This window comes from Rhizobium sp. WSM409, from assembly GCF_057653825.1.
The window spans coordinates 4,642,412-4,753,506 of the sequence record NZ_CM172794.1 but is presented as its reverse complement, the minus strand read 5'-3'; the positions used below and the strand labels follow the sequence as shown (position 1 = coordinate 4,753,506).

The 111,095-nt window shown below is 61.8% G+C and carries 117 protein-coding genes, 1 tRNA gene and 1 pseudogene (1 of these 119 cut by a window edge); 70 read left to right on the top strand and 49 right to left on the bottom strand.

What is annotated here, in order from left to right; translation table 11 throughout:
- The first annotated feature begins 20 nt into the window (after positions 1-20).
- The 6 genes from pmtA (at position 21) to AC25BC_RS23245 (ending at position 3,763) form a co-directional block, all read left to right on the top strand.
- Entirely contained in the window at positions 21-620 is a 600-nt protein-coding gene (gene pmtA, locus AC25BC_RS23270; RefSeq protein ID WP_012759835.1) for a phospholipid N-methyltransferase PmtA, read from the top strand.
- A 1-nt stretch (position 621) separates the two neighbouring features.
- Positions 622-1,203, top strand: coding sequence for a histidine phosphatase family protein (locus AC25BC_RS23265; protein WP_128438478.1), 582 nt, complete (start codon positions 622-624; stop codon positions 1,201-1,203).
- 6 nt (positions 1,204-1,209) lie between these two features.
- Positions 1,210-1,917: an orotidine-5'-phosphate decarboxylase gene (gene pyrF, locus AC25BC_RS23260; RefSeq protein WP_128438477.1), complete on the top strand. Its 708-nt coding sequence runs from the start codon at positions 1,210-1,212 to the stop codon at positions 1,915-1,917.
- A gap of 27 nt (positions 1,918-1,944) precedes the next feature.
- A complete protein-coding gene (locus tag AC25BC_RS23255; RefSeq protein WP_012759832.1) occupies positions 1,945-2,232 on the top strand; it encodes a DUF1330 domain-containing protein in 288 nt (95 codons plus the stop codon).
- A 112-nt stretch (positions 2,233-2,344) separates the two neighbouring features.
- Positions 2,345-3,325: a complex I NDUFA9 subunit family protein gene (locus tag AC25BC_RS23250; RefSeq protein WP_128438476.1), complete on the top strand. Its 981-nt coding sequence runs from the start codon at positions 2,345-2,347 to the stop codon at positions 3,323-3,325.
- A gap of 285 nt (positions 3,326-3,610) precedes the next feature.
- The gene (locus tag AC25BC_RS23245) at positions 3,611-3,763 is read left to right on the top strand and encodes a hypothetical protein (RefSeq protein WP_003544729.1); all 153 of its coding nucleotides are present in this window, start codon (positions 3,611-3,613) and stop codon (positions 3,761-3,763) included.
- Positions 3,764-4,010: 247 nt separating this feature from the next.
- Here the strand turns inward: AC25BC_RS23245 and AC25BC_RS23240 are convergent, their stop codons facing one another.
- The gene (locus AC25BC_RS23240; RefSeq protein ID WP_012759830.1) at positions 4,011-4,808 is read right to left on the bottom strand and encodes an undecaprenyl-diphosphate phosphatase; all 798 of its coding nucleotides are present in this window, start codon (positions 4,806-4,808) and stop codon (positions 4,011-4,013) included.
- Between the two features lie 232 nt (positions 4,809-5,040).
- On the opposite strand from AC25BC_RS23240, the gene AC25BC_RS23235 reads away from it, so the two are divergent.
- From AC25BC_RS23235 to AC25BC_RS23195, 9 genes are all read left to right on the top strand, one after another.
- The gene (locus tag AC25BC_RS23235) at positions 5,041-5,733 is read left to right on the top strand and encodes a glutathione S-transferase family protein (protein WP_003544722.1); all 693 of its coding nucleotides are present in this window, start codon (positions 5,041-5,043) and stop codon (positions 5,731-5,733) included.
- A gap of 12 nt (positions 5,734-5,745) precedes the next feature.
- Positions 5,746-6,903, top strand: coding sequence for a tRNA epoxyqueuosine(34) reductase QueG (gene queG, locus AC25BC_RS23230; RefSeq protein ID WP_012759829.1), 1,158 nt, complete (start codon positions 5,746-5,748; stop codon positions 6,901-6,903).
- A complete protein-coding gene (locus AC25BC_RS23225) occupies positions 6,903-7,775 on the top strand; it encodes an SDR family oxidoreductase (protein ID WP_012759828.1) in 873 nt (290 codons plus the stop codon). The genes queG and AC25BC_RS23225 overlap by 1 nt, the downstream gene beginning before the upstream one ends.
- Positions 7,776-8,181: 406 nt before the next feature.
- The gene (locus AC25BC_RS23220; protein ID WP_012759827.1) at positions 8,182-8,544 is read left to right on the top strand and encodes a septal ring lytic transglycosylase RlpA family protein; all 363 of its coding nucleotides are present in this window, start codon (positions 8,182-8,184) and stop codon (positions 8,542-8,544) included.
- Positions 8,545-8,688: 144 nt separating this feature from the next.
- On the top strand, positions 8,689-9,978 hold the full coding sequence (locus AC25BC_RS23215; RefSeq protein WP_012759826.1) for an RsmB/NOP family class I SAM-dependent RNA methyltransferase: 1,290 nt from the start codon (positions 8,689-8,691) through the stop codon (positions 9,976-9,978).
- A 285-nt stretch (positions 9,979-10,263) separates the two neighbouring features.
- Positions 10,264-11,538: an imelysin family protein gene (locus AC25BC_RS23210; RefSeq protein WP_012759825.1), complete on the top strand. Its 1,275-nt coding sequence runs from the start codon at positions 10,264-10,266 to the stop codon at positions 11,536-11,538.
- A 47-nt stretch (positions 11,539-11,585) separates the two neighbouring features.
- Positions 11,586-13,124, top strand: a complete 1,539-nt coding sequence (locus AC25BC_RS23205; protein ID WP_012759824.1) for a di-heme oxidoreductase family protein — start codon at positions 11,586-11,588, stop codon at positions 13,122-13,124.
- The gene (locus tag AC25BC_RS23200) at positions 13,124-14,224 is read left to right on the top strand and encodes an imelysin family protein (protein ID WP_026157542.1); all 1,101 of its coding nucleotides are present in this window, start codon (positions 13,124-13,126) and stop codon (positions 14,222-14,224) included. The genes AC25BC_RS23205 and AC25BC_RS23200 overlap by 1 nt, the downstream gene beginning before the upstream one ends.
- A 4-nt stretch (positions 14,225-14,228) precedes the next feature.
- Positions 14,229-15,308 (top strand): DUF1513 domain-containing protein, encoded by a 1,080-nt coding sequence (locus AC25BC_RS23195; RefSeq protein ID WP_017995778.1) that lies wholly within the window; start codon positions 14,229-14,231, stop codon positions 15,306-15,308.
- Positions 15,309-15,324: 16 nt separating this feature from the next.
- Here AC25BC_RS23195 and AC25BC_RS23190 read toward each other — a convergent pair whose 3' ends face one another.
- Positions 15,325-16,401: a DUF2252 family protein gene (locus AC25BC_RS23190; protein WP_487778530.1), complete on the bottom strand. Its 1,077-nt coding sequence runs from the start codon at positions 16,399-16,401 to the stop codon at positions 15,325-15,327.
- A 266-nt stretch (positions 16,402-16,667) separates the two neighbouring features.
- Here AC25BC_RS23190 and AC25BC_RS23185 point away from each other — a divergent pair, with 266 nt between their 5' ends.
- The 3 genes from AC25BC_RS23185 (at position 16,668) to guaA (ending at position 19,407) form a co-directional block, all read left to right on the top strand.
- Entirely contained in the window at positions 16,668-17,117 is a 450-nt protein-coding gene (locus AC25BC_RS23185) for a PaaI family thioesterase (RefSeq protein ID WP_003544704.1), read from the top strand.
- On the top strand, positions 17,114-17,752 hold the full coding sequence (locus AC25BC_RS23180) for a 5'-methylthioadenosine/S-adenosylhomocysteine nucleosidase (protein WP_012759820.1): 639 nt from the start codon (positions 17,114-17,116) through the stop codon (positions 17,750-17,752). Before AC25BC_RS23185 ends, AC25BC_RS23180 begins: the two co-directional genes overlap by 4 nt.
- A 92-nt stretch (positions 17,753-17,844) precedes the next feature.
- On the top strand, positions 17,845-19,407 hold the full coding sequence (gene guaA / locus AC25BC_RS23175) for a glutamine-hydrolyzing GMP synthase (RefSeq protein ID WP_012759819.1): 1,563 nt from the start codon (positions 17,845-17,847) through the stop codon (positions 19,405-19,407).
- A gap of 197 nt (positions 19,408-19,604) precedes the next feature.
- Here the strand turns inward: guaA and AC25BC_RS23170 are convergent, their stop codons facing one another.
- Both AC25BC_RS23170 and AC25BC_RS23165 read right to left on the bottom strand, forming a co-directional pair.
- On the bottom strand, positions 19,605-20,204 hold the full coding sequence (locus tag AC25BC_RS23170; RefSeq protein WP_012759818.1) for an NADPH-dependent F420 reductase: 600 nt from the start codon (positions 20,202-20,204) through the stop codon (positions 19,605-19,607).
- A 118-nt stretch (positions 20,205-20,322) separates the two neighbouring features.
- Complete coding sequence (locus AC25BC_RS23165; RefSeq protein ID WP_012759817.1) at positions 20,323-21,057, bottom strand: SDR family NAD(P)-dependent oxidoreductase; 735 nt, start codon at positions 21,055-21,057, stop codon at positions 20,323-20,325.
- Positions 21,058-21,320: 263 nt separating this feature from the next.
- On the opposite strand from AC25BC_RS23165, the gene AC25BC_RS23160 reads away from it, so the two are divergent.
- Positions 21,321-22,217: a LysR family transcriptional regulator gene (locus AC25BC_RS23160; RefSeq protein WP_012759816.1), complete on the top strand. Its 897-nt coding sequence runs from the start codon at positions 21,321-21,323 to the stop codon at positions 22,215-22,217.
- A 79-nt stretch (positions 22,218-22,296) separates the two neighbouring features.
- Here the strand turns inward: AC25BC_RS23160 and AC25BC_RS23155 are convergent, their stop codons facing one another.
- On the bottom strand, positions 22,297-22,827 hold the full coding sequence (locus tag AC25BC_RS23155) for a dihydrofolate reductase family protein (RefSeq protein ID WP_012759815.1): 531 nt from the start codon (positions 22,825-22,827) through the stop codon (positions 22,297-22,299).
- Between the two features lie 212 nt (positions 22,828-23,039).
- Positions 23,040-23,921 carry an AraC family transcriptional regulator gene (locus AC25BC_RS23150; protein WP_012759814.1) on the bottom strand — a complete coding sequence of 294 codons (882 nt, stop codon included), beginning with the start codon at positions 23,919-23,921 and terminating at the stop codon, positions 23,040-23,042.
- Positions 23,922-24,196: 275 nt separating this feature from the next.
- Here AC25BC_RS23150 and AC25BC_RS23145 point away from each other — a divergent pair, with 275 nt between their 5' ends.
- Positions 24,197-24,688: a GNAT family N-acetyltransferase gene (locus AC25BC_RS23145; protein ID WP_041935616.1), complete on the top strand. Its 492-nt coding sequence runs from the start codon at positions 24,197-24,199 to the stop codon at positions 24,686-24,688.
- A gap of 107 nt (positions 24,689-24,795) precedes the next feature.
- Here AC25BC_RS23145 and AC25BC_RS23140 read toward each other — a convergent pair whose 3' ends face one another.
- The 3 genes from AC25BC_RS23140 to AC25BC_RS23130 all read right to left on the bottom strand — a co-directional run bounded on the left by AC25BC_RS23140 (position 24,796) and on the right by AC25BC_RS23130 (position 27,329).
- Positions 24,796-25,341, bottom strand: coding sequence for a YbhB/YbcL family Raf kinase inhibitor-like protein (locus tag AC25BC_RS23140; protein WP_012759812.1), 546 nt, complete (start codon positions 25,339-25,341; stop codon positions 24,796-24,798).
- A gap of 38 nt (positions 25,342-25,379) precedes the next feature.
- Entirely contained in the window at positions 25,380-26,234 is an 855-nt protein-coding gene (locus AC25BC_RS23135) for a helix-turn-helix domain-containing protein (protein WP_128438475.1), read from the bottom strand.
- Positions 26,235-26,432: 198 nt separating this feature from the next.
- Positions 26,433-27,329: a LysR family transcriptional regulator gene (locus AC25BC_RS23130; protein ID WP_012759810.1), complete on the bottom strand. Its 897-nt coding sequence runs from the start codon at positions 27,327-27,329 to the stop codon at positions 26,433-26,435.
- 128 nt (positions 27,330-27,457) lie between these two features.
- Here AC25BC_RS23130 and AC25BC_RS23125 point away from each other — a divergent pair, with 128 nt between their 5' ends.
- The 3 genes from AC25BC_RS23125 to AC25BC_RS23115 are packed head-to-tail and all read left to right on the top strand — an operon-like array spanning position 27,458 to position 29,510.
- On the top strand, positions 27,458-27,829 hold the full coding sequence (locus tag AC25BC_RS23125) for an Atu4866 domain-containing protein (protein WP_012759809.1): 372 nt from the start codon (positions 27,458-27,460) through the stop codon (positions 27,827-27,829).
- Between the two features lie 56 nt (positions 27,830-27,885).
- Entirely contained in the window at positions 27,886-28,737 is an 852-nt protein-coding gene (locus AC25BC_RS23120; RefSeq protein WP_171815708.1) for an oxidoreductase, read from the top strand.
- A 38-nt stretch (positions 28,738-28,775) separates the two neighbouring features.
- Positions 28,776-29,510 (top strand): SDR family oxidoreductase, encoded by a 735-nt coding sequence (locus tag AC25BC_RS23115; protein ID WP_012759807.1) that lies wholly within the window; start codon positions 28,776-28,778, stop codon positions 29,508-29,510.
- A 112-nt stretch (positions 29,511-29,622) separates the two neighbouring features.
- Here the strand turns inward: AC25BC_RS23115 and AC25BC_RS23110 are convergent, their stop codons facing one another.
- Positions 29,623-30,186: a methylated-DNA--[protein]-cysteine S-methyltransferase gene (locus AC25BC_RS23110; protein WP_012759806.1), complete on the bottom strand. Its 564-nt coding sequence runs from the start codon at positions 30,184-30,186 to the stop codon at positions 29,623-29,625.
- A 282-nt stretch (positions 30,187-30,468) separates the two neighbouring features.
- On the opposite strand from AC25BC_RS23110, the gene AC25BC_RS23105 reads away from it, so the two are divergent.
- From AC25BC_RS23105 to ybaK, 4 genes are all read left to right on the top strand, one after another.
- Positions 30,469-31,068 (top strand): 2'-5' RNA ligase family protein, encoded by a 600-nt coding sequence (locus AC25BC_RS23105; protein ID WP_017995766.1) that lies wholly within the window; start codon positions 30,469-30,471, stop codon positions 31,066-31,068.
- 101 nt (positions 31,069-31,169) lie between these two features.
- Positions 31,170-32,231 carry a succinylglutamate desuccinylase/aspartoacylase family protein gene (locus AC25BC_RS23100; protein WP_012759804.1) on the top strand — a complete coding sequence of 354 codons (1,062 nt, stop codon included), beginning with the start codon at positions 31,170-31,172 and terminating at the stop codon, positions 32,229-32,231.
- Between the two features lie 119 nt (positions 32,232-32,350).
- On the top strand, positions 32,351-32,701 hold the full coding sequence (locus AC25BC_RS23095) for an ArsC family reductase (RefSeq protein ID WP_012759803.1): 351 nt from the start codon (positions 32,351-32,353) through the stop codon (positions 32,699-32,701).
- 32 nt (positions 32,702-32,733) lie between these two features.
- Positions 32,734-33,207: a Cys-tRNA(Pro) deacylase gene (gene ybaK, locus AC25BC_RS23090; protein WP_012759802.1), complete on the top strand. Its 474-nt coding sequence runs from the start codon at positions 32,734-32,736 to the stop codon at positions 33,205-33,207.
- Between the two features lie 63 nt (positions 33,208-33,270).
- On the opposite strand, the gene AC25BC_RS23085 is transcribed toward ybaK, so the two are convergent.
- Entirely contained in the window at positions 33,271-33,714 is a 444-nt protein-coding gene (locus tag AC25BC_RS23085; RefSeq protein ID WP_012759801.1) for a MarR family winged helix-turn-helix transcriptional regulator, read from the bottom strand.
- A gap of 80 nt (positions 33,715-33,794) precedes the next feature.
- On the opposite strand from AC25BC_RS23085, the gene AC25BC_RS23080 reads away from it, so the two are divergent.
- The 3 genes from AC25BC_RS23080 (at position 33,795) to AC25BC_RS23070 (ending at position 36,750) form a co-directional block, all read left to right on the top strand.
- Positions 33,795-34,478, top strand: coding sequence for a glutathione S-transferase family protein (locus AC25BC_RS23080; RefSeq protein ID WP_128438474.1), 684 nt, complete (start codon positions 33,795-33,797; stop codon positions 34,476-34,478).
- 125 nt (positions 34,479-34,603) lie between these two features.
- Positions 34,604-35,857, top strand: a complete 1,254-nt coding sequence (locus AC25BC_RS23075; RefSeq protein ID WP_012759799.1) for an aminopeptidase — start codon at positions 34,604-34,606, stop codon at positions 35,855-35,857.
- Positions 35,858-36,399: 542 nt separating this feature from the next.
- Entirely contained in the window at positions 36,400-36,750 is a 351-nt protein-coding gene (locus tag AC25BC_RS23070) for a GIY-YIG nuclease family protein (RefSeq protein WP_128438473.1), read from the top strand.
- Between the two features lie 104 nt (positions 36,751-36,854).
- On the opposite strand, the gene AC25BC_RS23065 is transcribed toward AC25BC_RS23070, so the two are convergent.
- The gene (locus AC25BC_RS23065) at positions 36,855-37,448 is read right to left on the bottom strand and encodes an NAD(P)H-dependent oxidoreductase (protein ID WP_012759798.1); all 594 of its coding nucleotides are present in this window, start codon (positions 37,446-37,448) and stop codon (positions 36,855-36,857) included.
- Positions 37,449-37,450: 2 nt separating this feature from the next.
- Complete coding sequence (xseA, locus tag AC25BC_RS23060; RefSeq protein WP_012759797.1) at positions 37,451-39,031, bottom strand: exodeoxyribonuclease VII large subunit; 1,581 nt, start codon at positions 39,029-39,031, stop codon at positions 37,451-37,453.
- Positions 39,032-39,371: 340 nt separating this feature from the next.
- On the opposite strand from xseA, the gene AC25BC_RS23055 reads away from it, so the two are divergent.
- Positions 39,372-39,617: a hypothetical protein gene (locus AC25BC_RS23055; protein ID WP_012759796.1), complete on the top strand. Its 246-nt coding sequence runs from the start codon at positions 39,372-39,374 to the stop codon at positions 39,615-39,617.
- A 120-nt stretch (positions 39,618-39,737) separates the two neighbouring features.
- On the opposite strand, the gene AC25BC_RS23050 is transcribed toward AC25BC_RS23055, so the two are convergent.
- Positions 39,738-41,606, bottom strand: a complete 1,869-nt coding sequence (locus AC25BC_RS23050; RefSeq protein ID WP_128438472.1) for a hypothetical protein — start codon at positions 41,604-41,606, stop codon at positions 39,738-39,740.
- A 159-nt stretch (positions 41,607-41,765) separates the two neighbouring features.
- Here AC25BC_RS23050 and AC25BC_RS23045 point away from each other — a divergent pair, with 159 nt between their 5' ends.
- Together AC25BC_RS23045 and AC25BC_RS23040 are read left to right on the top strand one after the other, a co-directional pair.
- Positions 41,766-42,773, top strand: a complete 1,008-nt coding sequence (locus AC25BC_RS23045) for a glycosyltransferase (RefSeq protein ID WP_012759794.1) — start codon at positions 41,766-41,768, stop codon at positions 42,771-42,773.
- Complete coding sequence (locus AC25BC_RS23040; protein ID WP_012759793.1) at positions 42,770-43,147, top strand: GtrA family protein; 378 nt, start codon at positions 42,770-42,772, stop codon at positions 43,145-43,147. Before AC25BC_RS23045 ends, AC25BC_RS23040 begins: the two co-directional genes overlap by 4 nt.
- A 103-nt stretch (positions 43,148-43,250) precedes the next feature.
- On the opposite strand, the gene AC25BC_RS23035 is transcribed toward AC25BC_RS23040, so the two are convergent.
- Positions 43,251-44,237: a Gfo/Idh/MocA family protein gene (locus tag AC25BC_RS23035; RefSeq protein ID WP_012759792.1), complete on the bottom strand. Its 987-nt coding sequence runs from the start codon at positions 44,235-44,237 to the stop codon at positions 43,251-43,253.
- Between the two features lie 178 nt (positions 44,238-44,415).
- Here AC25BC_RS23035 and AC25BC_RS23030 point away from each other — a divergent pair, with 178 nt between their 5' ends.
- Both AC25BC_RS23030 and AC25BC_RS23025 read left to right on the top strand, forming a co-directional pair.
- Entirely contained in the window at positions 44,416-45,363 is a 948-nt protein-coding gene (locus AC25BC_RS23030) for an aldo/keto reductase (protein WP_012759791.1), read from the top strand.
- 14 nt (positions 45,364-45,377) lie between these two features.
- Complete coding sequence (locus AC25BC_RS23025; RefSeq protein WP_012759790.1) at positions 45,378-45,827, top strand: GNAT family N-acetyltransferase; 450 nt, start codon at positions 45,378-45,380, stop codon at positions 45,825-45,827.
- 48 nt (positions 45,828-45,875) lie between these two features.
- Here the strand turns inward: AC25BC_RS23025 and AC25BC_RS23020 are convergent, their stop codons facing one another.
- Entirely contained in the window at positions 45,876-46,562 is a 687-nt protein-coding gene (locus AC25BC_RS23020; RefSeq protein ID WP_041935615.1) for a hypothetical protein, read from the bottom strand.
- Positions 46,563-46,675: 113 nt separating this feature from the next.
- On the opposite strand from AC25BC_RS23020, the gene AC25BC_RS23015 reads away from it, so the two are divergent.
- Complete coding sequence (locus AC25BC_RS23015; RefSeq protein WP_012759788.1) at positions 46,676-47,173, top strand: YciE/YciF ferroxidase family protein; 498 nt, start codon at positions 46,676-46,678, stop codon at positions 47,171-47,173.
- A 36-nt stretch (positions 47,174-47,209) separates the two neighbouring features.
- On the opposite strand, the gene AC25BC_RS23010 is transcribed toward AC25BC_RS23015, so the two are convergent.
- Complete coding sequence (locus AC25BC_RS23010; RefSeq protein ID WP_012759787.1) at positions 47,210-48,118, bottom strand: LysR family transcriptional regulator; 909 nt, start codon at positions 48,116-48,118, stop codon at positions 47,210-47,212.
- Positions 48,119-48,320: 202 nt separating this feature from the next.
- On the opposite strand from AC25BC_RS23010, the gene AC25BC_RS23005 reads away from it, so the two are divergent.
- Both AC25BC_RS23005 and AC25BC_RS23000 read left to right on the top strand, forming a co-directional pair.
- Complete coding sequence (locus tag AC25BC_RS23005) at positions 48,321-49,316, top strand: aldo/keto reductase (RefSeq protein ID WP_012759786.1); 996 nt, start codon at positions 48,321-48,323, stop codon at positions 49,314-49,316.
- Positions 49,317-49,423: 107 nt separating this feature from the next.
- Positions 49,424-49,783, top strand: a complete 360-nt coding sequence (locus tag AC25BC_RS23000; RefSeq protein WP_003544625.1) for a nuclear transport factor 2 family protein — start codon at positions 49,424-49,426, stop codon at positions 49,781-49,783.
- Positions 49,784-49,836: 53 nt separating this feature from the next.
- Here AC25BC_RS23000 and pheT read toward each other — a convergent pair whose 3' ends face one another.
- From pheT to infC, 5 genes are all read right to left on the bottom strand, one after another.
- Complete coding sequence (pheT, locus tag AC25BC_RS22995; protein ID WP_128438471.1) at positions 49,837-52,260, bottom strand: phenylalanine--tRNA ligase subunit beta; 2,424 nt, start codon at positions 52,258-52,260, stop codon at positions 49,837-49,839.
- Positions 52,261-52,276: 16 nt separating this feature from the next.
- Positions 52,277-53,359 carry a phenylalanine--tRNA ligase subunit alpha gene (pheS, locus tag AC25BC_RS22990; RefSeq protein WP_012759784.1) on the bottom strand — a complete coding sequence of 361 codons (1,083 nt, stop codon included), beginning with the start codon at positions 53,357-53,359 and terminating at the stop codon, positions 52,277-52,279.
- 150 nt (positions 53,360-53,509) lie between these two features.
- Positions 53,510-53,914 (bottom strand): 50S ribosomal protein L20, encoded by a 405-nt coding sequence (gene rplT, locus AC25BC_RS22985; protein WP_012759783.1) that lies wholly within the window; start codon positions 53,912-53,914, stop codon positions 53,510-53,512.
- A 38-nt stretch (positions 53,915-53,952) separates the two neighbouring features.
- Complete coding sequence (gene rpmI / locus AC25BC_RS22980) at positions 53,953-54,156, bottom strand: 50S ribosomal protein L35 (RefSeq protein WP_012759782.1); 204 nt, start codon at positions 54,154-54,156, stop codon at positions 53,953-53,955.
- 326 nt (positions 54,157-54,482) lie between these two features.
- The gene (gene infC / locus AC25BC_RS22975; protein WP_072640862.1) at positions 54,483-55,019 is read right to left on the bottom strand and encodes a translation initiation factor IF-3; all 537 of its coding nucleotides are present in this window, start codon (positions 55,017-55,019) and stop codon (positions 54,483-54,485) included.
- A gap of 177 nt (positions 55,020-55,196) precedes the next feature.
- On the opposite strand from infC, the gene AC25BC_RS22970 reads away from it, so the two are divergent.
- Both AC25BC_RS22970 and AC25BC_RS22965 read left to right on the top strand, forming a co-directional pair.
- Positions 55,197-56,030 carry an alpha/beta hydrolase gene (locus AC25BC_RS22970; protein ID WP_012759780.1) on the top strand — a complete coding sequence of 278 codons (834 nt, stop codon included), beginning with the start codon at positions 55,197-55,199 and terminating at the stop codon, positions 56,028-56,030.
- Between the two features lie 165 nt (positions 56,031-56,195).
- The gene (locus AC25BC_RS22965) at positions 56,196-56,795 is read left to right on the top strand and encodes a transglutaminase-like cysteine peptidase (protein WP_012759779.1); all 600 of its coding nucleotides are present in this window, start codon (positions 56,196-56,198) and stop codon (positions 56,793-56,795) included.
- Positions 56,796-56,957: 162 nt separating this feature from the next.
- On the opposite strand, the gene mbfA is transcribed toward AC25BC_RS22965, so the two are convergent.
- Entirely contained in the window at positions 56,958-57,941 is a 984-nt protein-coding gene (gene mbfA, locus AC25BC_RS22960) for an iron exporter MbfA (RefSeq protein ID WP_012759778.1), read from the bottom strand.
- A gap of 226 nt (positions 57,942-58,167) precedes the next feature.
- Here mbfA and AC25BC_RS22955 point away from each other — a divergent pair, with 226 nt between their 5' ends.
- Positions 58,168-58,635 (top strand): group III truncated hemoglobin, encoded by a 468-nt coding sequence (locus tag AC25BC_RS22955; RefSeq protein WP_003544609.1) that lies wholly within the window; start codon positions 58,168-58,170, stop codon positions 58,633-58,635.
- 43 nt (positions 58,636-58,678) lie between these two features.
- Here the strand turns inward: AC25BC_RS22955 and AC25BC_RS22950 are convergent, their stop codons facing one another.
- The 3 genes from AC25BC_RS22950 to AC25BC_RS22940 all read right to left on the bottom strand — a co-directional run bounded on the left by AC25BC_RS22950 (position 58,679) and on the right by AC25BC_RS22940 (position 61,273).
- Positions 58,679-59,590, bottom strand: coding sequence for an EamA family transporter (locus AC25BC_RS22950; RefSeq protein ID WP_012759777.1), 912 nt, complete (start codon positions 59,588-59,590; stop codon positions 58,679-58,681).
- Positions 59,591-59,662: 72 nt separating this feature from the next.
- Entirely contained in the window at positions 59,663-60,238 is a 576-nt protein-coding gene (gene recX, locus AC25BC_RS22945) for a recombination regulator RecX (RefSeq protein WP_012759776.1), read from the bottom strand.
- A gap of 9 nt (positions 60,239-60,247) precedes the next feature.
- Entirely contained in the window at positions 60,248-61,273 is a 1,026-nt protein-coding gene (locus tag AC25BC_RS22940) for a histone deacetylase family protein (protein WP_012759775.1), read from the bottom strand.
- Positions 61,274-61,406: 133 nt separating this feature from the next.
- Here AC25BC_RS22940 and AC25BC_RS22935 point away from each other — a divergent pair, with 133 nt between their 5' ends.
- Positions 61,407-62,018: an HAD family hydrolase gene (locus AC25BC_RS22935; RefSeq protein ID WP_012759774.1), complete on the top strand. Its 612-nt coding sequence runs from the start codon at positions 61,407-61,409 to the stop codon at positions 62,016-62,018.
- Between the two features lie 15 nt (positions 62,019-62,033).
- Here the strand turns inward: AC25BC_RS22935 and AC25BC_RS22930 are convergent, their stop codons facing one another.
- Together AC25BC_RS22930 and AC25BC_RS22925 are read right to left on the bottom strand one after the other, a co-directional pair.
- Positions 62,034-62,552 carry a GNAT family N-acetyltransferase gene (locus AC25BC_RS22930; protein WP_012759773.1) on the bottom strand — a complete coding sequence of 173 codons (519 nt, stop codon included), beginning with the start codon at positions 62,550-62,552 and terminating at the stop codon, positions 62,034-62,036.
- Positions 62,553-62,576: 24 nt separating this feature from the next.
- Positions 62,577-63,143 carry a helix-turn-helix domain-containing protein gene (locus AC25BC_RS22925; RefSeq protein ID WP_012759772.1) on the bottom strand — a complete coding sequence of 189 codons (567 nt, stop codon included), beginning with the start codon at positions 63,141-63,143 and terminating at the stop codon, positions 62,577-62,579.
- A 151-nt stretch (positions 63,144-63,294) separates the two neighbouring features.
- Here AC25BC_RS22925 and tenA point away from each other — a divergent pair, with 151 nt between their 5' ends.
- The 4 genes from tenA (at position 63,295) to AC25BC_RS22905 (ending at position 66,490) form a co-directional block, all read left to right on the top strand.
- Entirely contained in the window at positions 63,295-63,993 is a 699-nt protein-coding gene (gene tenA, locus AC25BC_RS22920) for a thiaminase II (protein WP_012759771.1), read from the top strand.
- A 76-nt stretch (positions 63,994-64,069) separates the two neighbouring features.
- Positions 64,070-65,902: a translation elongation factor 4 gene (gene lepA, locus AC25BC_RS22915; protein ID WP_012759770.1), complete on the top strand. Its 1,833-nt coding sequence runs from the start codon at positions 64,070-64,072 to the stop codon at positions 65,900-65,902.
- Positions 65,903-65,960: 58 nt separating this feature from the next.
- A complete protein-coding gene (locus AC25BC_RS22910; protein ID WP_012759769.1) occupies positions 65,961-66,191 on the top strand; it encodes a type II toxin-antitoxin system CcdA family antitoxin in 231 nt (76 codons plus the stop codon).
- Entirely contained in the window at positions 66,191-66,490 is a 300-nt protein-coding gene (locus tag AC25BC_RS22905) for a CcdB family protein (RefSeq protein WP_012759768.1), read from the top strand. Before AC25BC_RS22910 ends, AC25BC_RS22905 begins: the two co-directional genes overlap by 1 nt.
- A gap of 2 nt (positions 66,491-66,492) precedes the next feature.
- Here AC25BC_RS22905 and AC25BC_RS22900 read toward each other — a convergent pair whose 3' ends face one another.
- The 3 genes and pseudogenes from AC25BC_RS22900 to AC25BC_RS22890 form a co-directional block, all read right to left on the bottom strand.
- The gene (locus AC25BC_RS22900) at positions 66,493-66,945 is read right to left on the bottom strand and encodes a GFA family protein (RefSeq protein WP_012759767.1); all 453 of its coding nucleotides are present in this window, start codon (positions 66,943-66,945) and stop codon (positions 66,493-66,495) included.
- A gap of 84 nt (positions 66,946-67,029) precedes the next feature.
- Positions 67,030-67,579: pseudogene (locus tag AC25BC_RS22895) on the bottom strand (sugar O-acetyltransferase).
- Positions 67,580-67,590: 11 nt separating this feature from the next.
- Positions 67,591-68,367: a type 1 glutamine amidotransferase gene (locus tag AC25BC_RS22890; protein WP_206642362.1), complete on the bottom strand. Its 777-nt coding sequence runs from the start codon at positions 68,365-68,367 to the stop codon at positions 67,591-67,593.
- 203 nt (positions 68,368-68,570) lie between these two features.
- On the opposite strand from AC25BC_RS22890, the gene AC25BC_RS22885 reads away from it, so the two are divergent.
- Positions 68,571-68,864 (top strand): Rdx family protein, encoded by a 294-nt coding sequence (locus AC25BC_RS22885; RefSeq protein WP_003544579.1) that lies wholly within the window; start codon positions 68,571-68,573, stop codon positions 68,862-68,864.
- Positions 68,865-68,868: 4 nt separating this feature from the next.
- On the opposite strand, the gene AC25BC_RS22880 is transcribed toward AC25BC_RS22885, so the two are convergent.
- Positions 68,869-69,288: a BA14K family protein gene (locus tag AC25BC_RS22880; protein ID WP_128438469.1), complete on the bottom strand. Its 420-nt coding sequence runs from the start codon at positions 69,286-69,288 to the stop codon at positions 68,869-68,871.
- A gap of 169 nt (positions 69,289-69,457) precedes the next feature.
- On the opposite strand from AC25BC_RS22880, the gene AC25BC_RS22875 reads away from it, so the two are divergent.
- The 8 genes from AC25BC_RS22875 (at position 69,458) to AC25BC_RS22840 (ending at position 75,677) form a co-directional block, all read left to right on the top strand.
- Positions 69,458-69,544, top strand: a tRNA-Leu gene (locus AC25BC_RS22875).
- 238 nt (positions 69,545-69,782) lie between these two features.
- Positions 69,783-70,067, top strand: a complete 285-nt coding sequence (locus AC25BC_RS22870; protein WP_128438468.1) for a poly(hydroxyalkanoate) granule-associated protein — start codon at positions 69,783-69,785, stop codon at positions 70,065-70,067.
- Between the two features lie 549 nt (positions 70,068-70,616).
- Positions 70,617-71,390 (top strand): glucose-1-phosphate cytidylyltransferase, encoded by a 774-nt coding sequence (gene rfbF, locus AC25BC_RS22865; RefSeq protein WP_113546556.1) that lies wholly within the window; start codon positions 70,617-70,619, stop codon positions 71,388-71,390.
- On the top strand, positions 71,381-72,445 hold the full coding sequence (gene rfbG, locus AC25BC_RS22860; protein WP_017995732.1) for a CDP-glucose 4,6-dehydratase: 1,065 nt from the start codon (positions 71,381-71,383) through the stop codon (positions 72,443-72,445). The genes rfbF and rfbG overlap by 10 nt, the downstream gene beginning before the upstream one ends.
- Positions 72,442-73,677: a class I SAM-dependent methyltransferase gene (locus tag AC25BC_RS22855; protein WP_128438467.1), complete on the top strand. Its 1,236-nt coding sequence runs from the start codon at positions 72,442-72,444 to the stop codon at positions 73,675-73,677. The genes rfbG and AC25BC_RS22855 overlap by 4 nt, the downstream gene beginning before the upstream one ends.
- Positions 73,674-74,216: a dTDP-4-dehydrorhamnose 3,5-epimerase gene (gene rfbC / locus AC25BC_RS22850; RefSeq protein WP_017995730.1), complete on the top strand. Its 543-nt coding sequence runs from the start codon at positions 73,674-73,676 to the stop codon at positions 74,214-74,216. The genes AC25BC_RS22855 and rfbC overlap by 4 nt, the downstream gene beginning before the upstream one ends.
- Positions 74,213-75,451 carry a glycosyltransferase family 2 protein gene (locus tag AC25BC_RS22845; protein WP_128438466.1) on the top strand — a complete coding sequence of 413 codons (1,239 nt, stop codon included), beginning with the start codon at positions 74,213-74,215 and terminating at the stop codon, positions 75,449-75,451. The genes rfbC and AC25BC_RS22845 overlap by 4 nt, the downstream gene beginning before the upstream one ends.
- A 76-nt stretch (positions 75,452-75,527) precedes the next feature.
- Complete coding sequence (locus AC25BC_RS22840) at positions 75,528-75,677, top strand: hypothetical protein (RefSeq protein ID WP_157628347.1); 150 nt, start codon at positions 75,528-75,530, stop codon at positions 75,675-75,677.
- Between the two features lie 8 nt (positions 75,678-75,685).
- Here AC25BC_RS22840 and AC25BC_RS22835 read toward each other — a convergent pair whose 3' ends face one another.
- Entirely contained in the window at positions 75,686-76,264 is a 579-nt protein-coding gene (locus AC25BC_RS22835; protein WP_012759757.1) for an acyltransferase, read from the bottom strand.
- Positions 76,265-76,346: 82 nt separating this feature from the next.
- A complete protein-coding gene (locus AC25BC_RS22830) occupies positions 76,347-77,099 on the bottom strand; it encodes a cephalosporin hydroxylase family protein (RefSeq protein ID WP_128438465.1) in 753 nt (250 codons plus the stop codon).
- 285 nt (positions 77,100-77,384) lie between these two features.
- Between AC25BC_RS22830 and AC25BC_RS22825 the strand changes: the two genes are divergently transcribed.
- On the top strand, positions 77,385-78,533 hold the full coding sequence (locus AC25BC_RS22825) for a DegT/DnrJ/EryC1/StrS family aminotransferase (protein ID WP_128438464.1): 1,149 nt from the start codon (positions 77,385-77,387) through the stop codon (positions 78,531-78,533).
- 32 nt (positions 78,534-78,565) lie between these two features.
- Complete coding sequence (locus tag AC25BC_RS22820) at positions 78,566-79,324, top strand: cephalosporin hydroxylase family protein (protein ID WP_012759754.1); 759 nt, start codon at positions 78,566-78,568, stop codon at positions 79,322-79,324.
- A gap of 330 nt (positions 79,325-79,654) precedes the next feature.
- Here the strand turns inward: AC25BC_RS22820 and AC25BC_RS22815 are convergent, their stop codons facing one another.
- Together AC25BC_RS22815 and AC25BC_RS22810 are read right to left on the bottom strand one after the other, a co-directional pair.
- Complete coding sequence (locus AC25BC_RS22815) at positions 79,655-79,987, bottom strand: hypothetical protein (protein ID WP_012759752.1); 333 nt, start codon at positions 79,985-79,987, stop codon at positions 79,655-79,657.
- Positions 79,988-80,046: 59 nt separating this feature from the next.
- Positions 80,047-81,660, bottom strand: a complete 1,614-nt coding sequence (locus AC25BC_RS22810; RefSeq protein ID WP_012759751.1) for a GumC family protein — start codon at positions 81,658-81,660, stop codon at positions 80,047-80,049.
- A gap of 134 nt (positions 81,661-81,794) precedes the next feature.
- Here AC25BC_RS22810 and AC25BC_RS22805 point away from each other — a divergent pair, with 134 nt between their 5' ends.
- The 12 genes from AC25BC_RS22805 to AC25BC_RS22750 all read left to right on the top strand — a co-directional run bounded on the left by AC25BC_RS22805 (position 81,795) and on the right by AC25BC_RS22750 (position 97,627).
- Positions 81,795-82,844, top strand: coding sequence for a glycoside hydrolase family 5 protein (locus AC25BC_RS22805; RefSeq protein ID WP_113546563.1), 1,050 nt, complete (start codon positions 81,795-81,797; stop codon positions 82,842-82,844).
- A 2-nt stretch (positions 82,845-82,846) separates the two neighbouring features.
- Complete coding sequence (locus tag AC25BC_RS22800) at positions 82,847-84,139, top strand: hypothetical protein (RefSeq protein ID WP_128438463.1); 1,293 nt, start codon at positions 82,847-82,849, stop codon at positions 84,137-84,139.
- A 159-nt stretch (positions 84,140-84,298) separates the two neighbouring features.
- A complete protein-coding gene (locus AC25BC_RS22795) occupies positions 84,299-85,318 on the top strand; it encodes an acyltransferase family protein (protein WP_017995722.1) in 1,020 nt (339 codons plus the stop codon).
- Between the two features lie 216 nt (positions 85,319-85,534).
- Entirely contained in the window at positions 85,535-86,419 is an 885-nt protein-coding gene (gene purU / locus AC25BC_RS22790) for a formyltetrahydrofolate deformylase (protein WP_012759747.1), read from the top strand.
- Between the two features lie 113 nt (positions 86,420-86,532).
- The gene (locus tag AC25BC_RS22785) at positions 86,533-89,454 is read left to right on the top strand and encodes an aminotransferase (protein ID WP_128438462.1); all 2,922 of its coding nucleotides are present in this window, start codon (positions 86,533-86,535) and stop codon (positions 89,452-89,454) included.
- A 521-nt stretch (positions 89,455-89,975) separates the two neighbouring features.
- Entirely contained in the window at positions 89,976-90,170 is a 195-nt protein-coding gene (locus AC25BC_RS22780) for a hypothetical protein (protein WP_003544544.1), read from the top strand.
- A 228-nt stretch (positions 90,171-90,398) separates the two neighbouring features.
- A complete protein-coding gene (locus AC25BC_RS22775) occupies positions 90,399-91,394 on the top strand; it encodes a P1 family peptidase (protein ID WP_012759745.1) in 996 nt (331 codons plus the stop codon).
- Between the two features lie 114 nt (positions 91,395-91,508).
- Complete coding sequence (locus tag AC25BC_RS22770; protein WP_113546566.1) at positions 91,509-92,429, top strand: LysR substrate-binding domain-containing protein; 921 nt, start codon at positions 91,509-91,511, stop codon at positions 92,427-92,429.
- A 150-nt stretch (positions 92,430-92,579) separates the two neighbouring features.
- A complete protein-coding gene (locus AC25BC_RS22765; RefSeq protein WP_206641093.1) occupies positions 92,580-94,109 on the top strand; it encodes an ABC transporter substrate-binding protein in 1,530 nt (509 codons plus the stop codon).
- A gap of 274 nt (positions 94,110-94,383) precedes the next feature.
- Positions 94,384-95,331, top strand: coding sequence for an ABC transporter permease (locus AC25BC_RS22760; protein ID WP_017995719.1), 948 nt, complete (start codon positions 94,384-94,386; stop codon positions 95,329-95,331).
- Between the two features lie 4 nt (positions 95,332-95,335).
- The gene (locus AC25BC_RS22755; protein ID WP_113546568.1) at positions 95,336-96,199 is read left to right on the top strand and encodes an ABC transporter permease; all 864 of its coding nucleotides are present in this window, start codon (positions 95,336-95,338) and stop codon (positions 96,197-96,199) included.
- 36 nt (positions 96,200-96,235) lie between these two features.
- On the top strand, positions 96,236-97,627 hold the full coding sequence (locus tag AC25BC_RS22750; protein ID WP_017995717.1) for an amidase: 1,392 nt from the start codon (positions 96,236-96,238) through the stop codon (positions 97,625-97,627).
- Here the strand turns inward: AC25BC_RS22750 and AC25BC_RS22745 are convergent.
- The 3 genes from AC25BC_RS22745 to AC25BC_RS22735 form a co-directional block, all read right to left on the bottom strand.
- The gene (locus AC25BC_RS22745; RefSeq protein ID WP_017995716.1) at positions 97,620-98,477 is read right to left on the bottom strand and encodes a C40 family peptidase; all 858 of its coding nucleotides are present in this window, start codon (positions 98,475-98,477) and stop codon (positions 97,620-97,622) included. The genes AC25BC_RS22750 and AC25BC_RS22745 overlap by 8 nt on opposite strands.
- An 11-nt stretch (positions 98,478-98,488) precedes the next feature.
- A complete protein-coding gene (locus AC25BC_RS22740) occupies positions 98,489-98,839 on the bottom strand; it encodes a MarR family transcriptional regulator (RefSeq protein ID WP_003544522.1) in 351 nt (116 codons plus the stop codon).
- A 170-nt stretch (positions 98,840-99,009) separates the two neighbouring features.
- Positions 99,010-100,401: a leucyl aminopeptidase family protein gene (locus AC25BC_RS22735; RefSeq protein WP_128438461.1), complete on the bottom strand. Its 1,392-nt coding sequence runs from the start codon at positions 100,399-100,401 to the stop codon at positions 99,010-99,012.
- A gap of 144 nt (positions 100,402-100,545) precedes the next feature.
- On the opposite strand from AC25BC_RS22735, the gene AC25BC_RS22730 reads away from it, so the two are divergent.
- A complete protein-coding gene (locus AC25BC_RS22730; protein WP_128438460.1) occupies positions 100,546-101,382 on the top strand; it encodes a tetratricopeptide repeat protein in 837 nt (278 codons plus the stop codon).
- 48 nt (positions 101,383-101,430) lie between these two features.
- Here AC25BC_RS22730 and AC25BC_RS22725 read toward each other — a convergent pair whose 3' ends face one another.
- The 10 genes from AC25BC_RS22725 to AC25BC_RS22680 all read right to left on the bottom strand — a co-directional run.
- Positions 101,431-102,063 (bottom strand): LysE family translocator, encoded by a 633-nt coding sequence (locus AC25BC_RS22725; RefSeq protein WP_012759735.1) that lies wholly within the window; start codon positions 102,061-102,063, stop codon positions 101,431-101,433.
- Between the two features lie 197 nt (positions 102,064-102,260).
- Positions 102,261-103,247: a type II secretion system F family protein gene (locus AC25BC_RS22720; RefSeq protein WP_012759734.1), complete on the bottom strand. Its 987-nt coding sequence runs from the start codon at positions 103,245-103,247 to the stop codon at positions 102,261-102,263.
- A 15-nt stretch (positions 103,248-103,262) separates the two neighbouring features.
- Positions 103,263-104,270 (bottom strand): type II secretion system F family protein, encoded by a 1,008-nt coding sequence (locus AC25BC_RS22715; RefSeq protein WP_012759733.1) that lies wholly within the window; start codon positions 104,268-104,270, stop codon positions 103,263-103,265.
- Between the two features lie 5 nt (positions 104,271-104,275).
- Entirely contained in the window at positions 104,276-105,751 is a 1,476-nt protein-coding gene (locus AC25BC_RS22710) for a TadA family conjugal transfer-associated ATPase (protein ID WP_128438459.1), read from the bottom strand.
- A 132-nt stretch (positions 105,752-105,883) separates the two neighbouring features.
- Complete coding sequence (locus AC25BC_RS22705) at positions 105,884-107,161, bottom strand: CpaE/TadZ family protein (RefSeq protein ID WP_012759731.1); 1,278 nt, start codon at positions 107,159-107,161, stop codon at positions 105,884-105,886.
- Positions 107,162-107,175: 14 nt separating this feature from the next.
- The gene (locus tag AC25BC_RS22700) at positions 107,176-107,931 is read right to left on the bottom strand and encodes a CpaD family pilus assembly protein (protein ID WP_080518567.1); all 756 of its coding nucleotides are present in this window, start codon (positions 107,929-107,931) and stop codon (positions 107,176-107,178) included.
- A complete protein-coding gene (locus tag AC25BC_RS22695) occupies positions 107,928-109,427 on the bottom strand; it encodes a type II and III secretion system protein family protein (RefSeq protein ID WP_012759729.1) in 1,500 nt (499 codons plus the stop codon). The genes AC25BC_RS22700 and AC25BC_RS22695 overlap by 4 nt, the downstream gene beginning before the upstream one ends.
- Before the next feature lie 10 nt (positions 109,428-109,437).
- On the bottom strand, positions 109,438-110,253 hold the full coding sequence (gene cpaB, locus AC25BC_RS22690) for a Flp pilus assembly protein CpaB (RefSeq protein ID WP_113546572.1): 816 nt from the start codon (positions 110,251-110,253) through the stop codon (positions 109,438-109,440).
- A gap of 110 nt (positions 110,254-110,363) precedes the next feature.
- On the bottom strand, positions 110,364-110,876 hold the full coding sequence (locus AC25BC_RS22685; RefSeq protein ID WP_113546573.1) for an A24 family peptidase: 513 nt from the start codon (positions 110,874-110,876) through the stop codon (positions 110,364-110,366).
- A gap of 122 nt (positions 110,877-110,998) precedes the next feature.
- Positions 110,999-111,095, bottom strand: partial view of a Flp family type IVb pilin gene (locus tag AC25BC_RS22680; protein ID WP_062943054.1) — the 3' portion only. It continues 92 nt past the right edge of the window; 97 of the gene's 189 nt are visible here — the last part of the coding sequence; its start codon lies beyond the right edge, outside the window — the gene reads right to left on this strand; it ends in the stop codon at positions 110,999-111,001.

Below are 111,095 nucleotides of genomic sequence, written 5' to 3'. Positions count from 1 at the left end.
AACATGCGGATGGGTGGAGAATGAGCTTACGGGTCAAGGTGAAGGAACGGTTGGGCAAGAAGTTCGACGACGAGATCCGCTTCTTCCGGGGCATGATGCAGGGGCCGAAGACGGTGGGCTCGATCGTGCCAACCTCCTCGATCACGGCGAAGCGCATGGCAAGCGTCGTCGATATCCATTCCGGGCTGCCGGTGCTTGAACTCGGACCGGGCACGGGTGCTATCACCAAGGCCATTCTCGGCCGCGGCGTCCGTCCGGAAAATCTCGTCGCAATCGAATATTCGACGGATTTTCATAAACATCTGCAGCGGACCTATCCCGGCGTGCACTTCATCAACGGCGACGCCTTCGATCTTCAGAGCACTCTTGGCAATTTCAGTGGCCTCACCTTCGATTCCGTCGTTTCGGGCATTCCGCTGCTGAATTTCCCGATGGCGAAGCGCATCTCGCTGCTTGAAAGCCTGCTCGATCGACTGCCGGCCGGCCGGCCGATGGTGCAGATTTCCTACGGCGCGATCTCGCCGATCGCCGCCAATCCCGACCGCTACCATATTCAGCATTTCGACTTCGTCATGCGCAATATTCCGCCGGCGCAGCTCTGGATCTATAAGCGCGGCTGAGATGTTCGGGATCTACATCACTCATCCGCAGGTCAGGATCGACCCCAACGTGCCGGTGCCGAAATGGGGGCTTTCCGATGTCGGCGCGGCGCGCGCCCGCAAAGCGGCAGAGAGCGGCTGGGCCAGGCAATTGCGGCGCATCGTATCCAGCGACGAGACGAAGGCGATCGAGACGGCCGAAATCCTGGCGGAAGCTTCCGGCGTGACGATCGAGATCGTCCACGCCATGCACGAGAACGACCGCACGGCCACCGGCTTCATGCCGCCGCCGCAATTCGAAGAGGCGGCCAACTGGTTCTTCGCTCATCCGGAACAAAGCTTCAACGGCTGGGAGCGCGCCGTCGACGCGCAGGCCCGCATCGTCGAGGCTGTGAACGCCGTTCTTGCCACGCATGATGCGATGGCGCCGATCGCCTTTGTCGGCCATGGCGGCGTCGGCACGCTGCTCAAATGCCATCTGGCGGGCAGCCCGATCGCGCGCGACCGCGACCAGCCCGGCGGCGGCGGCAATCTCTATGCTTTCGGTCTTGCGGATCACCGCTTATCATGCGACTGGACACCCATCGAAGACTGGCAGGGGTGACTTCAGATGGACGCACGCGAGCGGTTGATCGTCGGCCTGGATGTTCCAACGATCGGCGAGGCGGAAAGACTGGTTTCCACGCTCGGCGACGACATTCTCTTCTACAAGATCGGCTATCAGCTGGTCTTTGCCGGCGGCTTGGAATTCGCCCGCGATCTTGCCGCAAGCGGCAAGAAGATCTTTCTCGACATGAAGCTGCTCGACATCGACAACACCGTCGCCTCCGGCGTCGAGAACATCGCCAAGATGGGCATGTCGATGCTGACGCTGCATGCCTATCCGAAAGCCATGAAGGCGGCGGTCGAGGCCGCGGCCGGCTCCGGCCTCTGCCTGCTCGGCGTGACCGTGCTGACCTCGATGGATGCCGATGACCTTGTCGATGCCGGCTATAGCCAGGATCCGCACAGCCTGGTGCTGCGCCGCGCCGAACAGGCGCGCGCAGCCGGCATGGGCGGTATCGTCTGCTCGGCGGAGGAAGCAGCTGCTGTGCGCGAGATCGTCGGACCCGACATGGCAATCGTCACCCCCGGCATTCGCCCTGATGGTAGCGACAAGGGCGACCAGAAGCGGGTGATGACGCCTTTCGACGCGCTGAAAGCGGGAGCGACGCATCTTGTCGTCGGCCGGCCTGTCGTCAAGGCGCCCGATCCCAGAGATGCCGCCCGCGCGATCCTCAGCGAGATGGTGAGCGCGCTCTGGCCGGCAAATCGCTAAAGTTTCAACGACAAAAGGGAGAAAACCATGGCCAAAGGATACTGGATCGCCCGCGTCGACGTTCGCGATGCCGAGCGCTACAAGGATTACGTGGCGGCCGCCAAGCCGGCCTTCGAAAAATATGGCGCGAATTTCCTGGCGCGCGGCGGCGCCTTTACCGAACTCGAGGGCAAGGCGCGCGTCCGCAACGTAGTGATTGAATTCCCGTCGATGCAGCATGCGGTCGACTGCTACAATTCGCCGGAATATCAGATCGCCGCGAAAATCCGCCAGGAGGCCGCGGATGCGGAAATGGTCGTCGTCGAAGGCGTCTGATCGACGTTAAATCTTAAAAAACTGACGGCGTGATGGGCCTTCCCGTCGCGCAGGGATTCGGCTAAGACGAGAGCCAATTCAGCATCCCGCAAAGCCTTTCGAGGAGCCTGCCATGACCCTTGCCAACCTGCCGCCGCTCGTTACCGTGTTCGGAGGCTCCGGTTTCGTGGGCAGGCACGTGGTTCGGGCGCTGGCCAAGCGCGGTTATAACATCCGCGTCGCCGTGCGCCGTCCCGATCTCGCCGGCTTCCTGCAGCCGCTCGGCAATGTCGGCCAGATCTCCTTCGTGCAGGCGAACCTGCGCTACCGCAGCTCGATCGACCGCGCCGTCGACGGGGCAAGCCATGTCGTCAACTGCGTCGGCATTCTGCACGAGGCCGGCCGCAACACATTCGACGCCGTGCAGGAATTCGGCGGCCGTGCGGTTGCCGAAGCGGCGCGCGGCGCGGGTGCGACGCTGACGCATATTTCGGCGATCGGCGCCGACGCGAAATCCGATTCCGACTATGGCCGCACCAAGGGCCGCGCCGAAACGGCCATCCTGTCGGTCAAGGCCGATGCGGTGATCTTCCGTCCGTCGATCGTCTTCGGACCGGAGGACAGCTTCTTCAACAAGTTTGCCGAGATGGCACGCATGTCGCCGATCCTGCCGCTTATTGGCGGCGGCAAGACGAAATTCCAGCCTGTCTATGTCGAGGATATCGCCGAGGCCGTCGCCCGCGCCGTCGACGGCAAGGTCGCCGGCGGCAAGGTCTATGAGCTTGGCGGGCCTGAGGTGCTCAGCTTCCGTGAATGTCTCGAGACGATGCTGAAGGTAACGTGCCGTAAGAACCCGCTGGTATCCCTGCCCTTCGGCATCGCTTCGATGATCGGCAGCATCGCTTCGCTGGTCCCCTTCATAACGCCGCCGATCACGCCGGATCAGGTGCGCATGCTGAAGCGCGACAATGTCGTCTCCAAGGAAGCCGAGGCGGAAGGCCGCACGCTGAAGGGCCTCGGCATTGCGCCCACCATGGTGGCATCGGTGCTTGGCTCCTATCTCGTGCACTATCGTCCGCACGGCCAGTATACCGGCACCGGCAAGGCCGCCTGACCATCTTCTCCAACCGATCAGATTTGGCCGTCTGCGGATCCCGCGGGCGGCCTTTTGGCGTTGCCGTGTCCTGCAAAGCCCGGCGCAAGCCTGGGGTGTTTTGCTGTCCACCACATTGAGTTGCGTTGCATAAAAGACGCATCGGAATTTTTGTGGAATTAACGCGAAATTTAGCAGGAACGTTTATTGCTATTTGCCATTCCACTGACTACCAAACCCGCGCGTCTTCCAACGGACTCAACGCCTGCGGTCGCGCGCGGCAATCACTGTGAAAGGCAATTCTCGATGGGCAAGTCAATCGCGCTCCTGTTTGCGTGTGCGGCGCTGGTTATCCTTGCAGGCTCTTTCGTTGCGCCCGGTTCGGTCGCGGCGGTAAAGGGCGATTGCTCGCCGGCCTACGGCGTCGATCCTTGCTCGACGGCTTCGATCATCCATTGACGAAAAGCCGGCCCTCAGCCGGCATCCTGCTCAAGCAAGCAGTCGATCGGAACGCCTGAAACAGGGCGCTTCGAGATCACCGCTCAGTTTCGCCTGCTTCAAAGCGGCGGTGGGAGCGTATCCCCTCAATGACTAGCTGAAAAATTCGGCGCCTTGCCGGTAATCGAGTGCCTGTTTGTGTGCGGTCCGACGGGGCATTTGCATTCGCGCGCCGGGAGTTGCGCGAATGCAATGCAGGACGGATACCTCAGGCAATCAAGCCGGTCGCGGCCATGCCGAGCAGCAAGACGCCGAGAATGATGCGGTAGATGGCAAACAGGGTAAACCGGTTGCTTCTGATATAGGCAAGCAGCCATTTGACCGCGATGAAGGCGACGACGGTGGAGACGACGAAGGCGATGCCGAGCGCCGTCCAGTCTTCGCCTGCCGCTCCGCCATCCCTGAACGTCTTCAGCAATTCATAGGCGCTTGCCGCGTACATTGTGGGTATGCCGACGAGAAAGGCAAACTCGGTCGCCGCGGCGCGGTTGCCCGTGCCTGCCAGCATGGCGACGAAGATGGTGGCGCCGGAGCGCGAGGTTCCCGGGAAGACGCCGGCAACGATCTGGGCGATGCCGACCAGGATGGCGACAAGCCAGGTAATCTCTTTATGCGGCGGCCTGCGGGCGGCGGCCCATTCGGCAAAGATCATCCAGATACCGCCGATGATGAGCGCCCAGGCGATCGGTGTTGCGGTCTCCGGCAGTTCAAAGCCGAGCTTCTTGACGATAAGTCCGAGAATTGCGGTGATGAGAAACGCGACGATCAGCTTGGCGGCATAGTCGCGATTGACGGGATCACGCCAGCCAAGCACCAGATCCAGCAGACGACGCCAGTAGATGATGGTGACGGCGAGGATGGCGCCTGCCTGAATGACGATGTTGAACATGTCCGACCGATGTCCGAGCCATTGCTCGGCAATGATCAGGTGGCCGGTGCTCGAGATCGGCAGAAATTCGGTGATCCCCTCTATGACACCGAGAATTGCAGCATTTATATAATCCATACATTGTCTCCGGTTTAAAGTTCGGTCGGGCCTGAGCGCTTGGGCCGATCAGGCTGCCGCTTCCATTCGTTCGTTAGACCGTGTTTCGCCATTATCAGATGGCCTGAAAAATCCGATTCGCTTGTATTGGCGGGGCCAAACTCCTATAGCTTCAACCAATGAGTCATGACTAGGGCGCTATAATCGAGCTGCCACACAGTCCTGTAACAGCAATCACAAAGCCCGAGTATCGATGCCCACGCTTTATCATCATCCCATGTCATCCGCATCTCGCTTCGTCCGGCTGATCCTGGCGGAATACGGCTATCAGGCGGATCTGATCGAGGAGCAGACATGGGAGAAGCGCCGGGATTTCCTGGCGCTCAATCCGGCCGGCACGCTGCCGGTCTATGTCGACGACAGCATGCGCGCGCTCTGCGGCGCGAGCGTCATTTCCGAATATCTGGACGAGACGCACGGCGTCTTGAAGCGCGACCGGCGGCTGCTCGCCGAAGACCCTTTCCAGCGGGCGGAAATCCGCCGGCTGACCGAATGGTTCATGCAGAAGATGGAAAACGACGTGACCAAGCCGCTCGCCCGCGAGCGTGTCTACAAGTTGCAGATGACCGCCGATCAGGGCGGCGGCGCGCCGGATTCGAAGGTTTTACGCACGGCCCGCGCGAATATCCGTCAGCATATGCGTTATCTCACCTGGCTTGCCGGCTCGCGTCAGTGGCTGGCGGGCGAGCGGATGAGCTATGCCGACCTTGCCGCCGCGGCCTCGATCTCGATCCTCGATTATCTCGGCGAGATCGAGTGGGCGGATTCGCCCGTCGTCAAGGACTGGTACCAGCGGCTGAAGTCACGTCCCTCCTTCCGGCCGATGCTGACCGAGCGCGTGCGCGGCCTGACACCGGTTTCACACTATGCCGATCTGGATTTCTGACGAGGGCTCTTCATGCCCGAACCTGACAATGTCGACAAAGAGCGCCGCCGCCGCGACAATTTGACCGAGTTCGTTCGGGCGGAATCTGCCGCCAAGGGCTTCGATCTTTGCCGCATCACGCGACCGGACGCGATCCCTGAAGCGAAAGAGCGTCTCGGCCAGTTCATCGATGCCGGGCGTCACGGGACGATGGACTGGATGGCGGAGACGCGCGACCGGCGCGGCGATCCGCGCGCACTCTGGAGCGAGGTGCGCTCCGTCGTCGTCTTCGGCCTCAATTACGCTCCGGAAGAAGATCCCCGCGGCATTCTCGACAAGCCGGACAAGGCAGCGATATCAGTCTATGCCCGCAACCGCGATTATCACGACGTCATCAAGGGCCGGCTGAAGGAGATCGCCACGCGCTTTGCGGCGCGGGCAGGCGCCGATGTAAAGGTCTTCGTCGATACGGCGCCGGTGATGGAAAAGCCCTTAGCGGCGGCGGCCGGGCTCGGCTGGCAGGGGAAACATACCAATCTCGTCAGCCGCATGCACGGCTCCTGGTTGTTCCTCGGCACGATGTTCACCACCGCCGATCTTGTGATCGACGCGCCGGAGAGCGATCATTGCGGCACCTGCCGCGCCTGCCTCGACATCTGTCCGACGGCTGCCTTCCCGGCGCCTTACCAGATCGACGCGCGGCGCTGCATCTCTTATCTCACCATCGAGCACAAGGGACCGATCGACGCCGATTTGCGCATATTGATCGGCAATCGCATCTACGGCTGCGACGACTGTCTTGCCGCCTGTCCCTGGAACAAGTTCGCAAGCTCCGCCTCCGAGATGAAGCTACAGGCGCGGGAAGATCTGAAGGAGCCGTCGATCGCCTTTCTGCTGACGCTTGACGATGCCGCCTTCCGTGCCTTTTTCAGCGGCTCGCCGGTGAAGCGGATCGGCCGCGACCGTTTCGTCCGCAACGTGCTGATCGCCGCCGGCAATTCCGGCGACAAGGCGCTCATCGGGCCATGTCGCCGGCTTTCAGACGATCCCTCACCCGTGGTGCGCGGCATGGCGGTCTGGGCACTTTCGCGGCTGATGGAGGCCGGCGAATTTGCGGCCTTTGCCGCACAAAGGGCGGATGAGAGAGATGACGACGTCCTGAACGAATGGCGATTGGCGGGAGTGGGTTGATGCATGTGATGATTTTTGGCTGCGGCTATTCCGGCACGGCAATCGCCAAGGCCTTTGCCGGCGACGACGTGCGGGTTTCCGGCACCACGCGCTCACCTGACAAGATGGAGGCGCTCCGCCGGAACGGCATCGAAGCTTTCCTTTTCGACGGCGAGAGCATGGAAGCGGGGCTGCGGCGGGCTTTGACTGGTGTAACGCATCTGGTCCAGTCGATCGCCCCTGGAAGAGCCGACCCGCTGCTGCGGCTGCTTGATAAAGACGGCGCACGCCTGCTGCCGAAGCTCGAATGGATCGGTTATCTCTCCACGGTCGGCGTCTATGGCGATCACCAGGGCGCCTGGGTGAGTGAGGAAACGCCGTGCCTGCCCGTTTCCGGACGGTCGACCGAGCGGCTCGAGGCGGAAGAGGGCTGGCTGGCGATGGGCCGGGAGCGCGGCGTGCCGGCGGCGGTGCTGCGCCTTTCCGGCATCTATGGGCCGGGCCGCAACGCCTTCTGCAATCTGGACAAGGGCACGGCGCGACGGCTGATCAAGAAGGACCAGGTGTTCAACCGCATCCGCGTCGAAGATATTGGTGCTTCGACACGCTTCCTGTCGGAGCGCGGCCTCGGCGGCATCTATAATGTCACCGACGACCGGCCCGGCCCCCCGCAGGATGTGATCGTTGAGGCAGCCCGCCTGATGGGCGTCGAACCGCCGCCGGAGCAGGCGTTCGAGACCGCCGAATTGACGCCGATGGCGCGCACCTTTTACGGCGAGAACAAACGGGTTTCGAATGCGAAACTGAAGGCCGCCGGCTTCGCATTCTCCTTCCCGAACTATCCCATGTCGCTTGCGCAATTGTGGCGGGATGGACGCTGGTGGGGGGAGTAGAACTCAGTCCTGTTTGCGACGGATATGTTCACCCAAAATGAGTAGGAAATTCCTACTTTCCCGGTTTGGCCGGACAATTTTCGCCGCATCTTATGGTTAACGGCCTTTGAATTTGCCCAAATGTGGCAGTAAATATGGCGAAATGGGAAAAATATTTTCTCGATTTTCGTGAACGCCATGGCGTTAACTATCCCTTCGGAAAATTCGTTCGGATTTTAACTGATTTTATTAGGTTTTTTCCACGTTTTGGCGCGGCGCGCATTCCTGGAATCCCGACACCACACTCACGAATGTTACCGACTGTAATATTCCGTGAACAGTAGCGGCACTTTTTCGCCACTTTTTCGCAGATTTAAGCCCCGCCGCCTGCAAGGGCGTGAGTTCAATAGTTGAGGGATACTCTGTTTTGAAGAACATACGTCGTTCTATTGTCGCCGCTGTAACTATTGCAGCCTGTTCTTCCATGCTTCCGGCGGAAGGTTTTGCTGGCAATGGTTGTGGCGGTGCTTCATGGTACGCACTTCGCTCCAAAACTGCTTCCGGGGAACGTATGAACCCTGCCATCTTGACTGCCGCACATCGTTCGCTTGCTTTCGGCACCAAGGTGAAGGTCACCAACCGCAACAATGGCCGCACCGTCGTCGTTCGTATCAACGATCGTGGTCCGTTCATCCGTGGTCGTGTGATCGACCTGTCGCGCGCCGCCGCGCAGAATATCGGCATGGTGAGCTCCGGCACTGCGAAGGTCTGCTACCAGGTCGTCAGCTGAGGCCGCCACTGACTGCGCCGGAAGCGGCGCTTGCTCTTGCCGTCAATCGCGGTTACCACCCGGTTGAGACTTGTGAACAAACGACTGCGTGACACTCGCGTTTGCGCTGATCGTTCACACGCCACGGCAACAGGAGACATGTGAATGCGTCTGGGCGGCCGCCTCGAAGGGGCGATTTCTGTGCTCGCGGACATCGATGCCCGCAAGCGGCCTGTCGCCGACGCGCTGAAGGACTGGGGCCTTGCGCACCGCTTCGCCGGCTCCGGCGATCGTGCTGCGATCGGCAACATCGTCTATGACGCACTGCGCATGCGGCTTTCCCATGCATGGCTGATGGATGACGACAGTCCTGCTGCCATTGCCCATGCCGTCATGTTCCGCCAATGGGGTTTCACACCTGACCGTCTTGCCACTGAGCTGGCGGATGACAAATTTGCGCCGGCGCCGCTTTCAGCCGACGCTGTTGCGGCCTTTCAAAGCCGCTCGCTCGACGATGCGCCGCCGCATATCCGCGGCGATATTCCCGAATGGGTCCAACCCTCCTTCGAACAGGCCTTCGGCGCCGGATGGCTCGCCGAGGCACAGGCGCTCGCCGCCCGCCCGACGCTCGATCTGCGCGCCAACAGCCTCAAGGCGTCCCGCGACAAGGTCGTCAAGGCGCTCGAAAGAGCCAACGCGCATGCTGCGAAGATCGCCCGCTACGGCATCCGGATTGCCGCTGGCGAAGGCGCCTCGCGTCTTCCCAACGTGACAGCCGAGCTTTCGTTCCAGAAAGGCTGGTTCGAAGTTCAGGACGAGGGATCACAGATCGTCGCTGACCTGGTGCTCGCCCATGATGGCGAACAGGTTCTCGACTATTGCGCCGGCGGCGGCGGCAAGACGCTCGCCATGGCCGCGGCCATGCAGAACAAGGGACAGGTTCACGCCTATGACGCCGACCGCAAACGGCTGGCGCCGATCATCGAGCGGCTGAAGCGGGCGGGCACACGCAATGTCCAGGTGCATGACGATGCCAGGGCGCTCGCCGCCCTTGCCGGACGCTGCGACAAGGTGTTAGTCGACGCGCCCTGCACCGGCACCGGCACATGGCGCCGCCGCCCCGATACGAAATGGCGGCTGACGGCGAAGAACCTCGACGAACGCACCGCCCAGCAACAGGACGCGCTGGCGCAGGCGAGCAGCTTCGTCAAATCAGGCGGCGAACTGATCTATGTGACCTGCTCGGTCCTGCCCCAAGAGAACGAGGAACAGGCGCGCCGCTTCACGGCTGACAATCCTGATTTTCAGATCGTCAGTGCCCTGCCTGCCTGGGATCAGCTCTTCGGAAAGGACGCCCCGCGTCCGCACTCTTCCGACGGCCTGTCGGTGACTTTGACCCCCGCTTCCACCGATACAGACGGCTTCTTCTTCTGCCGCATGCAGCGGAAGGGCTGACGCGACTTAGCGGAGGCCTCAGCAACTGCCGGTTTTTCAAGCAAATGCCGTTCAAAAATGACCGGTTAGCCACGCCTGTCCGTTCTTAAAATCATTCCAAACTAGAGTGTTTGACACCAGTTTGCTTTTGCGCGAAGAGACGGAGCCCGATTACAGCGCCGCGCGTCTTATCAGACGCGCAAAGGACGCTGTAACACTTTGAATCGACGCATCGTGCTTTCCGAAAATCGATTCCGATTTTCGGGCCGATGCGGTAGACGGAAAATCCCGTCACAGGAGAGGATCATGAAGCTCAACACATTCCGCGCAGCCGTGCTGGCGATTGCCCCCGCCGCCCTGCTCGCCCTTCCTGCGCATGCCGCGACCGATGCTGCTAGCGTGGTGAAACACTATGCCGACGTGGCGCATGCAAAATACGAAGACTCGCTGACGACGGCCAAGGCGCTCGACGCCGCGATCGACGCCTTCCTGAAGGCGCCGACTGATGCGACGCTCAAGGCCGCCAGGGAGGCCTGGATCAAGGCGCGCGTCCCCTACCAGCAGACGGAAGTCTATCGCTTCGGCAATCCGATCGTCGACGACTGGGAAGGCAAGGTCAATGCGTGGCCGCTCGATGAAGGCCTGATCGACTATGTCGATGCTTCCTACGGCACCGAGAGCGACGAAAATTCTCTCTATGTGGCAAATGTCATCGCCAACAAGACGATCAAGATCGACGGCAAGGATGTCGACGCCTCCAAGCTGACGCCGGAATTCCTCTCCGGCACGCTGGCTGAGGCCGGCGGCATCGAAGCCAATGTCGCGACCGGCTATCACGCCATCGAATTCCTGCTCTGGGGTCAGGATCTGAACGGCACGGGTCCCGGCGCCGGCGACCGTCCGGCAACCGATTACGACCTCAAGAACTGCACGCACGGCAATTGCGACCGCCGCGCCGAATATCTGAAGTCCGCCTCCACGCTGCTCGTTACCGACCTGCAGGAAATGACCGACAACTGGACGCCGGACGGCGCTGCGACGAAGAACGTCGAAGCCGATCCGAAGGCCGGCCTCGTCGCGATCCTGACGGGCATGGGTTCGCTTTCCTACGGCGAGCTTGCCGGCGAGCGCATGAAGCTCGGCCTGCTGCTGCACGATCCCGAGGAAGAGCATGATTGCTTCTCGGACAATACCTACAACTCGCATCTCAACGACGCGATCGGGATCGCTGCTGCCTATACCGGCAACTATACCCGCGTCGACGGCACCAAGCTCAGCGGCCCGTCGCTGCATGATCTGGTGGCCGCCAAGGACAAGGCGCTCGATGCCGAAGTAGAAGGCAAGCTCAACAAGACGCTCGATGCGATGAATGCCATGGCAAAGCGCGGCGAGACCGTCGAGAAGTACGACCAGATGATCGGCGAAGGCAACAAGGAAGGCAATGCCGTCGTTCAGGCCGCCATTGACGGCCTGATCGATCAGACGAAATCGGTGCAGCGCGTTATTGCCGCACTCGATCTCGGTACGGTTCAGCTTGAAGGTTCCGACAGCTTGGATAATCCTAACGCCGTCTTCAAATAAGCAAAAAGGCGGGCCGCTTCGAAAGCCGGAGCGGCCCGGACCCTGAAATGTCGCATGCCCCGGCCCGCCGATTTTTCGCCAGCGTAGCGCTCTGCGCCACGATTGCCGGTTTTTCCGTCAGCATCGCCGCCGGTTTCGATCTGCCGCGGAAACGCACCGACCTCTCCGAGGCCGATCTGAAACGCGTCGCCGCCGTCACCCGACCGACAGCGGATTTCTCCAAGGCCGAACAATACGAAGCCATGCAGGCAGGGGCTACGACCTCGATAGACCCTGTCACCGAAGACAGCTTCTCGCATATTTCGGCCAATATCCCCTTCGAGGAAGAGCAGAATTTCAAGCTCGGCAACGCGCTCTTCCGCAAGCTCTGGGTGTCCGCTCCCTCCTCGACGCAGGCTTCCGATGGTCTCGGGCCGCTGTTCAACGCCCGCTCCTGCATGAGCTGCCATGTCAATGACGGCCGCGGCAAACCACCGGAGGGAGGCCCGAGCGCCACCTCGATGTTCCTGCGGCTTTCCCGCGCCGCCACGACGCCGGAGGAAGAAAAGGCGGTCGCAAGTGCCGATGTCGTCAATTTTCCCGATCCGGTCTACGGCCATCAGCTGCAGGACCTTGCCGTTCCCGGCCTTGCTGCAGAAGGAAAGATGGCGATCAGCTACCAGGAAGAGAGGGTGACGCTCGGCGACGGCGAGACCGTATCGCTGCGCCTGCCGAGTTATGCGGTGACGAACCTCGGTTATGGACCACTCCACCCCGCGACGACGATTTCGCCGCGTGTCGCCTCGGCGATGATCGGCCTCGGACTGATCGAGGCCATTCCCGAGGCCGATATCCTGGCCCATGCCGATCCTGATGATGCCGACGGCGACGGCATCTCCGGCAAGGCAGCAATCGTGCGCGACCACCGCAGCGGCAAGATCGCGCTCGGACGATTCGGCTGGAAGGCACAGAACGCCACGGTGCGCGACCAGAGTGCCGATGCCTTCGCCAACGATATCGGCATCTCGACGCCCGATCACCCGGATGCGCAGGGCGATTGCACCCGGGCCGAAGAGAAATGCCGTGATATGCCAACCGGCGTGCAGAAGCGGCTGGGCGCCGAAGAAGCGCCGGGGCCCATTCTCGACCTCGTCACCTTCTATTCCGGAAATCTTGCCGTTCCGGCGCGGCGCAAGGCGAGTTTCCCCGAGACGCTGCAGGGCAAGCGGATCTTCTACGAAAGCGGCTGTATTTCCTGCCATCTGCCGAAATTCGTCACCCGCCGGGATACGCCGGACAAGGCACAGTCCTTCCAGCTGATCTGGCCCTATTCCGACTTTCTTCTGCACGACATGGGCGACGGGCTTGCCGACGGGCAGCAGGTCGGCCTTGCAAGCGGACGTGAATGGCGCACGCCGCCGCTATGGGGTATAGGACTGACCCGAACTGTCAGCGGACACAGCTTTTTCCTGCATGACGGCCGTGCGCGTGATCTCACCGAAGCGATCCTCTGGCATGGCGGCGAAGCTGAAAAGGCCCGCAACGCTTTCTCCTCCCTGCCGAAAGACGACAGGGCGGCCCTGATTACATTCCTGGAGTCACTTTGATGCGCCTTTGGCACCCCCTGCTCTGCCTTACTCTGATCGGCCTCGCGACATCAGCGGTCGCCCAGACGGCCACTCCCCCGGCAGGGCTGAACGAGGATGCCGTTCCCGCCGTCATGCAGCGCGCCGTCGACGAGGTGATCCGTCCCGGCTATCGCAACATGCAACAATCGGCCGCTCGGCTGACGACGGCGATGAAGGATCTTTGCGCCGACGGCACGCAGCAGACGCTCGACAAGGCGAAGTCCACATTCGACGACACGATCCGCTATTGGTCGATCATCGAGATCGTCCAGACCGGACCTGTTATCCAGGACAATCTATTCGAGCACATCCTGTTTTATCCCGACCGTAAGGGCGTCGGCCTCAAGCAGGTGCAGGCGCTGATCGCCAAGGCCGACCCGAAGGATGCGACCGTTGATGCGATCGCCGGCAAGAGTGTTGCGTTGCAAGGCCTGACGGCGCTGGAATACGTCCTTTATGGCAACGGCTCCGACGATCTCGTCGGGCAGAAGGGCAGTTTCCGCTGCCTTTACGGCGAGGCAGTCGCCGGCAATATCCAGCGTGAGGCCGGCGAAGTCGTCGCCGCCTGGGAAAAGCCCGACGGCGTGCAGGCGAGCTGGAAACATCCAGGCCCGCAGAGCAATGATTTCATGGACAACAAGGAAGCGGTGACCGCGCTGCTCGGCATTCTGGTCCATGGTGCGGAAAATGTCCGCGACCAGCGGCTGGAGCAGTTCTACAAGGGCAAGGACACCGCGCCGCGGCCGCGTATGGCGATCTACTGGCGCTCCAAAAATACCTGGAAATCGATGGCCGCCAATCTGGAGGGCCTGCGCACGCTCTGGCAGAAGGCCGGCATGGCCGAACTTCTGCCGCCGGACAAACAGCCGATCGCCGCCGCGATCGACGAGGACTTCAAATCGCTGCTCGACAGCGTGCCGAAGCTCAATCCCGACATCGATGTCGCCACAAGCGATGCGGAGAAGGCCAAGCTCGATACGCTGCTTGCCGACAGCCGCGACCTGATCACCAGGATCAGCGACGAATATGGCGCGGCGATCGGCCTTTCGGCCGGCTTTTCCTTTTCGGACGGAGACTGAGACGATGATGCAAAGTGCCGCGATCGACCGACGCAGCTTCGTCAAGGCGGCGGGGCTCGGCTTCCTTGCCACCTTGACGCCAAGGTCGCTGATGGCGCTGGAGCGGGCCGATGCGGTCTATGCCTCGGGCATTAGGACAGCCGACGGCTCCTTTGCCATTGCGACCGTGACCGAGCGCGGCGAGATCGTCGATCAGGTGGCGCTTCCCGCCCGCGCCCACGGCATGGCCTTCAGCGCCAGCACCGGCAAGACGGTCGCCTTCGCGCGCCGGCCCGGCACCTATGCGATGATCTTCGATTCCTGGAACAAAAGCGAGCCGATCGTCATCAACTCCAGGGAGGACCGGCATTTCTACGGCCACGGCGCCTTCTCTCCTGACGGCCGTTTGCTCTACGCCAGCGAGAACGACTTCGACGGCAATCGCGGCATGATCGGCCTCTACGACGCCACCGACCGCTTCACCCGCATCGGCGAATTCGAAACCTACGGCATCGGTCCGCACGACATGACCGTGTCCGACGACGGACGCCTGCTGATCGTCGCCAATGGTGGCATCGAGACGCATCCGGATTTTGGCCGCACCAAGCTCAATCTCGGGGAGATGCAGCCGTCGCTGGTGCTGATCGATGCGGCGACCGGGGCGCTAGTCGAAAAACATGTGCTGCCGGCGGAATGGGCAGAACTCTCCACCCGCCATGTCGATCTCGATAGCGCGGGCCGCATCTGGTTCGCCTGCCAGTATGAAGGCCACCGCAAGGATTTGCCGCCGCTTGTCGGCCATTTCGCCAAGGGGGAAGATCTTTCCTTCATCGACCTGCCGGAGGAGACGACGCGCAGGCTTGCCAATTACGTCGGGGCGATCGCCGTCAATCGCAGCGAAGGTCTCGTCGGCATCACCTCGCCGAAGGGCGGCGCCTCGGTGACCATCGACGCAAGGACGGGCAAGATGCTGACTGAGACTTCCATTCCGGATGCGGCGGGCATCGCCCCGGCCAGAAGCGGCTTTGCCGTCTCCTCCTATGACGGCGATTTCCTGTCGACCCGCAGTGACGTCGCCTGGGATCAGCACATCGTGCGGATCTAATCACGGAAGCAGAGTTTTAGCTGGCACGCGAATAGGCTTTCTGCTCGGCGCTGACGCTCGATGCCGCGGCCCTTGCCGCCTCATGCAGCCATTCGTTTCCCCGCGCCGCCAAATCCTTCAGGATCGCCGCAACGGCCGCCGCATCGTCGGAATGGCAATTGGCGATCTCGAAGCCCATCAGTTCGAGCATCGTCGGCGAAAGCAGGATCTCGGGATGCCGGTCGACTTCGACCTTGCAGCTGTTCGGTGAGAGCCGGCGCACGAGGATGCGGCCGGAGACCCGGTAGTGCGGATCGGCTGAGCGCGCCCGCCCGTTGGCGATCTCTTCCGCATGGATCGCCATGTCCTGCGGGTTGTGGCGAAGCGACCAGGCGGACGGCAGCAGCGCCTTCGCCTCGCGCAGCACCGGCCCACCCTGCCATTCGGCATAGGCGACGAAACGCAGCCGACCGAGACTGCCGGTGCCGCCGCTGCGCGGCTTCGGCACGAAGGGTCCTGCCCCGGACGGCAGCGCGTCTGCGAGCGCCTTGGTGTAGGCTGATGGTGGCGGCTTGCTGCCGGGAAGCAACATATCGTATTTCTCCCAGAATTCTCGGCGTTCGGAATTCGGCAGCAGCAGCGCCTTGCGCAGCCATTTGTGGTCGCGCTCGAGGATGACGGGCAACGGATTTTCAAGGCCCCGGCGATAGCCGCTCAAGATCAATTCGCCGATCATGCGAACCGAGGGACCGTCGTCGCCGCGGGCCAGGACAGCGCTTGCCGCAAGGCGAACGAGATCAAATGCATAGGGCATCACCGCCGCGTCGTCGAAATCATTGACACCCCAGACGAGCCGGCCCTCGATATCGCGCCAGGTACCGAAATTCTCCAGATGCGTATCGCCGATCGCCAATATCTCAGGCGCGCCTTTAAGTTCCGGGCAGATATCGAGGATGATCTCGCACCAGCGCCAGTAGGTGGCGCGCAGGAAGACGAAATCGCCACTTCGCATCTTCTCGTGCTTTTCCCGGAGATCGTCCTTGACGAGATCGTCGCCGAGTTCGACGGCCAGCCAGGTCTCGAAATTGCGGACCGATTGCGATATCGTCGTCATGCCGGCACTCCATCATTTCGCGACGCGTGCGGAGAATACGCGCGCCGCGCGAAGCTGCAATCGTCTTCGCATCGGATCGCCACGATCCAGCGGTATTGGCCAGCGGTACTGACCAGCTGTATCGGCTTGCACGGCGACGGAAAGGTGAAAGGTTGCCTCGGCGACACGGTCCCGGGTTTCCATCGCCGCCCGGACCGATTTCAGCAATGTCCAGCTTGTCGAATGCGGCGCGCCATGCCAATTTCGCGGCTGCAAGAGGGGCAGACATGAGCGAGACTGACAGGGGCGATTTCCGCGCGCGAATCCGCCGTAATTTTGCGCGGCAGGCGGCGATGGAAACGATCGGCGCGGAGCTGACGCGCGTCGAGCACGGCGTCGTGGAGATCGAGCTACCCTTCGACGTCAAACTGACACAGCAGCACGGCATCCTGCATGCGGGCATCATTTCCGCAGCGCTCGATTCGGCCTGCGGCTTTGCCGCCTATAGCGTCATCGACCCGGAAGCCTCGATCCTGACGATCGAGTTCAAGGTCAATCTCATGTCGCCGGGGCGGGGCGATCGTTTCCTGTTTCGCGGGGAAATCACCAAACCCGGCTCCACCATCATCGTCGCCGACGGACGAGGCTACGCGATCAGCGACGGGCCGGCGAAACTCATCGCCTCCATGACCGGAACGATGATGGTGATCCGCGGTAGAGAGGGCATTACGGGATGAAGTTCGAACTGAAATCGGTCGCGGGGAAATCCATCCTTTTCGTCATGGCGGCGGAGGCCGAATACGGCCCCTTCCTGCGTTCGCGCATCGAACCTTTGATGACCGGCGTCGGCCCGGTCGAGGCAGCCATCGCGCTGAGCAAGACATTGGCGCGGCTGGATGCCGTCGACGACCTGCCCGATCTCGTCGTGTCTCTCGGCTCGGCCGGTTCGGCGAAACTGGAGCAGACCGAAATCTATCAGGTGACTTCGGTTTCCTACCGCGACATGGACGCTTCGCCGCTCGGCTTCGAAAAGGGCAAGACACCCTTCCTCGACCTGCCAGCAACGCTCGATCTGCCGCTGCGCATTCCCGGCATTGCCGAAGCAAGTCTTTCCACCGGCGGCAACATCATCTCGGGCGCCGCCTATACCGGCATCGACGCCGACATGGTCGACATGGAGACCTATGCGGTGCTGCGCGCCTGCCAGGGCTACAAGCTGCCGCTGATCGGCCTTCGCGGCATTTCCGACGGCGCCGTCGAGCTGCAGCATATTTCGGGCTGGACCGAATATCTGCACATCGTCGACCGCAAGCTCTCCTACGGCGTCGACAGCCTGTTCACGGCGCTGGAGGATGGGGTTTTCTGGTTCTGAGCCTCTGAATACGGGACAATTGGAACAATAAAAACCCGATGCCGCCGATTTCCCGGATTGCCAGGCGAGGCGCTTTTCATTAAAGCCTCGCCATGACCCAGACAGCACATCCCGACTCCGTTCTCATCGTCGATTTCGGCAGCCAGGTGACCCAGCTCATCGCACGACGCGTGCGCGAGGCCGGTGTCTATTGCGAGATCGTTCCCTTCCAATCGGCCGAAGAGGGCTTCCACCGCCTGCAGCCGAAGGCCGTGATCCTGTCCGGCAGCCCGGCTTCCACGGTGGACGAGGGATCGCCGCGAGCGCCTAACATCATCTTCGAGAGCGGCCTGCCGGTGTTCGGCATCTGCTACGGCCAGCAGACGATGTGCATGCAGCTCGGCGGCAAGGTCGAGAGCGGCCATCACCGCGAATTCGGCCGCGCCTTCCTCGAGGTCGACAGGGACTGCCAGCTGTTCGAGGGCCTCTGGTCCTCCGGCTCGCGCCACCAAGTCTGGATGAGCCATGGCGACCGCGTCACCGCGCTGCCGGATGGTTTCGAGGTGGTCGCCACCTCCTCCAACGCACCCTATGCCTTCATCGCCGACGAGAAGCGCAAATATTACGGCGTGCAGTTCCACCCCGAGGTCGTGCATACGCCTGATGGCGCCAAGCTGATCGGCAACTTCATTCACAATATTGCCGGCCTCAAGGGCGACTGGTCGATGTCAGCCTATCGCCAGAAGGCGGTCGAGCAGATCCGCGAACAGGTGGGCGACAAGCGCGTCATCTGCGCGCTTTCGGGCGGCGTCGACAGTTCCGTCGCAGCGCTGTTGATCCACGAGGCCGTCGGCGACCAGCTGACCTGCATCCTCGTCGACCACGGGCTGATGCGCAAGGACGAGGCGGCCGGCGTCGTCGCCATGTTCCGCGAGCACTACAATCTGCACCTGTTGCACGTCGATGCGGCCGATCGCTTCATCGGCGAACTCGAGGGTGTCAGCGACCCGGAAACCAAGCGCAAGATCATCGGCCGGCTGTTCATCGAGACCTTCGAGGAAGAGGCAAAGAAGCTCGGCGGCGCCGACTTCCTCGGCCAGGGCACGCTTTATCCCGACGTGATCGAGAGCGTTTCCTTCACCGGCGGCCCGTCGGTGACGATCAAGTCGCACCACAATGTCGGCGGTCTGCCGGAGCGCATGAAGATGCAGCTCGTCGAGCCGCTGCGCGAGCTCTTCAAGGACGAGGTGCGCGCACTCGGCCGCGAACTCGGCTTGCCCGACAGCTTCATCGGCCGTCACCCCTTCCCAGGCCCGGGCCTGGCGATCCGTTGCCCCGGCGGCATCACCCGCGAAAAGCTGGAGATCCTGCGCGAGGCCGATGCGATCTATCTCGACGAAATCCGTAAGGCCGGCCTCTACGACGCCATCTGGCAGGCCTTCGCCGTGCTGCTCCCCGTCCAGACCGTCGGCGTCATGGGCGATGGGCGCACCTACGAATTCGTCTGTGCGCTGCGCGCCGTCACCTCCGTCGACGGCATGACGGCGGACTTCTACCACTACGACATGGAATTCCTCGGCCGCGCCGCCACCCGCATCATCAACGAAGTGCGCGGCATCAACCGCGTGGTTTATGATGTGACGAGCAAGCCGCCCGGCACGATCGAGTGGGAGTGAGGGGAGTACCGCCGTCGGGCCCACCCCAACCTTCACGACTTTGTGGCCTTCAAATATTCGGTCGCGCGCTGCTCGAAGATGTTAGAGCGCCGTGAGTCCTTTCGGACGCACTGAAGGACGCTCTAACACTTTGAATCTACGCATCGTGCTAGCGCGCGCGACCAGTTCTCGGCGTCGATCACACGATCATAGATCGATTACTGCTCCTTCTTGAACAAATCCTGGAAGATGAGCTGGCCCCAAGTGCGGCCGCGTGCGTGCACCAGCGCGCCACCCTCGTTGAGCTTTCCCAGCTCGACGGGTGCGAACCCCAGTTGTTTGGCCAAATCCGCCACGGGAGCGATCGCGTCCTCGTCGTCGCTCGACAGAAAGACGACCCGGTGCCCGCCCTCGACGATCGGATCGGCAGCCAGGGTGGCCGCAATCAGGTGATTGAACCCTTTCACGAACTTGGCGCCGGTGAACGATTTCGCGACGAAGGCGGAGGACGGGAGGCCGTCCAGCTCTTCGGGGACGGGAAATGCGTTCGTCGCATCGATGACCGTCTTGCCTTTCCAGCTCGGCAGGGCATTCGCAACCTCGCGATGCTCGCCGAACGGGACTGCCAGGATGATCGTGTCGGCCTCGAGTGCATCCCGCAGCGACCTGGCGACGACCGTGGGTCCAATCGCCCGAGCCTGCGGCGCCAACACCTCGGACGGCCGGCGGCTCGCGACGGTCACGGCGATGTTTTTACGGGCGAAGGCGTGGGCGAGGGCCTGGCCTATCTTGCCGAATCCTACAATTGCGTAGCTCATAATGCTTCTCCGATATTGTGTTGATATTGATTTCCCGACCCTTAGCGGCGCTGGGTTATCTGCCGAGCCCTACAGAGCTCCGAATAATCGAATGGAGCGCCCGGCCGGGTGCAGCGCGTCACAGTTGCGCCAGGCCGCCGTCGACGGCGATCTCGCTGGCGGTCATGAAGCTGCTGTCCGACGACGCCAGAAAGGCGGCCACCGCCCCGATCTCCTCCGGATCGGCCATACGCTGGAGCGGCGTCATCGCGCCGTAGGCCTTCTGGCCTTCCTCGCCCAGCGCCTCTTTCGCGAGTTCTGTCGCCGTCGCCCCGGGTGACAGCACGTTGACCCGGATGCCGGTGCCCTTCAGGTCCTCAGCCCAGGTCCGCGCGAGGTTGCGCACTGCCGCCTTGCTTGCGCTGTAGGCCGTAAATCCCGGTGCGCCCGTGGTGCCGGCGCTCGATCCGGTCAGGATGATCGAACCGCCTGAGCCCATCAGCGGCAGCGCCTTCTGGACCGTGAAGATCGTGCCCTTCACATTGGTGTCGAAGGTCTCATCGATGTGCTCGGCGGTGATATTGCCGAGCGGAAGCGGGCTTCCGGCCCCGGCATTGGCAAAGACGATGTCGAGCGTTCCGCGCTCTGCCTTCACCGCGGTGTAAAGCCGATCAAGGTCGGCCTCATCCGAGACCGAGCCCTTTACCGCCCGCGCATTGGCCCCGAGGTCCGCCACAGCGGCGTCAAGCGCCTCCTGCCGGCGGCCGAAGATGAAGACGAAAGCGCCCTCCTCGATGAAGCGCTTGGCTGCGGCGCGGCCGATGCCCGTAGCGCCGCCGGTGATCACGGCGGTCTTTCCATTCAGTCTGTTCATGTCATGCATCCTTTGGTCGTTCGGGGACGCCCCCGAGAGCCTCAAAATAGGTTCGCCAAAGTCAGGCGTTGAGTGCGGAAGCGCGCACATCGGTGGTGCAAAATCGATCCGGCCGGACGACTGACGCCAGCCGCGACGATCGGTGTGCGCCGTTTGGAATCGGGCCGTCCTTGCCTACATAGGCTATGATGACCGCCCGCACTGCTGTACGACGCGTTAGATACTGGCTTGGGAAGGCGCACCGCGCGGTGCCGGATTGCACCATGATTGACTGGGATGACATTCGCTACTTTCTGGCCGTGGCGCGCGGAGGCTCGGTGCGGGCTGCCGCCAAGGGCCTCGGAGTGAATCACGCGACCGTGCTGCGACGCATCGCACAGCTCGAGGAACGCCTCGGGGCGCAGATGTTCGAAAAGCTGCCTTCGGGCTACCGCCTGACGGCTGCGGGCGAGGAGGTCCTCGAGCTCGCGAACCAGATGGAAGCGTCGTCGCACGAACTGGAGACGCGCGTCTTCGGGCGCGACCAGAGCGTGCGCGGGCTTCTGCGGGTGACGTTGGCTCCGCCCCTCGCGACACACCTGCTCATGCCTGACTTCGCCGATTTCGCGCGTCTGCATCCTGATATCGAGATGGAAATCGTGTCGTCCGGCGAGCTGGCAAATCTGACCAACCGAGAGGCCGATGTGGCGATCCGCGTCGTTTACGACCGCAAAACCCTGCCGCTCAATCTTCACGGCCTGAAGGGACCGGATATATTCGGCGGCGTCTACATGTCCTGCGATCGACTAGCCGCTTGGCGTGCGGGTGCGCCTGATCCGATCCGGTGGATCGTCATAAGCATTCATGGAATTCCGGATTGGGCCAGCGAGGGTGAGATTCGCACCACGGGGGTTCCATTCAGGACCACGGACGGCGAGGCGCAGATCGTTGCTGTACGGCAAGGGCTCGGGATCACGACACTGCCCTGCTTCGTCGGAGATGCCGACCCCCTATTGGTGAGGGTGCCGGGCACCGACCTGCACATGTACGGAACGCTCTGGCTTCTCACACAAGGGGAGACACGCAAGACGAAGCGCGTGCGGCTCTTCACGGAGTTCGTATCCCGCAGGCTCTCCGCATACGCTCCGCTTCTCGCGGGGCTGCCCATATCCCGCGACTGACGCCCGGCAGGTCGCCGGCGACGCTTGCCGTCATCCGGTCGGAAGCCGAGCTGCGATTTCCATCTAGCGAGTCCCGAGATCAAGCCGGAACGTAGGTCAACCTGATCACATCCTCGCCAATCCGGTCATGAGCCATCAGGTGGAGCGGCGGCCGGGGTCCGGCGAAATATGGCTTGCCGTGACCGAGCACGACTGGGTGCAGGTAGATTCGATACTCATCGATCAGGCCAAGTTCGGTCAGGCTTTGCGCCAAATTGGGGCCGGCAACTTCGATCTCGCCGTCGCGTTCCGCCTTCAGTTCGCGGATCGCGGCCTCAAGATCTTCCCCAACAAGCGTGGCCTTGGGACCGACCGACGCCAATGAGCGCGAGACGACCCATTTCGGTTGGCTCCGCCACGCCGTCGCGAAAGCCTGTCGCTCTGCATCCCATTCAGGATGTTCGTCGTCCCAGTAGCGCATGACCTCATACATCTGACGACCGTACACACTACCCGCCTGCCGCTGAGCCTCTTCGATGAAGTGGCGGAAGAGTGTCGGGCTTGGCGCAAACGCCATATGATCGACGTAGCCGTCCAGGGACTGGTTCATTCCGAACACAAGCTTAGCCATCTTCACTTCCTTTCCTAAAACGGCATATCCGCGCGCAGACCTGCTTGCATTATGCAATCGGTTGGAAGTTAGCTCAACTGGTTTTATTTCGTAATTGGTTTTTGAAGTGCACAGCGATCCGCGATCCGATGGCCGCCAACCGGCCGGCCTGAGGTGGACAACGACCTGTCCACCTCATGCTATCAGCATAGACAAGCCGCCGTCAGAGGACGCTATTTCAGCGGCAGAAACAGCTCCGCCACCGCCTCATGCTCCGCCACCTCCGGGAAGAAGCTCAGCCGTTGGCAATAGATCGGGAAGTTGCGTGCTTCCTCGCCGCTGGCCGGAAGCCATTCGCGATAAAGGTAGAGCGCGGCGGGCTCCAGATTGTCGGTGTTGCCGACGACACGCAGCACCGCGCAGCGCCCGCCGGGGATCTCGCCGGCTTTGATCTCTTCGCCGTTCGCCTCGATTGGTTGGCTGATCCCGACACAAAGGTCGACGCTATAATCGGCAGGCGACTGAGGACGCCGCTCGGAGCGCCAGACGTTGAAGGTCGGACTTGTCCTGGGGTGCAGGCCAGCGGCCTTGCGCCAGGCGATGAACCGCTGGATGGTGGCGCCGAGCGACGCAGGGTCGCCCCGATGCTCCATGATCGCCACCGGCGTGGCAGGCACATTGCGAATTATCACGTCTTCAGCGATGAAAGTCTTCTGCATGAGCTTGCTCCTTGCATTGTCGAGAGGCCCGAAGGCGGCAAGCCACGGCTCCCATTCGGGAGATTTCCGGAACGACGAAGGCGATTGCCCGAACCGTTGCCGAAAGGCGCGGGCAAAGGCATCCGGTGCGTCGTAACCGGCATCCATCGCTATATCGGTGACGCGTTCTTCGTCCCTGTAAGCCAGCCGGTATGAAGCGCGCTTCATGCGGGCAAGCTGGATATAGCGATACACTGACAATCCGAAGGTCGCCGTGAACTGCCGGTGGAAATGAAATTTCGAGAAGGCTGCGACACTGCTCAAAACGTCAAGATCGAGATCGTCATCGAGGTGCCGGTCGACATAATCCAGCACTCGCTGCATCCGCTCATGATAGTTCCGAAGCGCTGCGGTCATTCGTCTTGGTCTCCGTGGCAGCTCAAACTAGATCCCTCAGGCAACGCAGCGCTCGACCGATCTTGCGGTTAGCCGGTGCCGCCCGATCGGAGCATCTTGCGATCCTCGCCTGGCACTGTTATTCGCATTTCCGTCTTAGAGGAGAATGCCTTTGTTTGCCGTCGCAACGATCCAGAACTCACCGGCTGCGGCGGTAGGGATAGAGGCGCTCGGCATCGTGACCGAGAGCTGATCCTCGCTCTATCGCTCGGCCTTTCGCGCGCCAATGCCGGCGCATGTCTAATGTCGAGAAGACTATGATTATCGAACTAACATCTCATGATTTTGACGCGCTGCTGAAGGGCATCGCCCCTGCTCATCTGCGCCTTGTCCAAGACAGCGCCATTGCACCTCCTGAAGTCCTGGCGATGTTGAGCCGCCTCGCCGCTGACATCGGCGCGGAATTTTCACCGTCGGCCTGGATGATCGTGGAGGATGACGAGATCGTCGGCCTTTGCTCTGTCATCAAGGTTCCGCGGGATGGCAATATCCATATCGGCTATGGGGTTGCGCCTTCCCGCCAAAGCCGTGGATGCGCCACGCGGGCGATAGGGCAGTTGCTTCAGTGGGCGCGGAACGACCATCGCGTGGCCTTAGTCTCTGCGGAGACCGGGGTCGACAACATCACGTCCCGGCGCGTTCTTGGACGCAATGGCTTTATCCGTATCGGCGAGCGTGTCGATGCCGAAGACGGTCCGTTGATCTGCTGGGAAGCAATGACCGTCTAGGTTTGCAGACCAGGGAAGCCCCAGACCGGAAACGACCGGCCAAGGTTCAATTACCTCGGCCGGCCGTTGTCATGAGGGGAATGACGACTGCGGATCCGAAGCCGGCTTCAGCGGCCGTAGGTCACCTCGACGGAGGCCTTGGCGAGCGTATTGGCCCTGACATAGAAGCCAACCATGGCAGCCGGGGCGGTCTCAGGAAGCGGGAGCTTGTCCACCGAGAGCGCATAGACGGTGAACTTGTAGTGGTGCGGCTGATCGCCGGCCGGCGGGCATGCGCCGCCATATCCGGACATGCCAAAATCCGTGTGACCTTCGACGGCGCCTGCCGGAAGCTTTTTGTCACCGCTGGCGCCGGTGGCAATCTCCGAGGCATTTGCGGGAATGTTGAACACCGACCAATGCCACCAGCCCGAGCCTGTGGGAGCATCCGGATCGTAAGCCATGATGGCGAAGCTCTTGGTCGCCTCAGGCGCACCCGACCAGGTCAGCTCCGGCGAGATGTTCTTGCCGGCGCAGCCGAAGCCGTTGAAGATCTGCGCGTCGGCCATGGACTTGCTGGCGACCAGATCCTTCGAGGTGAGCTTCATTTCGGCCTGTGCGGCCGTCGCGCCGAAGACGGACGTAGCGAGAAGTACTGCTGTGATGAAACGCATGCTGTTTTCCTGCGGTTGATAATGCCGGAAAACTATCGTCACCGCGCAAGCGCATCTGCCCCGCTACGCTCAACTTCTGCCCCGATCCGCTCAAAACGCTCAGAGCCACCCCGGACATGGCGCGGATTGACGCCGAACCGCTCTTTGAAACGCGCCGCGAATTGAGAAGGAGAGTCGTAACCGACCTCAAGCGCAATCTGCGCCATCGGCAGGGTTGTGGTTTGAATGAGGCCCAAGGCGCGGTTCATTCTTGTATCGCTCAAGATCTCAGTAAAGCCGGTACTTTCGGCGGCGAGCTTCCGCCTCAGCGTCGCTTCACTCATGTTGAACGAGCGCGCCGCGTGCCCCAGCGTCCAATCAAAGGCCGTATCGCTTTCAATCATCTGCCGCAGCCGGTCCTCGAGCCGAGGACTTTGGCATTGGCCCAGCACCGCTCCGCCGAGCGCAAACCAAGTGATGAGTTCGAGCAACCGCGCCTTGGCAATGGCGCCGGGAAGCCTCGTCAGATTGCCGGGCTGACAGCAATAGTCAAACAATGCCGCAGCTTCTTCCGGCAGGTCCGAGGTGACTGCCGGGACAGGCCTTGATGGGACGGCAATCGACCCCATCCTGCTGTAGGCTTCCTCGAACAGCTGTCGCGGAACGGGAAGCGCCAGGGTCTGATACTTCTGCGGCGCCTTGGGAATGTTCTCCATCGTCAACGGTCGATAGTCGGGCAGCAAGCCATAAGCGCCGGCTTCGAGGCGCAAAGCCTTATCATCGGCCATGACGATCTTGGTTCCCGACTGCACCTGTATCAACAAGGGGCTCGTATTGACGAGACGATAAAAACAGGCCCGCCCACCCTGACGGATCAAAGCCCTGGCCGGAACAGGAAAGACGTCGTCGAGCATATGTTCTCCGCAAAAGGATGGAAGCGCGGCGAGCGGTGGCGTCTATAGAGCGCGCGCCGCCTCGCTGGCCTCTATCATCGGGAATATCAAAGCCGGATGCCAGCGGCAACATCAGCCCAAGCCGCAGGATTTGAGCCCGTGCGACTGGCCTGAAATCGCCGTCGAGACTTACCAGCGGCGGCTTAAGCCCAGACCGCATTACCGCCGGTCGGAGCTGCGGACATAATCGACCAATGCGCGCAACTTCAGCGGCTGCCTCTGGCGCCTGGGGTAGTAGAGATAGAAGCCCGGAAAGGGTGGACAGAAATCCTCCAGCAGCGGCACGAGTTCGCCGCGGTCGATATAGGACTGGAAGGTTTCCGCCATGCCGAAGGTGATGCCTGCCCCCGCGCAGGCCATACGGATCATCATTCCCATGTCGTTGGTCGTAACAGTGGGATCGACGGAGACGTCGAAGTCGCGGTCGTTTTCGGTGAACTCCCAGCGATAGGGCGCCGTATCCGGGCGTGGGCGCCATCCGATGCAGGCGTGGTTCTGCAACTCGCGGGGATGGCGGGGATGGCCGCGGCGGTCGAGATAGCTGCGGGATGCCGCCGCGCATTGTCGCTGCTCTTCGGAGACGGAGATCGCGATCATGTCCTGCTCGATCACCTCGCCCAGCCGGACGCCCGCGTCGAACCCGGCCTCGACGATATCGAATTCGTCATCGGTGATGGTGATATCGAGTTTGATGTCAGGGCAGGCTTCCATGAAGCCGGCCAGCAAGGTGCCGGACAGGAAGTTCTCGGCGATCGAGGAAACGGTGATCCTCAGCAGGCCGCTCGGGCGCGCCTGCATTTCCCGGACCGTCTGCATCGCATCATTGACCTGCCGGACCGATGGACGAACCGCCTCGAAGAACACTTCGCCGGCTTCGGTCAGGCTGACGCTGCGCGTCGTGCGCTGGACCAGGGCGACTCCGACCCGATCCTCGAGGCGCTGCAGGGCCTGGCTGACGGCGGAACGGGTGACGCCAAGCCGCTCGCCGGCAAGCCGGAAGTTCCGCGCCTCCGCCACCGCAAGAAAGACTGAAATGCCTTCGAGATCGTCGACCATTGGTTAGCACTTCTAACCAAGGCATCATGGATTGGCAACTTAATCGCCGCGGATCGGCGCGCTATCTTTCAGGTCGAGGTCAACGCCAAGACCCACTCATCGGCAAATCTTCTTCGAAAGGCAAGGCAATGCGAAAGTTTTTCAAAAGCTCGGTCCTGCCGTTTTTCACGGCGATCACCCTGGCTGGCACGGCGATCAGTTCGTCAGCCGCCGATGCCATGAACCGCCAATCTCACCAGCAACAAACAAGCGAGAACGCTATGCAGCAACATTCCTATGTCGGCATGTGGGTTACGGATGATGGCCGCGTCCGCCACGAGCTTCTGCCGAATGGCCGTTACGACGAAGCCCGTGGCAGCAGAGAAAGCGCCTATCGAGGACGCTACGACGTCACCGGAAACCACATCGAATATTGGGATGACACGGGCTTCACAGCCGACGGCGATTTCGTCGACGGCAATACCCTCCATCACGGTGGCATGGTGCTTCGGCGCAAATGACGTGCCGCCCGAAAGGCAACACCACACAAGAAGGCCGCATTTGCCGGCCGGAAAGGATGACGATCATGTCTTCCCCAACACCCATCTGGTTCATCACCGGCGCATCGTCCGGCCTCGGCCGGGCGCTCGCCGAAGCCGTGCTGGCCCGTGGCTGGCGCGCCGCTGTTACAGCGCGCAGACCCGAGACCCTGGCAGATCTCACGGCGCAACACGGCGACCCCGCGCTTGCCCTTGCACTCGATGTGACGGACAGCCGCTCCATCGCCGGCGCGGTTCGTGACGCCGAAACGCATTTCGGTGCGATCGACGTCCTCGTCAACAATGCCGGTTACGGCTACTTCTCGGCGATCGAAGAGGGCGATGATGCCGAGATACGCGCCCAGTTCGAGACCAATGTCTTCGGACTGATCGCCGTCACCAAGCAGGTTCTGCCGGGCATGCGCCGACGCCGGCAAGGGCATATCTTCAACGTCTCTTCGCTCGGCGGGCTCGTCGCTTTTGCCGCAACCGGCTATTACCATGCCACCAAGTTCGCGGTCGAAGGCTTGTCGGAATCGCTTTCGCATGAGGTCAGGCCGCTTGGCATCGATGTGACGATCCTTGAACCGGGCGCCTTCCGCACGGATTGGGCCGGCCGGTCGATGGTCGAATCCAGCACGATCATCGAAGACTACGCCGAAACGTCAGGCAAGCGGCGCCAGGCCACCCGCTCGATCTCCGGCAACCAGCCGGGCGATCCCGCGCGCGCGGCAACCGCGATCATATCGGCGTTCGAAGCGGACGTGCCGCCGCTGCGCCTGCTGCTCGGTGCACCCGCCCTGAAGATCGCCCGCGAACGGCTCGATGCGCTGCGCACAAATTTCGACGCCTGGGCGGAGACGACGCTCAGCGCCGATTTTCCAAGCTAACCGTAACGAAAATCTCACCTGCAAAAATGGAGCTTGAAATGTCTGATATCAAAGGGAAAGTCATTGCCATCACCGGCGCCAGCAGCGGCATCGGAGAGGCCGCGGCAAAGGTGCTGGCTGCCGCAGGCGCCCATATCGTCATCGGCGCCCGCCGCACCGAGCGCCTGGAGGAACTCGCCGGCGAAATCGCCGCAAAGGGCGGGTCGGTGCGCCGGCGACAGCTTGACGTCACCGACCGTTCCCAGGTGGAAGCCTTTGCAGGCTTCGCCCGCTCCGAATTCGGACGGCTGGACGTTATCGTCAACAATGCCGGCGTCATGCCGCTGTCGCTACTCGACGCCCTCAAGGTCGACGAATGGGACCGGATGGTCGACGTCAATATCAAGGGTGTTCTCTATGGCGTTGCGGCGGCGCTTCCGATCATGAAGGCGCAGGGATCAGGGCAGATCATCAACCTGTCTTCGATCGGCGGCCACAGCGTCTCTCCGACGGCGGTTGTCTATTGCGCGACGAAATTCGCGGTACGGGCGATCTCGGACGGACTGCGGCAGGAGTCCGATCGTATCCGCGTCACCGTCATCTCTCCGGGCACGACGACATCGGAACTCGCCGACACCATCACCGATCCGACGGCGCGTGATGCCATGAAGGCTTTCAGGGCGATCACCATCAGCCCCGAGGCCGTCGCCAATTCGATCCTCTACGCCGTCAGCCAGCCTGATGATGTCGATGTCAGCGAGATCATCATCCGACCGACAGCCAGCCCCTATTGATCCGCTGAGATTGCTGCCAAAGTAATTCCAGCAAAAGTGTAGAGCGGTTTTGCCAGGCAAAGCGCGAAGCGATTTTGCCGGGAATTGCGGAAAACGAAAGAGCCTCCGCCGCCTAAAAACCCAGCGACTGCTGGGCGGGCGGCGGCGGTGCAAGGTTGACGCCTTCGAGCTCCAGCATGCGGGCCTTCGATGACGAACCGCCGGGCGCGGAGAAGCCCCCGATCTTGCCGCCGGCCGCAAGCACCCGGTGGCAGGGGATGATCAGGGCGACAGGGTTCTTCGCCATCGCCTGGCCGACGTCGCGGGCGGCTTCCGGCCCGACGCCGAGCTCCTTGGCCAGCGCGCCGTAAGTGGTGGTGCGGCCCCAGCCGACACGCCTTGCCGCCGCATAAATATCCCGGAAGAAGGCATCCTGGCCGGCAAGATCGAGTTCGACGCCGGAAAAATCCGTCTCCTCGCCCTGGAAGTAGCGTTTCACGGCGGCGACCGTCTCGAGCACGCCAGGCGTCGGCGCGCCGGCTTCGGCATCCGGCAGGCGGCGCAACAGCAACCGTTCCGTCGCTTCCGCTGACTTGGTCGGCAGTTGGAAACGGATGATGCCGGCGTCGCTCCAGGCAATACCGCAGAAACCGCCCGCGGTTTCGAAGATGAGATAGTGGTGCGTTGTCTCAGCCATGACACAGCCTCCGCGTTTTCGATGACCTTCAAAATCGTATGGGACGGCCGCTGTTTCAACCCGTTTCTTGCGCGCGCCAGGCTTCCAGGAAATATTGCGATGCGCCCCTGCATTGTCGACCGACTAGCCACTTCACCCGGTCCTGAGCGACGTTTCGGATAAGTGTGGCCCCGAGCATGTCGGGAAATTATGTTCTCTTTTTGTTCTTGATGTTGTTTCCTTGCAGAGTATCTTCGTCGCGTTTTGAAAACGACGAGGCGGGTCATGACGACCTGAAACTCCATGAACCAGATGCCCTTCGACTTCGGAGACGACAAAAATGGTCGCGGACGGCGGAACGAAAGCTACGTCAGCGGACACCGACTTTTCTTTGCGCTCTGCCCTCCTGATGCCGTCGAGCAGCAGGCGGCCGCAATCGCCGATGACTATCGTCGAGCCTTCTCCCTTTCCGGGATGCCGCGCCTGACGACATTGCATGTGTCGATCATCTGGGTCGGCGACTATCCGAGGCTGCCGGAGGATGTGGTCTTCGCGGCACGACAGGCCGGCGCCACAGTCGAGAGTGCCCCGATCGCAATAAGCTTCGACCGGATCATGCGATTCCCGCAGGCGCGTTCGCTTGTGCTTTGCGGCGAAGGCGGACGGAAACCACTGACACGGCTGCACGTCCAACTGGGCGTCGGCATGTACAATGCCGGCTTGCGGCACAATGTCGGCCGCGACTACAAGCCGCACATGACACTTCTCTATGACCGCAAAGCCGTGCCGCCGACGACCCTCGACACACCCGTTTCATGGACCGCGTCCGAATTCCTGCTCATCCACAGTGTTCTCGGAAAAACCGAACATCGGATCATCGATCGCTGGCCGCTGCTCGGCTGAGGCAATGATGTCTTCGGACCACGCTTGCGCTTGCCCCATTTCCGCTCATATAGCTCGGAATGCCTAACCGGGCGCTGGTTGTAAACGGGAACGAAGACAGCATGGACGTTTCAGAGATCATCATCCCTGGAGATACGCCGGGAACGGAGTGGCGGTTGCCGGTGCTGCGCTTTAAAGGCCACGATCCGAAGGCGCCGAAGGCCTATATCCAGGCGGCACTGCATGCCGGCGAGCTGCCGGGAACGGTGCTGCTGCATTTCCTCTGCGAAAGGCTGCGGCAGGCGGAAAGCCAAGGTGGGATCGCCGGCGACATCACCATCGTGCCGCAGGCCAATCCGATCGGTGCGGCGCAATCGCATTTCGGCGAGCTGCAGGGCCGTTTCGACCTGGGCTCACGCACCAATTTCAACCGGGATTTTCCGCTGATCTCGATTGTCGATCGCACCACGCTGACCGAAGATCTCGATGATTACCCGGCTACCGACAGATTGAAGAGGCAGCTGCTGCATATGGCGCTTGGCGCCGATCTCGTGCTCGACCTGCATTGCGACGACGAATCCCTGCAATATGCCTATATCGACGAGGCCTTCTGGCCGGAGGCCGCCGATCTTGCCGCTTCACTCGGCATGGAGGCCGTGCTGCTTTCGGATGGCGAAAGCTCGGCCTTCGAGGAGGCCGTCGGCTTTGCATGGAAATATGAGGTTCCCGGCGAACGCCGGCCCCGTCTGCCCGGCAAACTCTCCGTCACCGTCGAGCTGCGCGGCAAACGCGACGTCGATCCGGTGCTGGCGAAAAAGGATGCGGATGGGCTCTGGCACTTCCTCGCGGCACGGGGGACCGTTGGCGACGAAAAGCCCGCGGCAATGCCATTTTCCGGTCCGGCCGTGCCGCTCGACAATGTCGAGATCATCCGCACGCCAGAAGGCGGAGCCGTGCTCTTCCATCGCGACATCGGCGAGAGGGTTGCCGAAGGCGACCGCCTAGTGACGATCGTCACTAGGCCGGGGCAGCCGGGCGGCAGCATCGAGCTCACCGCGCCGCAGGACGGGCTGATCCTGACCCGAACCTCCGACAGGCTGGTGCGGCGGCGCGGCGACCTGATGAAGATCGCCTGTGACGAACCCAGCAAGGCTTCCCGCAAGGCCGGCACGCTGGAGAATTGAACGGGGCCGGTTTTGTCCGGCTGCGATTGTCGACGCGCTCGGGGATAAAACGTCGCACGGCGTTTGCGCCGGCCTTCGTGCATGTTATCTCGCTGCTATCACAGGGAGATCGATCGGGCATGGCCGTCACCATCTATGGCATCAAGAATTGCGACACGATGAAAAAGGCGCGCAGCTGGCTGGAAGAACATAGCGTCGCCTATGAGTTTCACGATTACAAGGCGCTCGGTATCGACCGCGCCCATCTCGAAGCCTGGATCGACCAGGCCGGCCTCGATACTGTGCTCAACCGCGCCGGCACTACCTTCCGCAAATTGCCCGACGCCGAGCGCGAGAACCTCACCCGGGAGAAGGCAATCGCCCTGATGCTCGACCAGCCGTCGATGATCAAGCGGCCGGTGCTGGAAGTGAAGGGCAAGCTGCTGGTCGGCTTCAAGCCGGAGATTTACGCCGGTACGTTCGGAGGCTGACAGGCGGCCCGCTGAACTCACGAGGGAAAGAGATGTCCAAGACTACGCGCGCGACACAGCTTCTTTCGCAGGCAGGCGTCGCCTTCACCGTTCATGCCTATGACTACGACCCCAATGCCGAGCGCGTCGGGCTGCAGGCGGCCGAAGCGCTCGGCGAGGCGCCGCATCGGGTGCTGAAGACGCTGATGGCGGAGGTGGACGGCAATCCGGTCTGCGTCGTCGTGCCGTCGGACCGCGAGGTCAGCATGAAGAAGCTTGCCAGCGCCTTTCACGGCAAATCGGCCAATATGATGAGGCCTGCCGATGCCGAGCGGCTGACGGGTTATCATGTCGGCGGCATCAGCCCGTTCGGCCAGAAAAAGACCGTGCCGACGGCGATCGAGGAAGCCGCACTTGGCGAACCGCTGGTCTATATCAATGGCGGGCAGCGCGGGCTGCAGGTGCGGCTCGATCCGAAGCATGCGTTGAAGGCACTGAAGGCTGTCGCCGCGCCGCTGATTGCCTGATCGGAGCATGATGCCGAAAAGTGTGAGCGGGTTTCGGACGACATCATGCTCTCACTATTGAATCTAGAGGAAGCGGTCGAGCAGGCCGGCGATCGCCTTCGCCTCGTTTTCGGCAAGCTTGCAGCCGATATGGGTCTCGATCGATTTGGCATAGACGATCCACATGCGCTCGCGAAGCTTTCGGCCGGCATCTGACATCACCACCCAGCGGCCGCGTCCATCCTCGGCGAAGACCTCGCGCCGGACCAAGCCCTCTCTTTCCAGCCGGTCGAGCAGGCGAGAGAGATTATACTGGGCCAGCAATGTCCGCTCTTCGATCTCGTAGGGGCGCAGTTTGCCGTCTTGCGAGCGCGCTAATTCCCACAGCACGTCATACCAGGCAAGCGGCGGCATGCCGGCCGTTTTCAGGTCGGCTTCGATGGCGCCAAGCAACCGCTCGCGGGCGCGCATGATGCTCGTCCAGGCAGAGGTAACCGCTTCGCTTGGATTCGACGGCTTTTCAGACATAAATGCAGTTACATCTATCTTGAATTCCGCCGCAAGCGTTATTAGATGCATTTACATCTATCATTGCCAAGGAGGCCCCCATGAGCAAGCTTACCCTCGTCAGCCATCATCTCTGCCCCTATGTGCAGCGCGCCGCGATCGCTCTGCTCGAAAAGGGCGTGCCCTTCGAGCGCATCAACATCGATCTTGCCGACAAGCCCGACTGGTTCCTGCAGATCTCGCCGCTGGGCAAAGTGCCACTGCTGCGGATCGAGGAGGAGGACGGCAGCGAGGCGGTGCTGTTCGAAAGCAGCGTCATCTGCGAATATCTGGAGGAAACGCAGCCGGGTGTCGCGCTGCATCCCAACGACGCGCTGACGCGTGCCCGCCATCGCGGCTGGATGGAATTCGGTTCCTCCGTGCTTTCCGATCTCTGGGGTTACGAGACCGCCGAGGATGCCGCGCAGTTGGAGGCCAAGCGCAAGGCGCTCATCGCCAAATTCGCAACTGTCGAGAAGATGTTGACGGACGGGCCGTATTTCGCCGGCAACGACTTCAGCCTCGTCGACGCCGTCTTCGCGCCGGTCTTTCGGTATTTCGATCTCTTCGAGACGCTCGGCGACAGCGGCATCTTCGAAGGGCTTGAGCGGGTGAAGCGCTGGCGCAAGGCTCTCTCCGAGCGGGCAAGCGTCAAGGCCGCCGTTGGCGAAGACTACCCGCAGCGGCTGATGGAATTCCTCGACAAGCATAACTCGATCCTGCTCAGGCAACCTGCCGCCGCCTGAAGCACGGCCGGCGGGCGGACATATATCCGGCCGCTTCAATTCGGCGGCGATACGCTTCATTTTCGCCGCAAACGGGTCTAAATCTTCCAGCCTCGCACCGTCGATGACAGAAGGCAGGTTGAACCATGACTTTCATGCCCCAGAGCCAGAACACAATTGATCCCGTCAAGCTGGAAAAACTTGCGGAAGTCGCCGTCAAGGTCGGGCTGCAGCTGCAAAAAGGTCAGGATCTGGTGATCACCGCGCCTGTCGTGGCGCTGCCGCTGGTTCGCCTGATCACCAAGCATGCCTATCTGGCCGGCGCCGGACTGGTCTCCGCCTTCTATTCCGACGAGGAAACGACGCTGGCGCGCTATCAATATGGCAGCGACGAGAGCTTCGACCGCGCCTCCGGCTGGCTCTACGAGGGCATGGCCAAGGCCTATGCCAACGGGGCGGCCCGTCTTGCGGTCGCCGGCGACAATCCGATGCTGCTGTCCGAGCAGGATGCCGGCAAGGTCGGCCGCGCCAATCGCGCCAACTCAACGGCCTACAAGCCGGCGCTGGAGAAGATCTCGAATTTCGACATCAACTGGAACATCGTCTCCTACCCGAACCCATCCTGGGCCAAGGTGGTCTTCCCCGACGATCCGGAACCGATTGCGATTGCCAAGCTCGCCAAGGCGATCTTTGCCGCCTCGCGCGTCGATGTCAGCGATCCCGTCGCCGCCTGGGCCGAGCACAATGCCAATCTTGGCAAGCGATCCGCCTGGCTGAACGGCGAGCGTTTCGCCTCGCTGCATTTCCAGGGACCGGGTACCGACCTGACGATCGGCCTTGCCGACGGGCATGAATGGCATGGCGGCGCTTCCACCGCCAAGAACGGCATTACCTGCAATCCGAACATCCCGACCGAGGAAGTCTTCACCACGCCGCATGCGCTGCGCGTCGAAGGCCATGTGTCGAGCACCAAGCCGCTCTCGCACCAGGGCACGTTGATCGACAATATCCAGGTACGTTTCGAGGGTGGGCGCATCGTCGAGGCCAAGGCCTCGCGCGGCGAAGAGGTCTTGAACAAGGTGCTCGATACCGACGAGGGCGCGCGCCGGCTCGGCGAAGTGGCGCTGGTGCCGCATTCCTCACCGATCTCGGCCAGCGGCATCCTGTTCTACAACACGCTGTTCGACGAAAACGCCTCGTGCCACATCGCACTCGGCCAGTGCTATTCCAAGTGCTTCCTCGATGGCGCGACACTGAGCCAGGAGCAGATCAAGGCGCAGGGCGGCAATTCCAGCCTGATCCATATCGACTGGATGATCGGCTCGGACAAAGTCGATATCGACGGCATCAAGCCGGATGGTTCACGGGTTCCGGTGATGCGGCAGGGCGAATGGGCCTGAGCGGCATCATCGTGCGCTGACTGGATAAAGCGCGCTGGTGCGGCCAGCCCCGTCCTTCGAGGCCCCTGCGGGGCACCTCAGGATGAGGCTGGAGAGGGCGTGCCAGAAGGATAGCGGCAGGCTCATCAGCCTGGGATGCCTGGAGCCTTGATCAGGTCACCAATCACACGGCACCACGATCAGCCCTCATCCTGAGGTGCGGAGGCCAAAGGCCGAAGCCTCGAAGGACGGGGGCGGGTGGCCCCGCGCTCACCGCAACGCCTGCATTGTTGGATGATACGCCGGCGGCCAGCCTCGTCCTTCGAGGACCCTGCGGGGCACCTCAGGATGAGGCTGGAGAGAGGGCCGCCAGAAGGACAGCGAAAGGCTGATCGGCCTGGGATGCCCGGAGCTTTGATCAGTCCACCAGCCTCACGGCACCACGATCAGACCTCATCCTGAGGTGCGCAGGCCGCAGGCCGGAGCCTCGAAGGACGGGGGCGGGTGGCCGTCCGCCACAACGCCTCATTGTTGCCGCCTTCACCCCATGCTAGCCTTCCGCCATGGAAGTCACCGTCTATATTCTCCGCTGTAGCGACGGCTCATATTATACCGGCCTCACCAAGCAGGAGATTGAGGCGCGTGTCTGGGAGCATAATGCCGGGACCTATGACGGCTATACCGCCAAGCGCCGCCCGGTCGAACTCGTCTTCAGCGAAACCTATGACCGCATCATCGACGCCATCGCCCGCGAGCGCCAGATCAAGGGCTGGTCGCGCCGAAAGAAGGAAGCGTTGATGGCAATGGATTACGAGGCCCTGCCTGATTTGTCGAAGCGCGGGCCGGTTAAAGCCGGGCGAGCTGCCCGTGGCCAGCCCCGTCCTTCGAGGCCCCTGCGGGGCACCTCAGGATGAGGCTGGAGGGAGGGCCGTGCCGGTTCCACGGCATCGCGAGCAGCTCTCATCCTATCTGTTTTTTCACGCAATTTTCGAACGCAAACCCGCTGCACGCTTTTGCTTTAGCGAATTGCCGATAGCAGCTTGCGCACGCGATAGAGATGCGCCCTGCGCTTCGCATCGGTGGCGCGGTCCATGTCGTGCAGGCTGAGCATCTTGAAATTCAATCCCTTCGAGCAGAAGGCGGCGATGCCGCGCTTCAGGAGCCGGCGCACCGGATCGCCCATATAGACACGCACCAGCCACCAGGGCGAGCCTGTCGTCGTCAGCGCATAGAGCAGCCTGATATTGGTCAGCTGCGGCACGATACGGCCGCCGGCAGCATCATGGCTGAAGGCAACGCCGGGGGCGAAGACACGGTCGAAGAAGCCCTTGAGGATGGCGGGGAAATTGAACCACCATTGCGGAAAGACGAGAATGAGGCCATCGGCAGCATTCAGGCGGGCAACGATGTCGGCTACGGCTGAGGTGTCGTAGGGCTGGTCGAAATAGCCGCCGCGCTCAGCCTTCGAAAGACGCGGATCGAAATTCTCAGCATAGAGATCGAGCAGATCGACAACATGGCCGGAGGCTTCCAGTGCTTCGCGCGCGGTCCTCGCCACGGCAGCGGCGAAACTATCCTCCAGCGGATGGGCAAGCACCAGCAGGATCCGCATCGTCAGAACAGGCTTCCCTGCTTCGGTGGGTCTGCGGGTCTTGCGCTGCGCTTCTTGGCCCCGGCCGGCGGTGCGCCGCCTTCCGTGGTCATGGCGCCGACACGGCCGTCGGCGAATTCGATGGCGATGCCCATGCCGGCGGAGAGCTGAGCAGCCTGCGAGACCGGCCTGTTATCCTCATCGCGAATGACGGCATAGCCGCGCTTCAGCACATTCTTGTAGGAGAGCGATTGCAGCACGCGGTCCTGCGAAGAAAGTTCGGCGCGCGCGCGGGTCAGCTGGTGGCGGACCGCCGTATCGGCATGGCGCGAAAGATTGCCGAGGCGTTCGCGACCGCGGTCGGTCTGGGTCTTCAGCCGGGCCGGCAGTGAGGCGAGGATGGCTTCGGCGCGGTCGACGCGCGATTTCGAACGGTCGATCAGCCGCTCAACCATGCGCTCGGCCCGGGCCATGCGCTCGTTCAGCGTCTGGCGGCGCTCGGCGATGCGGCCGGCGAGCAGATCGGGGCGCAGATGCGCGGCGACACGCTCGAAGCCGCGGCGCTTGTTGATAGTGTTGAGCTCCAGCCCGCGGCCGAGACCGGTTGCCGCCTCGTCGAAACGGCGGCGCGGCAAGGCGAGAAGCTGATCGAGCGACGGCAATGCCCGCATCAGAGCACGCACCGACTGGCGGCGCTGATCCATCTGCCGGTTCATGCAGCCCTGCAGGCGCGCGGCAAGAGCGGCGGCCTGCGCCTCGAGCTCCGCCTTGACCGGCACTGCCATTTCCGCTGCCCCCGTCGGCGTGGGCGCACGGACATCGGCGGCGTAGTCGATCAGCGTCCAGTCGGTCTCATGGCCGACGGCCGAGATCAGCGGTATCCGGCTTTCGGCCGCAGCACGCACGACGATTTCGTCGTTGAAGCTCCAGAGATCTTCCAGGCTGCCGCCGCCGCGTGCGACGATCAACACATCCGGGCGCGGGATGGCGCCTGAAGGTTCCAGCGCGTTGAAGCCGCGGATGGCGTTCGCCACCTCCTCGCCGGAGCCCTCGCCCTGGACCTTCACCGGCCAGACGAGGACATGCACAGGAAAACGATCGGAGATGCGGTGAAGGATATCGCGGATGACGGCGCCGGTCGGCGAGGTGACGACGCCGATTACGCCGGGCATGAAGGGCAGCCGCTTTTTGCGGGCGGCATCGAACAGGCCCTCGGCGCCGAGCTTGCGCTTGCGCTCCTCGATCAGCGCCATCAGCGCGCCGGCGCCGGCCGGCTCCAGCGTCTCGATGACGATCTGATATTTCGAGGAACCCGGAAAGGTGGTGACCTTGCCGGTGGCGATGACTTCCATGCCCTCTTCCGGACGGAACTTCAGTCGTGAGAAGGTGCCCTTCCAGATGACAGCGTCGATGCGGGCGCGATCGTCCTTCAGCGCGAAATAGGCATGGCCCGAGGAGTGCGGCCCACGATAGCCTGATATTTCGCCGCGCACGCGAACCTGGTCGAAGGCGGTTTCGACGGTGCGCTTGATCGAGCCGGAAAGTTCCGAAACCGAATATTCGGCAAGGTTGGTCGGCGAATCGCCGTCGAAGACGTTGCTCATCCCTCTTTGTATGTCGATCAGCGATAAACGGGAAGCTCGGCCTTGGCGCAGGAACCTGTTTTCCCGGCCGTTGAAATCGTTGTGGGGAGGGTTCGTCGCCATTGCATCAAGCGCGCTCGTCTCAACGCATCCTGCACATGCACTCGTTGCAGCCAGGTGGACAAACAACAAAATCGTGTAAATCTGTTTTGTTGCGGAACGGATAGTTAGAATATGCGTTTTAGCCGAAAGGGATTGCTAACCACCGTAATACAAAGGCTTTTCGGCGAAGATCGCCGGTAAATCTTTGTTAGTTGGCGCTTCCTATGCTTCCCCTCGTTCTCTCTGGGAAGGTGCTGAAATGATTATTCTCACAGCAGCAGCATTGGGCGTCAGCGCCGGGCAGACTCGTTCGGCTGGCGTGATCGCGCTGGTCGCCGCGCTGATCGGAATCACATTCGCGCTGGCGGCGATAACCTCGCCGGGGCCGGTGTCGATTCTGGCATTCGTCTATGCCGTGCTCGGCTATAATGGCGGCCTCATGCTCTTCGTACTCGGGCTTTATGCCAGTCAGCGTCTTCGCCGCGCCATGCGCGTTTCGCACTGACAGCGCGTTTTTCACACTGATAAGCGCATCGCGATCTTTCAGATTGGCTTCCCGCGCTTACGCTGTTTTTACGCATGTCGTTATCGCGACATGCTTATCCCGTCCTGAAGATTGCCGGCGTCAGTTCATCGCCGGCCGATAGCGAAAGAACTGAACGCCCACGTCCGCTGCCTTCGGAAGCGGTTCCAGATAGGGCGGGATATTGCCCTTGCCGAGCTCAGCATAGAGCCCATCCGGCTTCAGTTTGGCGATCTCGCGGGTCTGTAGGTCGCCGGGGCAGAAGGCAAGCACCGTTACGCCGGTCCCTTTCAAAAAGGCCTCCGCCTCCTGCGGCTCCGCCATACCGATATGCAGTTCCGTCAGCATGCCGCCCTGATTGCGATGATAGGGCGCGGAGAGAACCCGGTTCGCGGTGAAGCGGAGGATCGGCACGCCCATTTCCGACGGCGCGGAGACCAGTCCGGCCGGTAGCCCGGCGAGCGGCGCCAGCGCCGCTTGCGATGCGCAGGAAATCTTCTTTGCCGGCTCTGCCGCCTTCTTCTGCGCAGCATTCTCCATCTGCAGCGAGATAAACCCGCCGCCGACCGCCCAGGCGGCCGGAGCACTGGCGAGCACGGTGACGATGTAGACGAAGGCGGCGGCGACATTTTCGCCGTCGCCGTTGGAGATGCGGCGGACATCGATAATCAACAGGGCAAGCGGCAGGATGGAGATCAGGTTCGAGAACGTCGAACCGCGCACCTGGACCAGCGCGATTGCCCAGCTCGTCATCAGCAGGAAGAGCAAGACCAGGTGGATTTGCATGCGGTCACGCTGAAAGACACGGAAGATGCAGACGGCGATGCCGAACAGGCCGGCCGCATAGAAGCCACCGATCGAGAAGGGATCGGTGCGTCCGAGAGCGAAAATCGACTGCGCTTCCGAAACATTTCTCAGCCAGAGTTCGACCAGCATCGGGTCGAGACCGGCCAGCGGATCGCTCAGGCATTGCGGTGCGATCACGATCGCCGAACCGAGAACGCCGGCGCCGACGACGGCGAGTGCGGCAAAGCGCAAGGGCCGGCGCAGGTGGCTGGCAAAAACCGCCGAGAACAAAAGCAACCCGCCGCCGATCGCCGCCAGGCTGTAATAGCCGAGCGAGAGATTGTCGCAGGTGACCGTCGAATAAAGCCGGGGCGGCACCGTTGCAAAGAAGAGGATGCTGATCGCAATCGCCAGCGCCAGCCCGAAGGCCTTGGCGGCGGCGGCGAAATCTTCGCCTTCCCATGCCCAGAGCAGGGCAATGGTCAGGCAGACGGCGGCGACGAAGGGGGTCGTCTCGGCGCCGATGGCGATGGCAACGGCTGCCGCGACGCCGGCAACCGCATAGCTCCAGGCTCGACGCTCTGGATCCAGAAGCATCGCGATCATCGTCGCGACCAGCCCCAGCTGCGCATTGTGGTGATCGATGGCGCCAGGCGCGAAACGGTTTCCGGTGTAGATTGCAAGACCGGTCAAGCCGAGACTGATATGCATGGCGGCAACCCCGCCGATGCGCCGGCCGGCAACCGCCATGGCGAGCATGGCGGGCAGGATGAGCGATACCGGCCAGACAGCGAGCGCCAGCGCTTCGGCCGTCTCGCGGGGCGCAAACAGGCCGAAGAACCAGATCAGCGAGGCGATCGGCAGATCGATCAGCCGCGACCAATGCATCAGCGTACCGCCATCGAGGCCGAGACGGTATTGCATCAGATCGAACCAACCCTGCCCGGCCAGAAAATCGCGAGCTTCGACGAGACGCATTCCGTCATCATTGTCGGGGCCGACGTAATCGGTGGCGCCGGAAAGCTTGGTGATGAGGATGGCCGCAGCAAGGATGACGCTATAGGCGATGACGGTTGGCCAGAGACGCGTCAGCAGGTCGCGCAGCCCGCCCCTGGGAGCGGGCACCCCGCCCCTGGGAGCGTCGATCGCGGAGGATGCGTGGGGGATCGGCTGCACAGCGTTCATTGTGGTTAGCGCTTCGTTTCGATACCCGAACTTTAGCCGCCGCCGATCAAGAAAGTGTAAAGCCGTTTGTGGCAGCTGCTATTTTTGCCTGCGTCATAGGGTCTTATTAACGGCGCGTGATTTAGGCTGAGCGCGGCTTTAAGTGTAACGAGTAGAGTCATGGCCCGATCGCGCACCGATAATCTGAATATTGCCGTTCTGCTTCCCTGCTATAATGAAGCGGCGACGATCAGCGCTGTCGTGCAGGGCTTCCGGGCGACGCTGCCCGATGCTGCGATCCACGTCTACGACAACAATTCCACCGACGGCACCGCGCTGCAGGCAATGCTTGCCGGCGCGCATGTCGTGCGCGAGCGGCGTCAGGGCAAGGGCCATGTCGTGCGCCGGATGTTCGCCGATATCGACGCCGACATCTACATCATCGCCGACGGCGACGGCACCTATGCGCCTGAGGATGCCGAAGAACTGGTGCGCACGCTGCTCACCGAGCGCGCCGACATGGTGGTCGGCACCAGGCGCGGCGTGCACGCCGATGCCGGCCGTCAGGGCCATGCGCTCGGCAACCGGCTTTTCAACCTGCTCTACCGGATGATCTTCGGCCCCGACTTCACCGATATCTTTTCCGGCTACCGCGCGTTTTCGCGCCGCTTCGTCAAGAGTTTCCCGGCGGTATCCGGCGGCTTCGAGATCGAAACCGAGATGTCGGTGCATGCCTCCCGGCTGAAGCTGCCGGTCAGCGAGCTGGAGCTCGACTATGGCCGCCGGCCGGAAGGCTCGCATTCCAAGCTTTCGACATTCCGCGACGGCGCCAAGATCCTCTGGATGTTCGCGATGCTGATGAAGGAAACCCGGCCCTTCGCCTTTTTCAGCGCGATCAGCGCCACCTTCATGCTGGCGAGCCTCGGCTTCATGGCGCCGGTGCTGGCGGAATATTTCGAAACGGGTCTCGTCAGCCGCATGCCGACCTGGGTGCTGTCGACGGCGCTGCTGATGATCTCCTTCATGCTATTCACCGCCGGCGTCATTCTGGATTCCGTTGCGCGTGCCCGCGCCGAACAGCTTCGTATCCATTATATGGGCCTCGAAAGGCCGAGCGCGTTGAAGGCACCGCTCAGCGACGCAGGGCCGGTATCGCGTGCGCGTCCCGGCAAGGCGGATGCCGCATGAGAAAGCTCATCCGCTTCATCATCGCCGGCGGCATCGGCTTCCTCGTCGATGCCGGCATCCTGTCGGCGCTGCTTCATCTGACGCCGCTCGGGCCGTTTCTGGCGCGGCTCGTGGCGATCGCCTTCGCGATGGCCGCGACCTGGGCTTTCAATCGGAGCTTCACCTTCGATCGTTCCGGCCGTTCGCTTGCCGCCGAAGGCTTCCGCTACGGCTCCGTCGGGGTGACGGCAGCGCTCGTCAATTACGGGCTCTATTCCGCGCTTCTGCTGTCGCTGCCGGCGCTTCAGCCGCTGGCGGCCATGGTGATCGCCAGCATCGCCTCGATGATCTTCAGCTTCTTCGGCTATTCGCGCTTCGTCTTCCGCGCCGAGTGACTAGAGCGCCGCGCGTCCAATAGGACGCGCCAAGGACGCTCTAACCCTCTGAAGGGGCGCATAATCCTTTCCGAAAATCGATTCCGATTTTCGGGGCTGTGCGCTAGACTGCCTCCCAGCCGTCCTTCTCGCTGGCCCGGTAGATCGCGTCGATCACCTTCTGGTTCAGCTTCGAATTTTCGAGCGTGACGATCTCTTCCTTGCCGTTCGTCACCGCCCGGGCGAAGGCCTCGACCTGCCGCTTGTACTGGCGGCTGTCCTGAAAGCGGAAGATGCGCGATTCACTGTGGCTGCGGTCGGCAAGCTCGATCTCTTCCGGCCCCCAGCGATTGGCGTTGAACGGCGACTTGACTTCGATGTAGCCTTCGGTGCCGTGGAAGACCATGACCTGGCGGTTGGCCATCTGCGTCGAGATATAGAAGCTCAACTCGAAATCGCCGAAATCGGCCTTGACGCTCGAATAGATATCCGTGCCGAAATCCGCATCGCGCTCGGTGATCGCCTGGATCCAGAGCGGCTCCTTGCCCGTGGAAAAACGCGTGCCCATGACGGGATAGACGCCGATATCGGGAAGGCCGCCGCCGCCGAGCTCGGGAACGTTGCGCATGTTGGCGGGGTCGCGGTTGAAATAGGTGAAGGCGCCCTGCACATGCCGGAGCGAACCGATGGCGCCCTCGTCGATCAACGAGCGCACCTTCTGCCAGACCGGCGAATAGGTGATCATATAGGCTTCGCTGACCACCACCCGGTTGCGGTCGCGGGCGGCGATCACGTCGTCGATATCGTCTGCCTTCAGCGCCAACGGCTTTTCGCAGAGCACGTGCTTGCCGGCATCCGCCGCCTTGATCGACCATTCGATATGCTGCGAGGTCGGCAGCGGGATGTAGACGGCGTCGATGAGGTCGGAGGCCAGCATTTCCTCGTAGGAGCCGAAGGCATGCGGCACGGAGAAGCGGTCAGCCATCTCCCTTGCGCGCTTGAGATCACGGCTGGCAATCGCCGTGACGACACAATTCTCCGCATCCTGGATCGCCGGAACGACATTGTCGCGGCCGATCTTCGCCGTTGAAATGATACCGAAACGCAGCATGATCCAAGTCTCCCGAACTGATTTCCGCGAACCATATTCAGGCCCCAGCTGCGGCGCAATGGCGCAATCTGAAATCACGGAAGTTTGCCTTCCCGGATGCGCGGATCGCACTAAGTTGGTCAGGGCGGCGTTCTGCCGTATCCGCGATTTCAATTGCTTCACACTTCTGGAGAGCGTCATGGAAATGCGCCGGCTTGGAAAAACAGGTCTATCGGTCGCGCCGATCGTCATCGGCGGCAATGTCTTCGGCTGGACGGCCGACGAAAAAACATCCTTCGCCATTCTCGATGCCTTCTTCGACGCGGGCCTGAACACGATCGATACGGCCGATGTCTATTCCTCATGGGTTCCCGGCAACAAGGGCGGCGATTCCGAGGAGATCATCGGGCGCTGGCTAAGCCAAGCCAAGGTTTCTCGCGACAAGGCCGTCATCGTCACCAAGGTCGGCTCCGACATGGGACAGGGAAAGACGCTGAAGGAGACCTATATCCTGAAGGCGGTCGAGGATTCGCTGCGCCGGCTGCAGACCGACTATATCGACGTCTATCTCTCGCACTGGCCGGATGAAGATACGCCACACGAGGAAACGCTCGGCGCCTTTGCCAAGCTGAAGCAGCAGGGCAAGATCCGCGCCATCGGCTGCTCGAACTATGATGCGAAACTCCTCCAGGCTTCCTTCGACGCTGCTGAAAAGGCCGGATTGCCGCGGTACGATGTGTTGCAGCCGGAATATAATCTCTATGAGCGTTCGAGCTTCGAGGGGCCGCTTGCCGATCTCTGCGTCAAAGAGGACATCGGCGTCATCACCTATTTCAGTCTCGCCGCCGGCTTCCTCACCGGCAAATACCGCAGCAAATCCGATATGCAAGGCCGCGCACGCGAGGGCCGGGTTTCGAAATATCTCGACGACAAAGGCCTGCGCATCCTGGCCGCGCTCGACAGTGTTTCTGCCGAGACCGGTGCCAAGCCGGCGGAAATTTCGCTCGCCTGGCTGCTGCGCAAGAAGGGCGTGACGGCGCCGATCGCCAGCGCGACCAGCCTTTCGCAGCTTGAAAGCCTGGCGAAATCGGCGACACTTGCGCTTTCCGATGACGCGATGGCGCTGCTCGACGAAGCCGGTGCCTGAAAGAAAGTGACGCCATGACCGTTACGATACGTGATGCCCGCCCCGAGGACGAAGCCCGCTGGCGCGAGCTCTGGGCGGCCTATCTCGCCTTTTACGACGTCACGGTCGATGCCGATATCACCGAATCCACATGGCGCCGGGTCTTCGATCCGGCGTCGGCAATCGCGATACGTGTCGCCGAAATCGACGGCAGGGTGATGGGCTTTGCGCTCTATCTCACCCATGAGGGCACGTGGATCCGCGGCAGGGATTGCTATCTCGAAGACCTGTTCGTCGATGCCGATGCGCGCGGCAAAGGCGTCGGGCGGGCACTGATGGACGATCTCGTTTCGATCTGCAGAGCCAAGGGCTGGTCGCGGCTTTACTGGCATACGAGCGAGCAGAACAGAACCGCGCGAGCGCTCTATGACAGCTATGTCGAGAGCGATGGCCATATCCGCTATCGCATCAGCTTCACTGCATAATTCCCCAAATCGGAACCGATTTAAGGAATTATGCAGCAATTCAAAGTGTTACAGCGTCCTTTGCTCGTCTGAAAAGACGCGCGGCGCTGTAAGAGATGGAAAACCCGCATACCATTCGGAATGATCGCCTTCCCAATTGGCCATGCCCGGTTTGGTGAGGATGCCGCGCGGGCTGATATAACTCTGGATCACCCGTTTCGGCCGTTCGTGCCACTGGATATTGAAGGCCCCGAGCTTCGGGAAGAAGCAGAGCGAGGCATAAGGCAGGTGGTCGTGAATCCACCAGGCGAGCCGCTGCCAGTCGCTTTCGTCGCGGTAATGGTCGATCATCCATGGCACGGCAATGCAGACGGCGGCGCCCATGCAGCCGTCAAAATCCCTCATATCCCAGATGTGATGCGCCGCGGTGGACGCATTGGTCGAACAGTTCAGATTGTTCTCGTTGCCGAACCTGTTGACCGCAGGCGAACGATAGCCGGAACGGATATGCAGGCGCCCGAACGTTGCCTCTAGCGGCTCCAGCAATTCCTCGCAGAGCCTCCTGCCCGCCTCGACCGCCAGATCGGGATCCTCGGGGATATTGGGGATGCGGTAGAAATCGGCGATTTCGGAATGCAGGAAATCGCGGAGAAAGAAGTTTTGCGACAGCCGCACACGGCCGAGATCCTCCAGACCCTTCATCGAATTCGGCTTTCGCATGACGTCATTCTCCTGCGCATCGACGGCAGGAATCATCGCCCGGCGCCGATTTCCAGTCCACCCGAAATCGATCGGGAACAATTAGCGCGATCTTCGCTTCTTAATGTGTCGCCGCATTCGCGGTTTTCCCCAGAACAAGGATCGAGAAAATGGCCAAGGAAAAGACGTTGGAAGATCTCTTCTACGACACGCTGAAGGACATCTACTTCGCCGAACGGCAGATATTGCGCGCCCTGCCGAAGATGGCGCGCGCCGCCCAATCCCCCGAATTGAAGAAGGGCTTCGAAAAACACCGCGAGGAAACCGAAGGCCAGGTCGAGCGCCTGCAGCAGGTTTTCGAGCTGATCGGCAAACGCGCCCAGGGCAAGACCTGCGAGGCGATCCAGGGCATTATCGCCGAGGGCGAGGAAATCATGGAGGAATTCAAGGGCACGGCGGCTCTCGATGCCGGCTTGATTTCGGCTGCCCAGGCAGTCGAGCATTATGAAATCGCCCGTTACGGCACGCTGAAGACCTGGGCCGCAACGCTCGGCTTCAAGGAAGTCGTCGGCCTGCTCGACCAGACGCTGCAGCAGGAAACGGCCACCGACAAGACCCTCTCCCAGCTCGCCACCACGGCGGCAAACCAGAAGGCAAAGGCTGCCTGATGGAATGACGAGAACGGGCGGTCCGGTCCCCATTCCTTACCGGCCGCCCGTATCCTGTTCACTGTATCTGAAGAAATCGATGAAGGCGCGCAGCGCCGGCCGCATCTGCCGCCGGGTGGGGTAATAGAGAAATGGCCCGGCATAGGGCGCGCACCAATCTTCCAGCACCCGCACAAGTTTGCCGCTCGCCAGTTCGTCATAGACCCGCATGTCGAAGAGATAGGCAAGGCCGGCGCCGTTCAGCGCCGCAAGCAGGGCGAGTCGGTCCTCGCTGACGATAAGCGGCCCGTCGACTGAAACGACAAGTTCCTGCCCGTCCTTTTCGAATTCCCAGCGATAGATCGAGCCGTTGGTAAACCGCCGCTTGATACAGCGGTGATGGACGAGATCGCGCGGATGCTCGGGCTTTGGATGATGCTCGAAATATTCGGACGAAGCGGCGATCACCGTCGTCAGATTAGGCGAGATCCTGACCGCGATCATATCGGCCTCCAGGCTCTCTTCCAGCCGAATACCGGCATCGAAACCCTCCTTGACGATATCGGTGAAGCCGTCCTCATTGGCGATCTCCAGGGTGATATCGGGGTAGAGGTTGAGAAAGTCGCCGAGCCGCGGAGCGAGCAGCAGATCGGAGGCGAAGCGCGGCGCGGTGATGCGCAGGTTTCCGGCCGGCTTGGCGCGCGTATCGCGGACCGCCTCCAAGGCGATATCGATCTCCTCGAGTGCTGGACGAAGTCTTTCAAGCAGCAGGCGGCCCTCTTCCGTCGGCGCAACGCTGCGGGTGGTCCGCGCCAGGAGCCGCACCCCCAGACTTTCCTCGAGGCTCGATATCGCATGGCTGATGGCCGAAGGCGCGACGAGGAGTTCCTTCGCCGCCGCCCGGAAGCTGCGATGCTCCGAGACGGCGGCGAGAACGGCGAGTTGTGAAAGCTGGGTTCTGTTCATTGATCGAAATAATAGAACAACCTGTTAGAAACTGCATGTATTTTCTGATTGATAGCGCAGCGATATGGTCTGCCGGTACCGCAACCATCCAGAACAGGATGATTTCAGGCCGGGCGGCCTAAAATCTGAATCCTGTTCTGAATTAAATAGTTAGAGCATGATGATGCTCTGGCGGCTCAAAATCAGCTCAGAGGAGCACATCATGAAAACCCGGAAACTCGGAAACGATCTGACCGTCTCTGCCGTCGGCCTTGGCTGCATGGGCATGAGCTTTGCCTATGGCGCCAGCGACGATGCGGAATCGATCAAGACACTGCATCGCGCCATCGATCTCGGCGTCACTTTCTTCGACACCGCCGAAGTCTATGGTCCCTTCACCAACGAGGTTCTGCTCGGCAAAGCGCTGAAGCCGTTCCGCGACCGCGTGGTGATCGCCACCAAATTCGGCTTCAAGATCGATGCCAGCAAGCCGGGTACTGCCGCCATCGCCGGCGTCGACAGCCGCCCCGAGAATGTACGCGCGGTCGCCGAGGCTTCGCTGAAACGCCTCGGCATCGAGACCATCGACCTCTTCTACCAGCATCGGGTCGATCCCAACGTGCCGATCGAGGAGACCGTTGGCGTCATGGCGGAACTGGTGAAGGAAGGCAAAGTCCGGGCGCTCGGGCTTTCGGAAGCCGGCAGCGCCACCATTCGCCGCGCCCATGCGGTCCATCCGATCGCAGCCCTGCAGAGCGAATATTCGCTGTGGACGCGCGACCCGGAAGAGGAGGTGCTTGCCACCTGCCGCGAACTCGGCATCGGCTTCGTGCCCTACAGCCCGCTCGGCCGCGGCTTCCTGACCGGGTCGATCCGCAAAGTGGAAGATCTCGACGCGGACGATTTCCGCCGGCAGGTGCCGCGTTTCCAGGCGGAAAATTTCGACGCCAATGCCGCCCTCGTCTCGACTCTCGAGCGGCTTGCCGCCGAGAAGGACGTGACGGCGGCGCAGCTGGCGCTGGCCTGGGTGTTGAGCCAGGGCGACGACATCGTGCCGATCCCCGGCGCCCGCAAGCTTCACCACCTCGAACAGAATGCGGCCGCTGCCGATATCGTGCTGAGCCCGGCGGAACTCGAGCAGCTCAGCAACGCGATCCCCGCCGGACAGGTGGCCGGCAAGCGCTATTCGGACGCCTCGCTTGCCATGACGAACATCTGAACCCCTACCGAAACAAAGAGCGAAAGCCCGGTCGGCCACAACTGGCCGGGCTTGCCTTCGGGCCCGGCGAAACTATCTAACGCCATCTCTGAGAACGGGATGACAAAATGTCGGACAGGCAGGCAGTCGAACAGACGGTTCATCTCTATGTCGAAGGCATGGCCTTCGCCAATGAGGCAGCCTTGAAAAAGGCCTTTCATCCGAAAAGCTCGATCATCGGCCATTACGAAAATGCCGTCGAATGGCTGACGCGGGACGAATTCATTGCCGCGATCCTGCAAGAGGAGCCGGCGCCGCCCGGTACGCAGCCCTACATGGACATCCAGAGCGTCGACGTCGAGGGCGATGCGGCGAGCGTCAAGGTCACCGACGACTTTGCCGGCATGCGCTTTACCGATTATCTCTCGCTGCTGAAGATCGACGGTCGCTGGACGATCGTCAGCAAACTCTTCCATCTGCATCGCTGAAAAGACCGGCCGCTATTCGCGACCGGTCCATTATCTGGCGACGTTGGGTAAACTCAGCTTCTGAGGACACCGCCGGTGAATTTCGCAACACTGGCGACGATCTTCTGCGTCAGCGCTTCGAAATCCTCATCCGTCAGCGTGCGCTCGACCGGCTGGATCTGAACCTCGATCGCCACCGACTTTTTGCCGTCGCCAAGCGATGCGCCCTCGAAAATGTCGAAGACATTGACGCCGGTCACCAGCTTGCGGTCCGCGCCCGTGGCGGCCTTGACGATGGCGCCGGCTTCGACCGTCTTATCGACGACGAAGGCGAAGTCGCGCCGCACCACCTGGAACGGCGACAGTTCGAGTGCCGACTTGGTGCGCGTCGCCTTGCGCTTGGCCTCCGGCATGGCGTCGACATAGACCTCGAAACCGCAGAGCGCGCCGGAGACATCGAGCGCTTCCAGTGTCAGCGGATGGAATTCGCCGAAATAGCCGAGCACGACCTTCGGCCCCATCTTGATCGTGCCGGAGCGGCCGGGATGATACCATGCCGGCCCCCCCTGCTCGATCTGGATATTGCCCATCGGCAGGCCGCAGGCTTCGATGACGGCGAGCGCGTCGGCCTTGGCGTCGAAGACGTCGACCGGCTTGCCGCCGCCCTTGGCGGTGTTCGACCAGGCGCGACCAGCGCCGGCAAGTGAGGCTGTGCCGCGGCGGATGCCGCCGGCAACGCGGCGCTGACCCTCCGGCCTGTCGTTCTCATAAGTGCCGGAGACCTCGAAGAGGGCGACGTCGCCGTAACCCTTGTCGGCATTGCGCTGGGCGGCTGACAGCAGGCCCGGCAGCAGTGAGGGGCGCATATCCGACATTTCGGCGGCGATCGGATTGGCAAGCTTGAGGGTCGGCGAACCGCCGCCGAAGAGCTTTGCCTGGTCTTCAGGAATGAACGACCAGGTGACGGCTTCGAGCATGCCGCGCGCGGCGAGCGCCCGCTTGGCGAGGCGGGTGCGGATCTGCAGCGTCGTCAGGATCTTGCCGTTGACGGCCGCATGGCTTTCAAGCGGCGCCGGCTTGATATTGTCGACGCCGTGAATGCGCATGACCTCCTCGACGAGATCGGCCTTGCCGTCGACATCGGGACGCCAGGAGGGGACAGCGACGGAGACGCGCTCGCCGGAACCGGAGACGGTGAAGCCGAGGCGCGTCAGAATCGTGTTGCTTTCCTCATTCGAGACGTCGAGGCCTGTCAGGCGCTTGACCTCCGAATAGGGGAAATCGACGATCTTCGGTTCGTAACCCTGGTAGCCGACGATCTCGGCCCTGGCGGCCTTGCCACCGCAAAGCTCCAGCACCAGTTCCGTCGTGCGTTCGAGACCGGGGGCCATATAGTCCGGATCAACGCCGCGTTCGAAGCGGTAGCGTGCATCGGTGATGATGCCGAGGCTGCGGCCCGATTTGGCGATGTTCATCGGGTCCCACAGGGCGGATTCGATCAGCACGTCGACGGTATTCTCGTCGCAGCCGGAATGTTCGCAGCCCATGATGCCGCCGATCGATTCGATACCGTTTTCATCGGAGATGACGACGTTGTTCGGCGACAGCTTGTACTCGCGCTGGTCGAGCGCCAGCACCGTCTCGCCTTCGGCGGCACGGCGGACGGTCAGGTTGCCGTTGATCTTGGCGGCATCGAAGACGTGGATCGGCCGCCCCTGATCGAAGGTCATGTAGTTGGTGACATCGACAAGCGCGTTGATGGGGCGCAGGCCGATGGCGGTCAGCCGCTGCTGCATCCAGCGGGGGCTCGGGCCGTTCCTGACGCCGCGCACGAGGCGCAGCGCAAAGCCCGGGCAGAGCTTCGGATCGTCGAGATCGAGCGTCAGCTTCACCGGCGTCTCGCCTTCGACGGCGAAGGACGGTGCAGGCCGCGTCTTCAGCGTGCCGAGGCCGGAGGCGGCGAGATCGCGGGCGATGCCGTGGATCGAGGTGCAGTCCGGCCGGTTGGGCGTCAGATTGATCTCGATGAGGGGATCGTCGAGATGAGCATAGGCGGCATAACTCTGGCCGACAGGCGCATCGTCCGGCAGGTCGATAATGCCGTCGTGACTGTCGGAGATCTGCAGCTCCTTTTCGGAGCACATCATGCCATGGCTTTCGACGCCGCGGATATTGCCGACGGCGAGCGTCACGTCGATGCCGGGAACATAGGTTCCGGGCGCTGCGAAGGCGCCGATAAGGCCGGCGCGCGCATTCGGGGCGCCGCAGACGACCTGGACCGGCGCGCCGGAACCGGTATCGACCATCAGCACCTTCAGGCGATCGGCCTGCGGATGTTTTTCGGCCGAGACGACCCTGGCGATGACGAAGGGCTTGAAGGCCGCCTTGTCGTCGACATCCTCGACCTCCAGTCCGATCTCGGTGAGGCGCGTGCAGATTTCATCGAGGCCGGCATCCGTTTCCAGATGCTCTTTCAGCCAGGAGAGCGTGAATTTCATCGTCCCAATTCTCCGTTCAAGCGCTGAGGCCGCCGAACAGCGTCGGCATGTCGAGCGGGCGGAAGCCGTAATGCGTCATCCAACGGACGTCGGCGTTGAAGAAGTCGCGCAGGTCGGGCATGCCGTATTTCAGCATGGCAATGCGATCGAGGCCCATGCCCCAGGCAAAGCCCTGATATTCGTCCGGATCGAGCCCGCCGTGACGCAGCACGTTCGGGTGGACCATGCCGCAACCGAGGATTTCCATCCAGTCGGTCCCCTCGCCGAACTTGACGATCGGGCCAGAGCGGTCGCACTGGATATCGACCTCGAAAGAGGGCTCGGTGAAGGGGAAGAAGGACGGGCGAAAACGCATCGTCACGCTGTCGACCTCGAAGAAGGTCTTGCAGAATTCTTCCAGCACCCAGCGGAGGTTGGCGACATTGGCCTTCTTGTCGACGACCAGGCCTTCGACCTGATGGAACATCGGCGAATGGGTGGCGTCCGAGTCCTGGCGGTAGGTCTTGCCGGGAATGATGATGCGGATCGGCGGTGTCTGCGCCTCCATGGTGCGCACCTGCACCGGCGAGGTGTGGGTGCGCAGGACCTTGCGCTCGCCATTCTCATCCGGGTTGAAGAAGAAGGTGTCGTGCATCTCGCGGGCCGGATGGCCTTCGGGGAAATTCAACGCGGTGAAATTGTAATAATCAGTCTCGATGTCGGGACCTTCGGCGATCGAGAAGCCCATGTCGGCGAAGATCGCGGTGATTTCGTCGACGATTTGGCTGATCGGATGGATACGGCCGCGCTCGGCCGGCGAAGAGCGCACCGGCAGGCTGACATCGACCGTCTCGGCCTTCAGCCGCGCATCAATCGCCGCTTGCCGCAGCGTCGTCTTGCGGGTGGTGAGCGCCTCGGTCACCGCGTTCTTCAGAACGTTGATCGCCGCGCCCTTGCTTTGACGCTCTTCCGGCGTCATGGCGCCGAGCGTCTTCAACAATTCGGAGACGGAGCCCTTCTTGCCGAGGGCGGAAACGCGCACGGCTTCGAGCGCCGTCTCGTCATCGGCGGCAGCGATTTCGGCGAGCAGCGATGTGTTGAGCTGGTCGATATCTGACATTGTCACTTCTTTCCGTCCAGTATCAGGCGGGCGATCGGGAGGCAGGCGGCGCCAGCCGGCGCCAGGAATATAAAGAAAGAAAAACCCGCGCTAGCCCAAACCAGCGCGGGTTTCCCAAAATCATAAATTCAAAAGCTTGGGAAGCGCTGGTTACTTGACCGCGCCTTCAAACTCGTTCGTCGTGCCGGCTTCCTTGAGGTATTCAAGAGCCTTCTTGGCAGCGCTGACCAGCGCGCCGAATGCTTCCGGCTCGTGGATCGCCATGTCGGAGAGAACCTTGCGGTCGACTTCGATGCCAGCCTTGTTCAGGCCGTCGATGAAGCGGCCGTAGGTCAGGCCGAATTCACGCACAGCGGCGTTGATACGCTGGATCCAAAGCGCACGGAAGTTGCGCTTGTTGACCTTGCGGTCGCGGTAGGCGTACTGCTTCGAACGATCGACTGCAGCCTTGGCGGTACGGATGGTGTTCTTGCGGCGGCCGTAAAAGCCCTTTGCGGCCTTCAGAACCTTCTTGTGCTTGGCGTGAGAGGTGACGCCTCTTTTTACACGTGCCATATCATGATCTCCTTAAATCTAGCGTTCGCGGACGAGTCTCAGAGACCGTTCGGCAGGTAATTCTTGATAACCTTGCGGCCATCCGGTTCTGCGAGAACCATGGTGCCACGTGCATCGCGAATGAACTTGTTGGAACGCTTGATCATGCCATGGCGCTTGCCAGCAGCGGCAGCCTTGACCTTGCCTGACGCGGTGATCTTGAACCGCTTCTTGGCAGAGGACTTCGTCTTCATCTTGGGCATTTTGCTACTCCTTCTGTCCTCCCTGCGCGCTTCATCAAAAAAGCCCTTCCCGCGAAGTCCGGTTCTCCGGCCGTCGCAACAAGGTGCGGGAGCGTTTGTTGTTGATCTGCGGCATCGGCGACGAACCGTTCCGCAAGCATTCGAAACTGCCACGGCATGCCCTGCCGGTCAGTTCGGACGCGCGCTTATAACCGCAGCGTCATGAAAGTGCAACGGGGCCGCGGAGGAATCTTCGCGCCTCCCAAAATACACCGGCCCAAAGCAGAATGGCAGAAAGCACAAAAGCCGCCCTTGCGGACGGCCTTGGGCGAAAAACTGCCTGGCGCTTATTTCGGCGCCAGCACCATCATCATCTGGCGGCCTTCAAGCTTGGGTTCGGCTTCGACCTTGGCGAACTCGATCGTATCGGCCTTGACCTGCTGCAGAAGCTTCATGCCGAGTTCCTGGTGGGCCATTTCGCGGCCGCGGAACTTCAGCGTCACCTTGACCTTGTCGCCTTCGTCGAAGAAGCGACCCATCGCCTTCATCTTCACCTCATAATCATGGGTGTCGATGTTCGGGCGCATCTTGATTTCTTTGACTTCGACAATCTTCTGCTTCTTGCGCGCCTCGGCAGCCTTCTTCTGGTTGGCATATTTCAGCTTGCCCAGATCGAGGATCTTGCACACCGGCGGTTCGACATTGGGGGAAATTTCGACGAGATCGAGGCCGGCTTCTTCCGCCATTTTCAAAGCCTGGTCGGTGGGCACGATGCCGACATTCTGTCCATCAGCCCCGATCAGCTGAACTTTGGGAATGCGGATTTCACGGTTCGAGCGCGGTCCGTCCTTCACGGGCGCATCGGTTTTAAAAGGTCTGCGAATGGTCGTATTCTCCTCGCGTTGTTTTCGGAACGTTGCAGCCTCGCGCTCCCGATCAGGGGCACAAACGTGTCGCGTCATCGCTGCAACGGAGTCAATATCATCCTTTAGCGGAAAAATCACCCGCTGTCAGCCTGCCAAGAATCTGTTTTATAGGCCAAAACAACAGGAGGTTCGCCGATGTCCGATCAGATGCCCGATTCCGCGCCGCAGTTCCTGACGGTTGGCGAGGGCGAGGCGGCGCGTGAGATCGCCATGCTCGTCCGCCCGGCGCAGGCCGGCAATGGCGCGCCGGCGCTCGTCTGGCTGTCTGGATACCGCTCCGACATGAGCGGCACCAAGGCGGTGGAACTCGACGGGCTGGCGGCGGAACTTGGGCTCGCCTGCATCCGCCTCGACTATTCCGGCCACGGACTTTCCGGCGGCAATTTCGGCGAGGGCACGATCTCGCGCTGGCTGGAGGAGGCGCTTGCCGTCATCCGTCATGTCGCGCCCGATCGGGTGATCCTCGTCGGCTCGTCGATGGGCGGCTGGATCGCGCTCAGGCTGGCGCAGGAGCTTGCGCGGCAGGGCGGCGTGACGCTCCCAAAGCTCGCAGGCATGGTGCTGATTGCGCCGGCGCCCGATTTCACCTCGGAGCTGATCGAGCCGAACCTCAAGGCGAAAGAGCGCAAATCGCTGGCCGAGCGCGGCTATTTCGAAGAGCGTTCTCAATACAGCCCGGAACCCAACATCTATACGCGGGCGCTGATCGAGGACGGCCGAAAGAACCGGGTGCTCGACGGCATCATCGAAACCGGCTGCCCGGTGCACATTCTCCAGGGCATGAAAGACGCCGACGTGCCGCATGCGCATGCGATGAAACTGGTCGAACATCTTCCCGCCGACGACGTGGTGCTGACCTTCGTCCGCGACGGCGACCATCGCCTTTCACGCCCCGGCGATATCGCGCTTCTCCTGAGTGCCGTCAAAGGCATCATCCGTTCATCAACAAATAGGCAGATGCCCGCCTGAATGGCAGAGGCGGATAAATTCGCCTGCTGCAGGTCCCCAAGCCGTTGCATTTTAACCATGTCGGCGAGTCGCAAGGTCCTCCCAAGAAGTAACGATTGACTCTTTTGCGCCCTCTCCATTAACACTTTGTTAATAAATAAGGGGCGATGCAAGGAAAGAGCGGGCGTGCGGATCAAGGGTATCTTTGTGGCCATGATGGCCGTGTTTGCGATGGCGACGGCCGCCATACCGGCCCCAAGCAGAAATGCTTCAATGGTAACGGGCAATGCCACCTCACAGCCGATCGGCCACTACGATTTCTGTCAGATCCACCGCAGTGAATGCGGCGCAAACCGCAACGCAGGCCCGGTCGCCATGAACCCGGGGAAGTGGTCGCTCGTGCGTTCGGTCAACGCCACGGTCAATCGCACGATCACGCCGATGACCGACAAGGAAATCTACGGCAAGGATGAGGTCTGGGCCTATCCGACCACCGCCGGCGACTGCGAAGATTTCGCGCTCTTGAAGCGCCGCATGCTGATCCAGCGCGGCTTTTCGGCTGCCGACCTGCTGATGACCGTCGTGCGCAAGCCGGACGGCGAAGGCCATGCCGTGCTGACGCTGCGCACCGCCGAGGGCGATTTCGTGCTCGACAACCTCGCTTCCGACGTCAAGCCGTGGTTTGGGACGCCCTATTCCTTCGTCAAGCGCCAGTCGAGCTACAATGCCGGCCGCTGGGTCACCATCGAGAACGGCCGCGACGTCCTGGTCGGCGCGCTGCGGTAAGAGTTGCAATAGAGAATGTGGAAAGGCCGGCGGTTTGCCGGCCTTTTTGTTTTGTTGGTTTGGGATGCCGCACCGTCTCCCGGCCCTTCGCTTTGGGCTCAGGGCGTTCGTCGCTGCAATCGATTCGCTGGATCGATTGCTCGGGCTGCGCCCGACCGCTCCTCACCCATTCCCGATCAGGATACCGGCGCCGAGCACCAGACCGCCGCCGAGCACCACCTGGAAGGCGGCGCGCAGGAAGGGGGTTTCCATGTAGCGGTTCTGGATGAAGGCGATGGCCCAGAGCTCGAAGAAGACGACGACAGCAGCGGTGATCGTCGCCGTCCAGAAATGCGGAATCAGATAAGGCAGTGCGTGGCCGAGGCCGCCGAGCGCCGTCATGATGCCGCAGGCAAGTCCGCGCTTGACCGGCGAGCCTCTGCCGGAGATCTTTCCGTCGTCATGGGCGGCTTCGGTGAAGCCCATCGAGATGCCGGCGCCGACGGAGGCCGAAAGACCGACGAGAAAGGTCTGCCAGGTATCCTGGGTGGCAAAGGCGGCGGCGAAGATCGGCGCCAGCGTCGAGACCGAGCCGTCCATCAGTCCGGCAAGGCCCGGCTGCACATAGGTCAGCACGAATTGCCGATGCACCGTCGCGTCCTCGTCGTGCTTGACGTCTTCGGGCGTATGTTTGTCGCCTAGCATGCGGGCGATATCCTCATGTCCCTGTTCGGCGAGGGCGAGATCGCCGAGAAGCTCACGCGTCGAGGCGTCCGAGGTGCGTTTTGCCGCCTCGACATAGAAACGATAGGCCTGCTCCTCCATCGCCTCGGTTTCTTGCCGCATCGCATCCAGCGAAAGGTTTGCCCTGAGCCAGTCGGGCTTGCGTTCGTAAAAACCCTGCACATGCTCGCGCCGGATCAGTGGGATGCGCTCGCCGAAACGCTGGCGATGGATTTCGATCAACGATTTTCGGTGCGTATCCTCGACCTCGGCCATATCCTCGAAGACCTTGGCCGAGGCCGGAAAATCGCGGCGTAGCCTGTCGGCATAAGCAAGATAGATGCGGGCATCGTCTTCCTCGGAGGCGATCCCAAGGGCAAGGATCTCCTGCTCGGACAGCGATTCGAAGGATCGTTTCGAGGATCTGAAAAACCGCGCCAGCATGATCTTCTCCAATTTTTAGAATTATTCTAAATCTAAAGAGCGCGGCGGTGGCGGTCAAGTGCGTGGGGCAATTCAAAGTGCTACAGCGTCCTTTTGCGCGGCTCGAAAAAACGCGCGGCGCCGCAGGCTGCTGACAGATTGCCGCAAGCGGCGCGGACGACTTTGGCGCGCTGCCATAAATACCTATATGAGAGGGCGCCGCATCACGCGGCGCCGGGGTTTTGGAATGGACAATGACATTCAGGGCCGCCCTGCCCATGTCGCGGCGATCCGCGAAAGGGCGGAGGCGGAGATGCGGGAAATGGGCGTCGACGCGGCCTTCATCGACAGGCTGGTCGAGACCTTTTACGGGCGCGTGCTCGCGCATCCCGATCTCGGCCCGGTGTTCGACGCCAGGCTATCCGGGCGCTGGCCGGAGCATATGGCGAAAATGAAGAGCTTCTGGTCGGCCGTTGCCTTCCGCAGCGGCGCCTATGGTGGCAAGCCGGTGCAGGCGCATACGGGTGTCCAGAACCTGACACCCGATCTCTTTCCGAAGTGGCTGTCGCTGTTTGCCGCAACGCTTGACGATATCGCGCCAACGCCGGAGGCCAAGGCCTGGTTTATGGCAACGGCGGAGCGGATCGCCAAGAGCCTGATACTGTCGCTGTTCTACAATCCGGCGCTCGACGATCCCGCCCGCAAACCCGCCTGATCCATCTTGTAGAGACGGCGTTCCCAAAAACGCTGACACTTTTCTAGCTCTTCGCCGCCGAGGCGGTGGCGCCGGCGCTGGCCGCCACGACGAGCGCAGTACCCAGCATCTGCAGCGCGGTCATCGGCTGGGCGAGGATCAGAAAGCCGGCGAGAGCGCCGAGCGCCGGTTCGAGGCTCATCAAGATGCCGAATGATGCCGACGGCATGCGCCGCAGCGCCACCATCTCCAGCGCATAGGGCAAGAGCGGCACAAGAATGGCAAGGCCGAGAACCTCGACCAGTCCCTTCAGCGTGAAAGCGCCCCCTGTCTCGGCAAGACCGAAAGGAGTTGCGACGAGGCCGGCAACGAGCAGTGACATCGAGAGACCTTCCAGCCCCTTGAAGGCGGCGCCGACCTTCTTCGTCAGCAGAATATAGACCGCCCATCCCACAGCCGAGCCGAGGGCGAAGAGGACGCCTGAGGAATTGCCGACCCAGCCTTCGCCGTCATGGGCGAGGAAGAGAATGCCGGCCGCAGCGATCAACGGCCAGGTGAGCCGCCAGGTCAGGCCATAGCCGAAGACGGCGACCGAGAGCGGCCCAAGAAAATCGATGGCGATCGCCAGACCGAGCGGCAGCCGCTGGATCGCAGCGAAGAAGCAGAGCGTCATGGCAGCCGTCGTCGTGCCGAGCAGCAATGTCGCCCGCCATTGGGCGCCGCTATAACGCAGCACCGAAGGCCTGATGACGGCGGCAAGGATGATCGCCGCGAAAGCAAGCCGCAGCCAGGTGGCGCCGGCAACGCCATAGGTCGCAATGGCTGACGAAGACAGTGCCGCGCCGAACTGGATCGACGACATCGACATCAGGCACATCGCGACACCGGCCGCCAAGCCGCCCGAAGCCGACGATACGCCCGGCTGCGCAATCAAGGCTGCGCTATCCGTGCCGGTCTCGATATTCTTGATGTCCATGTGGCCCCCGATCCTGGCGCGGTTCTAAGCCGAAGACGGGGGAGAACCAAATTCAATCTTTTCATGCCGGGATCAAGAGCGCTGATGCTGAGGCACCAAAGATCGGCCGGCGAGGATGACCTCTTCCGCGTCTTCGAAGCTCATGTCGAAGATCTTCCTGCCGATATCGAAGCTGAAGCCGTTGCGGGCGAAAGCCGAAAGCTCTTTGGCCTTTCGCTTTTCGTCAAGCTCGACCCGGCGGAAGGGGCCGAAGGCGCGCTTGCGGGCAAATATCGCTGCGGCATAGAGATCGTCAGCCTCTTCAAGTGCAGCCCCAACCTTGTCGCTGGAGACGCCCTTGGCAGCTAGCTTCTGGGCGATCGCGCGCTTCGATTTACCGCCGCGCACGGCAGAGCGCGTGCTGATCTCCGCATAGGCGCTGTCGTCGAGCACCTTGTTGTCATAGGCAAATTTGACCGCGAAATCGGCGATGGCCTTGAGTTGCGCCGCGCTGATATCCTCGAATTTCTCCTTCGCCTTGCGGCTGATGGCGTCAAACAGCTGCTTTTCCGTCATCATCCGTCGCTCCAGGCGATAGATAGCGGAGTTGCGCGCCCAGCTCAGCATGCGGGATGTCGGGATATCGGATGGAACGGTCTCGTCGGTCATCGGCGGTGATCAGGCTTCCAGACCCTTGAGGACGTTGGCGACGTTAAGGCCGATCTCCGGCACGCCGTAACCGCCCTCCATGCAGGCGAGCACCGGCAAGCCGGTGGCTGATATCATCGCGCCCATGCGGGTGAAATCGTCCGAGGTGAGGCTGAAGAAGGAGATCGGATCGCGCTCGAAGGTATCGACGCCGAGCGCCACGACGACCGCCTCGGCGCCGAATGTCTTGATGCGGGTGAGCGCATCGGCAAGGGCCGAAGACCAGACATCCCAAGGCGTGCCCGGCGGCATCGGATAGTTGCGGTTGCTACCTTCGCCCTCGCCCTCGCCTTCCTCGTCGGCATGGCCGAGGAAATAGGGAAAGGCATGCATGGGATCACCATGCAGCGAGGCGGTGAAGACATCGCCGCGGCGATAGAAGATATCCTGGGTGCCGTTGCCATGGTGGAAATCGACATCCAGCACCGCGACTTTCCTCGCACCGCTATCGAGCAGCCGCTGTGCCGCGACGCCCGAATTGTTGATGAAGCAATAGCCGCCGAAGAGATCGATGCCGGCATGGTGCCCGGGCGGGCGGCAGAGCGCGAAGGCGAAGCGATTGCCCTGCGTCAGCCAGTCGGCGCCTGATATAGCACAGCGCATGGAAGCGATCGCCGCCTCGTAGGAGCCCTTGGTGATCGAGGTATCGGCGGCATTGGCGTAGTGGCCGATCGCGCCGACGATATTGTCGGGTACACGCTGGCTGGTGCGGCGAACGGCAAAGGAATTGGCGATCGCCTCGCCGGTGAAACCAGCCGCCACCCAGCGGTCCCATACGGTGGCGAGAAAATCCAGATAGGCGGGATCATGTACTTTTCGAGCCGTTTCCAGTCCGTGCGGATCGGGCGCCACGACGTCGGTGAAGCCCGCCTGCTTGACCGCCGCAAGAATCCATTCGGCGCGGAACGGCGCCTCGAAGGGCGTCACCAGTTGGCCGGCGTGCAGCTCGGTCCTGGCATCGCGCAGCTTGTGATCTTCGGAATAGATGACGCGCATTTCAGATCTTGCCCTTGATTGACAATGGAGATTTACACGGCTCGGCCCCGACAAAAAAGCCGCGCGACCTCTTGATCGTCTGGAATAATGACGCCACCTTCGCCGGTGATTTGAGAACGAGGAAATTTTCCGCATGAAAGTGCTGATGGTCGATGTCGACGGCGTGCTCATTCATGGTCGCCCGACCGATGGCCTGCCTCTCTTCACCTATCTCGAGCGCGATCTCGGGCTGCGCCTCGACCTGCTGCAGCAGGAATTCTTCCAGACCCACTGGGGCGATATCATCATCGGCCGCGCGGCGCTGGAGCCGAGGCTCGCCGGCGTTCTCGCAAAGATCGCGCCCCACCTCAGCGCTGAAACGCTGATCGACTACTGGTTCGAAAACGATTCCCGCCTCGATCGCAATCTGCTGGAAGAACTCGCCGCTCTCAGGCAAAGCGGCATCACTCTCCTGCTGGCGACCAACCAGGAGCATAGGCGGGCGCGCTACCTGATGGAGCAGATCGGCCTTAACGCACATTTCGACGACATCATTTATTCCGCAGCACTCGGGCACAGCAAACCTTCGCCTGACTTTTTCCGAATGGCGACCGAGCGGGCCGGCGTGCTGCCCGGCGAAATCGCTTTCATTGACGATATGGCGGTGAATGTCGAAGCGGCGCGGCAATTCGGCTGGAATGCCGCGCAATGGACGGCGGGCGCGACGCTTGGCGGCGCGTTTCCGGTCTTCGCCAGGCCGGCATGAGCGGGACCGGCGCAATCAGGCGAGCCGTTTGTAGAACAGGGTGGTGGCGCAGAAGCCGCCTTCCGGCCACAGCGCATAATCGGGGATGACGCCGACGCGCTGCCAGCCCAAGCGCGGATAGATCGCCTCGGCATCGCTGCCGGTTGCCGTGTCGAGCACGAGCAGGGTCTTGCCGCGGCTTGCTGCCTCGCGTTCGGCGGCATCCATCAGCAGCCGGGCGAGCCCCCTGCCGCGGGCCGAGCGATGCACCAGCAGCTTCTTCAGATCGCCGCGATGCGGCTGGTTCGGCATCTGCGCGGCACCCACCTGGACGGTGCCGACGATCCTGCCGTCGAGTTCAGCGACCAGTAGCAGATTGCCGCCGGTGGCAACGGCATCGGCGACATCACACCAATAGGGCTCGGCGTCCTCAGGCCCATAGGGCTGCATGAAGCCGACGGAGGCACCGCCCGCGACGCAATCGACAAGCACTTGCGAAAGGGCCGGAACGGCAGCGCGGGCCTCCTCGGCGGAAAGGATACGAATAGCGGGCATACTGTTCTCCTGAAATGAAAGCTGTTATCGGCCGCCGCGATCGAGCACGACGCAATAGCGTGCCGGCATATTGCCGGGATTGTGGAAGACGTGACCCTCGCCGACCGGCATGAAGAGGCAATCCCCCGGGCGCAGCCGGTAGACAGTCTCAGCCGCCGTCATCTCCAGCTCGCCGTCGAACAGCCAGATATGCTGCGTCATGCCATGGACGCTCGCATGCGGGGGGAAGCTGACGCGGGCGCCGGCCGGGAATTCAACCTCGACGATATCGACATCCGAAGCCGTGCCCGGGGGTGAAACAGACCGGCGCATATATCCCGTCTCCGGATCGCGCCAGACCTGCTGTTCCTGCCTCCGGGCGAGCGGCGAGGCCTGCCCGTCTTCCGCAAAGAAGGCCGACAGCGACAGGCCAAGCGCGGCGCAGATCCTGGCCAGCAGCGAGGCGGTCGGGCTCGCCTCCGCCCGCTCGATGCGCGAGATCATCGCCCGGCTGACGCCGGAGGCCGCAGCAAGATCATCGAGCGTCAAAGCCTTTTCCTGCCGCAGCGTGCGGATGCGGATGCCGATCGCCTGTTCGAGTTCCGGTTCCATTTTCCCGTCCAATTTACCAGTCCAATGATTCCACTATAAGAGAAATACATTATCTGATAATGGAATCAAGTGCCTACGAAAAGCGGCCAAACGCGCCTTGCTTTCGCCGCTGCGCCGTCCATATATGGCGGCGTAATCCGAGGAGAGAGTGATGGACGCCAGCACGCAGAGCACGGAACTGACGGGAAGCTTCACGGCTGCCGCCTGGGACAGGATCGCGCCGATCATGGCTGAAATCGAGGCCTTGCCGCTGCTGCAGCGGCTTTCGGACGGCACGCTACCGCCGGAGGTTTTCCGCCATTACATCCTGCAGGATGCGCTCTACCTCAAGCATTATGCGCGATGCCTTGCGATCGTCGCGGCCAAGGCACCCGACAATGCGCAGGTCCTGCGCTTCCTCGGTTCGGCACAGAAGGCAATCACCGTCGAGCAGGGCCTGCATGCCGGCTTCCTCACCCAGTTCGGCATCACGTCTGCCGACGTCACATCAGCCGAACCCTCGCCTGCCGGCTTTGCCTATACCAACTTCCTGCTTGCCACCGCCTATCACAGCTCCTACGCGGTGGCGCTGTCCTCCATCCTTCCCTGCTTCTGGATCTACTGGCATGTCGGCGAAGCGATCAAGAACCGGCCTGCTATCGAAGGCAATGCTTTCCAGGCCTGGATCAACACCTATGGCGATCCGCAATTTGCCGCCGGTGCCCGCGAAGTGATCGCGCTGACCGACATCGCCGCCCGCGCCGCATCGCCGGTGGAGCGGGCGCAAATGACCGATGTCTTCGTGCGCGCCTCGCAATATGAATGGATGTTCTGGGATTCGGCCTGGCGGCTGGAGACGTGGCCGGTCTGATCGGCGCCCGGCACAGGACGAAATAGCGTAAACAGCAGGATAATTACCGCTTTGCGGCAGGGGGCGGCGCTGCTATATGGCGCGCATGAGCACCAATTCCACCACTCCGCTGTCCCATATCCGCAACTTTTCGATCGTGGCCCATATCGACCACGGCAAATCGACGCTGGCCGACCGCCTGATCCAGACGACGGGCGGCCTTGCCGAGCGAGAAATGTCCGAGCAGGTGCTCGACAATATGGATATCGAGCGCGAGCGCGGCATCACCATCAAGGCCCAGACCGTGCGCCTGCATTACCAGGCGAACAACGGCGAGAAATACATTCTCAACCTGATCGACACGCCCGGCCACGTCGACTTCGCCTATGAAGTCTCACGGTCGCTGTCGGCCTGCGAGGGCTCGTTGCTCGTCGTCGACGCCAGCCAGGGCGTCGAAGCGCAGACGCTTGCCAACGTCTACCAGGCGATCGACAACAACCACGAGATCGTCACCGTCCTCAACAAGATCGACCTGCCGGCCGCCGAACCCGACCGCATCAAGGAACAGATCGAGGAGGTGATCGGCATCGACGCTTCGGAGGCGGTGCTGATTTCGGCAAAGACCGGCCTCGGCATTCCCGATGTGCTGGAAGCGATCGTCCACAGGCTACCGGCGCCGAAGAGCCCCGGCGGCGAAAAGGCGCCGTTGAAGGCGCTGCTCGTCGACAGCTGGTACGACGCCTATCTCGGCGTCATGGTTCTCGTCCGCGTCATCGACGGCGTGCTGACCAAGGGCCAGACGGTGCGGATGATGGGCACCGATGCGAAATACCAGGTGGAGCGCGTCGGCGTGCTGACGCCGAAGATGGTCAATATCGACCGCCTCGGCCCCGGCGAGATCGGCTTCATCACCGCCTCGATCAAGGAAGTGGCCGATACCCGCGTCGGCGACACGATCACCGAGGACAAGCGGCCGACGGCCCAGGCGCTGCCGGGCTTCAAGCCGGCGCAGCCGGTGGTGTTCTGCGGCCTCTTCCCGGTCGACGCCGCCGATTTCGAGGATCTGCGCGCCGCCATGGGCAAGCTTCGCCTCAACGACGCCTCCTTCTCCTTCGAAATGGAATCGTCGGCGGCTCTCGGTTTCGGCTTCCGCTGCGGCTTCCTCGGCCTGCTGCATCTGGAAATCATCCAGGAACGGCTGGAGCGCGAGTTCGACCTCGACCTCATCGCCACCGCACCCTCGGTCGTCTACAAGATGTTTATGACCGACGGCACGGAGCGCGAGTTGCACAATCCGGCCGACATGCCCGATGTCGTCAAAATCTCGGAAATCCACGAGCCGTGGATCCGCGCGACAATCCTGACACCCGACGATTATCTCGGCAGCATCCTGAAGCTCTGCCAGGACCGGCGCGGCATCCAGATCGAGCTTACCTATGTCGGCACGCGTGCGATGCTGACCTACGACCTGCCGCTCAACGAAGTCGTCTTCGATTTCTACGACCGGCTGAAGTCGATCTCGAAGGGTTATGCCTCCTTCGACTACACGCTGACCGACCACCGCGAGGGCAACCTCGTGAAGATGTCGATCCTCGTCAACGGCGAACCGGTCGACGCGCTGTCGATGATGGTGCACCGGACGGCCGCCGAAAAGCGCGGCCGCGACATGTGCGAGAAGCTCAAGGAGCTGATCCCGAAGCACATGTTCAAGATCCCGATCCAGGCGGCGATCGGCGGCAACGTCATTGCCCGCGAGACGATCTCGGCGCTGCGAAAGGACGTGACCGCGAAATGCTACGGCGGCGACGCTACCCGCAAGCGCAAGCTGCTCGACAAGCAGAAGGCCGGCAAGAAGCGCATGCGCCAGTTCGGCAAGGTGGAAATTCCGCAGGAAGCGTTCATCGCAGCGCTGAAGATGGGCGACGAATAACGCTTCTCAACGGTATTTTATGCGCATATCATCTGCGCATAAAATTGAGGAGATCGTTATGGCTCAGCAGACGAGAAAAGCAGCGAACCTGTCTCTTGACGAAAATCTGGTCTCCCAGGCGCGCGCGCTTCAGATCAACATATCCCGGGCGGCGGAAGACGGCATCGCACAGGCCATAAAGGCGGAGCGCGAGCGGCTTTGGCGTATCGAGAACGCTGAGGCTATCCGTCTGGAGAACGAATATGTTGAAAAGCACGGCTTGCCCTTCGCCAAATACCGTCAGTTTTAATGGCACGCTTTCACGTCTATCGCCTTAAAAGCGGAAATCTCCTGGCCATCGATCTTCAAGCCAATCTGCTTGACGATCTGCCTTCGCGCGTCATGGTTCCGTTGCATCCAGTACAGGAACTGAGCTGGTCGATCTCGCGACTGAACCCACGCTTTCCTATTGAGGGTGAAACCTATGTGATGGCCACCCAGCGCATGGCATCGGTCCCGACCGCGGAAATTGGAAAAGTGGTGGCGGATCTATCGGGCAAAAGCGATGCCATCATCGGCGCCACGGACTTTCTCTTCCAGGGCTTCTGAGATCAACTTCGCGCCATATACTCCTTCACCAGCCCCTCATAGGCCTCCATCTCGGGCAACGCCTCGTAGCTGTGCACCGCGCCAGTCTCGGCGAAGGACAGTTTCTCGCTCGTCCATGTCTCGATGAAGGGGGTGAACCAGCTCGGATCGTCGAGCATGGTCGCGCGCAGATTGACGAACCAGTCCATGCCTTCCGGCCGGGTGAACATCCAGCTCATGCAATGCGGGCAGAAATAATGCTTCGTGATGCCATGCAGGCCGCCGATCACCGGCTCGCCTTGGGTCACCTCGAAGCCTTCGCTCGGGATGGCCGCACTCAGCGAATAGGCGCTTGATGTCATCTTCTGGCACCCGGTGCAATGACAGGCCATGGTGAGCAGCGGCGGGGCGCTGATCTTCAACCGCACCCGGCCGCAACGGCAGCCGCCTTCGGTGGGTAAGGTTCGCTCGCTCATGATGTCCTCCCGTTTTGCCTTTTGATCTAGCGGAACTTTCGTCGCTGTCGAGATGGCGAGGTCATCGCGGCCGCTTTGCCGGCGTTATCGGATGCGGGCTGGATTGCCGACCACGGTTGCGCCGGCCCGGCACATCCCTGGTCACCACTGCACCGGCGCCGACGATCGCACCGTCGCCGATCGTGACGCCGCCGAGGACGATGGCGCTGCCGCCGATCCAGACGTCATTGCCGATCGTCACTGGCCGGGCGATCTCGATGCCGGTGCTGCGCAGTGCCGGCTCCTTGTGATGCTCGGCGCAATAGATCTGCACTCCAGGGCCGAACATGCTGCGATCGCCGATGCTCACACGGCCGGAATCGAGAATGGTGCAGCCGGCATTGAAATAGACGCGTTCGCCGAGAGTGATATTGATGCCGTAGGAGCAGTGAAACGGCGCTTCGATGAAGACATTGAGTGCTGCATGCGCAAAGAGCGCCCTCAGGGCCGGCGCGACGACGCCACGCTCATCCGGCGGCAGCGTGTTATGCGCGTGGACGGCTAAGCGCGCCTGCCGGCGCAAGAGATCAAGCTCGTCATCGAGGCAGCAATACCATTCGCCCGCCGCCATCTTCTCGCGTTCGCTGGCCGGCATCGCATCACCCCTCAAGCCGAGGCCTGCGACAGCATTTCGACCTCTTCCCGCTCGATCAGGCTGACCCAGGCGCGTGCGATGGCAAGGCCCGCGGCATCGGCTGCACCGGCGTGTCTTGCCGCCAGTTCGGCATGGTTCTCCAGCCAGCCCGGCGCAATGCGCGCGATCGTATCGGGAAATTCGGCCTTCCATTGCGCGACGACCTCCGAATTGGCCTCGAAATGGAACTGGGTGCCATAGACGGCGCGGCCGATGCGGAAGGCCTGGTTCTCTGCAACGGGGCTCGAGGCGAGGCGCGCCGCGCCCTCAGGCAGGGAAAACGTATCGGCATGCCATTCGAAGATGGTGAATTCGCCGCCAAGCGCCGACAGCAGCGGATCGGTCCGGCCCTCGGCGGTGACGCCGATCCCGTGCCAGCCGAATTCGCGGGCGATTCCTAAGTGATTGTCGGCGCCATAGGCGCGGGCGAGGATCTGGCTGCCGAGGCAGATGCCAAGCACGGCCTTGCCGGCATCGCCGAAGCGGCGGGTGAGCCGGACGAGTTCCGGCAGATAGGGGTGGGTTTGGTCATCCAGCGCGCTCTGCTCGCCGCCAAGAACGACCAGCGCGTCATGGCCGGATATATCTTTCGGCAGGATGCCGTCCTGCCACACCCGGAACCACTCGATCTCCGCTCCCGCCTCGTCGAGGGCCGCGGCAAGCGCGCCGAGGCCGGTATTCCGCATGTTTTCGATGACTGCGACGCGCATAAGTTCTTCCCGGTATGGCCGACCACGGGAAGAGACCATGGCGGAGGGCGGCGCGCAAGACGCCAGAACAGGATTGAGGCTTTAGGCCGGTTCGGCCCAAAATCTGAATCCTGTTCTTAATTAAATAGTTAGAGCATGATGTCGCCCGAAAACCGCTCACACTTTTCGGCATCATGCTCTGCGAGGGCGATTGCGCGCACGCGCCACAGGGCTTAAATCTCAGCAAACGAAAGGACATCGCCATGACCGAAAAAGCCCGCGTCACGATCCTCTACTGCACCCAGTGCAACTGGCTGCTGCGCGCCAGCTGGATGGCGCAGGAGCTGCTGCATACTTTTTCCGACAGCCTCGGCGAAGTGGCGCTGATCCCCGCCACCGGCGGCAATTTCGAGATCCGCGTCAATGGCGATCTGATCTGGGAGCGCAAGCGCGACGGCGGTTTTCCCGGGCCGAAGGAGCTGAAACAGCGGGTCCGCGACATCGTCGAGCCCGGCCGCGATCTCGGCCATGTCGACCGCGCCTCGCTCGAAAGCTGACAGCTCAGCGGTAGGGCGAGCGGCAGGTCTTGTAGATGCCCTCATAGGTGAGGAAACGGTCGGTCCGCGGATTGTAGGAGCGGTACTCGTTGCTGCACCAGGCGGCATGGCTGTTCATGTCACGCGGCTTCGGCTGCACCCTGCGCACCGGCGGCGGATCATAGGTCAGTTGCGGCGGTCCGGCAGCGCCCGGCCGATAATAGGTCGGCCCCGCGCCGCGTGGACGGTAGTTCGGCTGGACATAGGCGGGACGATGCCATTGCTGCGGCCCGAAACCGAAGCAACCGCGAAAATCGCAGAGCGTCGATCCCGTGTTCAGCGGCCCGACCCCCGGCTTGCCCAGCTTCAGCGAATCGGCCCCGGCGATTGCGGGCGATAGAAGAGCTAAAAGACTGGCGAGCAGAAGCGTACGAGCAATAGGCATGTGGCATTCCTTTCGATATTTCCTTTATATAGGGCGTGACCACCGAAGCGCTATGCCCCGCCTAGCGCCACTCCCGCCCATGTGATCAGCGGCTTTCTCGCCAACTGTCAGAAAAACTTCAAAAACCCAGTTGACAGTCAGGAGCCACCCCCTTACATCGCTCTCCGTCGCCCAGATGGCGGAATTGGTAGACGCGCCAGCTTCAGGTGCTGGTACCCGAAAGGGTGTGGAGGTTCGAGTCCTCTTCTGGGCACCATTCCATTCTTGATCACTACCAAGATCAAGGAGTTAAGCCTTTCCAACTAGAGTTGCGCAGGTGCCTTGCAACAAAGGCCAATCGCGATGCGCTCAAAGGCTTGTTCGCTCAATAGCTCCCAAGATCTCTCCGAAGCCCTCATTTCTAGATGTTTATTCCTGCCGCTCTTGATAGCTGGCCTGCATTGACTCCCTCACTCCCAAATGCGAACATAAAGCGAACAGATGGAGTTTTGCTGATGATCCGATTCGCCACAACCCCAGCCAGCACCCCCGAGCCTATAAAGGCCCGCGAGGTGTCAGCTGCCAAGCCGGCCATTGAAATGCCGAAGCCGAAGCCGGTCATTGAGGTAGCCGCTACGGGGCCTGCGGTCGGCCTGTTGGTGCCCAGCTCCGAGGCAGACGAGCTCGGCTCCGACACTCGGCCGAAAACCACCAAGCCAGCACGCCGTGCGGCAACAAAGCGTAAGCCCAAGGTCGTCGAGGCAGACGACGCTTCCTTCCAGCTTCGTCTGGAGGCATAACCGCACACGATCCGGCCAAGGTTTGGCGGCGCGGGGGGACTCCCACCATAATCTATATAGCACTTCGGAATCCCGAAATTGGCTGCGGGATTGAAATCATTGGATGTTTCTCCACGGCGACAGCCCGCGAAAGGCGTCGAATTTCGGAATCCCGAAGCGGGGGAATTTCGGGATTCCGAAGTGGGATTTTTTCTTCCCGCCGACGCGCCGGGCCTTTGCCCGGGGGCAATCGGCCGGCTATCTGACGCTTTACTATCAGGATCGGCCGCTTCTGGTCGGATCAATTGCGCCCGCTTGGCGCTCCTCGTAAAACTGGAAGGACGTGCCTTCGGCCGAACGGGATGTGCCGAACGGCAAGCTGCTCCATTGCTCAACGCACGGCCTGCGAAACGCGCGGCTCCCGTTCCGACACCCCCGCAAGCCTCGCACAAGAACGAAATCGGATACCGGGGCAAGGATGAACATACGGCCGTTCCGCCTGTCGAGAGCCCGGATGGCTCCGAGGGCGGTCTGCCGGAGCTTGACGAGACACTCTGGAGTTCGCTTGGGATGAAAGTCGTAATTCTTGCCGGTGGCCTTGGCTCGCGCCTTGCCGAGGAAACCAGTATCCGACCCAAGCCTCTGGTCGAAATCGGGGGCATGCCGATCCTCTGGCACATCATGAGCATCTATGCTCATCACGGGCTCAATGATTTCATCATCTGCGCCGGCTATAAGGGTTATTTGATCAAGGAATATTTCGTAAACCTTGTTCTGCACCACAACGACATCACCGTCGACCTCGCCTCCAACAGCATCAACTATCACGGCGGCACACGACCGAACTGGCGCGTGACCGTGGTCGATACCGGCATGCATTCGATGACCGGCGGCCGTCTCGGGCGCATTCGCGACCATCTGACGCCAGGCGAACCCTTCTGCATGACCTATGGCGACGGCGTCGGCGACATCGATATCGCCGCCGAGGTCGCTTTCCATCGCAGCCATGGCCTGAAGGCGACGATGTGCGCGGTCACTCCGCCCGGACGTTACGGCGCCACGAATATCGAGGGACAGTACATCACCTCCTTCATCGAGAAGCCGAGGGGCGACGGCCAGCGCATCAACGGCGGCTTCTTCGTGCTCGACCCCTCGGTGGTCGATCTCATCCCGGGCGACGACACGATCTGGGAAGCCGGACCGTTGGAATGGCTCGCCGCCAACAACCAGCTCGCCGCCTTCAAGCATGATGGCTTCTGGCAGCCGATGGATACACTCCGCGAGCGCAACCAGCTCGAGGAGCTCTGGAGTTCCGGAAAGGCACCGTGGAAGCTATGGGCCTGACGGACTTCTGGAATGGGCGGCGGGTTTTCCTGACCGGACATACCGGCTTCAAGGGATCGTGGCTCTCCCTGTGGCTGGAGCGGCTCGGCGCCGAGGTTTCCGCGGTGTCGCTGGCGCCCGAGACCGAACCATCGCTCTATCGCAAGCTCGCTCCCTGGGACGATCGCAGCCATCACATCGTCGATATCCGCGACGCCGAGGCGCTTCTTAATCTCTCCAGGCGTTTCGAGCCAGAGATCGTTATCCATATGGCGGCGCAAGCTCTGGTGCGGCGCTCTTATGAGAACCCGGCCGAGACCTTTTCGACCAACGTCATGGGAACGGCCAATGTTCTCGACGCGGTCAGGCAGACGCCCTCCGTCAAGACCGTGCTGGTCATCACCTCCGACAAGGTTTACGCCAATAACGGCAGCGGCATACCCTTCGTCGAGACCGATACGCTCGGTGGCAAGGACCCCTACAGCAATTCAAAAGCCTGCACGGAACTCGTCTGCCAGAGCTACCGCGACAGTTTCTTCAAAGGGCGAGATCTCAGGCTCGCCACGGTCCGCGCCGGCAATGTCATCGGCGGCGGCGACTGGTCGAAGGACCGGCTGATCCCGGATTTCATCCGCGCTTTCGAAGGCGGTGAACCGATCATGCTGCGCTATCCCGCGGCGATCCGCCCCTGGCAGCATGTGCTGGAGCCGCTTGGCGGTTATCTGAGCTTCGCTGAGGTGCTGACGCAGCAGCGCGGCAGGGATCTGCCGGATGCACTGAATTTCGGTCCGCATCCCGAAAGCTTCGCCACTGTTTCCGAACTCGCCGAAGCGCTCGGACGCGCGCACTGCGTCGAAGACGTGTGGCGGCTTGCGCCCGGCGAACATCTGCCGGAAGCTCCGGCGCTGACGCTGAGCTCGGCGCTTGCGCTCGACACCATCGGCTGGCGCCCGCGGCTCAGCCTGCAACAGACAATCGACTGGACTGCCGCCTGGTACAAGGCCAACCGCGAGGGCGTAGACATGCGCGCCTTCTCGCTCGGCCAGATCGCGGCATATGAGGAAACAGTATCATGACAGCGCACAATTGCCGGTTCTGCAACGCTCCGCTGAAGCATCGTTTCGTCGATCTGGGTTCGACGCCGCTCGCCAACGCCTATCTGACGGAAGAGCAGCTCAACAAGCCGGAGCCCTCCTATCCGCTGCGCGCCTTCGTCTGCTCTGAATGCTGGCTGGTGCAGGCCGATGCCTTCGTTCCGCCGGAGGATATCTTCAGCCACTATGCCTATTTCTCCTCCTACAGCGACGGCTGGGTGGAGCATGCCCGCCAGTTTACGATCATGGCGCGCAAGCGCTTCGGTCTCAGCGAGACATCGCAGGTGATCGAGGTGGCGAGCAATGATGGCTACCTCCTCAAGCATTTCGTCGAAGCCGGCGTGCCGGTGCTCGGCATCGAGCCGGCCGAGAACGTCGCGGAAGTGGCACGGCAGATCGGCGTTCCCACGGAAGCGCGCTTCTTCGGCAGGGAAACCGCTGCCGATCTCGTCTCCCGCGGCCTTGCCTCCGACATTGTCATCGGCAACAACGTGCTGGCGCATGTGCCCGACATCAACGATTTCGTCGGCGGACTTTCGGCCGTACTGAAGCCGGACGGCGTCGTCAGCGTCGAATTCCCGCACCTTCTGCGGCTGATGGAAAATATCCAGTTCGACACTGTCTACCACGAGCATTTCTACTATCTGTCGCTGCTCGCCGTCGAAAAGGTCTTCGCGGCGCACGGCCTCAAGATCTTTGACGTTGAAGAATTGCCGACTCATGGCGGGAGTCTCCGCGTGCTTGCCTGCCGCGCAACGTCCATGGTTCACGCAATCGGCCGCGGACTTGCCAAGGTCCGCACCGATGAGGCAGCCGCCGGTTTCGACAAGGTCGAGACCTACGAGGCTTTCCAGAGCCGCGTAGCGCCGATCAAGGATGGGCTGCTCGCCTTCCTCGCGGAAGCCAAACGCAGCGGCAAGAAGGTCGCCGCCTATGGCGCTGCCGCCAAGGGCAACACGCTGCTGAATTTCTGCGGCGTCGGCACCGACCTCATCGAATATGTCGTCGACCGCAATCCGCACAAGCAGGGGCATTTCCTGCCGGGGAGCAAACTGCCGATCTACGCCCCGGAGAAGATGGACGAAACGCAGCCGGATTACGTGCTCATCCTGCCTTGGAACATCAAGAACGAGGTCGTTGCGGCCAACAGCAGGGTCGGTGCCTGGGGGGGACGCTTCGCGGTCGCCGTGCCGGAACTGACGGTGCTCGGTTGAAATTCCTTCCGACCGCGGTTTCGGGCGCCTTTGTCGTGGAAGTCGACGCGCGCTCCGACGACCGGGGAATGTTCGCACGAACCTTCGACGCGCAGACCTTTGCGGCGCAAGGTCTCGTCCCCGTCTACCCGCAGTGCAATATCTCGCAGAACCACAAGCGCGGGACGCTGCGCGGTATGCACTACCAAGCCCAACCGCGGCCGGAGATCAAGCTGGTGCGCGCCACGCGCGGCAGGGTATTCGACGTGGCTGTTGATCTGAGGCCGGATTCGCCGAGCTATCTCAAATGGGCCTCCGTCGAGCTCGATGCCATCAATCACAACGCCTTCTACATACCTGCCGGATGCGCGCACGGCTTCCTGACGCTCGAGGATGATTGCGAGCTCTTCTACCAGATGTCGGAAGCCTATGTGCCGGAACTTGCCCGTGGCGTCCGCTGGGACGATCCCGCCTTTTCCATCGCCTGGCCGTTCACGCCGAGCATCATCAGCGAGCGCGACGCCGCGCTTGACAGCTACGGCCAGGAGACAAGCCTTTGAGCGGTATCAAACTCAGCATCTGCATCCCGACCTATAACCGCGAAGCCTATCTCAGAAACGCGCTGACCTACTGCGAGAACGATTACAAGTTCGACTTTCCCTTCGAAATCGTGATCTGTGACAATGCCTCCACGGATGGCACGCAGCAGGTGGTCGAGGAATTCATCGCCCGCGGGCTGCCGATCCGCTACTACAAGCGTGAAACCAATGCCGGCGCCGCGGCAAACGTCACGAGCGCTCTGCGCCTCGGCAAGGGCGAATACCTCATCTATCTCGCCGACGATGACATCCTGATTGCCGATGCGGTGGCCGAAACCATCAGATATCTCGACAACAATCAGGAGGTGACCTGCGCCCATGCGCCGTGGTTCCTCTACGACGAAGTCGCCAAAACCGACATCACGAAGTTCTACAATGTCAACGAGGATCGGAAGTTTCCGCAGGGAAGTTTCGGCGACGTCTTCCAGTATATCTGCGAACGCCACATCTTTCCGGAAATCGCGATCTACCGCTCGTCGACCCTGCGGTCGGCCTGGATCCCGCGGGAATTCTGCTTCTATCCGTTCCCGTTCCTTGCGCATTTCCTCGATCAGGGCGCGGTCTCCTTCCTGCAGCGCCTGTTCTACCGTTCCATCGCCAATTCGGCGATCGTCCGCGACCGTCCGCAAGAAGGCACCAACGACGTCATGACGAGCTGGGATCGCTATCGCGGCGGGCTTGAATATTTTCTCTATACGGGAGCCAGGCGCGGGGCGCTGAACCTGACGCCCGAGACGCATCTCAAGTATGACGAGATGTGCAAGATCTTCACTCTCAATCGCATGGCGGTCGCCTTTCGCTTCTGGGCGGAGCGCAAGAACTTCATCAAGGCCTATGAACTCTATACCCGCATCATGTGGGGCGGGATGCTCGACCACCCGGAAATTCGCAGTTTCCGTGAAAGGCTGCCCCTGATGGTCGCCATCCAGACGCTGGTGAGCGAAGTGAATTCGGCAATCGGCATCGATACGCTGCTTCTCGGCGGTTTCCCGGAAATCACCGCGCTCGAAGGCCTGATGCGCGAACTCGGCCTCAGCGAAAAGGTGAAGGTGACAGTGAAACTCAGCGACAGTCCGCTGGAAAGCACCGCCGTCTTCGTCAGCGCCGACAACGACCGGGAGTATTTCGTAGCACTCGGCTACCTGCCCAATCTCGTGTTCCACCAGCACGATGTCGCCCGGCATATCATCATGTGAGCCTCGCGCCAGTTTCAAAAACTAGCGTCGTGGCGGGCGCCTGCGTTTTGATTTCAATTCAACAGAAATTAGCGGCATGACAGACAGGATCTTCTACACCAAGCCTTCGATCACCCAGCTCGAAACGGATTATGCTGCCGATGCCGCCGCCACCGGCTGGGGCGCGAGGTTGCCGTCCACAATCTCGACCGCTTCAGCGCGTGGATCACGCTCTGCGGGGCGATAGCTTGCCTATCAGGCCTGTGATGCTCGCAGTTCTTTCTCAAGGATCAGAAGATTTTGAGATCTATCGCGTAAACGCCTGACGGGGATACCAGCGTATACTCCCCATGCAGGGAGAGACTTATTTACGAGAGATAGGCTACCTACAGAACTTCCCTCCTCAATTGTTACCTTAGGCAAAACGACCGAGTTGGAGCCGATAATCACATGTTTGCGGAGGACGACTTTCCCAGCAGGGCCGCCAATAAGATGGCGCGGCAGAGTCGGGTTGGTCATCTTTTCACCCGTGTAGTCATCGCTTGAGGTGTAGATTTTGACACCTGGTGCCAAACCCGAAAAGTCCTCCATGACGAAGCCGTCACTCCCAGATATATAACACTGTGACGCGATGTGCACATTACATCCAATCTCAACGTGTTCCCTACTTGCCACAATGATGGTGAAATCATCGATCCGCGCGTCATCCATGATGGAGATATTCTCCACGAAAAAAAGTCCGGCGGTTCTTTTAATCTTTACGTTCGACCCAAGATGCCGGAACGGCAGGGATCTTAGTTCAGTCTCGTCGTAAAATGTCGAGCCTAAATGCATCCGATACCTCCATACTCCGTCGGCCCCAAAGTACGTCGACTAATCGACGAGAATTTTTGATTTGATCGCATTAATCGCATGCTTAGGACCGCACACATCGAAGATAGCCGCCCGGAGAACTGGAGAGAACGAGCTTTCCATTGATGACGGTATCCAACTCGAAACGATCCGTTTCCTGCAAGTAATCATTGAGGGCAACCAAGGGCTCATCGCCAGGTAAGAGAACCTTGGAGCGTTTGGTCGGGACCTGGGAAGGTTCGTAACGGCCAAGGATCGTATCGGCAACGACGAGATACTGGCCGTCTGTCACCAGCGGCGCGTAATTGCGTAATTCATCCAGTACATGCGCCTTGCTATGATCGCTGTCGAGAATGACCATGACCGAGGCCCCTTCAGGGATAGACGCCTTGACCTTCGCCATGGTTTCGGCGGAGGTGGATGGCCCTTCGATCAGTTCGACGCGATGCGCCATCGGATGGGATTCGATCGCCTGACGGTTATGGGCGCGAATGTCGATATCTACGCCGACCACCTTGCCCTTGCCAATCAGTTGTAGCATGGCAGCCTGGAAGATCATCGATCCGCCACGCGCCACGCCCGTCTCAACGATCACGTCTGGCTTGGTGGCCCAGATAACTTCCTGGGTGGCCATCACATCGGCGGGCATTTGGATGATTGGCATGCCCATCCAAGACCACAGATAGGAATAGTCGTATTTGTCCAGGCTCACCAGAGTATCGAGCGTCTGACGGAAGACATCCGTGTCACGACCTAGAGCGAGGCTCATTTCGCGCTTGCTGGCCTCGAACTCCTGCCTATCATCCTTGGTGGTCATGAACTTTACAAACCTTCCTACCTGAACAAGTGGCGCATTTGCGGCGGACGTCCTTGCGAAGGGCAAGCGGGCACAAATGTCTCATTTTCCATCTTTCATCGGAACCTTATGTGAGGCTGGAGCGATCACGGTCAACAGCGTAGCACTCGGGCTACCTGCCCAATCTCGTGTTCCACGAGCACGATCTCGCCCGGCACATCATCATGTGAGCCTCGCGCCAGCTTCGAAAACTAGCGTCGTGGCGGGCGCCTGCGTCTTGATTTCAATTCAACAGAAATTAGCGGCATGACAAACAGGATCTTCTACACCAAGCCTTCCATCACCCAGCTTGAAACCGATTATGCCGCAGATGCGGCAGCGACCGGCTGGGGCGCACACTGCTACGACTACATCAACCGCTTCGAACGCGACTTCAAGACCTATCTCGGCAGCGGCTTCGCCATCGCGACCTCGAGCTGCACCGGCGCCATGCACATGGGCCTGGCCGCGCTCGGCGTCGGCGAAGGCGACGAAGTGATCCTCGCTGACACCAACTGGGTCGCCACCGTCTCGCCGATCGTCCATCTCGGCGCCAAGCCGGTTTTCGTCGACGTGCTGCCGGATTCCTGGTGCATCGATCCGGGCGAGGTCGAGCGCCATATCACGCCGAAGACGAAGGCCATCATCGCCACGCATCTCTACGGTAATCTCTGCGACATGGACGCACTGCTGGAGATCGGCAGGCGGACGGGCATTCCGGTGATCGAAGATGCGGCCGAAGCGGTCGGCTCCGTCTGGCACGGCCGCCGCGCCGGCTCGATGGGCGCCTTCGGCACTTTCTCATTCCACGGCACAAAGACATTGACGACGGGCGAAGGCGGCATGTTCGTCACCAACGACGCCGCGCTTTACGAACGGGTGCTGACGCTCAGCAATCACGGCCGGGCTCGCGGCCAAACCAAGCAGTTCTGGCCCGACGAGATCGGCTTCAAGTACAAGATGTCCAACATCCAGGCTGCCATCGGCTGCGCACAGCTCGAACGCATCGAAGAGCTCGTCGCCCGCAAGCGGGAGATCCTCGCGGCCTATATGGTCCGGCTTTCCGCCCTGCCCGGCATCTCGATGAACCCGGAATATAGCGGCACGATCAACGGTGCGTGGATGCCGACCGCAGTCTTTCATCCGTCGACGGGTACCACCCGCGAGATGATGCAGCAGGCCTTCGAGGCCGCCAATATCGACGCGCGCGTCTTCTTCTATCCCCTCTCCAGCCTCTCCATGTTTGAGGATCGGCCACAGAACGTGAACGCCTGGAGCATTCCGGGCCGCGCGATCAACCTGCCCAGCTATCACGACATGAGCGAAGCCGATATCGACCGGGTGGCGGCAACGCTGCTCGATGTGGCGGCCGGGCGGATCTATCACAACAGCACAGCATTGCGGCAGTCGGTCTAAGACAGCCCCACAGCGAAGGACAAAGAATAGTCATGACCACGAAGGACGATCGTCTCGAATTCGAAGCCCACAAGCGGGAAATGTCGCTTGCGCTCGGCAAGGATGAGGCAAGTTTCCAACAATCGCTGAACACGCTGATCGGGCTCGACAAGTTCGACTATTCCTATCTCTGGTCATGGATGGGCGTACCGATCATCCAGCTTCCGGTCGATATCCTGGCGACCCAGGAAGTCATCTGGGCGACCAAGCCCGATGTCATCATCGAAACCGGCATCGCGCGCGGCGGCTCGCTGATCTTCATGGCGTCGATCCTCGCCGCCATGGGCAACGACGCGGCCAAGGTTGTCGGCATCGACATCGACATCCGCGCCCATAATCGCGAGTCGATCGAATCCCATCCGATGTCGAGCCGCATCAAGATGATCCAGGGCGGTTCGGTCGACGACGACGTGCTTGCCGCCGTGAAGGCCGAGATCCCGCCGGGGGCCCGGGTGATGGTGGTGCTCGACAGCGACCATTCCTACGAGCATGTTCTGGCGGAATGCCGCGCCTACGGTCCGCTGGTAACGGAAGGCTGCTACCTCGTCGTCGCCGACACGTTCATCGGCCACCTGACCGAGGAACAGGCCTTCACAAAGCGCTCCAAGGTATGGCTGCGCGGCAATGAGCCGCTGAAGGCCGTCACCGACTATCTGGCGGAAACCGACCGCTTCGAAGTCGATCCGGTTCTGAACGGCAAGCTCGTGCTGTCCTCCTCTCCGGGCGGCTACTGTGTCTGCCGCAAGGCGTGAGCGGAATCAGGGATAGTCGTTCATGGCGCAGGTCGATATCGTCAGTCTCAAGGACAAGTCGGATCCGGCCAGACGGCTCCGACTTGGGTCGAAACCGCCGCGTTGCACGTCTTCTGCCACAATGAAAAAGCGATCGGCCTATAAAAGCGGCTGGGCTTTGCGGCAGCCGAAAGCCTGCCGCTGCGGCGCGCGGAGGAAGAGGGCATGGTCAAGTATTCGATCGTCGATCGATCGGAAGCGAATGCCGGCTTCGACTATCTCAGGATGGAGCTTCCGATCGAATGTTTCAGACAGGCGCATCCATCGGCTTTGCTGACCGCCTGAAACCCCTCACCGCACCGGCTGATAGTGGCCGCGGAGCGGAACCTTGTCGTCCATCGAGATGAAGCCGTCGCGTTCGCAGACATACATCAGCGTCGGCATGCCGCCCGAACGGAAGATCTCGTCATAGCGGCGGCGGATCTGCACGGTTTCGGTGCGGCAATTGTAGGATTCCTCTTCCTTCTTGTCCGGCTGCGCCTTGACGCCGGGAAGACCTTTGTAGGGATAAAGAGGTTGAACGCCCGGATCGACGGATTTCGTCCAGTCGACGGCAAAGGCGGACGCCGGGGCGAGGCTCGATACTGCAACGAGCAATATCAGAAGCATCATCATTGGCCGCATGGGAACTCTCCTGCCGGCAATAGGCCGCTTCCCCGATGTAGGAAAACCGACGACCGTCATCAAGCGGCCGCAGCGGGAGACTTCCTGAAATAACTTCTGATGACGGGATGGCTGAAGAGGCCGGCGAGAATCGCAAAGCCCGCGCCGACGACGAAACCGGCGAGAAAACCGCCGATGACGCCGGCAACCAATAGAATCGTCTTTCCGGGACCGTCTCCCTTGACCGGCGGCTCGGCCGGCGAAATGACGCGAATGTTACTCCGGTTGAAGTTTTGCTCCTCGCTCGTCTGGCTAGAGCGTTTCAGCACCGTCTCGTAAATATCGCGCGCCGCCGTCGCCTTGCGCTGTAATTCGTTCAATTCCACCTGCTTGTCGGAGGTACTCGCCTGCAACGCCTTCTGCACGGCAAGTTCCTTGGCGATGCTGTCCTCGGCGGCCTTTGCCTGCTCGTATTCGCCCCTTGCCGAGGTGACGAGACGCTGCAATTCGCCCTTGATTTCGCCGCCAATGCTCTGCAGCGAGGAGCGGGCGGCCTGCAGGCGCGGATGACGCGTGCCCATCTGGCTTTCGAGGCTGCCGACGGCGGCGGCCTGGGTGGCATATTGCTGACGCAGGCTGACGAGCGGCGAGGTGACGCCGCCCTCCGCCTGGTTGCCGGCGACGATGTCCTCGACGCGGAGGTTGGCGACGGCATCGGCGCGCGCCTTTGCCTGGATGGTCTTTTCCTGTGCCGTCACCAGCATCGTGTTCAGCGAAACGAGCCGCTGATCGGAAATCAGGTTGCCCTCGGTCGCGGCCATGTCGTTGTCGGCGCGGAAGGTTTCGACAGCCTGCTCGGCCTCCAGCACCTTCTGGCGCAGGTCGTTGAGGCGACCGTCGAGCGTTGAGGAGGTATTTTCGTAAATGCCGTTCGAGGCACTGTTCTCCTCCTCGGTGAAGGAGGTGACGACCTGGTTGGCAAGCCTTGCGGATTTTTCGGGATCGTTGGTCGTGGCGGCAAGCGAGACGACATAGGTGCTGGCCTCACGGGTGATGACCAGCGCCTTCTGCAGAGTGCCGATCACGGCGGCGCCATCCGTGCGGCCGCCGGTGAATTCGGGATCTTGGTCGAGCTTCATGGCTTCGGCGACGCGGCGCAGCACATTGCCCGAGGTCAGGATCTGCACCTGGCTGTCGATCAGCGCCGAGATCATTTCCGGCGAGGGACCCGACGATTGCGCGCCGGCATCGGCAAGGCCGATCTGGCGCGGATCGAAATAGAGGCTGCTGATGGCGGTGAATTTCTGGGCGATGCGCGGCGCCACCGCCCCGCCGGCGAGGGCTCCGAGAAGCGCCAAACCCAGCACGATCAGTCGCCGGCTCCAGATCGCGGCGATACTGGAGCGGAGGTCGAGAAGCGGTGCGGCCGGCGCGGACTCTGCATTCGGCGGCGCGTCCGCGACAGGCTGTCTTGCAGGCTGAGGCTGAGGTGCCGGACGCTCATATTGGCGGGTTTCCGCAATGCTTGCCGGCGGCACGAAGGGGGGCGGGGCAGGTTCGGGCGATGGCCGGACGAAATCATCCGGGCGGACGACGGGACTGCGCATGCCCACGCCTTCCGGCGCAGTCTGAGACGGCTCAAAACTGCGCCAGCCAGGGAGCCGGCTTATCCTGTTCCTGTCATACTGGTTCATACGCGCACTCGTGTCCCGCCCAGCGTGAAAGACTGAAGCCGAGGTGCCGATACTTTAGAAATTCTTAGCTAACGGACCGTTAAAATAACGTCAGCGACGCCGATGTTGCGATTTGCCGCGATTGCGAGGATGCCATGAGGACGACACGACATCTGACAGCGCTGCTGCTTGCGGCCGCTCTCACCCCGTCGCCGGTCCTTGCGGCTGAGGCCCCTTGCTACCGCGGCGTCAATTTGTCCGGCGGTGAATATGGCGAGCGCGGCGGCATCTACGGCACCAACTACACCTACCCGAGCGAAGACACGATCGGCTATTTCGCCAAGAAGGGCATGACGATTATCCGGCTGCCCTTCCGCTGGGAGCGGCTGCAGCCCGCACTCGGCGGGCGGCTCGACGAGGATGAGCTCAAGCGGATCAAAGATACGATCGGCCTGATCCGCAAGCACGGCATGGCGGTTCTGCTCGACCCGCATAATTTCGGCTATTACGACAAGACCCAGGTCGGCACAGCGCCGGCGACGGATGCCGCCTTCGGTGACTTCTGGGCAAGGCTCGCCGTCGAATTCGCCAATCAGGACGGCGTTCTCTTCGGCCTGATGAACGAACCGCACGACATCAAGGCGACCGACTGGCTGGATGCGGCCAATGCGGCGATCCGCAGCATCCGCGCTGTCGGCGCGCGCAACCTCATCTTGGTGCCGGGCACCGCCTGGAGCGGCGCGGGCAGCTGGGAAAAGGATGTGATCGGCGGCGCCAACGGCACGGTGATGCTCGGTGTGCGCGATCCGCTCAATTTCTACGCCTATGAGGTCCACCAGTATCTCGATGCCGATTCCTCCGGCACCCATCCGACCTGTGAAGGTGCGTCCGCCGCGGTCGCGGCGATCAACGGCGTTACCGCCTGGTTGAAGCAGAACCACAAGCGCGGTTTTCTCGGCGAATTTGGCGCCTCCACCGACAAGGACTGCATGAGCGGGCTGACCGAAATCTACGCCACCATGTCCGGCAATAGCGATGTGTGGCTCGGCTGGTCCTACTGGGCGGCCGGCGATTGGTGGCCGGCGGACGAGCCGTTCAACGTCCAGCCGCGCAAGGGCCCTGAGCGGCCGCAGATGCGGCTTCTTGCCGAGGCGGCAAAAGCCGGTGCCGGCATTTGCTCCGCCGTCAAACCCGCGGGGAAATGAGCATGGCGGTCGTCGATCAGAGGACAGCGACATTCACTGTGGCCGGCACTGTCGCCGGCAACCGGCTCGATGCCGCCGGCAGGGCATCGCGCACCGATCATACGGTGCTCTGGCTCGGGCTGCTCTCCGTGCTCTACAACGGCATTCTCGCCTTCATCAACCACAACATTGTGCCGCTCTCGATGACGCATGTCGCCGCCAGCGAAGGCCTGATCATGGCGAGCGCCATCATCTATATCCTGCACAAGGGGATCTACGAGACCGATCTGCCGGCCTTCCTGTTCCTGCTGTTCACGCTCGTCGTGACCATCTATGTCAGCGTGCTCAACCGCATGCTGTTCATCGATCACTTCCGCAACGTGCTGATCATCTTCTGCTTTACCGGGCTCGGCGGCTGGAGCAACGAGAAAACGATGAAGCTCGCCTTTCGCTGGGCAAGTCTTGCCGTCATGATCTTCCTGATCTTCGAGATCGTCAGCGTGCCGTTCTATGTCAGCATCGTCCACCCGTCCGATTATTTCGCCAATACGCGCGGGCTGCTGCCGCTGAGCTACAATACGACGGGCCTCTTCCAGAACGCGCTCGGCTTTCCCGAGCGCTTCTCTTTCGGCATCATCGACCACCGTTCCTCCTCGATCTTCCTCGAGCAGGTGTCGCTCGCCAATTTCTGCGGCGTGATCGCGGTCTACCTGATTTCGATGTGGGAGAGGCTTGGCCGCTGGGACCGGTTGCTGATGGTCGGCACGGCCGTGCTGATCCTGGTGACGAACGACACGCGCACGATGCTGATCTTCTGCTGTGCCTGCATCGTCGGTTACTTCGTCTTTCCGAAGATCCCGAAGAATTTCAATCTGGCGCTGATGCCGCTGATCGTCGCCGCCGGCTTCCTCGTCTACGTGATGAAACCCAATGCGACGGGCGACAATTTCACCGGCCGCATCAACCTGACGATGAAGAAGATCATGGAGCTCGATCCGCTTGCCATCCTCGGGCTTTCGGTCGACCGGGTCGCCGAATTCGCCGACAGCGGCTATGTCTACCTGATCTACGCGGCGACAATCTTCGGCGTCATCGCCTTGTGGCTGTTCGTCTGCCTCTTTCCCGCCGGGCGCACGGCGGCACAGCGGCGCTGCGCCCATTCACTTTCTCTTTTCATTTTTCTGAATATGATGATCGGGGGAACCGCGGTCTTCTCGATGAAGATCGCCGGTCTCCTCTGGTTCGTCGTCGGATATATGCGCTTCCATGACAGCCCGCGCATCCGGCAGGGTCGTCGGGCAGATGTATTGAGTTGACCGCAGCGGCGCCTGTCCGCGCGAGCCCTAGAAAAGGATGATTTTAGGCCGGATTGGCCTAAAGTCTGAATCCTGTTCTAAATCAAAGAAATAGAGCATGATTTCGTCCGAAAACCACCCACACTTTTCGGCATCATGCTCTGGGGAGCAAGACGCTCGATGCTTGTCCAGCTTCAATATCTGCGCGCCATCGCGGCGCTGATGGTCGTCTATTTCCACGCGGTATTGCAGCTTGCCAAGGTCAATCCCGCGATCGATGCCACCGCCTTCATCTATGGCGAAACCGGCGTCGACATCTTCTTCGTCTTGAGCGGCTTCGTGATGTGGCTGACGACGAGCGGACGCGCGATGAGCCCGATCGATTTCGCCCGCCGACGCATCAAGAGGATCGTGCCGCTCTACTGGCTGGCGACGCTATTTTCGGCGACTGTGGCGCTGGTCGCTCCATCATTGCTGAAATCGACGGTGTTCGACCTGCCGCATCTCATCGCCTCGCTGTTCTTCCTGCCATGGAGCAATCCTGCCGATCCGAGCACGATCACGCCGGTGGTCGTTCCCGGCTGGACGCTGAATTACGAAATGTTCTTCTACTTCGTCTTCGCGCTGTTATTGCCGCTACAGGAAGTTCGGCGCATCCCGGCGATGTTTGCCGTCTTTGCCGTCATCCTGATTGCCTGCCGGCTGCTGCCGGAAACGACGGTGACCCGGTTCTACGGCGAGCCGATCATGCTGGAGTTTCTCGCCGGTGTCGTGCTCGGCTGGCTCTACGGACAGAAGGTGCTTCTGCCGAACCGCTGGGCTTGGGCGGCCCTTGCCATGGGCTTTGCGTTTCTGTTCATCAACGAGGCGCTGATGCCACCGGAAAGCCGGTTCTATGCCTGGGGAATCCCGGCGATCTTCATCGTCTACGGCGCGATCTCCATCGATTTTTCCAGGCTGCCGGTAGTGGGATGGCTGAACTATCTCGGCGACTGCTCCTACAGCATCTATATCACCCACGCCTTCACCCTGGCTTTTCTCAGGGTCGCCGCGGACCGTCTGCCGATCGGCATCCTGCAGCAGCCGGTGCTCTTCGTGATGCTCTCGCTGGTGCTCTCGTCGATCGGCGGTGCGATCATCCATGAGATCACCTCGCCGCGCCGCCGGAAGGTTGCGGTGGCGAGTCGGCCGCCAGCCTAAAGCGCGTCGAAGGCGAGATTACGCATCCAAGCGGCGCTGACGGTACAGTTTTTCGCGCAACTTCTCCTAAGCTTCAGACTGGGCAATGAGAGAACTTGCGCAAAGGTGATGGTTTCTCTTGCAATTTGTCGCATGAATGAAAGTGCGCCGGCCTGTTCGCGGTCCGGGCTTTGATCTAAGCACGGCGGCGGCCTTGGAGAGGGAAGAGGGAAAGACATGACAAGTTACGTATTGACGGTATCCTGCAAGTCTACGCGCGGCATCGTGGCGGCGATTTCGAGCTATCTGGCAGACAAGGGCTGCAACATCGTCGACAGCTCGCAGTTCGACGATCTCGATACCGGCAGGTTCTTCACGCGCGTCAGCTTCATCTCCGAGGAAGGCGTGCCGCTTGCCGAACTCAAGGAAGGCTTCGAGCCGATCTGCAAGCGGTTCGCCATGGATGCCGAGATCCATGACGGCAGTGCCCGCATGAAGGTGCTCTTGATGGTGTCGCGCTTCGGCCATTGTCTGAACGACCTGCTTTACCGCTGGAAGATCGGCGCCCTGCCGATCGATATCGTCGGCGTCGTCTCCAACCATTTCGATTACCAGAAAGTCGTGGTCAACCACGACATTCCCTTCCACCACATCAAGGTGACGAAGGAGAACAAACTGCAGGCTGAAGGCCAGATCATGGATATCGTCGAACAGACCGGAACCGAGCTGATCGTGCTGGCGCGCTACATGCAGGTGCTTTCGGATGCGATGTGCCAGAAGATGTCCGGGAAGATCATCAACATCCACCATTCCTTCCTGCCGAGCTTCAAGGGCGCCAACCCTTACAAGCAGGCCTATCAACGCGGCGTGAAGCTGATCGGGGCGACGGCGCATTACGTCACCGCCGATCTCGACGAAGGCCCGATCATCGAGCAGGACACGGCGCGTATCACCCATGCGCAGTCGCCCGACGACTACGTCTCGATCGGCCGCGATGTCGAAAGCCAGGTGCTGGCGCGCGCCATCCATGCGCATATCCATCACCGCACCTTCCTGAACGGCAACCGCACCGTGGTCTTCCCGGCAAGCCCCGGCGGCTACGCCTCCGAACGCATGGGCTGAGCGCAGCCCTGCATCTCTTTTGCTGGCAAACGACAATCCCCGTTGCCTGCCAGCGGCAAGTACTTGATTATCTCGTTCAATAGGTAATCGAATCATGCTGCGGGAGGGGTGTCATGACCGACGAGGCGCTTGTTGATCGCATGGCGCTGCCGCGCCCCGATGTGACCGCCACCGATGCGGAAGAGATCCTCCTTGCTCATTACAGCCTATCCGGCACGCTTGCCGAACTCGGCAGCCAGCAGGATCGAAACTATCGCGTCGATAGCGAGAGGGGTCGCTACGTCCTGAAGATCTGCCACGCCGCCTACGAGATCCGCGAGCTCGAAGCGCAGAATGCGGCGATCCGTCACCTCAATAGCCGGCAAGATGCGCCGCGCGTTCCGAAGGTGATCCCCACCAATGAGGGGCGGGAGATCGTCGTCCTTACCGTGCGCGGGCAGGGCTATCAGGTCCGGCTGCTGGAGTATCTGGAAGGCCAGGGGCTGACGGAGCTGATCTATCTGGCGCCGGCTTCCGTGGCGGCGCTGGGCGCGCTCTGCGCCAGGCTGGCGCAGGCGCTTGCCGATTTCAACCATCCCGGTCTCGACCGCAGCCTGCAATGGGATCTCAGACGGGCAGGTCCCGTTGCCGTGCAGCTGCTTTCGGCCATCACCGACAGTGCGGCGCGCGACCGGATCGCCAAGACCATGGTGATGGCCGTCCGCCGCATCCAGCCGTTGGCGCCGGCGCTTCGGCTACAGGCCGTGCATCACGACGTCACCGGCGACAATGTCGTCGGCCACCGTGACGCCCATGGCCATATCATCCCCGACGGGGTGATCGATTTCGGCGACATCATCCGCGGCTGGCTGGTCGGCGATCTCGCCGTCACCTGCGCTTCGCTGCTGCATCAGGCCGATGGCGACCCCTTTCACATCCTGCCCGCCGTCACCGCCTATCAGGCGATCTATCCGCTGAGCGAGGAGGAACTGAAGGCGCTCTGGCCGCTGATCGTCGCACGCGCGGTCATTCTCGTCGCCAGCGGCGAGCAGCAGATTTCGGTCGATCCCGACAATGACTATGTCCGCGACAATCTCGACCGCGAGCGGGCGATCTTCGATACGGCGATGTCGGTTCCCTTCGATCTCATGGAAGCCGCGATCCTCAAGGCAGCCGGCGTAGATGTCACCGCGCCGGAAACATCGGGATGGCTGCCGTTGCTGCCTGACATCGATCCCGCCGGGATCGCCTATGTCGATCTTGGGGTACGGAGCCCGCATTTTTCCGCCGGCAACTGGCTGAATACGGACATGGACTGGCGGCTGCTTGCCCGCATGGCAACCGAAAACGGTACGGCAGCGACGCGCTACGGCGAATATCGGCTTTCCCGCGCGGGAACCGCGAAGGGACAGGCGACCTGCGCTCTGCATGTCGACATATGCCTTGCCGCAGGCAGCGCGATTGCCGCGCCCTTTGCCGGCCGCATCGGCTGGAAGGACCAGCATCTGACGCTCGCCAGCGACAACATGACCCTGCATCTCGATGGGCTCGACCTCTCCGTCGAGGATGGAGCCGAGATCGCCGCCGGCGATTCGCTCGGCACTGTTTTCGGAGAGGCGTCGTCGCTCGGCGGGCTGCGCGTCCAGCTTTGCAGCGTCGCCGGTCTCGAACCGCCGCTTTTTGCGACGCCGCGCACGGCGGCGGCCTGGTCGGTGCTCTGCCCTTCGCCTTCGCTGCTTCTCAGCCCGCAAGCGGATGCGCCGCAACCTGAAACCGCCAAACTCTTCGCCAGGCGGCGGGCGCATCTCGCAAGGCCGCAGAAGAATTATTATGCGGCGCCGCCGCAGATCGAGCGCGGCTGGAAGGAGCATTTGTTCGATGTCGAGGGCCGCGCCTATCTCGACATGGTCAACAACGTCACCATTCTCGGCCATGGCCATCCCAAGCTCGCGGCGGCGATCAGCGCGCAATGGCTGCGGCTCAACACGAATTCGCGCTTTCACTACGCCGCGATCACGGAATTTTCCGAACGCATCGCCGCCCTGTCGCCGGATGGGCTCGATGCGGTCTTCCTGGTCAACAGCGGCTCGGAGGCGAACGATCTGGCGCTTCGGCTGGCGCAAGCCCATAGCGGCGCGCGCAACATGCTCTGCCTGCTCGAAGCCTATCATGGCTGGTCAGCGGCGAGCGACGCCGTCTCCACCTCGATCGCCGACAATCCGCAGGCACCGACCACCCGGCCGGACTGGGTGCATACCATCGTTTCGCCGAACACCTATCGCGGCGACTTCCGTGGTCCCGATACGGCAGCGGATTATCTCGGCATGGCGACGCCGGTGCTGGAGGCAATAGATGCTGCGGGCGAAGGCCTTGCGGGCTTCATCGCCGAATCGGTCTACGGCAATGCCGGCGGCATTCCATTGCCGGAAGGCTATCTCAAGGAGCTCTATGCGCAGGTACGCGCTCGCGGCGGCGTCTGCATCGCCGACGAAGTGCAGGTCGGCTATGCCAGGCTCGGGCACTATTTCTGGGGCTTCGAGCAGCAGGGCGTCGTGCCTGATATCATCACCGTCGCCAAGGGCATGGGCAACGGCCATCCGCTCGGCGCCGTCATCACCACGCGGGAGATTGCGCAATCGCTGGAGAAGGAGGGCACTTTCTTTTCCTCCACCGGCGGCAGCCCCGTCAGTTGCATCGCCGGCATGACGGTGCTCGACATCATGGCCGAGGAAAAGTTGCAGGAAAATGCCCGGGCGGTCGGCGATCATCTGAAGGCGCGGCTCGCCGCGCTGATCGACCGCCATCCGATTGCGGGCGCCGTGCACGGCATGGGCCTCTATCTCGGCCTCGAATTCGTCCGCGACAGAACGACGCTGGAACCGGCGACGGAAGAGACGGCTGCAATCTGCGACCGGCTTCTCGACCTCGGCGTCATCATGCAGCCGACCGGCGATCACCAAAATGTGCTGAAGATCAAACCGCCGCTCTGCCTCAGCATCGACAGCGCGGATTTTTTCGCGGACATGCTGGAGAAGGTGCTCGAAGAAGGCTGGTGACACAGGGCTTCCAGCATTAACCAAATCGGTCATTTCGAGGCATTTCGATTTTTAATGAAACGGGGCATTGCCTCATACAGCAAGGCTTCTTATGTCTGCCGCTGTGATCGATCGAAGTTCGATTCTGTCATGCGAATTTAACGAAGAGCTGATATGTTTCTTTCTGTAAGTTCGGGCTGTGACGGAATGAATTTTTTCGGATCGTCGATATTTTGACACGTTTCGGAATATGTTTCTGACAGGCTATCAGATAATCTCTACTAAGTTAGTGGATTATAGAAGACAGCCTTCACCGGCCCCGGGCTCTACCGGGACCACTCAAGTGCAACGCCAACACAAGGAACGAGCATGATAGACATCGATATTCTCGCCGATCTCCTTGGGCGATCTGTGCTTGGCAATGACCGTCCGGGCGCCCTCTCCCGCCCGAACTGTCGAATGTGACGTTCGTCCTCCTTTCAACGGTACCAGACAAGTCAATTCGCCATGGCTGCGCATGTCGCGCGGCAGGAGTTCTATCTATGAAGAAGCAAGTTATCGAATATGCAGGCGTTCCCGTCGGGATCGTCATTCCCGATGAAGATCGGCTGAAGTTCATCGCCGTGAAATTTCATGTCCACGACCTCGACGAGCAGCGTTTCGGCTCGCCCGATGAGGTGCGGTTAGCCATCCATGACCTGATGACCCGCCGTCATCCGAAGCCGCTTCATGCCTGAGGGCATGAGGCCGCGATTAGCATTCGCGGCTTTTCCCGATGTCCGACCGGTCCCGCCACATGGGGCCGGTCTTGTTTTTTGAGGGCATTGCAGCGCCGCGCGTCTTTATGAACGCGCAAAGGCTGTAACACTTTGAATTGCTGCATAATTTTGTCCTTAAATCGATTCCGATTTAAGAAATTATGCAGTACAGTCCTACCGGCCGCCTTCCCGCATAAGGATCCGCCCTTGCCCGATCTTCTCAATCTCATCACCGATATCGAAGGTCTTTCCATTGGCCATGCGACCGACCTTGCGCTCGGTTCCGGCGTCACGGTCATCGTCTTCGACGAACCGGCCGTCGCATCCGGCACGGTGCTCGGCGGTGCGCCGGGCGGGCGCGACACCGGCCTGCTCGATCCGTCGATGACCGTCAATGCCGTGGATGCCTTCGTGCTCTCCGGCGGCTCGGCTTTCGGGCTGGATGCCGCCGGCGGCGTGCAGGCGGGCCTGCGCGAGCGCGGCCGCGGCTTTGCCGTCGGGTCGGTGCGCATCCCGATCGTGCCGCAGGCGATCCTGATGGACCTGCTGAATGGCGGCGACAAGGATTGGGGCCTTCACTCCCCCTATCGCGACATGGGCTATACGGCACTGCAGGCTGCGGCCAAGGGCACATTCGCGCTCGGCACGACAGGTGCAGGCACAGGGGCGACGACGGCCACCGTCAAGGGCGGGCTCGGCTCGGCCAGCGCCGTCAGCAGCACCGGGCATCGCATCGCGGCGATCGTCGCAGTCAATGCGCTCGGCTCCGCAACGATCGGCGACGGGCCGCATTTCTGGGCAGCACCTTTCGAAAAAGACGCGGAATTCGGCGGGCTCGGCATGCCTGATGTGGCCGACCACCGGATGCGGCTCAAGGGCATGAACACGCCGGCAACGACGATCGGCGCGGTGGTGACCGACGCGCAGCTGACGAAGGCCGAGGCGCACAGGCTTTCGCTCGCCGGCCATGACGGCCTTGCCAGGGCACTGCTGCCAGCGCACCTGCCACTCGACGGCGATACCGTCTTTGCCGCTTCGACGGCCAAGCATCGAAGAGACGACATGGCGAGCCTGATGGAGCTTTGCCACCTTGCGACCATCGTCATGGCGCGGGCGATCGCCCGTGGCGTCTACGCGGCGACCGCCCTTCCGGTCGAGGGCGCGCAAATGGCATGGCGCGACCGCTATCCGAATGGTCGTTGACTGAGATCTTTGTTTTTATCCATGTCGTTGTCCCAAAACCGCTGCGCACTTTCGGGCGACATGCTTTAGGGTCGGAACCGGAACCCCAACGTGCCAAAAGGCGGAGAGACGTGAATGCAGATCCGGGCGCTGATGTATTTCGACGAGCTGGTCAGGACCAATTCTATGCGCCAGGCGGCCGAGAATCTCAATGTCGCGCCGACGGCGATCAGCCGGCAGATCGAGAACCTCGAATATCATTTCGGCGCGCCGCTCGTCGAACGCAGCGCCCGCGGCGTCAAGCTGACGGCCGCCGGCGAACTGCTTGCCGCCCGCGCCGGCCGGACGTTGCGCGAGCTCGATCATGTGCAGCAGCTGATCGAAGACCTGAAGGGCCTGCAGCGCGGCCGTGTCAGCATCTATGCCAATGGCGCCACCGTCGCCAATCTGCTGGCGCCGGCGCTTGCCGAATTCAGCCTGAAATATCCGAAGCTGCGTTTTACCGTGACGATCACCAGCGCGCGGCAGGCGGTGGATGCCGTCAACAGCGCCGAGGCGGATATTGCGGTGACGCTGTTTGCGCCACCGATGTCCGGCACCAAGGTGCGGCTACGCTCCGAGATCGCCTATGATCTCATCGCCACGCCGCTGCATCCGGCGGCCGCGCATGCCGAGATCCCGCTAAGGACGCTTGCCGACTACGCCTTGGCACTGCCGGATCAATCCTTCGGCTTCCGCCAGGCCTTCGACGCGCTGTTCGAGAAGGAAGGGCTGAGCCTCGATCCCGTCTTCGTCACCAGCTCGCTCGAAATGCTGAAGGAACTCGTGCTCAGCGGGGCTGCGGTCACGCTGCTGCCGGCACTGACCGTCCGCCGCGAGATCGAGGCGGGTCAGCTCCTTGCCATTCCGCTGGCCGGCAAGACCGGCATCCGCACCCATGTCGATCTCTGCGTCGCGCCGGACCGGCAGCTGTCCTTCGCCGCGACGAAACTGCTCGACTTCATCGAGAGGTTCATGCGCGAGCGCACGAACCGCCGGACCGAGACGAAAGACTGACGCTTCGAGCTTGCATTGCCCGCGGATTTACGGTGTAGCTTTTTCGGCCACACTGAGCACACAATATCGTCATTGTGTGTGCACTAGCATAGTGCCACTCTATTCGCAAAAGGCCTTCGTCATCGACGCGCGGCCAGACAAGGGAACATGATGATCAAGTTTTCGTTTGCGCCTTCCGCGCGTTTGGCCCGTCGGCTTTCGCTCAGTGCTGCGCTTTCGGCCGGCCTGGTGATGACGACGATGACGCCGGCCGAGGCGGCGAAGACCACGCTCAATCTCGGCATGAGCGTCGAGCCGACCGGTCTCGACCCGACGATCGCGGCACCCGTCGCAATCGGCCAGGTGACCTGGCAGAACGTGTTCGAAGGGCTGGTGACGATCGACCAGTCCGGCAAGATCCAGCCGCAGCTGGCAAAAAACTGGGAGATCTCTCCCGATGGCCTGACCTATACGTTCAAGCTGCAGACCGGCGTCAAATTCCATGACGGCGAGGCCTTCGATGCCACTGCCGCCAAGTTTTCGCTCGACCGTGCCCGTGGCGCCGATTCGGTCAATCCGCAGAAGCGCTTCTTCGCTTCGATCGCCTCGATCGATACGCCGGATGCCGAAACGCTGGTGCTGCATCTCTCTGCGCCGACCGGCAGCCTGATCTACTGGCTCGGCTGGCCAGCCTCTGTGATGGTCGCACCGAAGACGGCTGCCGACGACAAGACGACGCCAGTGGGGACCGGCCCCTTCAGATTCGCCAGTTGGGCGAAGGGCGACAAGGTCGAACTCGCCAGGAATGCCGATTATTGGAACAAGGATGCGGCCGCCAAGCTCGACAAGGTGACCTTCCGGTTTATCGCCGATCCGCAGGCGCAGGCGGCAGCGCTGAAATCCGGCGATCTCGATGCCTTTCCGGAATTTGCCGCGCCTGAGCTGATGAGTTCTTTCGACGGCGATGCGAGGCTCGTCACCAAGATCGGCAATACCGAGCTCAAGGTCGTTGCCGGCATGAACACTGCCAAGAAGCCGTTCGACGACAAACGCGTCCGCCAGGCGCTGATGATGGCGATCGACCGCAAGACGGTGATCGACGGCGCATGGTCGGGCCTCGGCACGCCGATCGGCAGCCACTACACGCCGAACGATCCGGGCTATCAGGACATGACAGGCGTGCTGCCTTACGACGTCGAGAAGGCGAAGGCGCTGCTTGCCGAAGCAGGCTACCCCAACGGTTTCACCTTCACGATCAAATCGCCGCAGATGGCTTATGCGCCGCGCAGCGCCCAGGTGATGCAGGCGATGTTTGCCGAGATCGGCGTGACGATGAATATCGAGCCGACGGAATTTCCGGCGAAATGGGTCCAGGACATCATGAAGGACCGCAACTTCGACATGACGATCGTCGCCCATGCCGAACCGCTCGACATCGACATCTATGCGCGCGATCCCTATTATTTCAATTATAAGAACCCCGCTTTCAACGCGCTGATGAAGAAGGTTCAGGAGACGACCGATCCCGCCGCGCAGAATGCGATCTATGGCGAAGCGCAGAAGATCCTCGCCGAGGACGTGCCGGCGCTCTACCTCTTCGTCATGCCGAAACTCGGCGTCTGGGACAAGAAGCTGAAGGGCCTGTGGGAGAACGAGCCTATCCCTTCCAACGTGCTGACTGGTGTTTCCTGGGACGAGTGAGAGGGGTAGGTCAGGCGCGATGTGATGAGGTGATGGCCTTGGCGCCGGAAGCAGAACAGTCGGATATGGTCGACTCACGCGAACCTCTCGCTCCCTCATTCCTGTGCTTGTCACAGGAATCCAGTGCGCCCAAGTCCTTGGGCGCGGGAGAACCAGCTACTCATCGCATGAGAGTTATTCACGGCGCAGACGCCCCGTGGCTGGATTCCTGTGACGAGCACAGGAATGAGGGCGGGCGGGGGAGCCGCCAGGCCACATCGAAAGCGTGGCACGCATGATCCCACTCCTCGCCCGCCGCTTCGCCGGTCTCATCGTCACGCTCGTCGTCGTCTCGCTGCTGATCTTCGCCGTCATGGACCTTCTGCCAGGCGATCCCGCCTCGATCATGCTCGGCACCTCGGCAACGCCGGAGACGCTTGCGGCGCTGCGTCACAGTCTCGGCCTCGAGCAGCCGCTGCTGCTGCGTTACGGGCAATGGTTGATCGGCGTGCTATCAGGCGATCTCGGCAATTCCCTGACCTATGGCGTACCGGTCGCGGGGTTGATCGTCGAGCGGCTGGCGGTAACGCTGCCACTGGCGCTGATGGCGATCGTGCTTTCGGTGGCGATTGCCCTGCCGCTCGGCGTGCTGGCCGCCTCGCGCCGCGGCGGTGTCTTCGACATCATGGCGACGCTGTTTTCGCAGATCAGCATCGCCGTGCCCGCCTTCTGGGTGGCGCTGCTGTTGATCATCCTGTTTTCGACGATGCTCGGGCTGATGCCGGCCGGTGGCTTCCCGGGCTGGGGCGCCGGCCTGCTGCCGGCATTGCAGGCGCTGGTTATGCCCGCCGTCGCGCTGGCGATGCCGCAGGCGGGTGTGTTGACGCGGGTGGCGCGCTCAGCGGTGCTCGACACGATGCACGAGGATTTTGCCCGCACTGCCGTCGCCAAGGGGCTTTCCCGCAGTGCGGTGCTGTGGCGGCATATCGTGCCGAATGCGCTGATCCCCATCCTGACGATGATCGGGCTGCAATTCACCTTTCTCGTCGCCGGCGCGGTGCTGGTTGAAAACGTCTTCAACCTTCCCGGCCTCGGACGGCTCGCGCTGCAGGCGCTCTCCCAGCGCGATGTCATCGTCATGCAGGATGTCGTGCTATTCTTCGCAGGCCTTGTCATCGTGATGAATTTCATCGTCGATCTCTCCTATCTGGCGATTGATCCCAGGATGAGAAAGGCGGCCTGAAACCATGGCACCGATCGCATCCACCGCAATTGCCAGCCGCCGTCGGGTCTTTAGACTTAGCCGGCGACTGAACCTGATTTCAGGAGCTGTCATCATCGGCCTGCTGGTCGCGTTTGCGCTGCTGTCGCTCGTCTGGACGCCGCTGCCGCCGGCGAAAATGCAGATCATCCACAAGCTGCAGCCGCCGCTTGCCTTCGGCCTGCTCGGCACGGACCAGTTCGGCCGCGACGTGCTTTCGATGCTGATGGCAGGTTGCTGGAATTCGCTGTCGATCGCCATCACAGCGGTTATGATCGGCGGGACGCTGGGTTCGATATCAGGTATTTCAGCCGCGGCGATCCGCGGTCCCTTCGAAGCGCTGCTGATGCGCATCTGCGACGTCATCTTCGCCTTGCCGCCGATCCTGTCCGCCATGATGCTCGGCGCCTTTCTCGGACCAGGGCGGTTCACCGCGATCACCGCGATTGCCGTCTTCATGATTCCGGTCTTTGCCCGCGTCACCCTCGCAACCTCGCTGCAGGCCTGGAGCCGCGACTATGTGACGGCAGCGCGCGCCATCGGCAATACGCGACTGACCATTTCGCTGCGCCATGTGCTGCCGAATATCATCAGCCAGATCATCGTGCATGGCGCGATCCAGCTGGGGCTGGCGATCCTCACCGAAGCGGGTCTTAGCTTCCTCGGGCTCGGCATGGCGCCGCCGGCGCCGACCTGGGGCCGGATGCTTGCCGATGCGCAAACCTATCTGGCGCTCGCCCCCTGGCTGGCGATCCTGCCCGGTCTTGCCATCGCGCTCACCGTCTTCGGCTTCAACATGCTCGGCGACGGTTTGCGCGATCTGCTCGACCCGCGCGAGGCAAGCCGCTGATGTCCTCCCAAGACGAAGAGCCCGAAAGACCATGCCATGACCGAAACCGACCTTACCATCCGCGAACTCAGGCAACGCTTCGCCGATAAGAGCCTCTCCCCCCTGGAATACTGGCTGTCTCTCGAGGATCATATAGCAGCCTGGGAGCCGTCGATTTCGGCACTCTACCTCTACGATCCGGAATCGGCGCGCGCGCAGGCGAAAGCGTCGACGGAGCGCTGGGCGAAGGGAGAAACGCTTGGCTCCCTCGACGGCATCCCGGTGACGCTGAAGGAACTGATCGCCACGAAGGGCCAGCCGGTGCCATCAGGCACGAGGGCGGTGGAACTGAGGCCCGCGGACGCCGATGCGCCGGCCGCCGCCCGGCTGCGGGAAGATGGCGCGGTGATCTTCGCCAAGACCACCTGCCCCGATTACGGCATGCTTTCCTCCGGGCTTTCGAGCTTTCATCCTCTCAGCCGCAATCCCTGGAACACCACGCAGAATCCCGGCGGATCGAGTGCCGGGGCTTCCGCAGCGGCGGCGGCCGGCTACGGACCACTGCATATCGGCACCGATATCGGCGGTTCGGTGCGCCTTCCCGCCGGCTGGACCGGCATCTTCGGCTTCAAACCGAGCCATGGACGCATTCCGGCCGATCCCTATTATGTCGGGCGCTGCGTCGGGCCGATGGCGCGCACCGTCGAAGATGCGGCCTTTTCGATGGCGACGCTGTCACGCCCTGACTGGCGCGACGGCACCAGCCTGCCGCCGAACGATTTCAACTGGATGGATCTCGACATCGACCTGTCGGGCATGAAAATCGGGTTGATGCTCGATGCCGGCTGCGGCCTTGCGGTGGAGGACGAGATCAGGGCCGCGGTCGAAACGGCGGCGAAACAGTTCGAGGCGGCCGGCGCGACCATTCTATCGGTCCAGCCGGTGCTAACCCGCGCGATGCTGGATGGCCTCGACAATTTCTGGCGGTCCCGGTTCTGGGGCGATATCGCGGATCTCGACGACAACAGGCGCGACAGCATCCTGCCCTATATCAGGGATTGGGCGACGGGCGGCGCCGACATCAGCGGCGTCGATGCGGTCAAGGGCTTCAATCAGACGATCGAGATGCGCAAGAGCTGCGGACGGCTGTTTACCGAGGTCGACGCCCTGCTTTCGCCGACCAATCCGATCATCTCCTATCCGGCCGAATGGGCATCTCCGACCAATGATCCGGCCCTGCCGTTTGAGCATATCGGTTTCACGGTGCCGTGGAACATGTCGGAGCAGCCGGCCGCCTCGATCAATTGCGGTTTCTCCCGATCGGGCATGCCGATCGGGTTGCAGATCGTCGGGCCGCGCTTCGACGACATGCGGGTGCTGAGACTGTCGAAAGCCTTCGAGGACTGGACGGGCGGAGTGAGATCCTGGCCGCAGCCTCCGATCAGTTGATCGGGCGGCGATAGCCGGTCGGTTGCTCATAGAGCCAGCCGATGCGCTCGACCGCGGCCGCGAAATTCTCGCGCGCCACCGTCATGCTATGACCGTTGGCGTGCAGGATGGTTTCCGGATCTTCGAAGACGGCGACATGGCCCTTCCAGAAGACCAGGTCGCCACGGCGGATTTCGGAGCGATCGATCGGCTGGCCGAGGCCTGCCGCTTGCAGGTCGGTATCGCGCGGCGCAGCTCTGCCTGTCATCAGCATCGCCAACTGGACGAGGCCGGAGCAATCGATGCCGAGGCCGGAACGCCCGCCCCAAAGATAGGGCGTTTCCAGGAAACGGGCGACGATCTCCACATAATCGGCGCCATCGAGCGCGCCGATCGGCTGGACGTGCTTGGCGAATATCGCAGTTCCGTCCTCGAGCACGACATAGCGATTGCCGCGCGCCTCCGCCTCGCCGGCGACGTGGACGCGGCTTCCCATCGACAGGATGGCCTGGTGGGGCTTGCGCAGTTCCGGTTCCGGATAGAGGAAGGTGCGCTGCACGGTGACGATATGGGTCGGCGCCGGCCGGCCTTCCAAGAGCGCGTCTGCCTTGACATAGCCGACATACCCGTCCGAAGCGGCTTTCACCCAGCACCAGCCGCCGGCGCGATCGAAAACCGTCACATCCTCGCCGAGAAGCAGTTCCGTATCGATTCCGCGGGCAAGGTCCGGTTCAGGGCGCACGGCCAGGACAGGAACGGCGACACGCGCCGGCGCGCCTTCCGTAAAACGTGACGCCTCAACCTTGCCTTCGAGCCCCGCTTCCGCGAGATCAGACCTGTAAGCATGCAGGCGGCGGTCGAGCATCGTCATTCGCATTCCTTTCAGATCGGCAGCCGGCGGGCCTGATCTCGGATGAGATCGCCGAGCTTTTCCAGGTAGAGCGCACCGCCGACGGTGCGCTTGATGATCACGTTGCGCCGGTCGGCATCGTCACGCACACGATCGACCAGGCCCATCTCACCCATCGTATCCAAGGCGCGGGTAATGACCGGCTTGGTGACATCAAGCGTGGCGGCAAGCCCGCGCACCGTGTGCGGCGGCGGCACCAGATAAATATGCAGCAGGATCGCCATCTGACGCAACGTCAAATCGCGGTCATCGTGGCGGACCTGATCGAGCGCCGCGCCATGCCAGAGCCCCAGCGCCTGCGAGGCGGTCAGTTCGATCGGCACGGCCCCTCCGGAAGATCGTTACGCTAACGTTCCATTTTCCGGCAGTTGCTGTGGACATGCAAGAGGCGCTGGAAATTGCTGTCCGGCAAGGTGAATAAAATTTTAACGATCGGCAGCGAGGCGCAACGCGTGAACACGCGGCGCGCCTCAACGCTTTTCTGCGGATGGCGTCAGCGCAGGCTCTCGCGGATATGGTGAAAGAGTGCGCGGATCGCCTGTGCCTCGCCGCCGCCCGGCGAATGCGGCCGTTCGGACGGAGCCCAGCCGAAAATATCGAAATGCACCCAGCTCTTCGCCTTGCTGACGAAACGCTTGAGGAAGAGGGCCGCGGTGATCGCCCCCGCCATGCCACCGGCCGGCGCATTGGTGAGATCGGCGAATTTGGTGCGGATATCCTTTTCGTAGCCGGAATAGAGCGGTAGGCGCCAGAGCGGATCATCGGTTTCCAGGCTTGCTTCGGTCAGGTCATGCGCCAGATTGGCGTCGTCGGTGAAGAAGGGCGGGAGATCCGGGCCAAGCGCAACGCGGGCAGCGCCGGTCAGCGTCGCCATGTCGATCAAGAGCTCGGGCTCTTCCTCGTCGGCATAGGCAAGCGCATCGGCAAGGATCAGCCGGCCTTCAGCGTCGGTATTGTCGATCTGGACGGTCAGGCCCTTGCGGCTCCGGTAGATGTCGCCGGGGCGGAAGGCATTGGACGAGATCGCGTTTTCGACGACCGGAACGATAACGCGCAGATCGACCTTCAGCTTGGCGTCCATGATCATCAGGGCAAGCCCCATGACATTCGCCGCGCCGCCCATGTCTTTCTTCATCAGCAGCATCGAGGCGGCAGGCTTGATGTCGAGACCGCCGGTATCGAAGCAGACACCCTTGCCGACGAGCGTCACCTTGCGATGACCCTTCTTGCCCCAGCGCAGCTCAAGCAGGCGCGGCGCATCGGCGCTGGCGCGGCCGACGGTATGGACCAGCGGAAAGTTCTGCTTGAGCAGGTCGTCGCCCGATATAACCGATATCTCAGCCTTGTAATGTTCGGCCAGGCCACGGAAAACGGCCTCGAGCTGGCTCGGCCCCATGTCGTTCGTCGGTGTATTGATCAGATCGCGGGCGAGAAAGACGCCGGCAAGCTGGCGCTTGATATCGGCTGCGTCGGCATCGCGGGGGATCATCAGCGTCGCCGCCGGCGACTTTTCGGATTTGTAACGGTCGAAACGGTAGCTGCCGAGCCCAAAGCCGAGGGCCAGGCGATTTGCCGTCAGCGGCGCGGTCTCGATGTGCCAGTCGCCGGCCGGCAGCGCACGGGCGAGCCTGCCGGTGATGTAAGGCTGCTCGGATGGATTGGTGCCGAGGCCGTAAAGCGCGCCGCCGAGATGGCCTTCGGCCGTCGGGATCAGCAGCAGCGACCCGCTTTCGGCCTTGTAGCCTGCCCTGCGCGCCCAATTGAGCGCGATCGGATCGATCGTGCCGGTCTCGATATGGGCAGGCGTAACGGCAAAGATCGGCAGCGTCGAACCGCCCTTCGTGTTGAAAGGAGTCGGTCTCTCGATAAACTGATAGGGGGCCATGATTGTCCTTCGGCGGTCGCAAGGAATCGTTCCTTAACGGTCTGTTAGGGTTAACAGACTATTGCTGGAGCGAAGATTACGCGTCAAACCTTTCCCTGTTCCGCTTCGAGGTCAGGCGCCGATTTCGGAATCCAGGAACGCGCCATGCCTGCCTCGCTCACCACCGCATTCACGAATCGTATCCTGCAGGGCGCTGCGGCATCGCTGCTCGTCCTGGCACTTGCCGGTTGCTCGACGACCAAGGACCGGATGACAACGGGCTCGGTCCCGAAACTCACCAAGCCGGTCGAAGAGATGGACGCGACCGAGCTGCGCTCAGCGACGGACCGGCTCGGCCAGGCCTATGAAAAGAACCCGCGCGATCCCGTCACCGGCGTCAACTACGCCAATCTGCTGCGCATGAACGGTCGCGACACGCAGGCGCTCGCCGTCATGCAGCAGGTGGCGATCGCCAATCCCGCCGACCGCAACGTGCTGGCCGCCTACGGCAAGGCGCAGGCGGCGGCCGGCCAGTTTCAGCAGGCGCTCGACACGATCGGCCGCGCCCAGACGCCCGACCGTCCTGACTGGAAGCTGATCTCCGCCCAAGGCGCGATCCTCGACCAGATGGGCCGGGCAAGTGATGCCCGGCAGCGCTACCGCGACGCGCTCGACATCCAGCCGAACGAGCCCTCCATCCTTTCCAACCTCGGCATGTCCTACGTGCTGACCGGCGATCTGCGCACGGCCGAAACCTACCTGCGTTCCGCCGCCAGCCAGCCGACTGCCGACAGCCGCGTCAGGCAGAACCTTGCCCTGGTCGTCGGCCTACAGGGGCGTTTCCCGGAAGCCGAGCAGATAGCCCGGCGCGAACTTTCGCCGCAGCAGGCCGATGCCAATGTCGCCTATCTCAGAGGCATGCTCTCGCAGCAGAATTCCTGGCAGAAACTCGCCGCCAAGGACAAGACGCCGCAAGCAGCAGGCGACAGCAACACCAACTGACCGAATCATGTCGTCGGAAAGGCTTACGCCTTCAGACAGATCCTGATCTTAGCGGGCGCTCAGGCCTGAAAGAATGAGACGCAAACCCAGGCCGCCCATGACGGCACCAGCGGCCCGGTCAATCCAGCCCTTGGCGGCAAGATAGAGGCGCCGCGGATGGCGGGCCGAAAAGGCGAAGGCCACGATCGAATACCACCCCGCCTCCACGGCAAAGACGCCGAGCGGCAGCGCGACGATGAGATCGAGCGGCACCGTCCTCGGCAGAAGTGCCGCAAAGAGGCTGGCATAGACGATGATGGTCTTCGGGTTGCTGAGCTGGGTCAGCAGCGCATTCATGAAGCTCAATCTCAGCGCGCGGTTGCCGTTGACGGTGTCAGAGACTTCGAGCGGCTGACCGGCACTCCTCCAGATATTGACGGCGATATAGACGAGATAGGCGCCGCCTGCGATCTTTAGCAGGACATAGAGCCATTCGAACTGAGACAGCAGCGCCGTCAGCCCGGCAAGCGCCAGCACGGCAAAAACGACACCGCCGGCGCCCATGCCGAGTGCGGCCGCAAGGCCATCCAGCCTGGAACGCGAGATGGCGATCCTGGAGACGACGACGAAGCTCGGCCCAGGGCTCATCGCGCCGACGGCCAAGGCTGCCAAGATGCTGATGAAAATGCCCGCAGAAGACATCGGAGACCTCTCTTTTGGATTGAACGCGCGCCAGGGGCACTGCGGTTGCATCCGCTTGCCGATGGTCGTCCGTCCCGTTTACCAGCTATGCCGGTGCTGGTCACGCGTGTTTGAAGGCTCCGGCTCGGCCGACGGTCTTTGAGGCAACATCGTCTTCTGCCGAAAGCGGCATCCGCTTTCCGGCGCCGGCGCAACCGTCAGAACTTGTCTGCCACCTGAATGCCGGCCGGACCGAGAATGACGGCGATCAGCACCGGCAGGAAGAACAGGATCATCGGCACCGTCAGCTTCGGCGGCAGGGCGGCAGCCTTTTTTTCCGCCTCGTTCATGCGCTCGTCGCGTCCTTCCTGGGCAAGAACGCGCAGCGCCTGTGCAACCGGCGTACCGTAGCGATCGGCCTGGATCAGCGCCTGAGTCACCGATCGAACCAGCTCGATCTGGGTGCGCGTGGCAAGATTTTCGAGCGCCGCACGGCGATCCGGCAGGAAGGAAAGCTCGGCCGTGGTCAGCACCATCTCCTCGGCAAGCGCCGGCGACTGCTCGCCGAGCTCTTCCGACACACGGCGCATCGCGGCCTCGATCGAGATGCCGGATTCAACGCAGATCAGCATCAGGTCCAGCGCATCCGGCCAGGCGCGCTTGATCGAGTGCTGGCGCTTGCCCATGCGGTTCGAGATGAAGATATTCGGCGCGTAGAAGCCGAGATAACCGACGCCGATGACGGCGAAGAGGCGGATCGGCGTGCCCTTTTCGGCGAGATTGCCGAGGCCGAAGACCCAGACAGCGGCAAGCGTCAGGAACAGGAAAGGCAGCAGGAAACGCGCCACCAGGAAGGTATTCAGCGCATTCTCCGATCGGAAGCCGGCGGCACGCAGCTTGTTGACCGTGTTTTCGTCGACCAGCGCCTTGCGCAGGTTGAAGCGCTCGACGATCTGACGGACCGAGCGGTTGTTCTGGTTCCTGAGCGAGGCCTTGCCGGCGCCGGTTTCCGTGTTCATGCGGGCGCGTTCGCGGGCACGGATCTGCTCGCGCTCCGTGGAAACAGCCTTCATGCGCTTGTTCAAATCGCCGCGCTCGAAAAAGGGAATGGCGATCGTGTAAAAAGTGGCGAAGACGGCAATCGCGACGAAGAGGGCGATCAGCATGCTCGGATTGGTCAGCGTTGCGGCAAGATCCTGCGACATGGTGCGTCCTTCCGGCTAGATGTCAAAATTGACCATGTTGCGCATGACGAAGATGCCGATCGACATCCAGATCGCCGAGACACCCATGATGAAATGGCCGCGCGGATCGGTGAAAAGGATCATCATGTAGTTCGGCGACGTCATGTAGACGAGCGTCGCGACGATGAAGGGCAGAGCCCCGATAATGACGGCCGACGCCTTGGCTTCCATCGAGAGCGCCTGGACCTTGGCCTTCATCTTCCTGCGCTCACGCAGCACCTTGGAGAGGTTGCCGATCGCTTCCGACAGATTGCCGCCGGCCTGCGACTGGATGGCGATGACGATGGCGAAGAAGTTGACTTCCTGGAGCGGCATGTGGATCGTCATGCGCGCGCAGGCGTCGGGGATACTCAGGCCTACCTGCTGCGCCTCGATCACCCGCAGGAACTCGCTCTTGACAGGCTCGGTGCCTTCGGTGGCAATAAGGCGGATCGCATCGTTGAGCGGCAGGCCCGATTTGATTGAGCGCGTAATAACGTCAAGCGCATTGGGGAGTTCGTTCAAAAACTTGGTCTGGCGGCGCTTGATCAGGAAGCCAACGACCCAGCGCGGCAGGCCGAGACCGGCGACGACGGCGATACCGACCATGACCATCCACGATGCGCCGACGACCAAGGCGACGAGAAGCAGCATGGAGGCGAAGACGGCGCTGATGAGATAGAATTTCGCCGCCGTGATCGTCAGGCCGGCCTGCACCAGCCGCGCCTTCATCGACACGGTCTTCTTGGTCTTTTCGTGCTGGCGCTTTTCCAGATCCTTCAGATTGTCCTGCACCGATTTACGGCGCTTCGACAGCTCTTGCACCCGGTCACGGGCAGCCTTGACCTTGACCCGGTCGCTTTCGGCCGATTTGACGCGATTGATGCGGCTTGCCGATTTCTTGTCGGCCTCGATCTTCGAAAACAACAGGGCATAGGCGACCGCCGCCGCGGAGACGGCGGCGAGGACGACGATTGCCAATACTATCGGATCGAACCCGAACATCTCGCCTATTCCTTCGTTTTCGCTTCCATCGCGTCGAGGGCGGCGGCAAGACGCTTTTCCTCGTTGAAGTAGCGGGCGCGATCCCAGAAATGCGGCTTGCCGACGCCGGTCGACATGTGCCGGCCGATCAGGCGGCCATTCGCATCCTCGCCATCGATCTCGTAGCGCATCAAGTCCTGGGTGATGATGACGTCGCCTTCCATGCCGATCACCTCGGTGATCTGGGTGATGCGGCGCGAACCGTCGCGAAGGCGTGCCGCCTGAATGACGACATCGACCGAGCTGGAAATGATCTCGCGCACCGTCTTTGCCGGCAGGGTAAAGCCCCCCATGGCGATCATCGATTCAATACGGCTCAGGCATTCGCGCGGTGTGTTGGCGTGGATGGTGCCCATCGAACCGTCGTGACCGGTGTTCATCGCCTGCAGCAGGTCGAAAACTTCAGGTCCGCGCACTTCGCCGACGATGATGCGCTCGGGACGCATACGCAGGCAGTTCTTGACGAGATCGCGCATGGTGATCTCGCCCTCGCCTTCGATATTCGGCGGGCGCGTTTCGAGACGCACGACATGCGGCTGCTGCAGTTGCAGTTCGGCCGTATCCTCGCAGGTGATGACGCGTTCGTCCCTGTCGATATAGTTGGTGAGGCAGTTCAGAAGCGTGGTTTTACCCGAGCCGGTGCCGCCTGAAATGACGACATTGCAGCGCACGCGCCCGATGATCTGCAGCACGGTTGCACCTTCCGGCGTGATCGCGCCGAAACGGACGAGCTGATCGAGGGTCAGCTTGTCCTTCTTGAACTTGCGGATGGTGAGCGCCGGCCCGTCGATCGACAGCGGCGGCGCGATGACGTTGACGCGCGAGCCATCCGGCAGGCGGGCGTCGCAGATCGGGCTCGATTCGTCGACGCGGCGTCCGACCTGGCTGACGATGCGCTGACAGATCGAGAGAAGCTGTGCATTGTCGCGGAAGCGTATTTCCGATTCGATCGTCTTGCCGCCGACTTCGATGAACGTCTGACCGGCGCCGTTGACCATGATGTCGGCGATGTCGTCGCGCGCCAGCAACGGCTCCAGCGGGCCGTAGCCGAGGACGTCGTTGCAGATATCCTCGAGCAGTTCTTCCTGCTCGGAGATCGACATCGCAAAGTTCTTGATGGTGATGATGTCGTTGACGATGTCGCGGATTTCCTCGCGGGCGCTTTCGCCGTCGAGCTTGGAAAGTTGCGAGAGATCGATCGTGTCGATCAGCGCGGAAAAGACCTGCGCCTTGGTGTCGTAATATTCATCGGTGCGGGCCGGGCGCTTGCGCTGCGGCGTCTGCATCGGCGGCGGCGTCACCTGCTGGCGTGCGGACTCGCGCGAGGGTTCGACCAGAATGGAGGGGGAAGAGGCCGCAGAGGCGGCGGCCGGAGCCGGCGGCGGAGGAGCAATCGCCCCCCCGACCTTTCCGGAACCCTCATTTCCGCGTTTTCCAAACATGCCACTCGATCCAATCTGCTCGTTCTAGAGCATTTCCCGATCTCTCCGAGTCATGGAAATGCTCTATCTGTTCGTTTTCACGCAATTGCGGACGCAAAGCCGCTTCCCGCTTTTGCTGGAATTGCTCATCGTCTACTTGCGCTTTAGGAGGCCCAGCAGGCCGCCCTTCCTCGCCTTCTTGATCGCGACACGGCCGGTGACGATGTGCGATATCTGCGAAAAGGTTTCCGCCGTCGGCGACTTCGGGTCGACTTCCGAGATCATCCGGCCACTGTTGGCGGCGTTGCCGAAAAGATGGATGTCGAAGGGAATGATCGCGATCGGATCGATCTCCAGCGGCTCACAGAAATCCGACGGCGAAATTTCCGGCCGTTTCGGCATGCCGACCTGATTGAGGATGAGATGCGGCGGCCGGTCGTTCGGCCGCATCTTGCGCAGCGCGTCGAGCATATTCTTGGCGTTGCGCAGGTTGGCGAGATCGGGAACCGCTGCGATGACCACCTCGTCGACACTCGACAGCACCGAGCGCGTCCATTCCGACCATGCATGCGGGACATCGAGCACTGTGACGGGCGCGCTGCGCTGCAGAACATCGAGCACCGGCTGGAAGGCCTGGCCGTCGAAATCATAGGCACGGTCGAGCAGCGAGGGTGCGGCAAGCAGCGACAGATGCTCGGAGCATTTCGTCAACAGGCGGTCGAGGAAGACCTCGTCGAGACGATCGGGTGCGAAGACCGCTTCAGCGATGCCCTGGGCCGGATCCTGGTCGAAATCGATGTTCGCCGTGCCATAAGGCAGGTCGAGATCGGCGAGGATCGTCTCGGTGGAGAAGAGATTGGAAATGCCGAAGGCGCAATTATGCGCGATGGTCGAAGCGCCGGTGCCGCCCTTCGAGCCGATGAAGGCGATGCTGCGGCCAAGCGGCTCGGCTTCCGGATCGACGAAGATCGAGGCCATCGCCGCAAGGATATCGGGCATGGCGACGGGCTGGACCATATATTCGGAAATGCCGTTGCGGATGAGTTCGCGATAAAGCCCGATATCGTTGTAATAGCCGATAATGACGACCTTGGTCGTCGGATCGCAGACGGCGGCGAGCGGTGCGAGTTCGCCGAGCAGGTTCGCGGCATTCGCCTTGGTCTCGAGGATGATGAGGTTCGGCGTCGGGGCGCCGGAAAACATATTGGCGGCAGCGGCGATGCCGCCGCTGGTGATGCGCATGCTGACTTTCGCCACGCGCCGATCATTGGCGCAGCGTTCCATGACATGCTGCAGGACCTCGCTCTCGCAGAAGGCGTGGACGGAGATGCGCGGCAACGGCCGCATGTTTTCCAGATCCGCCATGCGCACCGCCTCCTCGGCGTTGCGAAGCTCGCTGGGGTTTTTGATTTCGTATTCGATCGCGCTCATCGTCCCGTTCCGCCTCAGAAGCTGCTGTCGCTGCCGACATCTTCGATTGTCGATGTCGTCGTGCGGTATTCCTGGATGGCATTGTTGCGCCGCTGTGCGTCGATCGGGGTCATGCCGCGGGGTGCCACCAGATCCTCCGGATTGGCAATCTGGGCGGCAAGGTTGTTCTGTGAGGCGCAGCCGAAATTATAATAATTCTGGTTGGTCAAATCGTTCGAGATGTCCTTCGGCCACTGACCGCATTGCGTGGTGACCGCGGTGGTGCCGGTAAAGCTCAGCCGGATCGGCGCCGCATCGCCGGGACCGGCGGCGGCATAGGAGGTGTTGACGATTTTCGAGCTTGCGATCCCCCTCGATGTCAGCTCGGCACGGACCTGATTGCGCAGCTGATAGGCTGCCGCCGAATTCGGCGAGCCTTGCGGAGACAGCACATAAACCGGCCCCGAGGCGCGCGAGATGTAGTTTGTGGCAAAGCCGCGGATGAGGTCGCGCTGGGCGATGGTCAGGCGGCGATCGGTGGAGGCGACGGGTATATCCACCGTCTGCTCCGCCTCCGTGACGATGATCGGGTGGCGGGCGCGGTAATCGTCCGGAATGCCGCCGGTCGTCAGCTGGTCATGCGGGCCGGCGCATCCGGAAAGGATTGCCATCGACATGGCGGCCATCGCAAAAAACGCCTTCGAGATTCCGAAGCGGGGTGTCGTCGCAATCATATGGGCCATCGCCTGATCTCTGTTTTCTGCCATTGCTGCCGATCGTGCCCCGCTCATTTGTAGATGAACCCGATCGAGCCGTGGAACTGCGCGTCTGCAACGGGCGCCTCGCGGCGGCCATAGACCTTGTTGACACGGTTGAGGAAGAAGGTCGCACCGTCGTTCTCAGGGCTGAAATTGTCGTCCGGCCGGTTGAGCTGGTTGCGCGCCACCGGGCGCACCAGATAGGGCGTGGCGATGATGACGAGCTCGGTTTCCTGACGCTCGAAACCCTTCTGGCGGAAGAGCGTCCCGAGTAGCGGGATCTTCGAGACACCGGGCGTGCCGCCCATCGTCTGGGAAACATTGTCGCGGATAAGGCCGGCGAGCGCGATCGAGCCGCCCGAAGGCAGCTCCACCGAGGTTTCCGCCGAGCGGCGCTGATAGGTGGCGTTGCCGCTGCCGGCCACCGGTTCGGAGACGTTGGTCTTGATCTGCAGGCTGATGCGGCCCGATGACAGCACGACCGGTTTGAAGGCGAGGCTGATACCGTAGTTAAACGGTACGACGGTGACATTGCCGTCGCTGTCGGTCGTCGAATAAAGCTGCTGGCCACCGGAATTGAAGGTCGCGGCCTGGCCCGATATCGCCGTCAGCGTCGGTTCTGCGAGCGTCTTGACGACCTTGGCCTGTTCCAGCGCGTTGAGGTAGGTCGAAATGTCGTATTTGCCGATCGAGCTCTTGAAGAGCGCCGCCAGACCGCCACCGACCGTCGACGCGGCGCTGTCGGCGCTGGGACTGCCGAGCTGAGCGACCGTCATGCCGGAAGAATTGGAAACCAGATTGTCGAAGCCGAGCTGCTTCAGCACCTCGCGGCGGACCTCGGCGATCGTCACCTTGAGGGTGACCTGGTCCTCGCCCTCGATCTGCAGCAGGTTGACGACCTGGGAACTCTGGCGACCTTCGGCAAAAAGCGCCACAGAGCTGTCGCCGCCGGTGCCGGATGCCGTTTCGGTTCTGGTCGTCGCCTCGCCGCCCTTCAGGAAGACCTGTGCCAGATCGGCGGCCTGTGTGGCATCCTGCGGCGTGCGCACGGTGCCGGTCAGCACGATGTTGTCGGAGACGATTTCGACGTTGATGTTGGAGTCGGGAATGAAGCGGCGGAGATTGACTTCGAGGCCGGAGACGTCGCGCTCGATCTCGATGTCGAGATTGACGATCTCCTGTCCACCGGCGCCGAAGACGAAGATATTCGTCTGGCCGACCTTCTTGCCGAACAGGTAGATGCGCCGCGAGGTGCGGGTCACGGCATCAGCCATGGTCGGATCGGAGACGAGGATATCATGCGCATCCTCCGGCAGATCGACAACGACGGCCTTGTTGAGCCCGAGCTTCAGCCGGCGATGGGCATTGGAGCCGGTCTGCGAGATCCGGACCAGGCTATCGGAATCGGCGCGCGCTTCGCCTGCACCGAAGAGTGGGGCGAAAGAGGCCGGCACCATACCAGAGGCGCCGATTGCCAGCGAAAGGCAACCTGTCAGGAGAGGTCCGGCGCGCCGCGTTGAATTGCCCATTTGCACGTCCTTACTCCGCCTTCGGCGCGGCGCCCGCATCCGTGACGATGGCGCCCGATTTGATGACCTGGATGATCGCACTGCCGTTGTCGCCGCTCAGCAGATAGTCGGCGGCGCTGGTATCCTGCTCCTGCGCATCGGCGACCGAACGCAGCGCGAGCGACAGCCGGTCCGCCATCTGCTGGGCGACGGCAAGAACCTTCGTTTGATCGGGCGTAAGCTCGAGCGTCGCGGTCGTGCCGACCACCGATTTCGAGCCGTCGTCCTTTTCCTGGATCTGCTGGTCGATGGCGAGGACGCGGACATTGCTCAGCACGGTTTCGGTGATGAGCTTGTCGGCCTCCGCGCCCTTGCGGACCATGATGACGTCGACGCGATCATTCGGCAGGATGAAACCGCCTGCGCCCGTTGCCACCGATATCTCGGTCGCGACGGCGCGCTTGCCGGCCGGCAACAGCGAGGAGAGGATGCGGCTGCTGGAATCGGCGATCTTTTCCGGCCGGATCGGTTCGCCTTCGAAGATCGGCAGACGCACGACGGCGCCCTGCAGATCCTTGATCGCATCCGGCTTGTCGGTTTCGGTGATGAGGCCGGGAACGACGCCGCCCTGCGGCCAGGCCATCCAATGCACCGCCTGGTCATCCAGCCTTGCGCCGACCGACAGATTGCCGCTCGAGACGAGGACGTTGACGGTCGGTTCCTTCTCGACGACCGAGCGGACCTGGGTAACGACACCGCCACTGCCCGCCATTTGCATTGCCAGGAGGCCGGCGAGGCCGGCTGCCACCACGGCGACAGCTAGGATTATAAGGCGAGCCGGTTTCATCGATCATTCCTCAGGGCACGATATGTTCGCCCTGTAGAATGCTCAGCAATTGGTATAATTATGGTTAATGGAATGCTTACATTTTAAGTTAACGGGCATTTAAAATGCCGCTATTTCAAGCCTTCAAGCGCGGCGAGGAACAGCGGCGAGGAAGGGAAGGCCATGAAGCCGCCGATCGCGATCGCGATGCCGTAGGGGATCTTCTTGGCGAGCAGGACCGAGTTCGGTATCGGCAGACCGATGGCGAGGATGGCATTGGACTGCGTTCTCACGAGCAGGATCAGCAGGGTGATGAGGCCACCGATCATGGCGACGTCGATCATCAGGAAAAGCAGGGATTCATTCAGACCGAACCAGAGCGCCGTGGCGCTCAACAGCTTGGCGTCGCCGCCGCCCATCACATTGAATGCAAAGAGAGCAAAGCAGGCGCTGAAGACAATGGCGGCGCCAGTAAGATGCATGCCGATCATTTCCAAACCCAAGCCGGAAAACGGCGCGAGGACGAGGAAAGAGGCGATCAGGATCACGGAAATGCGGTTCGGGATCGTCATGGTGAACAGATCCGAGAAAGCCGCCATGGCAAGGCAGAGTGGCAGTATTACGAAGACTGCAGCTGCGATCATGCGTATACCCGATCGTGACTTTATGCGAAAAGGCTCACGGCCGTTCAGCCTGTGAGCCCACTCTATAATTCGGCCAAAGCGAATTTGGCCGGCATTATTCGACGCCGCTGAGAACGCTTAGGTTACTTGGCCGCCGTAGTGGCCGCGTTGCTCATCTTGGTGCTCAAGGCGGTGAACGTGTTGCCGATGTTGGTGCCGAGGCTCGTTGCACCGGTGATG

Coding starts and splice junctions, on each gene's coding strand:
- pmtA (WP_012759835.1), top strand. CDS start 21: ATGAGCTTACGGGTCAAGGTGAAGGAACGGTTGGGCAAGAAGTTCGAC.
- AC25BC_RS23265 (WP_128438478.1), top strand. CDS start 622: ATGTTCGGGATCTACATCACTCATCCGCAGGTCAGGATCGACCCCAAC.
- pyrF (WP_128438477.1), top strand. CDS start 1,210: ATGGACGCACGCGAGCGGTTGATCGTCGGCCTGGATGTTCCAACGATC.
- AC25BC_RS23255 (WP_012759832.1), top strand. CDS start 1,945: ATGGCCAAAGGATACTGGATCGCCCGCGTCGACGTTCGCGATGCCGAG.
- AC25BC_RS23250 (WP_128438476.1), top strand. CDS start 2,345: ATGACCCTTGCCAACCTGCCGCCGCTCGTTACCGTGTTCGGAGGCTCC.
- AC25BC_RS23245 (WP_003544729.1), top strand. CDS start 3,611: ATGGGCAAGTCAATCGCGCTCCTGTTTGCGTGTGCGGCGCTGGTTATC.
- AC25BC_RS23240 (WP_012759830.1), bottom strand. CDS start 4,808: ATGGATTATATAAATGCTGCAATTCTCGGTGTCATAGAGGGGATCACC.
- AC25BC_RS23235 (WP_003544722.1), top strand. CDS start 5,041: ATGCCCACGCTTTATCATCATCCCATGTCATCCGCATCTCGCTTCGTC.
- queG (WP_012759829.1), top strand. CDS start 5,746: ATGCCCGAACCTGACAATGTCGACAAAGAGCGCCGCCGCCGCGACAAT.
- AC25BC_RS23225 (WP_012759828.1), top strand. CDS start 6,903: ATGCATGTGATGATTTTTGGCTGCGGCTATTCCGGCACGGCAATCGCC.
- AC25BC_RS23215 (WP_012759826.1), top strand. CDS start 8,689: ATGCGTCTGGGCGGCCGCCTCGAAGGGGCGATTTCTGTGCTCGCGGAC.
- AC25BC_RS23210 (WP_012759825.1), top strand. CDS start 10,264: ATGAAGCTCAACACATTCCGCGCAGCCGTGCTGGCGATTGCCCCCGCC.
- AC25BC_RS23205 (WP_012759824.1), top strand. CDS start 11,586: ATGTCGCATGCCCCGGCCCGCCGATTTTTCGCCAGCGTAGCGCTCTGC.
- AC25BC_RS23200 (WP_026157542.1), top strand. CDS start 13,124: ATGCGCCTTTGGCACCCCCTGCTCTGCCTTACTCTGATCGGCCTCGCG.
- AC25BC_RS23195 (WP_017995778.1), top strand. CDS start 14,229: ATGATGCAAAGTGCCGCGATCGACCGACGCAGCTTCGTCAAGGCGGCG.
- AC25BC_RS23190 (WP_487778530.1), bottom strand. CDS start 16,401: ATGACGACGATATCGCAATCGGTCCGCAATTTCGAGACCTGGCTGGCC.
- AC25BC_RS23185 (WP_003544704.1), top strand. CDS start 16,668: ATGAGCGAGACTGACAGGGGCGATTTCCGCGCGCGAATCCGCCGTAAT.
- AC25BC_RS23180 (WP_012759820.1), top strand. CDS start 17,114: ATGAAGTTCGAACTGAAATCGGTCGCGGGGAAATCCATCCTTTTCGTC.
- guaA (WP_012759819.1), top strand. CDS start 17,845: ATGACCCAGACAGCACATCCCGACTCCGTTCTCATCGTCGATTTCGGC.
- AC25BC_RS23170 (WP_012759818.1), bottom strand. CDS start 20,204: ATGAGCTACGCAATTGTAGGATTCGGCAAGATAGGCCAGGCCCTCGCC.
- AC25BC_RS23165 (WP_012759817.1), bottom strand. CDS start 21,057: ATGAACAGACTGAATGGAAAGACCGCCGTGATCACCGGCGGCGCTACG.
- AC25BC_RS23160 (WP_012759816.1), top strand. CDS start 21,321: ATGATTGACTGGGATGACATTCGCTACTTTCTGGCCGTGGCGCGCGGA.
- AC25BC_RS23155 (WP_012759815.1), bottom strand. CDS start 22,827: ATGGCTAAGCTTGTGTTCGGAATGAACCAGTCCCTGGACGGCTACGTC.
- AC25BC_RS23150 (WP_012759814.1), bottom strand. CDS start 23,921: ATGACCGCAGCGCTTCGGAACTATCATGAGCGGATGCAGCGAGTGCTG.
- AC25BC_RS23145 (WP_041935616.1), top strand. CDS start 24,197: ATGTCTAATGTCGAGAAGACTATGATTATCGAACTAACATCTCATGAT.
- AC25BC_RS23140 (WP_012759812.1), bottom strand. CDS start 25,341: ATGCGTTTCATCACAGCAGTACTTCTCGCTACGTCCGTCTTCGGCGCG.
- AC25BC_RS23135 (WP_128438475.1), bottom strand. CDS start 26,234: ATGCTCGACGACGTCTTTCCTGTTCCGGCCAGGGCTTTGATCCGTCAG.
- AC25BC_RS23130 (WP_012759810.1), bottom strand. CDS start 27,329: ATGGTCGACGATCTCGAAGGCATTTCAGTCTTTCTTGCGGTGGCGGAG.
- AC25BC_RS23125 (WP_012759809.1), top strand. CDS start 27,458: ATGCGAAAGTTTTTCAAAAGCTCGGTCCTGCCGTTTTTCACGGCGATC.
- AC25BC_RS23120 (WP_171815708.1), top strand. CDS start 27,886: ATGACGATCATGTCTTCCCCAACACCCATCTGGTTCATCACCGGCGCA.
- AC25BC_RS23115 (WP_012759807.1), top strand. CDS start 28,776: ATGTCTGATATCAAAGGGAAAGTCATTGCCATCACCGGCGCCAGCAGC.
- AC25BC_RS23110 (WP_012759806.1), bottom strand. CDS start 30,186: ATGGCTGAGACAACGCACCACTATCTCATCTTCGAAACCGCGGGCGGT.
- AC25BC_RS23105 (WP_017995766.1), top strand. CDS start 30,469: ATGAACCAGATGCCCTTCGACTTCGGAGACGACAAAAATGGTCGCGGA.
- AC25BC_RS23100 (WP_012759804.1), top strand. CDS start 31,170: ATGGACGTTTCAGAGATCATCATCCCTGGAGATACGCCGGGAACGGAG.
- AC25BC_RS23095 (WP_012759803.1), top strand. CDS start 32,351: ATGGCCGTCACCATCTATGGCATCAAGAATTGCGACACGATGAAAAAG.
- ybaK (WP_012759802.1), top strand. CDS start 32,734: ATGTCCAAGACTACGCGCGCGACACAGCTTCTTTCGCAGGCAGGCGTC.
- AC25BC_RS23085 (WP_012759801.1), bottom strand. CDS start 33,714: ATGTCTGAAAAGCCGTCGAATCCAAGCGAAGCGGTTACCTCTGCCTGG.
- AC25BC_RS23080 (WP_128438474.1), top strand. CDS start 33,795: ATGAGCAAGCTTACCCTCGTCAGCCATCATCTCTGCCCCTATGTGCAG.
- AC25BC_RS23075 (WP_012759799.1), top strand. CDS start 34,604: ATGACTTTCATGCCCCAGAGCCAGAACACAATTGATCCCGTCAAGCTG.
- AC25BC_RS23070 (WP_128438473.1), top strand. CDS start 36,400: ATGGAAGTCACCGTCTATATTCTCCGCTGTAGCGACGGCTCATATTAT.
- AC25BC_RS23065 (WP_012759798.1), bottom strand. CDS start 37,448: ATGCGGATCCTGCTGGTGCTTGCCCATCCGCTGGAGGATAGTTTCGCC.
- xseA (WP_012759797.1), bottom strand. CDS start 39,031: ATGAGCAACGTCTTCGACGGCGATTCGCCGACCAACCTTGCCGAATAT.
- AC25BC_RS23055 (WP_012759796.1), top strand. CDS start 39,372: ATGATTATTCTCACAGCAGCAGCATTGGGCGTCAGCGCCGGGCAGACT.
- AC25BC_RS23050 (WP_128438472.1), bottom strand. CDS start 41,606: ATGAACGCTGTGCAGCCGATCCCCCACGCATCCTCCGCGATCGACGCT.
- AC25BC_RS23045 (WP_012759794.1), top strand. CDS start 41,766: ATGGCCCGATCGCGCACCGATAATCTGAATATTGCCGTTCTGCTTCCC.
- AC25BC_RS23040 (WP_012759793.1), top strand. CDS start 42,770: ATGAGAAAGCTCATCCGCTTCATCATCGCCGGCGGCATCGGCTTCCTC.
- AC25BC_RS23035 (WP_012759792.1), bottom strand. CDS start 44,237: ATGCTGCGTTTCGGTATCATTTCAACGGCGAAGATCGGCCGCGACAAT.
- AC25BC_RS23030 (WP_012759791.1), top strand. CDS start 44,416: ATGGAAATGCGCCGGCTTGGAAAAACAGGTCTATCGGTCGCGCCGATC.
- AC25BC_RS23025 (WP_012759790.1), top strand. CDS start 45,378: ATGACCGTTACGATACGTGATGCCCGCCCCGAGGACGAAGCCCGCTGG.
- AC25BC_RS23020 (WP_041935615.1), bottom strand. CDS start 46,562: ATGATTCCTGCCGTCGATGCGCAGGAGAATGACGTCATGCGAAAGCCG.
- AC25BC_RS23015 (WP_012759788.1), top strand. CDS start 46,676: ATGGCCAAGGAAAAGACGTTGGAAGATCTCTTCTACGACACGCTGAAG.
- AC25BC_RS23010 (WP_012759787.1), bottom strand. CDS start 48,118: ATGAACAGAACCCAGCTTTCACAACTCGCCGTTCTCGCCGCCGTCTCG.
- AC25BC_RS23005 (WP_012759786.1), top strand. CDS start 48,321: ATGAAAACCCGGAAACTCGGAAACGATCTGACCGTCTCTGCCGTCGGC.
- AC25BC_RS23000 (WP_003544625.1), top strand. CDS start 49,424: ATGTCGGACAGGCAGGCAGTCGAACAGACGGTTCATCTCTATGTCGAA.
- pheT (WP_128438471.1), bottom strand. CDS start 52,260: ATGAAATTCACGCTCTCCTGGCTGAAAGAGCATCTGGAAACGGATGCC.
- pheS (WP_012759784.1), bottom strand. CDS start 53,359: ATGTCAGATATCGACCAGCTCAACACATCGCTGCTCGCCGAAATCGCT.
- rplT (WP_012759783.1), bottom strand. CDS start 53,914: ATGGCACGTGTAAAAAGAGGCGTCACCTCTCACGCCAAGCACAAGAAG.
- rpmI (WP_012759782.1), bottom strand. CDS start 54,156: ATGCCCAAGATGAAGACGAAGTCCTCTGCCAAGAAGCGGTTCAAGATC.
- AC25BC_RS22970 (WP_012759780.1), top strand. CDS start 55,197: ATGTCCGATCAGATGCCCGATTCCGCGCCGCAGTTCCTGACGGTTGGC.
- mbfA (WP_012759778.1), bottom strand. CDS start 57,941: ATGCTGGCGCGGTTTTTCAGATCCTCGAAACGATCCTTCGAATCGCTG.
- AC25BC_RS22955 (WP_003544609.1), top strand. CDS start 58,168: ATGGACAATGACATTCAGGGCCGCCCTGCCCATGTCGCGGCGATCCGC.
- AC25BC_RS22950 (WP_012759777.1), bottom strand. CDS start 59,590: ATGGACATCAAGAATATCGAGACCGGCACGGATAGCGCAGCCTTGATT.
- recX (WP_012759776.1), bottom strand. CDS start 60,238: ATGACCGACGAGACCGTTCCATCCGATATCCCGACATCCCGCATGCTG.
- AC25BC_RS22940 (WP_012759775.1), bottom strand. CDS start 61,273: ATGCGCGTCATCTATTCCGAAGATCACAAGCTGCGCGATGCCAGGACC.
- AC25BC_RS22935 (WP_012759774.1), top strand. CDS start 61,407: ATGAAAGTGCTGATGGTCGATGTCGACGGCGTGCTCATTCATGGTCGC.
- AC25BC_RS22930 (WP_012759773.1), bottom strand. CDS start 62,552: ATGCCCGCTATTCGTATCCTTTCCGCCGAGGAGGCCCGCGCTGCCGTT.
- AC25BC_RS22925 (WP_012759772.1), bottom strand. CDS start 63,143: ATGGAACCGGAACTCGAACAGGCGATCGGCATCCGCATCCGCACGCTG.
- tenA (WP_012759771.1), top strand. CDS start 63,295: ATGGACGCCAGCACGCAGAGCACGGAACTGACGGGAAGCTTCACGGCT.
- lepA (WP_012759770.1), top strand. CDS start 64,070: ATGGCGCGCATGAGCACCAATTCCACCACTCCGCTGTCCCATATCCGC.
- AC25BC_RS22910 (WP_012759769.1), top strand. CDS start 65,961: ATGGCTCAGCAGACGAGAAAAGCAGCGAACCTGTCTCTTGACGAAAAT.
- AC25BC_RS22905 (WP_012759768.1), top strand. CDS start 66,191: ATGGCACGCTTTCACGTCTATCGCCTTAAAAGCGGAAATCTCCTGGCC.
- AC25BC_RS22900 (WP_012759767.1), bottom strand. CDS start 66,945: ATGAGCGAGCGAACCTTACCCACCGAAGGCGGCTGCCGTTGCGGCCGG.
- AC25BC_RS22890 (WP_206642362.1), bottom strand. CDS start 68,367: ATGGTCTCTTCCCGTGGTCGGCCATACCGGGAAGAACTTATGCGCGTC.
- AC25BC_RS22885 (WP_003544579.1), top strand. CDS start 68,571: ATGACCGAAAAAGCCCGCGTCACGATCCTCTACTGCACCCAGTGCAAC.
- AC25BC_RS22880 (WP_128438469.1), bottom strand. CDS start 69,288: ATGCCTATTGCTCGTACGCTTCTGCTCGCCAGTCTTTTAGCTCTTCTA.
- AC25BC_RS22870 (WP_128438468.1), top strand. CDS start 69,783: ATGATCCGATTCGCCACAACCCCAGCCAGCACCCCCGAGCCTATAAAG.
- rfbF (WP_113546556.1), top strand. CDS start 70,617: ATGAAAGTCGTAATTCTTGCCGGTGGCCTTGGCTCGCGCCTTGCCGAG.
- rfbG (WP_017995732.1), top strand. CDS start 71,381: ATGGGCCTGACGGACTTCTGGAATGGGCGGCGGGTTTTCCTGACCGGA.
- AC25BC_RS22855 (WP_128438467.1), top strand. CDS start 72,442: ATGACAGCGCACAATTGCCGGTTCTGCAACGCTCCGCTGAAGCATCGT.
- AC25BC_RS22840 (WP_157628347.1), top strand. CDS start 75,528: ATGACAGACAGGATCTTCTACACCAAGCCTTCGATCACCCAGCTCGAA.
- AC25BC_RS22835 (WP_012759757.1), bottom strand. CDS start 76,264: ATGCATTTAGGCTCGACATTTTACGACGAGACTGAACTAAGATCCCTG.
- AC25BC_RS22830 (WP_128438465.1), bottom strand. CDS start 77,099: ATGACCACCAAGGATGATAGGCAGGAGTTCGAGGCCAGCAAGCGCGAA.
- AC25BC_RS22825 (WP_128438464.1), top strand. CDS start 77,385: ATGACAAACAGGATCTTCTACACCAAGCCTTCCATCACCCAGCTTGAA.
- AC25BC_RS22820 (WP_012759754.1), top strand. CDS start 78,566: ATGACCACGAAGGACGATCGTCTCGAATTCGAAGCCCACAAGCGGGAA.
- AC25BC_RS22815 (WP_012759752.1), bottom strand. CDS start 79,987: ATGCGGCCAATGATGATGCTTCTGATATTGCTCGTTGCAGTATCGAGC.
- AC25BC_RS22810 (WP_012759751.1), bottom strand. CDS start 81,660: ATGAACCAGTATGACAGGAACAGGATAAGCCGGCTCCCTGGCTGGCGC.
- AC25BC_RS22805 (WP_113546563.1), top strand. CDS start 81,795: ATGAGGACGACACGACATCTGACAGCGCTGCTGCTTGCGGCCGCTCTC.
- AC25BC_RS22800 (WP_128438463.1), top strand. CDS start 82,847: ATGGCGGTCGTCGATCAGAGGACAGCGACATTCACTGTGGCCGGCACT.
- AC25BC_RS22795 (WP_017995722.1), top strand. CDS start 84,299: ATGCTTGTCCAGCTTCAATATCTGCGCGCCATCGCGGCGCTGATGGTC.
- purU (WP_012759747.1), top strand. CDS start 85,535: ATGACAAGTTACGTATTGACGGTATCCTGCAAGTCTACGCGCGGCATC.
- AC25BC_RS22785 (WP_128438462.1), top strand. CDS start 86,533: ATGACCGACGAGGCGCTTGTTGATCGCATGGCGCTGCCGCGCCCCGAT.
- AC25BC_RS22780 (WP_003544544.1), top strand. CDS start 89,976: ATGAAGAAGCAAGTTATCGAATATGCAGGCGTTCCCGTCGGGATCGTC.
- AC25BC_RS22770 (WP_113546566.1), top strand. CDS start 91,509: ATGCAGATCCGGGCGCTGATGTATTTCGACGAGCTGGTCAGGACCAAT.
- AC25BC_RS22765 (WP_206641093.1), top strand. CDS start 92,580: ATGATCAAGTTTTCGTTTGCGCCTTCCGCGCGTTTGGCCCGTCGGCTT.
- AC25BC_RS22760 (WP_017995719.1), top strand. CDS start 94,384: ATGATCCCACTCCTCGCCCGCCGCTTCGCCGGTCTCATCGTCACGCTC.
- AC25BC_RS22755 (WP_113546568.1), top strand. CDS start 95,336: ATGGCACCGATCGCATCCACCGCAATTGCCAGCCGCCGTCGGGTCTTT.
- AC25BC_RS22750 (WP_017995717.1), top strand. CDS start 96,236: ATGACCGAAACCGACCTTACCATCCGCGAACTCAGGCAACGCTTCGCC.
- AC25BC_RS22745 (WP_017995716.1), bottom strand. CDS start 98,477: ATGACGATGCTCGACCGCCGCCTGCATGCTTACAGGTCTGATCTCGCG.
- AC25BC_RS22735 (WP_128438461.1), bottom strand. CDS start 100,401: ATGGCCCCCTATCAGTTTATCGAGAGACCGACTCCTTTCAACACGAAG.
- AC25BC_RS22730 (WP_128438460.1), top strand. CDS start 100,546: ATGCCTGCCTCGCTCACCACCGCATTCACGAATCGTATCCTGCAGGGC.
- AC25BC_RS22725 (WP_012759735.1), bottom strand. CDS start 102,063: ATGTCTTCTGCGGGCATTTTCATCAGCATCTTGGCAGCCTTGGCCGTC.
- AC25BC_RS22720 (WP_012759734.1), bottom strand. CDS start 103,247: ATGTCGCAGGATCTTGCCGCAACGCTGACCAATCCGAGCATGCTGATC.
- AC25BC_RS22715 (WP_012759733.1), bottom strand. CDS start 104,270: ATGTTCGGGTTCGATCCGATAGTATTGGCAATCGTCGTCCTCGCCGCC.
- AC25BC_RS22710 (WP_128438459.1), bottom strand. CDS start 105,751: ATGTTTGGAAAACGCGGAAATGAGGGTTCCGGAAAGGTCGGGGGGGCG.
- AC25BC_RS22705 (WP_012759731.1), bottom strand. CDS start 107,161: ATGAGCGCGATCGAATACGAAATCAAAAACCCCAGCGAGCTTCGCAAC.
- AC25BC_RS22700 (WP_080518567.1), bottom strand. CDS start 107,931: ATGAGCGGGGCACGATCGGCAGCAATGGCAGAAAACAGAGATCAGGCG.
- AC25BC_RS22695 (WP_012759729.1), bottom strand. CDS start 109,427: ATGGGCAATTCAACGCGGCGCGCCGGACCTCTCCTGACAGGTTGCCTT.
- cpaB (WP_113546572.1), bottom strand. CDS start 110,253: ATGAAACCGGCTCGCCTTATAATCCTAGCTGTCGCCGTGGTGGCAGCC.
- AC25BC_RS22685 (WP_113546573.1), bottom strand. CDS start 110,876: ATGATCGCAGCTGCAGTCTTCGTAATACTGCCACTCTGCCTTGCCATG.